We start from the raw sequence: 115,343 nt of genomic DNA, 5'->3' as shown, positions 1-115,343 counted from the left end.
AGGTAACTCTGCTCTACTTCAATCCTGCCATGCAATCTCGACAGTAGTACTAAGTACTGAGGGGGTCAGGTCGTCAGGGGATCGCTGCTACTGTTTATAAATCACAAAGGTGCGCTTGACCTTGGCGAATTAAATTCGCCACGGGTCGCACCTAAAGAATTCGCAGATATATAAATAAGTACAGGACTTATCCATCCAGAAGTGTAAAACGTCCGTAATTCTGTGATCCGTAGTTCCGAGATCCGAACTTTTATGACAGACCTCAAGCCAAATGATTTACTTGATCGGCGTTATCGAGTAATTGATACCCTAGCCCAGGGTGGATTTGGAAAAACTTACATTGCCGAAGATACTCGCCGACCCACTAATCCCCAGTGCGTTATCAAACAACTGAAGCCACCTAGCAACCATCCCAAATCCTTGGAAAATGCCAGACGTTTGTTCCGAACTGAAGCCGAAACTCTAGAGAGACTGGGGAAGCATGACCAAATTCCAATGCTTTTAGCTTACTTCGAGGAAGATGAAGAGTTTTACCTGGTTCAAGAGTTTATTGAAGGAAACACCCTCAGCAGTGAAATCAAACCTGGTCAAAGCTGGTCTGAAAGCCAAGTTCGTCAAATGCTTCAGGAAGTCTTGAGAGCTCTCAGCTTTATCCACCAAAATCGAGTTATCCATCGTGATATCAAGCCCGATAATATTATCCGACGACATCAGGACAATAAGCTGGTTTTAGTTGACTTCGGCACAGTCAAGCAAATTCGCGGACCGAACAATCAGGTCAGTGGCACAATTGCCGTTGGAACCCCTGGTTATATGTCCACAGAACAAGGCAGAGGTAATCCTCGTGCCAACAGTGATATTTATGGTCTTGGCATGATTGCTATCCAGGCAGTAACTGGCTTAACGATTAATCAAATTCAAGAAGACCCTAATACTGGAGAAGTGATTTGGGAACCTTGGGCAAAGATCAGCGATGACTTAAAGAGGATTCTATCTAAGATGGTGCGCTACCATTTTAGGGAACGTTACCAGTCTGCCACAGAGGTTATACAGGCTCTGGAGTCATACCCACAAGTCTCAGTACCACAACACAAATCAGTACAACAGCCGACAATAATACAATCGACACAAATTCCGCAACAGAACTCTCCAATCCCCTCAACAGGGATTCCATCGATACCACAGTCTGGGCAACCTCAACCCACAGAGATTTCATTACCACCATCTCAACTTTCCCCAGCACCAGCCTCATCGCCGCAACCGTTTGGTGGGTCTCAGTCTTCCGGAGTTGGCTCTCAAAACCCTCGTCGGTTATTGCTTCCCATCGGTGTCGCCACTACTGTTATTGGCATCCTTATCTATTTAATCTGCTTATTTTTATTTAATAACACTCCCAAGACTACGGAGTCACCCAACCCATCACCTCTTGCTACGAATGCTCAAATTACTCCAACTTCAACACCTGATCAGAGTAATATTCAAGCTCGAATTAGCCTTGGGGAAAAGTCCCTAGTTAAAACAGAAGAGGTAGGCACTCCAAATCTGCAATTCCAAGCTGCAAAACAAAAGGGTATGGCAGCCATGGCTGCTGGGGATTATGACAAAGCCGTGAGTGACTTTGAAGCAGCAATTCGGAAATACCCCAACGCTCCTGAAACTCTAATTTATCTAAATAATGCTCGCATTGGTAATCAGAAATCCTATACTATTGCTGTAGCTGGACCGATTGCTACTGACCCCGATGGCACATTAGCAATTTTGCGTGGCGTTGCTCAAGCTCAAGATGAAATCAATAAAACTGGGGGAATTAATGGCGTACCCCTCAAAGTAGTCATTACGAGTGATGATCAAAATCCCGATACTGCTAAAAAAATTGCGTCAGCATTGGTCAACAATCCGGAAATATTAGCTGTAATTGGTCATTCCGCTAGTAGTGTAACCTTAGCTGCAGGAGAAGTATATAATTCCGGGAAACTAGCAGCTATCTCTCCCGTTAGTACTTCAGTAAAGTTGTCAAACTTTAGCCCTTATGTGTTTCGCTCAGTGCCAAATGATGCTTTTTCAGCCAGAGCCTTAGCTAACTACATGAACACCCAGTTGAAAAAGCAGAATGCAGCAGTTTTCTATAATTATAAGAGTGACTACAGCAAGTCTATCAAAACTGAATTTGTCACAGCCGTTTCCCTAGGAGGAGGACAAGTTGTTGATGAGGTTGACATCTCCAATCCAGATTTTAATCCTGCTATACCTGTAGAACAAGCGATTCAGCGGGGAGCACAGGTGCTATTTTTAGCTCCTAACTCAGCAGTTCTAGATCAAGCTTTGGAGGTTGTTAAGGTCAATGGTAAACGTCTAATTCTGTTGGGAGGAGATGTAATGTATTCTCCCAAGACCTTAGAGAAAGGTGCAGAAAATGCTGTTGAAATGGTGGTAGCTGTTTTTTGGGATATTGATAGCAACCCTCAGTCAGACTTTGTCCGTAAATCCAAAGCCCTTTGGAATGCCGAGGTTAACTGGCGCACAGCCATGGCTTACGATGGAACCCAAGCTTTGATAGAAGCCCTCAAACGTAATCCCACTCGTGCTGGTGTTCAAGAAGCCCTCTCATCCTCAGACTTTTTAGCCCCTGGAGTATCTGGTTCAATTCGGTTTTTGCGTTCAGGCGATCGCAATGGCTCAGTCCAACTGGTAAAAATTCTCCCGAATCAGAACACTTCCAGCGGTTACGATTTTCTTCCCATACCCTCTAATTAGTTTTAGGAGTTTTAGTTAGCTAATAGCTTACTATAATTGTGTAATAATTAACTAATAATTATCTAAATTTACCCTCAAGGTTCACGGGGGGTTAGGGGTTATCTATGTAGATAATTACAAAGGTGACATGCTCCCGATGCCGCCTTATTGCCACATAACCAGTCAATTGCTGTTGCTTGATAGAATCTGTTGACGTCTACAATCATTTTCTTCAACAGTTAAAACATCAATGCCTCCCCTAGGCAAGCCAGTGGTAATAGCACAGGATTCAATAAAATAAAAAGCCGGAATGAAACAAAATCAAGCCATTATTCAAGTAAAAGGATTACGACAGTATTACGATAAATTTGCTGCTGTCAATGGCATTGACTTTGAGGTGTATCCTGGGGAGATTTTTGGATTGATAGGCACCAACGGTGCTGGTAAAACATCCACAATAAAAGCGTTAGCTGGGGTACAAAAAGTAACGTCGGGAATGATTCGGGTCATGGGACAACCACCAGCAATGGTAAGGTCATCCCTAGGATACTTAACACAACAGTTTTCACTGTATTCCGATTTGAGTGTGGAGGAAAACCTCCGTTACTACGCTAAAATGCGTCGTCTACCCGAGCAAATCTTTCAATCTCGCCGAAAGCAGTATCTCCAATGGTTAGCCCTTAAGCCTTTTGCTGATAGATTAGCAGGACATTTATCAGGGGGAATGAAGCAAAAGCTGGCTCTATGCTGTGCATTGATTACCCAGCCCCAAATTCTACTGTTAGATGAGGTCTCTACTGGTATTGATGCTGTCTTCCGCCGTGAGATTTGGAGCTTTTTAGCAAAAATTGCTCAGCAGGGAACTACTATTGTGGTGGCAACCCATTATCTAGATGAGGCAGAACGGTGCGATCGCGTTGCCTTAATCCACAACGGCACCATTCAACAAATTGGACCTCCAGAAGATTTGCGTGCCAGTATGGAATTATCTTGTTTTGAGGTGGTGCCTGAGGATCCAATGTTGGCATCGGGGCCAATTTTTGCCGCAACTGAACAGGCTTTGCAAAATGCGATCGCAAATAACCATACTCCAGTTGTAGATCTCAAACCCCTGGGGGATCGCATGATAGTTTTTGTCAGCAAACAGGCTATCTCTGCAGAGGAGGCCATACAACAAATATTACATCTTCACCAACTACCCTCAGCTCGGATACAGCCTGCCAATCCTACCCTGGAGCATGTCATGGCCAATCATTTGCAGCGATCCTCAGGGGTAAAGGCAAGTCTTCCAGGGTTGTTATCTACAGTGTCCCAGAGATCTTCACCACCCCATAACTCAGCTTCTAATGTTAATTGGATAGTGAAGGTAGATCAGGTCAGCAAGGTTTATGGTACTTTTCAGGCCGTGCGATCGCTAAGCTTTACTATTAGTCGAGGTGAAATTTTGGGACTGCTCGGGGCCAATGGTGCTGGCAAAACGACACTCATGAAGCTCCTATGTGGTCTGCTGCGCCCCAGTAGCGGAAAAATTTGCTACACATCTGAGCATTTGCCACCCCATTCACCCTCAGTAAAACAAAGAATTGGCTACATGAGTCAGAAATTGACGTTGTATCCAGACTTAACCATCCTAGAAAATTTGTCTTTTTTTGGTCGAGCTTATGGAGTTCCTCGTCAGCAACGTAATGCTCGCATCGATTGGATACTTCAGACTTTTGGCTTAACCCAGTCCGCTAATCAACGACTTAGAAATCTATCTGGGGGGAATAAACAGCGAGTAGCTTTCGGAGCCGCTATTCTACACGAGCCAGATATCCTGTTTCTAGATGAACCTACCAGTGGCATGGATATTCTGGTGCGACGGCAGTTCTGGCAAATTCTTCAGGGGTTTGCCCGCCAAGGTACAGCGATTGTTGTCACTACCCACTCTATGGAAGAGGCGGAATACTGCACTAATTTGCTGTTTATGCGGTTGGGAGAGCTAATTCTGCAAGGGTCTCCTGCCGCTATCAAAGCCCAGCAAACCGTTACCCTCGTAGAAATTTTGTCTGCCTCTCCCAAAAACACCCTGTATAGCTTAGAACAACAATTTGAGCCTTGGCGCATGGTATTTATGGGCGATCGCATCCAGATGATTCTGGATCAGCCGTCACATATGTCCCAGCTACGGAATTATCTAGCTTCGGTAGAAGTCCAACCTCACCAAATCACTCCCATCCCCTTCTCCTTAGAAGCAGCGTTTCTCAACATTTCACAACATCCTAAGAAAAGGTAGCGCGATGGACAGGATTTTGGCTCAGTGCATCAAAGAACTGGCGCAATTTCGTCGCGATCGCCTAGGGGCAGCATTGGTATTCTTGTTGCCTTTAATGACCATGCTGATTTTTGGCTTTGCCATTCGCCTTGAAATTAAGGATGTACCATTAGCCGTCAGAGATTTTGACAATAGCCCCCTCAGTCGAGCCTATATTGAGCAGGTTTTTGCCACTAATCAGTTTAAGCCTGTAGCAGCTACCACAACCGATGGTATAGATTTGCTTGATCGGGGCATCGCTCAAGCAATAGTGGTTATTCCTCCCGACTTTTCACGGCAATTGAAAAAGGGAAAAACCAATGCCCTCCAGGTTTTAATCGATGGCACAGATGTGAACAATCCTCGGGTCATCCAGAACAGCCTTCGTGCTACCACTCAATTTTTCTTGGAAAAGCAAGGTTTTCAGACTCAGCGTCCCGATGTTTTCGCTCATACCCGTATCTGGTTTAATCCGGGTCGAAAAGAATCTCTTTTTATTGTGCCGGGTGTTTATGCCGTCATTTTATTTAGTTATCCTGGTTTGATAGTAGCAATGGCGGTGGTACGGGAGAAAGAACAAGGGACGTTAGTTCAGGTCAAAGCATCAGGGATTAGTGCTTGGGAGTTTCTTCTGGGGAAGGCTTTGGCCTATGTACTGATTGCCATTGGCGAAGCGGTACTGTTGATGGGGTTGGGGGGGTTGCTGTTTGACCTTTGGCCAGTAGCAAATCCTTGGCCGCTGCTAGTGGGCACTGGGCTGTTTTTGATGGTCAGTGTGGTTTATGGACTGGTAGTTGGCGTTTATTCCAAGCAAGCCTTGGTTGCTGTGCAGAGTGTTATGAATACTGGACTTTTAATGTCTACCTGGCTGTCAGGTTTTATTTACCCTGTGGAAAATATTCCTTGGCCACTGTCACTGGTTGCCAATGTCGTGGCAGCTCGTTACTATATTGAACTCACCCGAGATGCATTTGTAGTAGGTGTGGGCTGGCTTCGTATTGGCCATGTTATTCCTATTCTATTCCTGCTGACAATTGGAATGTTCATGTTATCGTGGTGGCGAATTCGGCAGATATAGAAAACCGTAATCCAGCATGGCGAAGAGGAAGCTCGGATTTTTCCCAGGTAAAGGTGTTTGGGCAGTTGTTCTCAAGGAAATGACCAATATCTTCCGCGATCGCCAGCTTATTACCACAATTGTCTTGGTACCAGTTTTTTTCGTGATGTTTTACGGCTTTGCCCTTAACCCCAGTGTTGAACAGGTTAGCTTAGGGGTAGTGGACTATGCCCAGACTTCAGCCAGTCGAGAGTTTGTGGCGACTCTAACTGCTAGTGATGTGGTTGTGCCCACTGTACAAACTTTACAAGAAAAGAATTTAGAGCGATCGCTACTGGCAGGAAAAATCAAGGTTGCTCTTGTAATTCCGCCAGAGTTTGATCAGCAACTCTCTCAAGGTAACTTAGCTGAGGTGCAACTCCTGATTGACGGTGTTGATGCTAATCGAGTCGGTATTCTTCAGGGTTATTTGAGCCAAATCATCCGTCAGTATCGCTATCGTAATGACAATTCCCCTGACTCTTCCCTGATTAATCTACAGACAACTATTCTATATAATCCCGGACTGGTGAGCAGTTGGTATTTTGTGCCGGGGGTATTGGGGGTAATTTTGACGGCAATTAGCACTTTTGCAGCTTCCTCCACCATGACAGCAGAAAAAGATTATGGCACTTTTGAACAACTTTTGCTTACTCCCCTACTTCCTTGGGAAGTGCTTCTAGGCAAACTGCTTCCCCTTTTGGGGATTATCCTAGTCATGGTGCTAATCACAAACGGGTTTAGCCAAGTTGTCTTCAACCTACCATTTCGTGGTAGTTGGCTAATGTTTATGACTAGCACAATTGTTTATATTCTGCTGACATCTGAACTAGGACTAATCTTAGGTCTGCTAAACCAGAATATGCTACAAGCATTCCTGACCACGCTTTTTATTAATGTGCCTCTAGTGCAGTTATCTGGAGCTTACACCCCCATTGAAGCCATGCCTCCTTTGTTTCAAGGATTGACCCTTCTAGATCCACTGCGCTATTACATCTTTATCCTGCGTAGTGTTCTACTAAAAGGAATTGGGTTTGATATGTTGTGGCAACCCTTACTTTTACTGGTGATAGTAGCCGTAGGATTGTTTATCCTATGCTTGTATCTTTTGAAGTGGCAAAAGTATCATAATTAACCTGAATTCGGGATAACTTAACCTGTGATTAACAGTAGAAGTTAGGCACTTTCTCGCATAGATTTGGGCTTGAATAAACGTTTACCTCTCCGCAGAATTAGCTGATTTAAGGCATTGATCGTCTTAAACCAACGGGAATGGCTGTGCAAAATATGACGGTAGGGGATAGTGGTTTCTGCTATCATATCCACTGAAGAGGAAGTCCAAAACTTGGGAAACCAGCGATGGAGTGTGCGATCAAAAACGTGCTTCAGCAACATTAGATATCCTAAATAAATATTTAAAGGAAACAGGCTATCGCTCATTTGGTCTAGGGCGATCATATCGGGGCGACGGCGTTGGGTATATTTAGGGACAGCTTGGGTTAAGTCATCATCATATTTATCTAGCAGTTGGTTAAACACTAGACCATCTTCGAGAGCCGCACTGCATCCCTGGGCTATCATGGGTGAAACGGCGTGAATGGCATCTCCCACTAGCAAAATACTATTGCCAAAGTGGTAGCGACTACACCTCACCGTTGTGGTTTGGAAGAAAGGCTTCTGGGCAAAAGCATCGGCTTCTTCAGGTGAAATCAACTGGCTGAAATCCCCCATATACTTTCTGAAGAAGGTTAAAACGTCTGAACCCGATGAGATATTGGCTAAACTATTATAACCCCGAGTAAAAGAAACTAAAGCATTGTAAGTCCGATCCGATTTGGATATACACAGAAGAGTTCCAGACGATCCCAAAGAATACAAATGAACACTATCCCTATTTAATTTCAACTCAGGGTGATTTTCAGGACAGCGCAGCGTTAAAACTTTAATATCAACTGGACTTTTGCGCAGCTTGACCTCAAGACCGGTTTTATGCTGTAGTATATTTCTCACTGTAGACCGTACTCCATCAGCCCCAATCAACAAATCATAGGCTTGGCATGGTTGATAGCCTGAAGCTGACTGAAAAACAGCCGATTTTGCTTCTAGATCGACAGCTATACATTCGTGTTTGAAGTGTATCTTTAGGCAACTAGCATCATAGCGTTTGGTCAAGGTTTCTAAAAAAAGATTGGTGAGGACATTGCGCTCGATCAGGAGTCGAGGTTGTTTGCGCAAAATAGATTGAACCACTCCACGGGAGTTACGGATTTCTTGTCCCAAAGCAATTGTTCCCCGTTCTATTGCCAAGGACTCTAAACCAAGTTCACGAAGGGCGGCTCGTCCTCGAAACCCAAGCGAAATAACATAGGAGCGAGCAGTTGACACAGCATTAAGTCTTGGATCAGAGCGTTTTTCATATAGCTCGACACAATATTTACTGTCACGTCGCAACAAATAGTGAGCCATTAATAGTCCGCAGGGTCCAGCACCAACAATGATTACAGTTTTCATAAAGTCCATTTTATAAAATTGTTTTATTACTATTCCTCCATCATGATAGTTACTTAAATTTTCAGGTTATACATTGATCTTCGTCACACAAAACTATTTATTTTTATGCTATACTGGGCTTTTACTGATAAGTAAAAATTATGTAATGTGGAAGCTGTTTTTAAACAAGGGCTTCCACATGAGCTTAACGAGGGAGTCTCAAAAAGTTAGGGAGCTTTCTAAGAGACTAATAGCGCGGTTTACTAGATCAGAATACTGTAACTCTCCAGAGAAAAGTCGGGTCATGGTAGCAATAGCGGAAGGTCGTTGCAATACTACTTGATAACCTAGTTTCGGGAAACGCCAAAATACTTGGGCTAATCTTTGAGCTGAGCTCATCTCCTTGCCCCATTCTTGACTTATAGTTTCGCTATATTGTTCTAAAGCATCTATCTGATTGGCTAGTGCCTTATGGATAGCTTCTGCAGCTTTCATCCCACTAAAAATCGAAGGACGGATGCCTTCAGCGGAGAAAGGATCTACCACACAAGCTGCTTCTCCAGCTAAGACTGCATTTTGGGTGTGTAGCTTCTGATCACCATTCCACAGGAATATAGGATGACCAGATTCAGTAGCAGTAGCTAAATCTAGCTTAAACATCGTCCCATAATCTCGAATGATATTTTTAAAATTTTGTGCTTTACGTTTTTTTCCAAATGCCCCTGCCCCCAAAGAAAAACCATCTGCCTTGGGAAAATTCCAGACATAGCCATTTTGAGCCAAACCCAACTCAAAATAAATATTAATATCTGTTTGATTTTCTACTGGTATTTCTAGTTCTAATGCCCCTGCTACTAATTTTTTTTGTCGCTGAAAACCTAACCATTTGCTCATTTTACCTTTGGAGCCATCAGCAGCAATTAAGTAATGTCCTATAAACGATTCTTGATTGGTATTAATTAACCAGCGATCGCTTTTAAATTCAATGCCGGTAACTTCCGTATCATCTTGAACTTTTGCACCATTTTTTTGTGATTGTTGCACTAAAAAATGATCAAATATATCTCTTCTGACCATCCAAATAGGATAACTTTTGATATCAACTTGAATCGCATTTTATTTATTATAAGTAAAATAAGCGGCATTTGTTTTCAGAGATATAGCAGGACTAAAATCAAAATCAAACCATTCTTGAATTACCGAAGATACACCACCACCGCAAGGTTTGTAACGAGGTAAAGATGCTTTTTCTAAAACTAAAACAGAATGTCCCTTTTTTGATAAATGATAAGCAGCCGTTCCCCCAGCAGGCCCTGCACCAACAATAATACAATCAAATATCTTTGTCATGCCCCCAAATCTCCTATTTTTAAACAATGCCGGACTCTGGGCTCCTGAAGCAACAGAATCAAAATTACTTTAATGCTATGATAATCTTAAGTCATCCATAAATAGGAATTTAATTTACATTCAATTCAGTAATAATTTCCGCATCTGCTGGCATTCCTGGTTTAGCAAACCCCCCAGGATTATCAATAGTTAGTTTAATGCCAAAGACTTGTCTGATCCGGTCTTCTCGAAAATAGATATTCTCCGGAGTAAAGGATGCTTGACTATCAATAGTAGTCACTGTAGCACTTAAAGGTTTATCTGGGTCTGAATCAAGAAATACCTTGGCTTTCTGTCCTACTCGAATTTTGCCAATATCTCCTTGAGGAACGTATCCTCGTAGATAAACATTGTTGGGATCGATCACCGTTAAGAGTGTTTGACCAGCACTAACTATTTCTCCCGGTTCAACCAGACGAGTAATAACCACACCATCAATGGGACTGGCAATTTCTAGATCACTTATTTTGCTTTTAATTTCTTGTTGGAAAGCTTTGGCAATCTCAACTTCAGCTTGAACCATAGCCAGTTGTAAACGAGCCTGGGCTAACTGAGTTTGTAATCTGCTCAGTTGTGCGTTGATCATGTCTGGGTTGAGAGTAGAGGTTTGGGCTTGTACTAACTGACCCTCTGCTACATTTACTAATTTGCCGATAGCATTAACTGATGCTTGAGTTGCTTTAACAGTTGCTTGGGCTTTTTCAAACGTTGTCTGAGCTTGGTCAAATTGTTGTTTGCTTACGGCTCCCTGCTCCACCAATTGAGCAAAGCGATCGCGATTAGCTTTCGCTAAGTTTAACTCAGATTGAGCTTCTTCTAACTTAGCAAAAGCTTCATTAAGTTGAGCAACATTAGCTGCAACTGATGCCTCAGCTTGTAAGACTTGACCTCTGGTATCTTCTTGTGATTTTTTGAGATTTAGCTCAACCTCCAGAATCTGACTTTCGACTAAATTGATTTGCAGACGGGCTTGAAGTTCTTGTTGCTGAGCAGAAACTAAACGAGCAGTAGCACCTTTTAACTGAGCTTGAATTTCTTGATCGTCAAGCCGCACAATGTTCTGATCTTTGTTTACTTCTTTCCCTTCCTGCACAGCGACAAAATTAACTCTACCTCCAACTTTCGTCCCAATATCAGTTTCGTCCCCCTCAATCCGACCACTTAGTAGGATTGTTCTATCTTGGGATGTTGATACAAAATACTTGCTTGATACAGGTATTCCAGCTAAAATTAAACCCGATAGAAGCAGTAGTAAAGGATAAATTTGCTGCTTCGGCTTGATAGTTTCCTGATTTTTGGCATTTTCTTGATATAAAAATATAGATTTATCCATAAAGAGTTATTTTTTTGTTTTTCACAAATACATGGGGACTAAAATCGTAACTTATAGCACTACCCATTAAGGTTAGGAGATTTATAAAAACAGGAAAAGCTATTATAATCAGCTCTTGCCTCTTGCCTCTTGCCTCTTGCCTCTTGCCTCTTGCCTTGCGCGTAGCGCTATATTGACCAAATTGCCACGCAAGCTACTCCTCAATTTGAGAAGGAAAACCTTTAGCTTTTCAACTTAAAATGTCTGAAAATTTTCCTATAAGTCACCCTACTAGGGTGCTAATGATGCTTGCTTAAGCGATTGTATTGAAAATTTTAGTGGGCTGTAGGGCACCAGACCTAACCAACGAGGATGTGCTGAAGGCATTACAACTCCTTCAACACCAGTTAGTCTAAAGTCCAGAATAATGAATTATATAATCAACCGTTAATCAAAAATGACTTGTATGACCATTGAAGTGCTGACTATTGGTTTCAGACATCCTTTGAGGGGATATTCAGCGATCAACACTCAACACTTAATACTCAATTTTGAAACACCGAATCCCCTGCTTCAACCCGGAGATTACCTATTTTCCAACCTAGATAAATTGGTCCATTCCCATTAATTGGTTTGTATAGGTCAACGTGTTTTGACCAGTCATGTTTATTACCATTTCGGATCAGACTTGGCAAGTCATTTTTAGGATTGTGGGTCAGTTGAAGACTCTCACCAGTGCTACCAATCCACTGCACTTTACCTAGGTCAATTTCACGTAAATCTAACTGACTTTTTTCCTTAACTGCCTGTTTAAAATCCTCATAGTTACCATGAGATTCTTCTTCTCCCACTTCTAGAGCAAAGCCAGCATAGCTATTGCCTAGGGTTGTTGCCTTAAGAGTTTTTTCCTGACTATAGAGCTGGGCAAATTTCTGGTTCGGTATAGCCACCTCAGTATAGGTATCCAAATTAATCGAGCGAATCGCTAACCAGGTTTTCTCCAGTTTAAAGAACCAAATCCCGTCTTCTATTTCTGCTTGAGCCGTCTTAGGTAATTGGAAAAAGAATGGTCTATCCTTAGCTGGTCTTAACCAAAGAACTAGGTTACGGTATTGCCCAACTTGGTCTCCCTGATTTTTTCCTGGCTTCACCCAAGCGCCACCAGTATTAGCAACAAAAAAATCCACACCCCGCTCTTGATTGTATGCCATTAGCTTGAATGGCCCGACATCACCAGCGGGGAACTCACCAGCCAAACTCCCCAACTGATAGGTATGACCAAAAAAGGTCGTTTCCCAATATCCTGGTTTATCCTCACCTCCAGGTTTCCAATTTTCGTAGACTGGTTTACTCGCCAGAATTTCCACAGGCTTCTGAAACTGCTTACGAGCTAACTTTACCACCGCCTGGGGAGGTCGATAGGCGCTAGTAATTACGTGAATCACATCCCGTTCTGGCTTAGGATTGACTAAGGTAACATCGCCAAAATAAACCCAGAACAGACGGGCAGCACTGGCCCCGTACACCACATTACTTTTGCCTTGACACTCCCCGGTCTAAAGACGCGGGGATTCTTTGTTCGCAGACTCGACTTGCTTAACCAGGTCGGAACCAGGAAAAGTAGAGGCCAAATCTCCCAAAACGTTCGGATCTAGGATCCAGGTTCCGGTGTGCCCCACCGTACCCAAGGCTCTCTTGAGGATATTGATGGCAGCGTTGTGGTCGCGGTCTAATTGACAACCGCATTTGCAGGTGTGAGTCCTAGTTGATAGAGACTTTTTTACGACCTCACCACACTCAGAGCAGTTCTGGCTAGTGTAGGCGGGGTTGACTGCAACAGTGACCCTGCCAAACTTAGTTCCAAAATGCTCCAACCATTTCCTAAACTGATACCAACCCGCATCATTAATAGACTTGGCCAGACAATGATTTTTAACCAAATTCCTAACCCTTAGATCTTCGTAGGCAACCAAATCGTTAGATTGGATTACGCAACGTGCCAGTCTCTTGGCGTGTTCTTCACGTTGCCGACTTATTCTAAGGTGTGTCCTACCTAGTTTATTAACAGCTTTCTTGCGGTTGGATGAGCCTTTATTTTTTCGAGATACCCGACGCTGATAAAACTTTAAGCGCTTTTCACCAATCCGATAAAACCGGGGGTTAGGTTCAGTTTTTCCAACGGAATCCGTGTAGAAATCCTTCAGCCCGACATCTAACCCGATGGCTGTTCCAGTTGGCTCCAGTTCTTCCGTTATGTCAACTGAAACACAGAACTGGACATAGTAGCCATCAGCTCGTCGAACTATCCGAACCCGCTTAATTTGCTTCTTATCAAAGCGCCACAAGTCCCAATTACCCTTGAGTTTGAGCTTCCCAATTCCCTTCTTGTCCCTGAACACGATCGACTTTTTATCTGGGGACAATTTCCAGCCAGACTGTTTGTATTCAACCGATCTGCCACGCTTTTGGAACTTTGGGAAACCTTTTTTTTCAGGTACCTTTTTTTTGCAATTGTCAAAGAACCGAGAAATTGATGACCATGCCCGTTCAGAACTGGCCTGACGAGCAGTAGAGTTCAATTCATTAGCAAACGGGAACTGATGGGCTAAAACTTTGCTGTATTTCGACAGATCGTATTTATTGACGCCCTTGTTGTCCATCCAATATCTGAGACAACTGTTTCGGATAAAACGGGCTGTCCTAATCGCCTCATCAATAGCCAAATATTGAGGTTTTTTGCCGTATGCCTTGAACTCCAGAATGATCATCAGTCTGGACCTTTAACTGCTTTATTTTATTCTACAAGATTCCGGAAAATCTCTGAATATTTTTCACGGCGGCTAAAGCCACCATCTCGCTTTCATCCCCAGTCTTTAGACACGGGGCTGAAAGCATCGTTGATTCTTTGTAATCCCGCTTAGTCGGTCCACCAAAACCACCTCGATAATATTTCACTGCTGCCGCCGCTGACATCCAATCTAGAGCCGCTTTGGCCAGTTGTTTCACCTCCGGCTCCTTCGCAAAGTCGTAGAGATTTATGTAAGCCGCAAAGGTGTGACCATGGTAAGTCTCTGAGTCCCACTCTCCCATACCAATGTTGTATAGCGCCCAGACATAGCGCTGAATTTTCTTTTTATACAGACGCCTAGTCTCTTCATTTCCGGTTTCCTCCGCCATCAGATAAACGGAAATCTCTCGCATTGCCCGGAGATTGTCCGTGTTGCGTCCATCCACCCAACTTCCTCGCACATCCGGTCCCCAACCATCACCACCTTTTCCCTTACCATAAATGGGGTGAGGACGCCCATTGGGGTCAGTTTCTGTCCAGGTTTTGGCACCGTCAAACATTCGCTGTTTGTAGGTCGGGTCGAGAAATTGCCCAAAGAAGAAGTATTTTCGGATTTGTCCTTTGAGAGTGAAAGCGTAATAGTAGTCAATACCCTCAGTATGTTGGTTATCTTGAGCTTGGGCATCTTCTGATTGCAGAAACTCTAGGGCTTTGTCCCGATTGCCAACAATAAAATCAAACATGGCATAGGGATAAGACCGCTTCTCATTTTCCCCGTAGTTGTTGCCATAACCTAACCCATCGTAGTACTGAATTGCCTGGTTGGCTCGCACCCAGAATTCTGATTCCAATTCAGGAGTCCACTGATTCCTATACTTGGTAGCAATCGGTAAGGGTTCAATCTGAATTAGATCAGTAACAGATCTGCTAATCACTGGTTTAGCATCTGACGCTGGTGTGGTCGGTATAACTTGGTGGGTACAGCCCAAGACAGCGCCAGCGACAACGAAAGCATTGCTTAATAATGGAATGATTTTAAGAGTGAGGTGGAATGGGCATCTTGGTGGAACTGGCATCTTGCCAGTTTCAAGATATTTTCGGGCGGGCAGGATGCCCACTCTACTGCTATTCATGGGAAGATTCAGCCACGGGACAAAGGAAGCTACTAGTAAGTGACGAGATTTCCGAGATTTCACCAGATTTCACCAATTGTAGCGATTGCTCTCAATTCTTACACAACAACCAAAACAGTACACCTGAGCGTCAACCCTAAATTAAACATCGGCACTTCACAATTTTTAATCATGGGCAATGGGGCTCAGAATGCCCAGGGATTGACACATTCAGGATATAGTCATGTTCGATTTACTATTTGCTCGCAATTTGGCCACTACACTAATCATACTCACTGTGTTCATTCTTGGCTTAGACAAGTTGTATCGGCAGGATCAAAACCCTGGAAAACTCCAAAGGGTTCAGCACATAGAACAGGCCCTTCGAGTCGGATTTGCCCTCAAGGCAACTCAATTCCGTTGACCTTCCCTGAACTAGGTGTGGAATAGGAGCCAGTTCCCTAGTTCGACCCAAGTTACTGGTTTGTCAGATGGCTGTGAATATTAGTAGACAAGAACCCTATAGTAACCATGGATAAGGCAACTACGTAATTATTCGTAGGCCACTATTGCGAGTGGCTCAGAGATTTCCGAGATTTTGCGGATACGGTTTACTGTCATTTCCGATTACTGTTGTATATGGTAGTTTTAACCTTTTGCTGCATCCCCCTGGGGCACCCAACCGCCCATCAGGGGTTTTTTGTATTGAGTGTGGCTAAATTTTATCAGTTATAGTATGCTGTAGTCTTAACTGTAATTGCAGGAGAGTGCAGTGGGGAGTAGGAATCGGGTTTTGATAATGTCTCAATTAGGCTAACCGTCCCTACCCCGTCTTATCCACTAAACTCAAGGTCTCCCAAGGTTACTCCACTTTTAATAATCGGCTAAAAATTCAAGCTAGACTAGTATTAGCCGGTAAAATACCTAAAGTTTTCCATATAAAGGACAATCCATTTTAAGCTTTTTAATTTTTGTAGCCCTATAAGTTAAATTAAAATGTGATATGATAATTTTTTATTTGTTTTTAAAATATAAAAAATTATCTATGAAATTATTATAATAATCAGTAAAATACCACTACTAATAAATCCGTAAAAAATACTGACAATAGGGTTGCTTTTATTACTATAAATAAAGAGTTAGTTTATTTATAGTAATAATTTTATTAATAATTAAAAATATTCGGTTAAGCCTGCCATCAAAAAAAGCAAAAAACAACTGATATAGAAATCCTAATAAAAACGTGATAAACATCAACAGGAGGATGGGTGGATTCTTCCCCATCTTCCCCATCTCGATCAATCATCCCCCTACAGATGCAACGCTCCCGATTTATCTGTGGGGAGTCGTCAAGTCGCTTGACCGTAGGTCACGCTGCGCGAACGCTCCAATTCAAAGTTCAAAATTATTAATTCAAAATGATTCGGACAATTCTAGATTTTTAATTTTTAATTTTTAATTTTTAATTCCCCGGGGGGCTTGTACCCGGAATTAATTAATTCAAAATTTGTTCAATGTCTTGATGCAATAGCGAGTGGGGGAAACCACGGCAATAGCGAGTGGGGGGAACCCCCAAGACCGCGCTGCCTCCCCAAGACCGCGCTGCATCGCTTCTAGATTTTTAATTTTTAATTTTTAATTTTTAATTCCCCAAAGGGGTCAAAGCTAACAAGTTCTGATGGTACAAACCCCACTAAAAACCAGAATTACGGGCTTGCTCCATCAACTGCTCAGCCCTACGTCCCCACTGGGGATTACCTTGGCTATTGTAAAGGTCTCTAGCATACTGCAAGACTTCCAGAGCATCACTAAATCGGTTTTGGCGCAGAAATACTACACCAGCACCATAATAGGCATTAGCGTAGTTCGAGTTAGCTACCGCTGCTTGCTGGAAAGCTGCCAGAGCACCATCCAAATCTCTCTGATTAAATAAAATTCCCCCGATATTGTAGTGGGCTTCGGGGTATTTGGGATTGATTTTGATCGCTTGCTCAAACGCCTTTTTTGCTTCCTCCAGCTTGCCCTGTTGCCTATAAATCAGTCCCAAATGATATGCCGGTTCGGGAGCATTACGGCTAAATTCCATTGCTTGTTTAAATGATGCGATCGCTTGTGCGGGTGTTCGCAACTGGGACATAACTAGACCCATGTTATAGTGAGCAACACCCAGTTTAGGGTCAAGTTCCAGAGCTCTTTCTAGATATTCCCGTGCCTGAGACAAATTCTTTCCTTCCAACAGAGCAGCCCCTAAATTAGCAAAGGCTAGAGCAAATTTGGGATCAGTCTGGGTCGCCCGATAAAAGGCATCGGCTGATGCCTGCAATTTTCCAACCTGCCGCAATGCTAAGCCCAAGTTGTAGTGTGCTGGTGCTAGCTTGGGATTCAGTTGGGCTGCCTTTTCAAACGCCACGATCGCTTCAAGTACCTTACTCTGTTGAATTAATGCCAGTCCTTGATTAAGTTGCTCAAGGGCTGCGGGTTGAGTTGGTTTAAGTGCTGGCAGATACTGAGACTGGGCGATTTGTCTACTACTGTAACCGTAAGGGCGAGTAAGGGGATGATGTCTACTCAGTCTCTCTGGTGAATCCTTCAGATGATCTGGGTTAACCCCTAGGGCATGGGAAACTAGTGGCTGTGTCAGCACCAACAGCCAACTGACTCCTAGGCAGAAATATCCTCTGGCAGTGACTTTTGTGTTAACAAACATTAAGTTGAGTGGGAACAAATTTTTCTTAAGATTTTTGAAACATTTTTTTTTATAGTTGTTACGTGTATTCATATTTTTTGAAAATTAGTGACCTAGAGTTATCTAACTTAACAGTTTTAGTAGTTTACATTACAAGACATTGCAAGTTCGATCTAGATCAAACCAAAATAAGTTAATCTCACAACCAGATAACGTTGATCCCATCTCAACAAAACTTCTGCATAAACCAGTAGTCAGGAGATAAGTAGGTAGAATGATTAGGTAAGAGAACCGTTGACATGGCACTTTTTAATCAACTAACCTCCCTACCAGATCATCCCCTTCAAGCTCCGCTTCAATGCATAAGTCCAATTGAAATAATTTGGGGGTAAATTATGAACGGCAAAGTGTGTAAAGCCACCCGTAATGTGGCAATTGTTGGTCCGTATCTCAGTGGTAAAACCACTCTACTCGAAAGTTTGTTGTCCGTTACTGGTAGGATTTCTCGCAAAGGCACAGTAAAGGAAGGCAACACCGTCGGTGATAGTGCCACCGAGGCCAGGCAACGCCAAATGAGTGTGGAGGTAACTGCCGCCAGCACCGAGTATCAAGATATCTGCTTCAATTTTATAGACTGTCCCGGTTCCATTGAATTTGCTCAAGAAACCTACAACGCCTTAGTTGGTGTGGATGCGGCTGTCGTGGTTTGTGAACCAGTAAGCGATCGCGTCCTCACCCTAGCACCCTTATTCAAATTTCTCGACGACTGGGAAATCCCCCACTTAGTCTTTATTAACAAAATGGATCGGTTTGAGTTGACCGATGATGCTAATGGTAACTCCTTACGGTCCGTCTTCGATGCCCTCAATTCCGTTTCCACTCGCCCCTTAGTACTGCACCAATACCCCATTGGTAAGGGAGAACACCTCACCGGATTTATTGATTTAGTCACCGAACAAGCCTATCTTTACCATCCTGATGCCCCAGCTGATCCGATCCCACTGCCAGAGTCATTGAAAGAGGCAGAACAGCAAGCACGCACAGAATTACTAGAAACCTTAGCAGATTTTGACGACCACCTCCTCGAAGAACTACTAGAAGAAATCGAGCCACCCCAAGAAGAAATTGTCCAAGACCTGAAGATGGAATTGGGGGCCGACTTGATTGTACCTGTATTTATAGGTGTTGCTCAGCAAGATTACGGTGTTCGCCCCTTGATCGATGCCCTACTGCGGGAAGCACCAACCCCAGAAACCACCGCCGAGCGTCGGGACATTGCTGGTGATGAATCAAGCACGGTGGCACAGGTACTCAAAACCTATTACACTCCCCAAGGTGGAAAACTCTCCCTAGTGCGAGTTTGGCAAGGTAAACTAACCGATGGCATGGTCTTTAATGGTGCCCGCGCCGGAGGCTTATACCGTATGTTTGGTCACCACACTCAGTCAGTTTCCCAAGTCTCTGCTGGTGATATCATTGCCCTGGGACGCTTAGAGGGCATTAAAACTGGTGACACCCTGACCACTGATACGGGTAATCGAGAGATTAAATTACCAATAGCTGAGGCAAGCAAACCAGTCTATGCGTTAGCCATTACCCCTCAGAAGCGCAAAGATGAGGTTAAGCTCAGTGGTGCTTTAACCAAGCTGCTGGAAGAAGACCCATCTTTGGTGTGGGAACAACATGGAGACACTCACGAAATCATCCTATGGGGACAGGGAGATATTCATCTTCAGGTTGCTCTAGACCGGATGAGCCGCAAATACAACTTACCGATGACCACTCACTTACCCCGAGTGCCTTACAAAGAAACTATCCGCAAATCCACTACCTCTCACGGGCGCTACAAGCACCAAAGTGGTGGTCATGGGCAATATGGTGATGTCTACCTTGATATCCAACCCTTGTCTCGGGGTGAAGGGTTTAACTTCTCCGAAAGCATTGTCGGTGGGGTCGTCCCAAAGCAATATATCCCTGGTGTGGAGATCGGAGTAAAGGAGTACTTGTCCCACGGACCCTTAGGCTTCCCAGTGGTAGATGTGGCTGTTACTCTCACCAATGGCTCTTACCACTCGGTAGATAGTTCGGAACAGGCATTTAAACAAGCAGCACGGCTCGCTATGACCGGTGGTATGCCCAATTGTGAACCAACGTTACTTGAGCCAATTATGTCTGTTGGGGTCTATGCACCTCAGGAATTTACCTCTAAGGTGCTGCAATTGATCACCGGTCATCGGGGTCAAATCCTCGGCTATGAGACCTGTTCTGATTGGACAGGATGGGATTGTGTCTCTGGCTATATCCCCCAGGCAGAAATGCAAAACTTGATCATGGAATTGCGATCGCTTACTCTAGGGATCGGTTTCTTTAATTGGACCTATGACCATCTCCAGGAAGTGCCAGGTAAGCTAGCTGATCGGGTGCTGGCAAGCACTGGCAATGGTAATGGTAATGGTAAGAGCTAGGTTAATCCTGTTAGGTAAGCATTCAGCCGTCAGCCGTCAGCCGTCAGCTTATTTTATTCAAAAGCACCTCAAGTAGCGATGCAGCGCGGTCTTGGGGAGGCAGCGCGGTCTTGGGGGTCCCCCCCATGAGCGACTGCCGTGGTTTCCCCCGGAAACGAAACCTTAGACAGGCTCGCCTTTATGGTTGGTAGGCTATGCAGATGCATGGTTAAAACTTATTGATTAAGGCGAGCCTGTCTTACGGTAACTATCGCCAAAGGCGACGCTTCGCGAACAAACCACTCGCTATTGCATCAAGACAGCCTGCGCTATGGGGATAATCTGTTCCGGTAGCGTGGCCACAGACCCAAAGCTGATACGCGACACGCTGATAGCTGTTGGCGTAGCCTGGGCGTAGCGCATATGCTTACCCTGTTAGGGGTTAGGTTAATGGTTAATGGTTAATAGTTAATCGTTAATGATTTTATTACTTAAAGCCTAAAGCAATCATTCCTAATCCCTAGCGATAGGCTATCCGCTGGAGTTTTTCAAAAATAAAGGGAACTATCAAAATCAGTAGTTTGATTGGCCAAGGAACAAAAAATAGGCTGACAAACAGACACAGTAAGGCTGTTATAGCTGCAGCCACTTTGACGATTTCTTCAGTAGTCTTAACGCAAAGGTAAATGGCTACTGAGGCGATCATCAAAGTTATCGATAATGGGATAATCATAATTATTACCTCAACATTTTCCGCCATAATTACCTAACCTAGCATCAGGGTTATGGAAAACATAGCAGTTGAGTCAGGTCGCCCCGTCTAGGCAAGAGGGGGGTGCTGACCATCCAACACTGCCAATTAGCAGAACTTGATCCCAGATTATTCTCCTAGAGACTACACGATTGAGAATGGGATTTTCGGATACTGACCTAAATTTTCCAACCTTGGGGTTCGTTTGATTCACCTCAAGACTGAAGTTCCCCCAAAGTTTGAACTACTCGAAACCTCAATCCCAATCTCTGTGGTGTTTCTAGATTATGATGTACTTACTGCTACTGGGTACAGTCTTATTGAGAATGCTCACAACGTTCAACTGAAGGGCTATGAAGCGATGCAGCGCGGTCTTGGGGAGCCAGTGCGGTCTTGGGGGTTCCCCCGGAGACGAAACCTTAGAGAGTGGAGCCTTTAATGTCAGCAGGTTATGCAGAAAAGGGTTAAATATTTTTTAATAAGGCTCCACTCTCTTACGGTAACTATCGCCAAAGGCGACGCTTCGCGAACAAACCATGAGCAACTGGCGTGGTTTGCCTCATGAGCGACTGCATCAAGAAGCGATTTGGTTCTCATATCATGTCCGGATAATTAGTAATCAAAAACCATCTCCGATGAAACCTTACTCCTTTACTTCTGCCTTCTGCCTTCTGCCTTCTGCCTTCGATTCGGCCAAGCGTGTAAGTATTCAACCGGAGATGATATCAAATAAAAATGCAACCAGTGCCTATAGTTGCATTATATTCCAATTCCCGACACACTTCAAGAACCAACATGGGTACACAATTTCAAGGCTCAATCACGCTTATCCCTTATGGGGAGAGCCTTTCAATGGCATAGTAGTATAAACGAACGGGGGAACTTCAGTCACAATCTCTGAATCATGGCCTGAGATCGCTAATTCGAGTTTTTGCGAGCAGCGGCTAGGCAATTCCAGTAGGCGCATGAATTCCTGATCTTTCTGCCCATACGGCTCCCCTCGGTAAACGACATCACCATAGGCACTCCAGTTAGCAATGGTAGTGAAGGCGGCATCTGCCAGTTCTGGAGTGGATGCAGAGTTTTGCCATAGTTCTGGCACCACTGGAGGGACGATAGGCAACCAGTCTTGGCCATCAGTTGGAATCTTACAATCGGAGTGTCCGATGTTAGTACCATAGCTAAAGTAGAGGTGATAGTCATTGCGCCCCTCCACAGCGAACTTTCCAATTTGGGTAAAGAATGGATCCATATCAATTAATACCCGGCGCTTACAGATACGGAACTCGGGTAACCAGCAAACCCCACCGATATTCAACAGCAGATCAGCGGCTCCCAGTATTCGCTTCACTTCTTCCCACTCTGCACCATAGACAGTTCCTGTATCACGATTCACGTAGCACGCCGTAACATCTGCGCCATAGCTGTTTATTAACTTCTGTACTATACGCAGACCGGCCTTTGGCTCGTCACTGTAATCGCGGGTGACCGGGTCATAACAAGATAGGAGCCAACCGCTCTCCTCCAGCTAGAGGACATCGTATCCCAAGCGATTCAGACCCAATAAATAATGAAAATAGGCGAGTATATTTCCGGCAACTGGATGTCGGATCATATAGCCACAGACAACAATGCTTGACATTAGAACTCTTAGAAAAGCATTTAAGCTACACTAAGTAGAAAATATATTAATCATAACATTTATTAATTATAAAATCAAGTTGCTTTTCCAAAATTTAAAATTTCAAGATGATATTCCCCTATCAAGTGCTGGGTTTACTCTCTCATCAAGCCACTGATTCTTTATTCTGGGTTTGAGGTCAAACACGACAATTAATTCACTTTGGTACGTACAGGTTAAATTTGAACAAAGATAGTCATAAAACTGGGCATAATGTTCTAACCACCAAAAGGCGGACCAGGCAAAAACTATCTTCTTTGCTCCGGCCTCACGTAATCGCTCTAATTCCTGAATGGCGACTTCATCATTTGGAGGATATCCCCAGTATTTTCCTTCTTTCTCAAGAAAAGGGATAGGATGGCGAAAGGAAGTGACTTCCATTCCCCAAATAGCATCATCCACAAGCACAAATGGTTCTTTTGCCGGGATGAGTTCATCCAGTTTTTGAACAGCGCGATTAAGTCTGTACCACCATGAATTTGCGAGCCAATCACTTAAATCTACAGATATTCCCATATCCTTACAAAACTGGCTTAGAATCGGGAAGTAATGATTACAAAATCTCAGCTGAAATTTAAGTTTTTCATCAAAACTCATGGTTTGCCAATAGTTTTTTAAATGTATTCGATAGTAACTTTGGGGACTTTTTATTGTTTTAATAAGACCAAAAAAAGGAGCTGCTTCAAAAAGATAATTGTCGGCTGCCAATCGAAGTTTATCTTGATCCATAGGGAGGATTTTATTCAGAAATGTCCTAGACCAGGCATTACCACTGGTAGGAGGCCAAACATAGTTTGTTGGGCCTTGTTTTATTACGGCTTCACGCAAATTACCCTCTGGCATAGAACTTACTTTATCTGGTTTAGTTCGATTTTGAAGTCTGCCTTGTGCATCAATGATGGATAAGGGCCATTGGACCTTAACTACCTCAGGATCTTCAAAAAAGGGAAGAGCATTCTCGACAGCCGTCGGCAATAGCATATCATCAGCATCTAAAAAAATGATTACGTCTCCACGGCTTTGGGCAAACCCCGAATTGAAAGCAGAAGCTTGCCCTTGATTGTTTTGAAATACTGGAGTGACATACTCTCCGTAAGAAGAAATTATTTCACGAGAGTTATCGGTCGAACCATCATCTACGACTACAACTTCTGTGTTGCCGAAGCTTTGATTCAAGGCACTGTCGATGCACTGTCTCAGAAAGCGACCATAATTATAGTTATTAATAACGATACTTGCCAACAATGGTTTACTCATAGTTTTCTTCCTAAACCAGTGATTCATAAAGTGCTAAATAGTCATCTACCATCCGCTTAACGCTAAACCGCTGCATGGCGTGTTCTCTGACAGTACGGCGATCTAGGGACATGGCGCGGGATATTAGGGGGATCAATTCCTCCACTGACTCTGCATAAAAGCCAGTTTTGCCTAAGTCAATCACTTCAGCCACCGAGCCTTTTCGGCAAGCGATCACAGGTGTCCCACAAGCCATCGCTTCAATCATCACTATCCCAAAGGGTTCAGGCCATTGAATAGGGAAAAGAAATGCAGCCGCATTTTTGAGGAGATCCACTTTTTGGTCGTGATTTACGGGACCAAGATAAATAACATTGTCACCATCAATCAAGGGCTTAATGTTATCCACAAAGTATTGATTTTCATCGGCATTCATGGGTTCACCGGCTAGGACGATCGGCAAACCGACTTCTTTAGCAATCTGGATAGCACCCAGCGGATTCTTATTTGACGACATTCGTCCTAAGAAAGCCAGATATTTTCCAGATTGTATCGAGAGTTCAAAACGGTCAAAGTCACAGGCGTTATAGATGACTCGAATATTTTTGCGATTTTCAGGAGGAATGGTTGCTATCTGATCGTAGCTGCGAAATGTAACATTCACATCAGGATAGCGACTTAATACCCATCGATCGTCTACTGTCACTGCGGACCCAACTGAGTAAAGGATTGGGGTTTTAGAAAGCGCCATAAAGGGAATCCAAGCACACCCAAGGTGACAATGAATGAGATCGAAAGAATTCCCCTCTCGAATCGCCGAGCTAAGGCTAGCATTGACGTAATATTCGTATTGATAGGCTTCACCTTTTCCCATTGTATTGACTAAGTTGGATTCACAAATAGGTCGCAGCTTTGCACTGGTTTGAGAATCTCCCGTAGCAAATAGAGTTACGTCGTGACCACGACTCACAAGCTCCTCTGTGAGCAAATGCACTATCAGTTCTGTCCCCCCGTAGGTAGAGGGGGGAACGCTAGTCCACAGCGGTGCAACTTGAGCAATGCGCATAATTTTTGGGGTGGGTCAACATCAGCTTAGAATTTAGTTTTAGCCCTAGGCAGCAGCTTCCAGCTTGTCTTGCAAATCAAAAATGACTAGACGTTCATTTTCAAGAAGACAGCGATAATTCGAGCGGAGATGGTGGAAAAAATCGACGTAGTGTTCCAGCCACCAGAAAGCTGGCCATCCGATAACTAGGAAGGTTGCCCCGTCATCTTTTAATCTCTCTAACTCCAAAATTGCAGTCCTGTCATCAGGTGGCGATCCCCAGTATCGTCCGTCTTTTTCAAGAAAAGGAAGCCGACGACGCTCATCTACCCACTCATCCGTTCCCCATTCATCTTGATCTGCCAATATAAAAGTGACCTGTGGAGGAATATTACGCTTAATCTCCTGCAACGCTAACTCGCGCCAATCTGACCAGGGTCTATAGGACTCAATCAGTCTTTGAATGGCTAAAACAAGGTCGTCTCTACCACGCTCTTTTAGTAAAGGTACTAAGGAACTGTAATCACTTAAATATCCCGGTGTCATTAGTTTAAGAGTTTGCAGAAGCTCTGGATAAACTTCATCTACCGGAAAAGCCCTACTACCTTTTAGCTTTCCAAGTGCTTCTAAGGTGGTCATGGTTACAATACATTTCAGGCACTTCCCACAATTTGAATTGCCGTTTGCCGTACATACATGTAAGTTCCTCAGCCCAACGTCCCAGTCACTGATGACTTGCGTCTTCTGAAGTCGCGAGAATCGAGCACCATAATAAATAAGCTGTAAATTCTGACTGTTGTAATTAGGTGCTAGATAGATAAGATCTTCAGGAGCTATATCCGAGATGGGATTGTCCGAAGAAACAATAATTTTGGTTAATCGCCGTCCAAGACTATGAGCAACAGCAGCAAGTGAAGCCCCAAGGTAACAGTACTGCCAAAACTTTCCATCATCTGAATAGCCACGATAAGCCAGGGTTCGTAAGTTGCTTACAACTGGTATAAGATTGACACCTGTTTCTTTATTGACTTCACTGAATTTTGCAATAGATCGATCAAGGGAATCCAATTTAAGGCTTGATTTAGGGTCTTCCGGAAAACCTGCACCCTGAACATAGATTACATCTCGAATAGAGAAAGGGTGACCCTCTGGTACAGTAAGTTGGTTGTGGCGAAGACTGAATAATGAATCAACTCCACCTGATATAAACAATGCCGTATGCTCTTCAGGTCGTGAGACTGAATGAGTATCCAGCGGGGCTTCAATTACAGGGACAGTACGGCTAAACTTTTCCCAATATCGGTGAAGCCAAGCCAGATTAGTGAGTACTCCTTCGAGTAAAATTGGACAGACTGGGCTATCGATCGCGATCCGCTCCTCTCCATATCTTGCTGCTAGGAAAGCACAAGCAACCAGGTACGTATCGGCTTTCAAAGACAGAGCGGAGCTATATTCTGGCAGAGTCGCAAAGTAAATATCCTGCTGAGATCGATTGCAATTTTCCCAGCTGATAGTCGCAACTACTTTTGCTAGCCCATCCTTGTTTTCGTAACGAAGATTTTCGATTTTCATATTTATCCCCACAGTAGCTTATCAGTCCTAACCAATAAATGCTGATAGAAGAGTCAGGTCGATCAAGTTTTGAGGTCAAACACAACTAGACGTTCATTCTCAAGAGTGCATGGGTAATTTGAACGGAGATAGCGAGAAAAGTCTGTGTAGTAGTCCAACCACCAGAACGATGGCCAGGCAAATGCAATGAGATTAGCTTCCCCAGCTTTCATCCTTTCCAACTCAGAGATAGCCGTCGAGTCATCCGGTGGCGTTCCCCAGTATTGCCCGTCTTTTTCCAGAAATGGAATGACCTGGCGGCCTTCAGCAACATCGCCAAGATTTAACTGCTGATCGTGAACCAGGATGAAGGGATCGCCTGGAGAGACAAGATTAGCAATGTCTTTAGCCGTTAATTCCACCTTCGTGCGGTATTCAATCTGTTGAGCATACTGATTCTTCGGATTATCGTCTGAGGCATATTTTCGACGTGCCGTTACCACTCCCATTGCGGATGGAGGGTTATCAAGATTACATTTTTTAGCGACATGCAGGTAGTCTTGACGGTAGGTATCGGGATTCCATTTGAGGTAGTAGTATTCTTTCTCATCAGGATAAATAGGGGGAGGAGGTAAGAAGGTGACCACGGCTTTCGGCTCAAAAACGATGGGCACTTGCTTGTCATAAAGTGCAAGGCTGACATCAACCTCCTCTTGAGCCGTGATTGATTCATCAAACTCGCCAATGCGATCGAAAACCTCTGTTCGGAACAGCATACAGTGGGTTTCTATAAATTTCATAGTTCTGCGGTCACTAGCATTTCGGTCATCCTCCTTGGGAGTACTTCGAGGAAGTATTTTAAGCTTGATTCCATCAGAGGTTTGTATGGGTTTGATATCATCTAGTCGATCGTCAAAGTGAACCTTCTCAAATTGTCCTAATCGCTCAAGTACGAGCGGGGCAGCAACGTCTGCTGGATATTCATCACATGCCTCAATTAGGCGGGAAAGCCAACCGTCTTCTACAAGCACGTCATTTTCAAGCAAACATAAGAAATCATCCTTGGCTTCTCGGATCGCCAGGTTTCTACATTGGTTAGGCAGTAAGTGGTGATCTGTATGGATAAACTTGACATTCCTCTGCCCCTCCAAGACGTTTTCAATCTGCTGTCGATAAACTTTCGGGATTTGGCAATCCACCACAATCAGTTTAAAAGGGATGTGGGTACGATCGTAAATTCGTTGTAGACATTCGGCTGCAACGGAAAATCTTTCTCTTGGAATAAAACCGATGGTTACTGTTGACATAATTAATTTTTCCTCGCTCGATTTACTTTTTTAATCTTAATTGAATGTTTGTCTATGTTTGGCTTTGACTCAATTTATACACACAAAATTCAAATCTAAAACCCTGCATTCTCCATTAACCTACTTATCACCTTCTCGGCGGCAAAATACTCAGTAGCAATGTCCCGTGCAGCGCGACAGTTTCCCTCATAGTCACTCTTGATTGAATCCATTGCTTTCAGAATATCCTCCATGGTTTGAAATGCGAAGAGTCCCTTACCTGTAGGCAAAAACTTGCTAAACCCCGTTTCCTGGGTAATTACAGGGCGACCGGCAGCAAGATAGCAGACAGAGCGATCGCTGAACCATCCCGTTCGGGGACGAACGTACTGTTCTTTAGTTACTGTAAATTCCCCCAAAGAGCTGCAAATATATTGCCGATAAGTGGAGGGATTCGTTAAATTCCGGGCTGAGATAATCTGCCAACCATAATGACGCATTTTAGCTGCTTCGCTCTCGCTAATTCCCTCAAGGGCTAATTCTATGGGAAAGTGAGAATGTAAAGGCAAATCTATGAAGCGCCGAAATTCTGAATCTTTCCGCCAAGAATAGTTTTCATTTTGCCAAACGATGTCTTTTTTCAGATTCTTCCAAGTTGAGATGGTTGTGAGCTTTGCATCCACCTCTAAGGAACTAACATTAGACCACCAGTCAATACAGACGGGTGGTCTTGTGGGATGCCATTGATACCGTTCAACAGGAACAAGGCAGTCATCTTTACCCAGGTTATATCCATAGGTAAACAAGTGATTGTAGCTGTCAAGTTGGCCGATCAACCAAGACTCATTTTGGGCAACACGCACCTGATCTACAAATGGATCTGTTTGTAAATAGATAAGACAATTAATCTCACTATGTTCAGGACGAAGGTAATGAGCACCGCAAAGATTGATAACTGCATCAGCCTCTCGATAAAGCCTTTGCAATCCATCTGAATCAGCAGCTCCAAGGCAAACATTTTGTTCGCTAGGAGGACGAAAAATCCAGCGCTCTCCCATTCCCAAACTGTTCATATATAGAGAAAGATATTTAACATTCTCAGTGTAGTTTGGTGTGTGCCAGAGAGTTTTGGGGTCCTGAAGGGGACTGTCAGAATCCTCTACATACCAAACATCAAAGCCAAGTCTTCTTAGACCTGCTAGATAGTGCAGAACCTGCCAGGTCATCCCTCCGAATGGATAAGACGCTAACAGCCCCCAGACAATAATTTTTCCAGCCGTAGCCGGTGGATATTTGCTTAATAACTCCAATTTGCTAATCTCCTTGCTAAAGATGCTCTTCCAACTTGAAAACAATAAGGCGATCGTTGCTTAGCACGCAGGGAAATTTTGCACGGAGATAGTTATGAAACTCTGAATAGTACTCCAACCACCAAAATGTGTGCCAGGCAAAGGCAATATGGGTTGCTCCCAACTGGCGTAAGCGCTCCAATTCCCGAATTGCAGTTTCATCGTCTGCTGGCTCCCCCCAATACTGTCCATCTTTTTCAAGAAAGGGAATAGGTTGGAGCCCATCAACGATTTCAGTACCTAGCCACCGGGCCTGGTCAACTAGGATAAAAGGAACATCAGGACCGACAAGCGTTTTGAGTTCTTCTTTAACTTTAGATAACTGAGCAATTCGGCGTCGATCTTTAACGAATTCGATAGATCCAGGCATGCGAAGCAAATTCCACTTTTTCTGAATGCGCTCATGACTTTTATGAGCCCGATCCATATCCCATTTCATCAAAAAATATTCCTCATCTTCAGGAGAAGGAGGATAGGGCGGGAGGTAATTTATCTCACACTTAGGCTCAAAGACAACTGGAACTCCAGCACTATATAAGGCCAAACTCAGATCGATTTCATCCCGTGTGTTCAGTTCCTCGTCATACAGCCCTATGCGATCGAAGACGTTTCGACGAAACAGAAGGCAGTGTTGCTCCATAAACTGGACTTTCCTAAGCTCCTGCCCTCGATCCGTTTCTTTGTCATCTGTACGGGGCAAAATTTTCAATTTTATACCTTCAGAAGTTTGCACAGAGTGAACTTGATTTAAACGATCGTCAAAGTGAACCGGAGCCTTCCTCGATCGCCCTTCCATGAGTAATGGGACGGCAACATCCGCCGGATATTCCTCGCAAGCAGTGATGAGTTGAGTAAGCCAACCGTCCGATACTAAATTGTCGTTTTCAATTAGACAAAGAAATTCATCTTGGGCTTCCTGAACGACCAGATTCCTAGACTGGTTTGGAAGCAAATAGTGATCTCGGTGAATAACTTTGACGTTTTCACGCCCCTGCAGTATCTGTTCAATCTGTTGCCAGTAAACTTTGGGAGTATTGCAATCCACTACAATTAAATTGAAGGGGATATGGGTATGGTCAAAGATTCGCTGCAACGACTCAGCTGCTAGAGAGAATCGTTCGCGAGGGCTAAAGCCTATAGTGACTGTTGGCATGTTGTCATCTCCTTGATAAAATTTTTCTGTTCAACTCATAGCTACTTCAAGCAGGGGGGGTAGAACCCGATCTGTGGAAAAATATTGTGCTGCGATTTGACGCGCAGCAAGACAGTGCTGTTCATAATCAGCATTGATGGACTCGATTCCCTCCAGTGCTTCGGAGAGGTTACGGAAAGTGAGAATCCCCTTACCCGTCGGCAAGTAATCACTAATGCCTGTGTCTTGCACTAAAATCGGCCGACCAGAGGCAAGATAGCAGGCGCTGCGATCGCTAAACCAGCCCCCACGACTCAGAACATAGCCTTGTTTAGCGACACTAAATTCAGCGCGAGATTCTTGTATAAACTTGCGGTACGACCATGGAGTTTGGGTTGCCAACCAGCCTGGGACAACCTCCCATCCATTTTTAGACATTTGCTTGGGAGTTCCTCCTGTCAAGGCTATCCGGAATAACTGAGATGTATACTGTGGCAAATCAAGGAACTCAGTGAACTCTTTATCTTTCTGTCCGTAATGAACTCCTTGATAGATAACTTTGTTATAGCTATGAGACTTCCCATAACTTTTCCACTGGAATATAGTAGTAAAGTAATCATTAGAACTATGTTCAAATAGAGGCCATTCCGGCAAAAATATCGGAGATAATGTCTTAATCCATTTATGATCTGCTGTTGGAATTGAGCAGTCTGTTGCCTCCAGACGCTGAGCAATTGAGAAAAGCTGCTCACAATGAGAAACCATATTGCTTAGCTTCACATCGCCGCTAACCAGCCTCATTTGAGTAAAGCCAGGGTCTGCATCAATGAATATGCGACGTTTTGGCCAATTATATTCATCTCTCCATAGAGATAGCGGTACGGCACGAACAATTAACAGCTCTGCCTGCGAACAAATATCCAGGAAATCATCAAGTGCCATTCCCTGAGATTGATTTCCAGCACGGTAAATCCACTTTCCTTGAAAATCAAATGGTTCAAGACAATCACGGATGTATGTAGTAGGGTACTCTAAATCATTTGTTGATTCCTCATTTTCCCAGTCATACACCCACGATTGCTGCCCGCAATCCTCTAAGTAGAAGACATCATGACCGAGTGCACGCAAACCCAACAAATACTGGATATTAATCCAAGCATGCCCGCCAACAGGGAAACGACCTATACTACCAGAGAAAATAATAATCACTCTATGCTCGCTCCATTAATACTTAAGTCGTTTTGATTGCCCATTCCACCAAAGATGAGAGAATTTTTCTGGCCTCGAAAAACTCTTCAGCAATCGATCTTGCAGCGCGACAGTGGAACTCGTAATGGTTGTTAATCTCCTCGATGCCAGCTATAACTTCCTCAGGTGTACTAAAGGGGATAATACCAGACCCAGTTTCCAACCATTCGGAAAAACCAGTTTCCTGAGTCAGCACCGGTCGGCCACTCGCCAGGTAGCAGGCACTTCGCTCACTGAACCAGCCACTGTTACTTGCCACATAACCTTGCTTAGCCACGCTGAACTCCGCTTTTGACTGCTGAATGTAGCGCTGATAGGTCCAGGGATCCCGTGTCGGCTCAAGGGAGTCACGTAACACCCAGCCCTTGCTGCAGAGGAGATCTTGGGGAGCTTTTCCAACTGCCAGTTCTAAGATAGAACCAACTTTTTCAGGGAGATTCAAGTAAGGCTCAAATGAGTCCGACTTCATACCATAGCGACTTCCTTGATACTGACGCGCCGGATAACTCTTCCATTGCATGACCGTGGTAAACATTCCCTGTAATGGCGCTGGTGTTATTGGCCAGGCATCCAAGACAATTGGTTGGCGGGTTGCTTTCCAGGGTAGTCCATCATCGGGAATAGTGGATCGGTGGCTGCCAATGTTTTCGCCAAATGAGAGGAAGGCTGTATGTTGTAAAGCCCGATTTCGTGCATCAGGATTGGTCAAATGCCGAATTTGGGTAAAAACTGGATCGGTGTCAACCAAGATGCGTTCAGGAATTTCTACGAGCCAAGGGCGCAGGGGATTCATCCCGGAGAGATTTAGTAAGAGATCCGCGTCCGTACAGATACGAATCATATCATCAGCACGAGGCCCTAACCATCGCAATTTATGTGCGTCGAAGTAAGCCCAGCAATCATTGAGCCCTACTTTCTCGAACGTGCGCTTTGTAAATTGCAGTCCGTAGGTTGGATTGGTATCGGTTACACCTCTTACAGGGTCGTAGCACGAAGGGTAATCATCACTATCTTCAACAAAATACACCTCGTGTCCAAGCCGAGCCAAACCTATTACATATTGCAAATGATGCCAGGTCAAACCTCCTACTGGTCCACGCACGATGTAGCCAAGTACAATAATACGCAAGCGGCCATCTGTGAGTAGCTGAGGTCTAAATACATTAGCAGTTCTCAGTAAAGGACTAACCATGCCTATTGTATACCCCCTCAATGAGTTGGGATAGCACTTTATTTGAATCGAAATAAGTTTCAGCAATTGCCCGTGCCACTTTTGAGTGCCGCTCGTACTTTTCTTCGACTTCCTCGATAGCAGTAACCGCCTCCTCTATCGTTGTAAAAGGTAAGATACCTTCACCCACTGGAAGCACAGAAGAGAATCCAGTATCTTGAACTACCACAGGTTTACCCGCTGCTAAATAACAGGCACTTCGACAACTGAACCAACCGGTTTTTCCTGCTACGTAAGCATTCTTGGCTACGCTCCATTCAGCTTTCGATGACTCGATGTAGTTCCGATAGCTATCCAGATCGGGACAAACTTTTTCGGGATCAACTACCTGCCAACCATTATGAGCAAGTATCTCACGAGGGGTACGGCGAGTTTTCCCAGCATTAACGGCGAGTTCAAGCTCTACATCAGGAACTAGCTTCGGTAGTTTCATAAATCTCTTAAATTCAATATCTTTTTGACCATAAGTTAAGCCATTGTAGGTAATTGGCTTGTAACTAGTCCAATTCATCACAGTTGTAAAAGTATTGCGCTCCTTAGCTGAAGGATGCCACTCCGACAGAACAATTGGCTGTCGGGTGGGACGCCAATGGTGACCAGTTTTTGGTATGGCATCGGCAAGTGTCTCCCCAAAGCTGAAATGGATATCATGGGCATCGACCATTTTTTGAAAGTCAGCTTGTCCTCGCGCTAATTTAACCTGGGTGAATGCGGGATCTGAATCGATATAAACTAGATGCTTCACTTGCCGATAGTTCCAAGGATACATGAGGGTACCCGAGACATTGATCAGCAAGTCCGCAGATTTAATCACCTCGTTCCGTTTCTGTTCGGAAAGACCAAACCATTGAGATTCCCAGGGGAAGCAATATGCCCATTTATCCCCCAGCCCAAAACGGGCCATCAAGTTAGCAAGATACTGCACGTTGTAGTCGCAACCAGCGGAGACTCCACCCTCAGTCGGATTGTAAGGCCATTGACCAGTATCCTCAATATAGTAAACATCGTGGCCAAGCTGCGCCAATCCAAGTACATATTGAAAGTAGTCCCAAGCAACTCCGCCCAGAGGGTATTGGGCAATTAACCCCGTGACAATGACTCTAAGAGATGATTTCATCTTTATGCGAGCTCCTTCTGCTCACTTGAACGAGTCCTTAAGGTATTTTCAGTTTCCATCTCAACCGCTTTAACACCGCAGATCGAAGATTATCAGGCGATTTGCTCTTATCTGGAAGTCGCAGACCTATATGGAGGGGGAGATCGGCTTAAACCACAGCTCTCATAAAAACGATGGTAGAATCCAGCGTCCTCCAGCAATTCCTGGTGCGTCCCCGCCTCCACCACCTTTCCCTGCTCCAACACTACAATCCGATCTGCCTGCCGAATCGTGGACAGCCGGTGGGCGATGATGAAGGTTGTCCTGCCTGCCATCAACCGCTCTAAGGCTTCCATCAGCAGGGCCTCGGTCTGGGCATCCAGGGCAGAAGTGGGTTCATCGAGAATCAGCACTGGCGCATCCTTGAGCAGTGCTCTGGCGATCGCAATCCGCTGCCTTTGTCCTCCCGAAAGGGTGCCTCCTCGCTCGCCAATAACGGTATCGTAGCCCTGGGGCAGCCGTTTAATAAACTCATCGGCGTTGGCAGCTTTTGCCACTGCCACAATTTCTTCATAGCTAGCTCCAGGACGCCCGTAGGCAATGTTATCTGCTACCGTCAGTGGCAGCAAAAATGGATCTTGCAACACTATAGTCACTTGCGATCGCAAACTGCTCAGTTGCACCTGGCGCACGTCCACCCCGTCAAAGAGGACTCGACCCTGCCAGGGGTCGAAAAAGCGGGGGATCAGGGAAACTAAGGTGCTCTTCCCAGCTCCCGTCATTCCTACCAAAGCGATTGTCTCTCCTGGTTGCACCTCCAGAGTAATGTCCTGGAGGATGGGGTGACCGGGTTTGTAGCCAAAGGTGACTCGCTCTAGGCGAATTTGTCCCCTTACTCCAGGGGGACACGGCGGCAACGGCTTGGCTCCGGTCTCCTCCTGTACCTGATCTTGGACATCTAACATTTCTAAGACTCGGCGAGCACCCGCAGCCGCTGATGCGAAACCAGATGAAATGTAGGCTAGGGTTTCCATAGGCGCATACAAGGAGGCGAGATAAGATAGGAAGACGAGGAGGCTGCCTAAAGACAGCGATCCCTCCAAAACCTGAAAGCCCCCAATCAGCATCATTACCGCTGTGCCCATCGCTGTTACCCCGCTAACGCTAACTTTGAATTGTAGCTGGGAGAGGACAGCACGCAAATGAGCTTGGATCACTTGCCGAGATAGGTTCCGGAACCGCTTATCTTCGTGGGCTTCACGGCTAAATGCTTGAACAATTGGTACTGCTGTCAGCGCCTGCTCACTCAGCGCCATGATCTCCCCTTCGAGCTGTTGATGCTGGTAGTTACGTTCAGTCATAGGCTGGTTAAAAAACCGGATCAGCACAACTAACAGTGGAGCAACAAGCAGTGCCAGCAGTGACAGGGTGGGATCAAGTTGCCACATCACGGCTAACATCGCGACCAAACTGACCAGGGAAGTGAGTATGGGGAGGAAGACATTCATCACCAGTACCTGTATGCAGCGGCTATCAGTCATCACTCGCCTGATCAGATCGCCAGTGGGTTGTTGACCGTGGAAACCCAGAGAAAGACGCTGTAGGTGATCGAACAGTACTGCCCCCAAGCTGTACGCCATTCGACTGCCGATGCCATTTCCAACGTAATTCTGAATAATGCGAACTGCCTCACTGGCTAGAAATAGCAAGATCGTGCTGCCAGCTAACCAACCTAGTAACCAAGAAGGTGATTCTTCACCAGGTATGGCTTTAAGCCAGGTAAAGGAGTGCGGGAGCGGCTGGTCGGTCAAAACATAATCGACGATCAACTTTAGGGGCCAGGGCTTGAGTACATTAAGTCCTACCCCCACAAGCATCAGCAGCATCATTGATAAGAGTCCGCGCCTATGGGGCAGGGCGTAGGGTATCAGTCGTAGCCACCATCGCTTCATAACACCACCTCCGACGGGGAGTCAGAAAACTGCAAAGTGTGCAAGCGCTGGTAAAGACCACCCACGGCCAGCAACTTCTGGTGCGTCCCCATCTCCACCACCTGACCCCCGTCCAGCACAGCGATCCGGTTTGCTTGCCGAATAGTGGAGAGCCGGTGGGCAATAATGAAAGTGGTCCGCCCTGCCATCAATCGCTCTATAGCTGATAGCAGCAGGGCTTCGGTTTGCCCGTCCAAGGCAGAAGTGGGTTCGTCGAGAATCAGTACCGGAGCATCCTTGAGCAGTGCCCGGGCGATCGCAATCCGCTGCCTTTGTCCTCCCGAAAGGGTCGCCCCTCGCTCGCCAATAACCGTGTCGTAACCCTGGGGCAGCCGTTTAATAAACTCATCGGCGTTGGCAGCTTTGGCCACTGTTACAATTTCTTCATAGCTAGCTCCGGGACGCCCGTAGGCAATGTTATCTGCCACCGTCAGCGGCAGGAGGAAAGGTTCCTGCAAGACCAACCCTATTTGCGATCGCAAACTGGTCAGTTGCAACTGGCGCACATCCACCCCGTCCAGGAGTACTCGTCCCTGCCAGGGGTCGAAAAAGCGGGGGATCAGAGAAACCAGGGTACTCTTGCCAGCACCCGTCAACCCCACTAGGGCGATTGTTTCTCCTGGCTGGGCTTCCAGAGTAATATCTTTGAGAACCGGATCCCCTAATTGGTACCCGAAGCTGACCTTTTCTAGGCGCACCCATCCTTTGGATCCCCCAGGGGGTAGGGGCTGGGCTCCAGGGGCATCCTGTACCTCTTCCTTAGCATCCAAGACTTCCAGCACCCGATCAATACTTGCTTCCACGGATTTCAGACTTCCATAGGTAGTTAGCAGACTCCTAAATGCTTTTTGCAGAGATTGCAAATAGGCGAGGAAGACCAGGAAACTACCGACCGTAATTGTCCCCAATAATACCTGCTGCCCCCCGGCATAGAAAACAATCGCAGTACCAACTGTAGTAATTGAGCCGTTGGCAAATCCGTAGGTACTCTTGAGCAGGGTGCCCCGTTGGGACTGAGCAACTGCGTCCGTTGCCAGGTACTGGAACTGCTTTCTATTGCGGTTTTCCGTGCCAAATGCCTGTACTACCGGGATCGCGGTGAAGGTCTGGTGGACGAAACTCAGCAGACGGGACTGGGCTTCCCGGTTCAGCTTCGTCCGGCGTTTGAGCCGGGCACCGAAAAACAGGGTGGAACCCCCCATCAGTGGCGCTACTGCTAGGGATAGCAGGGTTAGTGTTGGCTCTAGGTTCCAGGCAACGATGCCAATGCTCAACAAAGTCAGCACTTGCTGGGCAGGTGAGACCAGCAGGGCATTAGTCAAGGTATATACACAATAGGTGTCTACTGTCAAGCGACTCAGGGAATCACCGACACTGCGCTGACTGTGGAACAGCAGCGAGAGGCGTTGGAGTCGATGAAACAGCTTCTGTGCCAGGTCATAGACCATGCGTTGACCAGCAGCGCTCCAGAACCAGATTAGACCCACTTCAAGGATAGCATTCAGGGCATAGAGTCCGAGGCTAGCAAGAGCAGCTGTAACAACCAGCACAAAGGGCGTCACGGTCAGGTTCCAGTTCCCCAAAAGCGACCCAACTACCGCTGGCACAGCCGTGTCACCAAGTGCGTAATCCACCAGGATTTTCATCGGCCAGGGTTGGAGAGTGGTAACAAAGGAGGTGGCTGCAGTCAAAGCGAGAATCACTACGAAGGTACGCCACTGGCGCAGTGGGTATAGGAGCATACGCCGGTATCGGTGCTTCGTTGCTGCAATTTCTGGACTCATCTACAGTTCCACTCCTATGATCGCAGCTTGCTTATTTTGCTGTGAGTTCGTAGGATTGTTGGTGGCAGATTCGAGATTAATGCCTTCTAACTGTCTGAGTACGTAAAGGTAGGAAGCTTTGGCAGTAGCACAATCCTGGAAATTTGCCAGCAAGAGCAGTACAGCTACTGTTCCAAGAATAGCAGAAGCCATACCTGCCTGGTCAAAGGCTGCTACAGCACAGAGCAGTAGCAAAAGGAACTTAATGATTAAGGCAGGGACAGCAACCCTCGGCCAGGAGCGGAATCGCAGCAGTTGCTTACCCCCACCGTGCTCTTCAATGGTCATTAGTATCCGGACAGCGCCGAACAACCCACCCCGCACCTCCAGATCCCAGCGGTCGAAATCACTGCCACGGTAAATCACTGCTCCCTGTTCCCGGAGTCCAAATTCTAACCTTTCCAACCACTGTTCCTGGGACTGCCAAGACTCGCTCCAGATCTGATCTTTCCGAGGTCTGGGAAATTGCAAAAAGGAGACACCACGCCTTCGCCAGGGGGTGAGCCCGTTGTCAAGGCGACCTTTGAGTCGTGCCAGGGGCTGTAGCAGATACAGGAGTACTGTCAAGCTATAAAGCTGGAAGCGGGGGAGGCGAGATGCAACAGGGGTTGTAAAAGAAGCTTTAGAAGCACTCAGGATGGCTTGAGTAACAGGTGCAGCAATAGCAGCAAGCAGGAAGGGGACTGTCCAGACCATTGGTTTCCAGAGCAGTCCCAGGCTGGACAGCCCTGCAAGAGCGAGGATGACTAGGTACCATTCCGGCATGGTTGGCAGTGCGGGAAACAGCCCTGGTGCAGGCTGATAGACAGATTGGAACAGGGCACTACCCCAAGTCCCGTGATATATCCGACTTAAGCGCCAGCCCAGTATCTGCACTAGCCCCTTACCGTAAAGCCGCCCAGACCAATTGAGATGACCGGCGGCATTATACTTTTGTGGCCATTTCTGTTCCAGTAGGGCTTCAGCCTTACCATATCCTTGTTGCTGTTTCCAGTACATCTTCACCGAGTTGCGGCGATGATGCCAGACAACGGCGCTGGGGCTGAAACCTATTTTCCAGCCACGCTCCTGTAGCCGCCAGCAGATATCCACGTCATCCCCCGCAGCCCGAAACCGGGGATCAAATCCACCAATCTCTTGGAGGTGGGTTTTCCAGTAAGCCATGTTGCAACCAGGAATGTGTTCTGCCTCCTGATCGGAAAGCAGGACATGGATTGGTCCTCCCGGTGCGTTGCTAACACAATCCGCTATCAAGCCATCACCGGGAGGGGGGATATTGGGTCCACCAACTCCTGCCCAGTCTCCTTTCAGGAAAGTAGCAGCTAGATAGGTGAGCCAGTGGGGATCGGGATAGGCATCGTCGTCGATGTAGGCGATGATGGCACCCGTAGCGGCTTCTAAGGCGGTATTCCGGGCACTGCTTAACCCCCTATTTTGCTTGTGGATGATTACCCGCACCTTGTATTCCTTAGCAATTGCAGCAACGCCATCAGTAGAACCGTCATCCACTACAATAACTTCATAGTTAGGATAATCGAGATATTGCAACGCTTCCAAGGTATCTCGTATGGTACTTGCTCCGTTGTAGGAGCAGACAGCTACCGAGATCCGTGGGCAGGGGAGGTATGCCGGAAATGGTCCTGCGGCAAAGGCTTGGTGAACGGCTGAGAGCGCCGGTTTAGGACGCCTTTGGCGATCAGTGAGACCGAAATCCCAGTCTTCGATGTCAAAACCTCCCCGATACCATTCGTCAGTCCAGGCAAAGACAAAACAGCCAGCACAGCCAGCTGCCAAGATAGTTTGGATTTGCCAGTCCAGGGTTTTCGCCTGTGTTTCCTCCCCGTTTCTGAGGCTATCTAGCCCAATCTCAGCCATCACCAACGGTCGATCCCCTGCTATATTATGGAGGCGGGCAAGGTAAGCTTCCAGTCGGTCCCGGGACTCTAGATAGACATTAAAACAGACAAAATCCACAAAAGGAAGTTGTAAATACTCGGTGCTAGGATAGTTGACATAAGTCACCAGGGCTTCTGAATCTTCGGCTTTGACAGTTAGATAAAGTCTTTTGAGGAAATTCTCCACCCGTTGACGACCATACCAGCGCACAATGGGGGCTGGTATCTCATTACCGATAGCATAGCAGAGAATTGCCTGGTGTCCAACACAGGCACGCACCCCCGCCCGTACTCGCTTTTCTATGTCTTGGATGCGCTTCTTCTGATCGAGGAAGGCAATATGCTGTTCCCAAGGTAGTCCTACCATCACATAAAGGTTGTGCTTGGCAGCCAAATCAAGCAACCAGCCAGGGGGAACAGTGTAGGTGCGAACTGAGTTAATTCCCTGTGACGCCATCATGGCAAAATCCCGGGCAACTACATCGGGTTTGGGATACAGTTCCCCCTGCCTATTGGGGCGAAATGTTCCATACGTGACTCCCTTAATATAAAGTTTTTTGCTCCCAACGACAATAAACTTGCCTTTGACTGCAGGGCAAATTTTAGTCTTGCAACTCTTCATAACAATTTGGGGTTGGTAAGGGAAAAAACGAATACTCCTGTCATTGTCTTGATGCAGTCGCTCCTAAGTGACTGCATCTGTGAGGTATTGGTGAGGAGTTGATCCTCTTACATAAAGAGCACAAGGGTAGAGCTTCCCTTGACCTATAAACTATAGGAGTATCTATCTTTCCTGTGTACAGTGTATTGATGCAGCGTATTGATGCAGTCGGCCAAAGGGGGTTTCCCCCATGAGGGACTGCATCAATACGCTGCAATATTTATGACTGATTCCTTGAACCAGTCCGTGTTTTTTTAAAATATTGAATGAGCTGGTTGGGCGAGTAGCAACTCGACCTGTATAGGTTCCTATTTTTGGGCCAAAGCGTGACAATAGCTTTGACAATATACACCGTTGGGAACCCTTTCAAAAAGTTGAATCTGGCTACATAGCGACTAGGAAAACCAAACTTATTTTACCACACATCTGACCATTCCCATGTCCTAAGGGCGTTAATTAACCAGGTGTGATAATCTTCAATAAAAAAAACTATCAACTTGACCAACCTTGGCGGCATATAACCAATGAGTTTTAGGAAGGTTTTGACCAGAAGTGTTGAATCGCTTAATAAAACTTACTATAAATCAGTCTAGGAGTGCTGTCAAGAAGCAATTGCTAAAAATATATAATCTTTTTAAACCAATGAATATCACTTATTTATTGACTCATACCTCCTGGTAAATAGCGAAGTTGATCTAATCAAGATGTCATCCATTTTTGGAAATGGAGCACTCATTTTGGCTAATAATTAACTAGTCATAATTTATTCAAATATCTCACAATTTGAGCTAGATTTTTGTTGAAGGTTTTAAAGCTTGAACGCTTCTGGATAAATACAGTCTCCTGTTACGAGTTTTATTTGACGTATTTTTTATAACCGATTGCATCAATCCTAGCCAACTATTACTCCTAAGTCTAGGCAAAATGGCAACTATTACTCCTAAGTCGAGTAGGTTTTACGTTTGTTTACCTGAAGAGGAATCACGGAACGGGCGACGAAGTAGTAGCAGAAACCGAAAACCCGACGCAGGTGCCATGGTTTGTAGCCAACTGCTAGCTGGGGTTTCTGTATCTGACCAGAAGAGTCAAAAGTAATATATCCTTTCAAAACCCAAGCCGTGCTCGCCCCCCCCGAATAGATAATATACTTGTTGGGAAATAGGGGAGACTAGGAGGTGAGCCTGCGGGTGAGGGGCAATGATAACTAGTGAGCGAGCACAGAAACAAGACCGACTGCTGCGGGCACTTAGAGGGTTGAACCGGAAAGCATTTGATGAGCTAATGCCAAGGTTCAGTGCTGTCTATGAGCAATTTGCCAACAACTCTTATAATAATAAGGTTAAAATTATGGCAACTCTATTAGTTATGGGGATTTAAACATGAGTCCTAGACAAACTACCAGACAAGCGTCCACCAGGTCGACGAAGTCTAAGCCAAAAAACGTTGTTCAACCGGAAAAAGAAGCTATCATTACTGTGTTTCCGGAAAGGCAAGAAGATGCTTCCGCTTTAGCTGCTAAATTAGTACCACTATCCCAGATTGTCCTGCCAGCTACTCAACCCAGGCACTATTTTGACCCCAAGGCAATGCAATCTCTGGTGGAGTCAGTAGGCCGTGAAGGTATCCTCCAGCCTTTATTAGTAAGGCCAGTGGGTGATAAGTATGAGTTGGTGGCTGGAGAAAGAAGATATCGCGCCGCTCAAGAATGCTCCTTGAGCGAAGTGCCTGTAACCATCCGGGAGATGTCTGATACTCAGGCAATACAGTATGCGCTGACGGAGAATCTGCAACGAGAGGATTTGAACCCGCTGGAGGAGACAGAAGGTATTTTGGATTTACTGGCGCTGAGGTTGTCAACCGATAGGGGATGGGTTATCTCACTGTTAAATAAATTATCAAAAACTAAACGGCACCTGGCGGTGGACAACGATGTCCGCCCAGAAGATCAACATATACTTACAGACGTGTTTGCCAGTATTGGCAAGATGTCTCCTGAGTCTTTCCGAACCCACAGGCTGCCATTACTCAACCTTACTAGTGATATCTTGGAGGCGTTGAGGTCTGGGTCAATCGAATATACAAAAGCTAGGGAAATAGGCAAGGTAGAATCGGAATCTGACCGCATGGAGATTCTGGAGGCTGCTATAGAGTATAATTTATCAATCAATCAAATTCGAGAGAGGGTGAAAGGTTTACAGCCTCCCTCACCAGAGAGGGAACTGCAACAGCAATTGGAAAGTACCTACAAACGAGTGAAAAAATTTAAGGTGTGCTCTAATCCTGACAAACAGGATAGGTTGAAATCTTTGTTGGCAGAACTGGAAGCTTTGATTGCTGAAGATAAATAAGAGCATCTTTGGCGGCTATCAATGTTCACCTTCTACCTGGGATGGCTTTAGCTGCCTCAATCTTGATATTCCATCTATCCAGTGTGATTCCGACAGTTTGCTCAAGTCTTGTCAAAGCTCTTAAATAGTCAATCCTGGCATTAAGCTCCCTATTTTTGGCCTGTACCAAGTCATTCTCGAAATCCAAAACATCGATCAGTCGAGTTCCTCTGACTCCCAATCTCAGTTTTTCCCGTTCGTTCTGTAGTTGTTGTTCAGATAATTCTCTGGCTTGCCGCGCCAGTTGTATCTGTCTTAGATTGAATTTCACATCTCTAATTCTGTTATTAATTTCAATTTCTAGAGTTTCACGTGCTTCCTGCAAATTGTTATTGGCTTGTTGGAGTTGAATGTTACTGCGTTCAACAGCCTGTTCTAGGCTAAGATTACCCAATTCACGTTTTAAAGTGAGTCTGCCCCTCAAGTCCATTGTATCATCGCCTACCAGAGTGGTGGTAGTTAAGTCATAGTCTACCTGGAAATCTAAGTTCCAGCGCCTTTCATTTTTGGCCAGCAATAGGTTTAATTTAGCTATTTCTAATCGGCTCACAGATTGCAAATAATCTGGGTTGTTTACCAAAGCTAATTGCTGTAGCTTCTCTGACTCCAGAGGGGTTGAGTCTACTGGGGCCGGAATATCTGCAGCTACTAGTTCTAAATTTTGCTCAAGTTCGAGAATCTCAATCAGATCTAAACCAGCTTGAGCAAGTCTATTCTTAGCTGTTAATAAGCTCACTTCTCGGTTAGCCACTTCTGTCTCGCTTTGGACGAGTTCAACCCGTGCTCGTCTGCCAGCATCAATCAAAGCCTCTATAACTTCCATTTGCCGTTTGGCGCTCTCTAGGGAAAGCTGCTCGATTTTGATTTGTTCCTGAGCTTGGAGTAACCTCAGGTAAGCTTCGATAGCATTTGTAATGGTGTTGATCAGATTCGATTTTAACTCAACAATGTTGATCGCTTCTTCCTGCCGGGCAATCTGAATAGGAGCTCTGTTGACATCTACTCCAAATCCCCTTAAGAGAGGTTGTATAAAACTGAAAGTTAAATTTTGACTTAATAAGTCGTCTCCGATGCTGCTAATATTATTACTGTCTTGCAATCTACCTCTAGGACTCCACGTCACCTTCAGGTCTCCACCAGTGATGATATTGAGATCCAAGGTTACAGCTAAATTTAATTCACTGTCTGTTCTTAGAGTGGATCCTAACTGGTTACGATTGAATTCAACGAACATTTCTGGGGTAAAATTGGGAGCAAATTCATCTTCAGCTACTGCCAGTTCTTGTAGGTCAATTATCCTTTGAAGGTAAGCGTTTTTGATAATTCTATTATTTTGCAAGGCTAAGATGACAACATTAGAAAGGGTTAATTTTAGTTTCTGCGGCTTTGTTGCTAATTCTTCCTGCTCTTGTTCTTTTCTAGTTTCAGTATCGGGCTGAGTCCGTTCTGCTTTTTCCTGGAAATTGACCTTGATAAGTTGAGTTTGGTTGTTACTTCGATTGGTAGTTAGAGAAGCCAAACTTGGCATCTGCACCACTGAACTGCTCTCTGTCTTGTGTTCCTGAGGAAATCTCCAAAAACGGCTCTTTCCACTGGGATTAATGAAAGGAACACTCGAACTTCTCCCCTTTTGTCCGTCTCCCCTTTTGTGGGTTCCCTCATCGGGTTTCTTAAGAGCATCGGACTGGCGGTGTTTTCCGCTGCTTATGGATGGAAGAAACACGGCGACTTCTCCCCTATTTACCCCAGCTTCACCAACAATGCCTGCTTGCCCAACTTGTTGATTGAGAGGACTGACGTTTACTAAAAGATTTGTGGCATTGGCAGTTTGGATAGGATTAAAAGGCAACTCAGGATGAGGATTGGTTTGAGAGGGTTGAGGGACGACAAAAGTACAAACGGTCCCAAAAATTGCCGACAGAGGTATCATTACGTCAATTCTGTTGTACATCTAATCACCCAAGTAGCAATAAGCGGGAATTGGGAATTTTTTAATCTTTATCCTTTTCACACATCCCATATCTATGTTGCTAAAATTACATTAGCTATTCTAACTTGTTGAAATCCAAGGAATCTAATGAATAGACCTCTTGCATAAGTCTCATAAACCTTGGTGAATACAAGTCAAAAGGCAAAAGGCATGCATGCAAAAGGGATAGATTTTGATTTCATATTTATTTTTGCAAGAGGTCTAATGATTGAGTGGAAATTGCACAAATGGTAAGTAATCAGTACCAACCTGTGGCTATTCGCTTGGAGGAGGTTTCTAAAGTTTATGGCAGTGGCAATACAGCAGTTCACGCCATTTCTAACATTAACCTGATTATAGAGCAGGGTGAATATTGCTCAATTATGGGCACATCTGGCTCGGGAAAATCCACAACCATGAATATAATTGGTTGTCTTGACCAACCAACCTCAGGACACTATTATCTCGATAATCTAGATGTTTCTGGGCTAACTGATGTAGAGTTAGCCCAGATTCGCAATCGCAATATTGGCTTTGTCTTCCAGCAGTTCCACTTATTGCCTAAGATGACAGCGCTGGACAATGTGATTTTGCCAATGGTTTATGCAGGGATGCCAAAGGCAGAAAGACGCGATCGCGCCGAGGAAGCCTTGAAGCGAGTGGGTTTAGAAAATCGGATGTATAATAAACCCACTCAATTATCTGGGGGACAGCAGCAAAGAGTAGCGATCGCTCGGGCTATTGCCAACAACCCTGTTCTCTTGCTCGCCGACGAACCGACTGGAGCTCTCGACTCTCGCACTACTGGGGAAGTGATGGAATTGTTTGGGGAACTCAATGCCAGTGGTATCACCGTAGTGATGGTAACCCATGAGCCAGAGGTAGCCCGTCTCACCAGGCGCATTGTCTGGTTCCGTGATGGGGAAGTGGTGCATTCCCATCTTACGCCAGAGGAGATGCTTCAGGTTGCCGTTGCTTATTAGGGATTGGCGATGGGGAAGAGTTGTTTATATCAAGTCCGGATAATTAGTGATAAAAAACCTTCTCTCTTGAAACCTTACTCCTTTACTTCTGCCTTCTGCCTTCTGCCCTCTGCCTTGCTTTCGCGCCTCGTGTAAGTATTCAACTGGACATGATATTACTTCGATGAGCGCAGTGCTTTCACTGGATCTAGTTTGCTGGCTTGCACGGCGGGGAAGAAAACACTGCCTACCCCTACCACCACTGCCGAGCTTAATGCCAAGGTGGCCGTTTCCAATTCAAATTCGTAGGGCAACTCAAACTTATTGGCAACCCCAATCGTCGCCCAATGTACCGTGGCGATCGCAACTGTACCTCCAACGAGACTTAGTAAAACAGCTTCTAGAATAAACTGCAGCCTAATCTCTGTCTGGGTTGCGCCGATTGCTCGCCGCAGGCCAATTTCTTGGGTGCGTTCAACCACTGAGGCAAGGGTAATATTGGCAATGCCAACACCGCCAACCAAAAGCGTAATGATTGCTAGGACTAGCAGTCCCCGGGAAACAAATACCAGTGTTTGCCGTTGCTCCAAGATATCATCAATGTTATTCTGAGCCCAAAACATTCCACCTGGGTAGCGTTGGGATAACAGCTGCTGAGCCTGCTGTTCTAGGTCTTTCATGTCTTTGAGATTGTTGGGGCGCAGCTGAAGTCCTCCGATATCACGACCGCCGCTCAAAACTCTATAGAGGGACAAGGGCACCAGCATCTCACCGTTTGGTTTATACTCTGCAGTTCTTAGCTTAGTTTCGATTACCCCTATGACGATATAGGGCTGGTCAGCGGCATAAAGGCGTTGCCCTATCGGGTTTTGCCCAGGAAAAAGTTGCTCTGCCAAAAATTGATCTATGACCGCCAAAGGTCGATAGTTGGCAAAATCAGCAACACTGAAGAACCGCCCCTGCAGGATTGCTCGACCCGAAGTCAGCAGGTAGTCTTGGGAAACTGCATGGATAGAAAGGTTCGCCTGCTTATCTTGGAAGATGACTTGACCGCTATCAAACCCAGTATAGGTACTGATGGCATACAAGCCTACCATTCTCTGTTTTAAGAATTCCATATCTTCTAGCTGAAGCTTTCTGCCATCGTTGGTCCAATAATAGACGCTCAACTGAGGTGCTTCTCGCTCGGCTAGTTGTTGTTCAATAACAGTTCGGCTGATACTGCGTATTTGTAAGGTGGCGCTGACTGAAGCGACCCCCATAAAAACGCCCAGGGTTGTTAGCAAAGAACGTAAGGGGTTACCACTTAGAGAGTTGTAAGTTAGAGCAACTAAGTCAAGGGGTGAGATGCTCATGAGCAATACAAAATAAATAAATAAATAAATAAATAAATAAATAAATAAATAAATAAATAAATAGCAAGTGTTTTGGCTGCTTCTGAAAAGTTTTGAGCAACCATTGCTTCGATTTGCTTTACTGCTCTGCTTTGGGGATAACAGGCATTCCTGGGTTTAGGGACGATCCAGTGGGGGGCAAAACTATCACGTCGCCAGGGCGTAGTCCCGACGTTACCTCTACCTTTGTTAAGGCCTCTAGCCCCAGTGTTACACTGCGTTTTTGAACCTTGCCTTGAGTATCCCGTACCCACACGAAGGCATTAGCTCCAGAATTTTGAATCACGTCCGTGTCCAAAACTACTACATTTTGGCGTGCAGCCACAATAATCTCAACATCCAATTTGCTACCAGGAATCAGCGTCTTGCTGGGTCGATCCAGCTTTATAGTTGCAGTCACCGTGGCTTGACCAGAGCTTTTTCCCTTCTCACCATTATTATTTGAGGTAGTTGCCAGTTTTGACACGCTTTGAACTCTGCCAGTGAAACTTTTGGCGTTTGGTCCAATCACTCTAACGCGGGCAATTTGATTGACTTGAACGCGGACAGCATCAAGGGGTGAAAGCTGGAGTTTTACTATTCCTTGTGAGGGATTGCCGAGGGTCAGCAGAGCATCGCCCAGCTTGACCACTTCTCCAACTTTGACATTGATTTCCAGCACTGTTCCATTCAGGGTTGCCTTGACAAGGTTTTTCTGTATTTCCTCCTCAATTTTTTTTCTCTCCAGTCTCAGGCGTTCCAGTTCATGAGTATCTGTACTGACCTGTGACTGAGCATCCTGCAATTGAGCTTCAGCAGTCAGAACTTGGTTTGACAGTTCCCGCTGTTTACTTTGGCGCTGCTGTTGTAGACTCTGCAGTTCCAGTACCGTGGTGTCAACGGCTAACTCAGCATCCCGCAATTGAGATTTAATCGTTAGGATTTGGTCTTTCTGTTGCTGAAGTTCATTTTCTGGAATAAAGCCCTTTTGCAGGAGAACCTCACTTTCTTGGAGTTCCCGTTGAGCAGCGTTGAGTTTTGCAGTAAGTTCTAGAACTTTTTCACGGTTGCGAGCCAGCTGGAGTTCCTGCTTGCGCATCTCTACCTCTTGGAAGGCAAGTGCCTGGAGTTCCTTTTGAGCCACTGTCAGCTTTTGGGAGGCTTCAATAGTTTTCTGACGGTTGCGCTCTAGCTTCAGTTCTTGTTTCTGAATCTCTAACTGCTGTTGCGCAAGGGCAGTTTGGCGCTCTGGATCCCTCAGAATTACCAGTGTCTGACCTAATGCAACACTATTACCCACACCAACAAGTATCTGCTCTACTGTGCCATCTACTGGAGATTGGAGAGTTTGTTGACCACCTAGTTCCATCGTCCCGCTCTCGTTAATCACTTCCTCAAGATAATCTTCTTCCACGGCCAACAGACTTACCTCTACTGGCTCGGAGGGACGATTCTGATTCCAGTTGTAGAGTAGCAAGCCACCAGCAGTAGCTATGGTCAGCATCCCTGACCAGCCGATCCATTTAACTCCACTCTTAAATTTTTGTTTTGCCCTTGTGCGATCAGCCACAGTCTTCATGGACAAGTCTAGTTACCCCTTTAGTATTCATAATTTACTTTTAATGTCAATTAAGGGTTGAAACCCTTGTAATTTCCTCAATAGTTCCAAAACCATGATTTTGAACCCTTACGGGTATCTCCTCCGGAGAGGCTGCGCCAACGCCAGTCGCTTTATGCCGGGGAACTCGTCCACCGCGCTGGCTCACAAGTCTCGAAACCCTTATGGGACAAGAGGGGTTTTTAATTTAGATCAGGCGTAATTTTATTTTACCTACTGCTGCTTAGTAGCAAGAAACCATCAATAGACCCAACTTCCAACAAAAGATGCCTTAAAACTCCCGGTTCGCTTATTTTCGGCGTTGCTGAATACTGGAATGGTTAAACAGAAAGGGGAATTTTTTTGGCTCTTCCGGACTTACGGCGGTTTGCATAACTATGAGGTACATTAACAAAAATCAGCAAACCAGTTACGGAAATCTTAAGGTGCGCTTTCCGCATTAAGAATTAAATTCGCCACGGGTCGCACCTGTGGATAGGATAACAGAATGGCTATTTCGGATACTAACCTAAATTTTCCAACCTTGGGGTCCGTTTGATTCACCTCAAGATGCGTTCGCGTAGCGTGGCCTACGGCCAATCGCATGGTGCTACAGCAGCAAACCCTGGCAACGATGAAGCGAATCCCTTGTCGAGTTGGAGTAGAGCGATCGCTTGATTTTGGTCAGGACTTACCCATTGCCCCCTAAATCCCCCAAACTTGGGGGACTTTCTCAGTAGTACCCCCCATATTTGGGGGGTTAGGGGGGCGAACCCAACTAAACTTCGTAAGTCCTATTGGTATTAAAGCTATCAAGCTATCATGCTTAATCTCAGGGCAATTGGAACGTGCCATTTAGTTGAGCTTGGCTTCAATAAATATTATACATAACCTACACATAAATCATACGTTTAGCTAACGCGATTGGCCGTAGGCCACGCTACGCGAACGCAAACTTCCATCACTTTAATCTTCTTTATTAAGTCGCAAACTCGTTAATTAAAAAGTTCGTAATTAATCGAGATTGACCCAATTCAAAACCTTAAGAAGTTATACGAACTTTTAGATATTTTATTTTTTGATATGGATTGACATACTGAAAATAAGCAATCCAGTTCAATGTGGCAAAAAAAAACCCGATTAGACTAGCATCTATCACCCCTTAGCCTGATAAAAATACAATGACTAAAAAATTACTCACTAAATTAACAGTTGCTACCACCAGCCTAGCCTTAGTCACCTTAGGAACGACTAGCAGCGCACAAGCAACAAGCTTAACTGGACTGATTGAATTTAACACTAATGGATCAGGAAGTACGGGTACAGCTGTTTGGGATACCGGTGCTGATCGCTTTTGGGACTTGTTCGTTACCAGCGATGGTGAAGACGGTGAATTCATTAATGACCCAAGTAGTCGCAACATCGACTTTGAACTAACAGAAGGTATCCATACATTTACGATTTATGGTGATGGCAGAAGCTCTCTTGCTAATAAAAGTCATTACGGTTTGAATTTGTTTTTCAATGGAGAGACTGCCAATCCAGGGATTTCAGTCTTTGGAGAATTAGCCCGGTCCACTGACTCTGATCCAACCTTTTTAGCCAATAGTAGTGGTTCAACTCGGGGACTGGATGGAAGTACTGTACCAGGCTCAGGAACTCTGTCCTTTATCGATGGTTTAACAACCGTCACACTTACTGACTATATTTATCAAGCACCAAATGTTCAACAGAAAGACCGTGTGAGTGAGTATAGTATAAGTCCAAATGGTCACTTGGACATGGTGGGACAATTTACATTAAACGTAGAAACTACAAACTTAGAAACTACATCTGTCCCTGAACCGGTTTCAGTGCTAGGTCTGCTGACAGTGGGTGCATTCGGTGTTGGTGCAACCCTCAAGGGCAAAAAGAAACAGCAAGCCTAAGCTGGCCGTCTCAAGAAATTAGCAATCTTAACAAATTACCAAACTATAGCAGTTCTCAATTGGGTATTGAGAGCTGCTATATATTGTACACAATCTATACCTAAGCCATACCTTCTGCAAACGCGATCGCAAACTTTCGTAAGCCTTACTAAAGATGTAGGCTAACGGAATTTGATTTGAACCTCCCCATCCTAAGAGGAATGGGGATTCCCAGGCACAACCTAGTTGGTTGTTATCTCCATGGGCGTAACTTTCCCTGGCCTATGGCCACGCTACGCGAACGCACCGAGGGTAGCTGAGTAGGGTCAATACCCAGTTTTTTTGAGACCCTTACTTTTTATATTAACACTATTTGAGAGGAAAAATTCATCCCCGACCTAAGAGGACGGGGTATTCTTTTCCCTCTCAAACTCTCCCACTCTGATAACGAAGTAGGCGAAGCCAAAGAACGAAGCAATTAGGATTTCAGCAAAATGGTAATCATCTTTTGGTTTGCTTCTACCCATAATTTTGATTACTGACCTGGTATTATAGCAGTTTTCTATGGTTATATCACACTCAGGTTAGCAGCCAAGAATCATGTAGGGTGCAAAGTAAATGGCCATTGTTAACTCACAATACCTGATTGATATTCAGGAAGGATTAGGATTTGCTGAACAATTAGTGTTTTCCAACACAGGGCAATATCTGAGTGATATCCAAAGAGCAGTTTTGCAAAAATCCTGGCAAGGGCAACGCAAAACCTATGACCAGATCGCTCAAGAGTTAGGCTATTCAGCAAGTTATATCAAGCAGACCGTTGCCCCTAAATTATGGAAACTGTTCTCAGAGGCACTAGGGGAAAAAGTCAGTAAAACCAATTTTCGCAGTGTACTCGAAAGACGACAGGTCAATCAAGAATCGAGTCATACTCAGGAGCAGATTGGGGTATTGAAACAGCGACTAGAGCCTTACTACAAAGGGAAGGTGCAATCTACAGCTAAGCAACAGATCTCAAATGTTCTTTTTCCTAACCATCCCCAATCCCAAATCCTCAATCACCAATCCCAGCAGTTGGAGTTACCAGAAGGAAGAGTTCCTTTAGCTTCCCGATTTTATGTCGAGCGAGTCCCCTATGAATTTAGGTGTTACGAAGAGATTGTTAAACCAGGAGCCTTTATTCATATTAAAGCACCCAGACAGATGGGTAAAACATCCCTGATGGTCAGGATTCTGGCTCATGCAGAAACTCAGGGTTACCAAACTGTGCGTTTGAACCTTCAACGAGTGGATGTTGAAATTCTCACTAACCTAGATAAATTTTTGCGTTGGTTAGCCTACAATGTCACCCGCAAGCTGAACCTAAAACCTATGCTGGATGATTATTGGCATCAGGACCTCGGTAGTAAAGTCAGCTGCACCACCTATTTCCAAGACTATAGCAATTCTCATAGCTATGAGAATTGCTATAAGTTGTACAGTATGGAGCTGGTGAATTGGTCAGACAATCACGTGATGGTTAGCTGCAATTTGTATCAGCGATACTTTAGCGATCGCGTAGCGTCGGCTTTGCCGAATCGCTTTAATAGTTATAGCGCTACGGGCTGGCAACAGGCAACAGGCAACAGGCAACAGGCAACAGGCAACAGGCAACAGGCAAGCCAAGTTTTACAAAGCTTGTAGTAATTTATGCCTCACCATTATTTGTAAATACCCGACGGCGTATTGCTATAGTAATCGGAAATATAGGGTTTTCCATACTTATGAGATACACAGGATTTTTTCCCAATTCCGAAGTTCCCTATTCCCTCTTCTGAGTTCCCTGTTCCCAGATCCGCTGTTCCCTGTTCCCTAAAATCCCAAAATTCTGTACCTCACCCAATTAAAAACCGCTATATTGCTATATAATCGTTACTGTTCAAGGCCCCCCGATAGCCTGCAGAGCTTAAACAAATATCTGCCAGTAACATTATGACCTCTTGCCATAATACCAGCACCGCCGTCATTGAAGACTCGAAAGGGGTTAAGCGAGTTGCCTTGCTAGGAATGCCCAACACGGGCAAATCAACCTTCTTTAACCGTATCACAGGTACCAGTGCTCACGTTGGCAATTGGCCCGGCATTACTGTAGATCTACTACAAGCTAATGTCCAACTCAATGGCGAACCTACGGAATTCGTAGATTTACCAGGAATTTATGACCTGAACGGATTTTCTGATGATGAGAAAATTGTTCAAACCTTCTTAGAAAATTTTGCTGTTGATCTATTTATTATTGTTCTCAATGCTTCCCAAATTGACCGTCAAATTCGCTTGGCATTGCAGGTAAAAGCCCTAGGTTTACCTGCAGTGGTGATGCTGAATATGGCTGATGAAGCTAAGCAATATGGAGTTAAAATCAACACAGAAAAATTATCCGATAATTTGGATATGCCTGTGTTCCTCATTAGTGCCAAGTATGGATACGGCTATATGAGGGCATACCTAGAAATTTCTAAAACATTAAACGCACAAGAAGAATCGATTAATAGAGATAATCGAATAGATAATCTAAAAACTCGTTTATCTGAGCATAGCTCTATTTCCACTAAAGAGATAGAATCAGTACTAAATGGTGCGGTAGAAATGCCCTCTGAGATGGCAGTCAATTTAACTGCCAGGATTGATAAGTTCCTGCTGCATCCGATATTGGGATTACCCTTGTTCTTCTTAGGAATGTTCCTGGTATTTTGGGTGGTTTGGACTGTGGGACTCCCCTCTCAAGACCTGATGGATGATATGACTGGCTGGATTCAAGGTGCCATAATTGAGCCTGTCATCCAACCCTTACCCACAGTGATTCAAGACTTTTTGATTAATGGGATTTGGAACGGTTTAGCTACCGTTGCTTCCTTTGTTCCATTAATTGTGCTGTTCTTTATCTTAATGGCAATTCTAGAAGATAGTGGCTACCTATCCCGTTCTGCCTATTTAATGGATATCTTTATGGAACGGTTGGGGTTAGATGGTCGCAGTTTTGTGATGCAAATGATGGGATTCGGCTGTAATGTGCCCGCATTAATGGGAACTAGAGTTATGCGATCGCAAGCCTTGCGACTGCTAACTATGCTAGTGATTCCTTTTGCTTTGTGTGCTGCCAGACTCCAGGTATTTGTCTTTATCATTGCTGCTGTATTTCCCCATGGTAACGGAGCGTTAGTATTATTTTCCCTATACCTACTTAGTTTTGTAGCCGCCATTGTCACTGCTGCTCTTTTCCAAGGAGTCTTTAAAAACGAGGAACCTTTTATTATAGAATTACCCCCTTACCGAATTCCCACCCTCAAACAAGTGTTACTTAGAGGGTGGGGAGAAGTCAAAGAATTTTTGCAACGAGCATCTGGGTTTATTACCTTTGGCTGTGTTGCCGTTTGGTTCATCACGAATTTACCGCCAGGAGCGACAGGATTGGATACCATTGGCGGGCAAATTGGACAATTTTTCAGTCCGGTCATGAATCCCATTGGTATTAATCCCCATTTAACCCTAGCTCTAATTTTTGGTTTCATTGCTAAAGAAATTGTGATTGGCTCTTTAGCTGTAATTTATGGACTTAACTCCGTTGCTGTTAGTCAGCAGATAACTGATACAGTGACATTTATCCAAGGATATAGTTTTTGTATCTTTTGCTTAATCTACACTCCCTGTTTAACTACCGTTGTTACCCTATTTAATGAGGCAAAATCATGGAAATTTACCCTATTTTCCTTAGTGTTTTCCTTAGGGTTGGCTTGGGTAGCTAGCTTGATATTTTACCAGGGAGCTTTAGCACTGGGATTTCAATGAAGAGATAGCACTTCTCAATTGGGTGAGGTACAAATTATTGGGTTAATGGGAGTCGGGAGGGGGATTCCCACTTATAGCACTATGCGCTACTGTTAGGACATTCCTAAACTCCGAAACGTAAGTAATCGCTGACTTTTGACTTCTGACTTCTAACTTCTGACTTGCGCGTAGCGCTATATCCTCCCTGAGCAAGACAGTCAAGAACATCGCAATGAGCCAATGACCAATCATAAATGTATTATTTTTTACAGAAAAATTTATTTTTCGTGGTATATATGTCATGCTGGTGTTAGTTAATTGGAGTGGAAGCCCCAGTAAGGGGCTGGGAAAATGCAAAAAATCGAGGCAATTATCCGAGCCTATAAGCTCGAAGACGTCAAAATCGCTTTAGTCAATGCTGGTATCGTTGGCATGACCGTGTCTGAAGTTCGGGGATTTGGACGGCAGAAAGGTCAAACTGAACAGTATCGCGGTACAAAGTACAGAGTAGACTTTCTTCCCAAGGTCAAGCTAGAAGTGGTTGTTGAAAATGGCTTAGTTGACATGGCAGTAGAAAAAATTCTCGCTGCTGCTCACACTGGTAAAATCGGCGACGGTAAAATTTTCATCAGTCCCATTGAGCAAATTGTCCGGATTAGGACTGGGGAAAGGAATCTAGAGGCGGTTTAATCCCTAATCAAGTAGGGTGGGCAAAAACAGTTTGCTTATTTTGATAATTCTAGATTAGAATACTTTGCCCACCCTACTTTAATTGGTATTTTTTTTACTTGAGCTTGTCCGGTGGGCAAAAACAGTTTGGTTCAAATCAGTATTAATGATTAGATTACTTTGCCCACCCTAATTGAATTGGTATTTTTTTTACTAAGTGGTGATGGGTAATGTAAGCATTCAGCTATCAGCCAAAGGCCAAGGGCTTTTCCCCAGACTTTCAATTTTATTCTAAGCTGACCGCTGACAGCTGAACGCTGTTCGCGTACGCGTGCGCGTAGCGCATATGCTTACAATCCACCCACGATTTGCTAAGTGATTAGTAGGACTTAGTTTAAATTAGACTCGTAAAACATTGATTTGCTCCGATCCTGTACTGGCCAATCGTCGTTTTCACCACCTATAATTAATTTTTCAATCTCCACATATTCTTTGGCAAGTTGCCGGAGAGAATTAATTAAAATATCAAGAGCGATCGCATCACTAGTTCCTAAATCAAACCAGCAGCGCCCCCAAGTGCCTTCATACTCAAACTCGCCCTGATTATGCATCAAGGCCATTAAACTCTTTTCCGCTACTCTATCATCATATTCCATGTAGCTGATTTCTAGGCCAACCTCTTGCACTGGCAGGTTTTCTGCATCAAATCCTCCCAATTTACCTAATAAAAACCAGGAATTGAACAGTTCTTCCACATATTCCTTTTCCCGATAGGAAGGAACAGTGCTAAATTCTATCCAAATCCACAAATCAAATGGGTTAAACTCACGAAATATAATTTGCATATCGTTTAGGGAACAGGGAACAGGGAATCGGGAACAGGGAATCGGGAATCGGGAATCGGGAATCGGGAATCGGGAATCGGTGAAAAGCAATTATTTTAACTAACACTTAGTTTTTTTTATCGCCATTAATCCCGAATATCGGATATTAACTTTTTGATTAATCCTGATTTTTTTCAAACCCTATCTTATCACAATTTTCAACGAGTTGTGAAAAATATAGTTATGAAAAATCACCAATAGTGAGAGAGGGAGCAGGGAGCAGGGAGCAGGGAGCAAGGAGCAGGGAGCAGGGAGCAGCTCAAGGGCACCTAAGCAGTTGTGGAGAGCCAGTTGCTGATCTAAGTCCCCATCTCCCCATCTCCCCATCTCCCCATCTCCCCATCTCCTGCTCTTCCTGTGATTCCCTCAAAGAGTATAACTACTTGTTGCTACTACTACCCAATCGAGATCGTGAGTTTCCCCTAAGGCATAGTGAACTGTACACCATTCTCCAGACAGATTGAAGTTAAGATGGTAAGTTTTGGAATTAAGCAGTTGAGTGGCAAACAGGTTTCTCAAATCTATCTCGAACTTGCATTCTGTTTGGATTTCCTCTAATCCGGCTCTTTCTTCTGACAATTCTTCTTGAACCTCTTGGTATTGTTCCGTTGATAATTCTCCTTCTTCCTCTAACTTTACTAGTTCTTGTTCTAGCTGTGCTATTGTTTCCTGATACTCTTCTATCTCATTTCCGTAATCATCTCGAACTCTAATAAATTCATTGATTTCGCTAATCTCTAAAAATCCCGTAGTATCCAATAATTTTTGCATAACTTCGTGGCGACTAGTGGTGATCACTACCTCGAAACCTCCCAAAGTCAATTCTTCCTCTGCTTGGGCTTTATGAGTAATTTGATTGGTGATAGATTGGATTTGCTCAACTAGTGCAGCGGTATTGTCTTGGACAGATTCTAGATCCGGAATCATAAATTGTGGTGATGAGTTGCACCGCCAGGTTTGTTTGATACCTAATCCAATCCACTCTCCTGCTGTTGATAAACCAATTAGCATCGGAATTCCTAAGGAGCCAAAGATACTTTGTTGAATGGGAAATCCCTCTTCCAATTCTTCTGGTAGTGTAGGAAGGCGATAGCCATAGATAGTTAACTCTGAGAAATTAGCTTGCAGCAGTGCGATCAGATTTTGGTAATGGGCGCTCACAGGTTGAGATTGGGTTGCGCGAATCTGACTGAGAAACTCTTCAGGAGTAAAGGGCATAAGACCGGTGTTATCGACTAGAAAGCGTTCCACTGAAAAAGAACCTTTATCGTCCACTTCCCAAGGAATAACTATATAAGGAGCGTCACCAACTAGGCTGAAGTATTCATCTTTGGTTAATTCTTGAAGGGTAGTAACAATTTGCTCAGTTTGGGATTTCATAATTATTGTTAAGGTAGGATGTTAGTAAGCATTCAGCAGTCAGCTGTCAGCTGTCAGCTATAGAATTTTCAGTTGAGATGTGAAACTATAATTGATGGTGAAAGGGAATAGGGAACAGGGAATAGGGAATAGGGCAGAGGGAATAGGGAACAGGGAACAGGGAACAGGGAAAGAATCCGTGTGTGTACTTCATTAATAGGAAAACGACTGTATGATAAATCAGCATTTGGTTTCATGAGATAATTTAAAATTATATATTAGCAAATAGTTGATATAATTGATCATACTTATGAGGTAGATTTAATTTTATTACTCCCTACTCCCTACTCCCTACTCTCAAAAATTCCAATGCCGAGGTACCTCCTTACAGACAACTGCCACGAATTATAATGTATTTTATCTCAAGCAGTCATGAGTTTTAAAGCAGCAAATTCTAGTCAATATTTAGACCAATATACCGCAGAAAGTTCCAAGATTATTTCCGGTCGTTTTACGGATGTGGATGAGTTTACTGAGTTCTTGACTTATAGCCAAATGGAAATTATTCAGCTTTCTCGTGGTTCGTTCCAGAGTGAGTTTTTGGCTACCCAGATTGGTGATTTATATTTCACACGTATTAGCGCCAATCAATCCGTTCAAGTAAGAGGTCCGAAACAGCAGGGATATTTAACTTTTGCGTTGGTTTGGGAGGCTAAAGGAGGCCATTTTTATGGCCACGGTCAGCCCCTGTGTCCCCAAACTGATTTGAATGGTTTTGATCGGCAACGGGAAACGGGCTTCGTGACTCCTCAAGTGGGAATGATGGTAGACATATTCATCCCGGTGGGAATCTTTGAAGCTTGTGCCAATCACTTGCAGCGCTATGATTTGGACGATCGCTTCCTCGCCAAAAATCATGTGAGTATATTGCCCGATCGGATTGGGGAGATCAAGGACTATCTGCGGGAACTATTTTGGTTGGCGCAACATCAACCTGACTGGTTGAAGCAGCCCCATGTTCAACAGCTGGTGGCAAATGATCTCGTTCCATTGGTGATTCAAGCCATTCCGATTCAAGGCAGTGCCACCCCCACCCTCAAACCCTCTCGGCGCAGAAAGTTGATAGCCCAAGCGGAGCAAGAAATAGTAGCCCACTTGGAAAAACCCCTGACCCTGAAGGAGCTAGCCAAACGATTGGGCTCTAGCAGTTCAGCTTTGTCCTATGGGTTTCAGGAGTTATTTGGCATGAGTCCCATGCGCTATCTCAAGGTGCGACGGCTGAATGCGGTGCGCAGGTGCCTGAAGGCAAGTGATCCAGACAGTTGTAGCGTAGAAATCCTGGCTAACCAATTTGGCTTCTGGAATGGAGGCCATTTTGCTAGAGATTACAGAGTCATGTTTGGGGAATTGCCTTCAAAAACGTTGCAGAGGAAACCAGAAGTTAGACAAGAATCTTAAAAGCCGATTGTACCTGATTTTGAGACGATATATGACGACGCTTAACAAAACGAATTATAGATAAAACTAATTATTGTCCCGTCAAAGACTATTTTATTTTTATGGTTAGTAAAGTTGGAATTTTTGAGTATTGAGGGGAACCGTTTATGTTTAAGCTTAAATAGACAGCAGGTCAAAGTTGCACAGTCAAAGTTGCACAACTTATGAACTATGTACTATCCGAGCAAGCTAAAACCGATGAGGGAGCTATAGCTTTAGTACAAATGTTCTGCATCAGTGACATAGGACCGGTGCAGAAGACCTGCAACACTCAAAGGTGAAACTACCATGGAGACGGGAGCAGTTATGAAATATTTGAGAGCTATTGACTCTAAGGGAAGTGGCGTTGCTGAATCTTCGCGCTGAATAGGAGTAGAGTGGGCATCCTGCCCGCCCGACAATATGTTGAAACTGGCTTGATGCCAGTTCCACGCCTGATGCCGCATCCTGCCCGCCCGACAATAAGCATGAAACTGGCTTGATGCCAGTTCCACAGCAAGATGCCGATTCCACAGATGCGACCCGTTCGCGCCCCGCGTCGGCTTTGCCGAAAGATGCGACCCAACGGCGATTTACTCGCCCTAGGAGGCGCGCGCCTAAGCGCGAATTTAATAATTAGATCGCTCAAGCGCACCTAAAAACTCTTAATAATGGAATGATTTTAAGAGTAGGTGCGCTTTCCAATGGGCGAGTAAATCGCCCTTGGGTCGCACCTGTGGAATAGGCATCTTGCCTGTTCGATATCTTTTGGAGCGGGCAGGATGCCCACTCTACTCCTATTAATTCAAAGATTCAGCAACGCCAGCTTTTGGAACTATGCTCTCCCTGGTTATTGCCGGGAGTTGATTTACTGTTTTTATCAGGGTTTATGAATAAGTTTTAACTGTATTTAGAAGAAGATAGTGGCGGTTGCGATCGCATCCTCTGTTTTGCTTGCGTTTTCCTGCTGTTTTCCTGATGCTCAAAGCCTTAGTTTTGATTCAGGAGATTGATAAGCCAGAGGAAATGGTTGGTGGTTTTGAGTATCTGTGAGCATGTCACCTTTGTAATTAGGTACATAGATCCCCCCTAGCCCCCCTTAAAAAAGGGGGGAATTAGATTTAAAAGTCCCCCTTATTAAGGGGGATTTAGGGGGATCTGAACAGGGATTAACAAAATTGACATGCTCCCTTGAGTATCTGTGAGCGGACGCTTTTTAATCAGTGCGGGATGATTGGGATAATACAGACATGAAACCTTGATTGGGTCGATAAGAAGCGGACGCTTTTTTGCGATCGCTTTTTTGTAAGCATATGGGTGGCACAGGCTTCAAGCCTGTGACCTCACCTAGCTTGGCTATAGGCCAATGGCTGATACCTGAATGCTTACTTCAAAATTAGCATCTTACCAGAACAATTACCGGATATACCCAATTCTTAATAAATTTTATACTTTTTACTGCTTAAAATACTATCTTATCATACTTAAAATAAAATTGCCGTTTTTTTAACATTAATTAACGAGGTTTTCCAGGCCACGCATTATAGTAGTTTAAGTATCGAATAGGTTAAATTTTTAATAAATTTTAAAATTTATTACTGCTTAAAATACTATCCTATCATACTTAGACTACCCCCCCCCGATTTGTTAACATTAATTAACGTTTATTTTGGTGATATTAATGATTATTATTCTAGTTAATTATTTAAGAATAATAATCATGTTAATGCATTAGTTTTTCTTATATATTTATGGAGATCTGAATAAGAAATATATATATATTCGTGGAATCCTCATTTCAGAAAAGATCTGGATCAGCCAAGTCCTTACCCACTCTATATTTCAGCTGATTTAGACAGATAAAATCTGGTCAGTGCTCAAGAGATTTTCAATCACAGTCAATCAAAAAAAAAGTTTTGTGATGCAAAAACTGTGAGATACTAACAAACGGGTGCATAAAACTTGCAACACAAAAGTTTAAACGTTTGATATAACGGTAGCCTTAATGAAATATTTGAGAGCTAATCGCTCCAAGGGCAGTCATGACAATGCCCAGATGGGGAAGCGATTATTCAATGGGGTGATGGCGATCCTACTAACGATCACCTTCACTCTAGTTGGTTTCCTCCCAGTGACTAACCAGGGAATCGCACTTGCCGACACAGAAGGCCAGCCCAACATCCTGGTGATCATGGGAGATGACATTGGTTGGACTAATGTCAGTGCTTATGAAAAGGGCATTGTCGGTTACGACACGCCCAACATCGATCGCATTGCCAATGAGGGCATGCTGTTTACGGACTACTACGCTGAGCAAAGCTGTACCGCCGGTCGGGCAGCTTTTATCACTGGCCAAAGTGGTTTGCGGACTGGCTTGCTGAAAGTCGGTTTCCCAGGAGCACCCTTTGGCATCCAGGATGAAGACCCCACCTTGGCAGAAATGCTGAAGCCCTTGGGTTACACATCGGGGCAGTTTGGCAAAAACCACCTGGGGGATCTCAACCGGTTTCTGCCCACAGTCCATGGCTTTGACGAATTCTTGGGCAACCTCTATCACTTGAATGCAGAAGAAGAGCCGGAGAATTCGGACTATCCCGGCGGACCAGATGGCTGGTTTGCCAAAAATGTTGGACCTCGCGGAGTTCTGGATTGCAAAGCAACGCCTGGTGAATATCACGAGGAACCGATCATTGGAGATCCAGACTATTCAAAACGCTTTGGCGAGTTGGGCTATCAGGAATGTTATGATACCGGGTCGCTCAACATTGAGCGCATGAAGACCGTAGATCGGGAATTCCTAGACCGGACGAAGGAGTTCATTGAAACAGCGGTGGAAAACCAGAAGCCCTTCTTGACCTGGTTTAACTCCACCCGGATGCATTTCTATACCCATATTAGTGATGAGGTCAAGGGAATCAGCGGTCAGGGCTTCTACGGTGATGGCATGCTAGAGCACGATGGCCATGTAGGAGAGTTGCTCGACCTGCTGAAGGAGCTGGGCATTGAAGACAATACGATTGTCATCTATACCACAGACAACGGCCCCCATTACAATCAATGGCCTGATGGCGGTCTGAGTCCCTTCCGGGGTGAGAAGAACACCAACTGGGAAGGCGGCTACCGCGTTCCAGCACTCGTGCGCTGGCCTGGTCATATCCCCGCTGGAACCGTATCCCATGAGATTTTCTCTCACTTAGATTGGGTGCCAACCCTGATGGCGGCTGTTGGCGTGGATGACATCAACGAAACCCTGAAGCAGCCCTGTCCGGAAGATGAACCCACAAACCTCTGTGGAACCTATCTCGATGGGTTCAATCAGTTGGCCTATTTGACCGATCCCGAGAACCAAAAGGGACAGCGTCCGGGATTCATCTACTTCAATGATGAGGGTCAACTGCCAGGGGTTCGCATTGGGGATTGGAAAATAGTCTTTTCGGAACAACGGGCTCACTATTTTGATGTCTGGCGGGAGCCGTTTGTGCAACTGCGAGTTCCGAAGCTGTTTAACTTGCGTCGGGATCCCTACGAGCGCGGGGATACCGATTCCAACAACTACAATGACTGGTGGTCTCGCCGGAATTACTTGTTGCTGCCACCGGTAGGGCTTGTGCAGAAGTACCTGGATACGTTTGAAGAGTATCCTCCCAGTCAACCTCCTTTTGGTTTCAATCCTAACGAAATCATTGACGACATTGTTGATCAGATTGAAACCTATTCCCTTGACTAAGGGGTAAAAGGGCATATAGCGCTACGCGCAAGGGCTTTAGGCAAGAGGCAAAAGGAAACAGTTTACTGTAACAGCTTTTGCTGCTTGTATCAATGTCAAACACCTTAATGCGTAGTGCTATATCAACCAGATACATTACCTCAGAGGATATCTGAAAAGTTTTTTTATACTGAATTTTGCCCCCCTAGCCCCCCAATTCTGGGGGGAACAAGAATCAATTTGCTGCTAAAAGTCCCCCAAAATTGGGGGACCAACGGGGGCTTGGATGTAGCAAATGAGACTTCTCAGACAACCTCTCAGTTAAAGATGTCTTTGGTTGGCACAAAGTAATTCAGCTCTTAGATGATGAAAAAAAGAACCTTTGTAGTTTTCTTCTCAATTCTGTTATCAGTCTTTTGCCTAGGAGGCTTTGTGGCATGTCCCCCTGCTGCTGCGGACTATGACCCGTTAGTGTCTTGGAATGAGGGTACGACTAAAGACACGATTGTTAACTTTGTGGAAGAGGTTACCAATCCTAACAGTTGTAATTACGTTCCTCCGAGGGGACGCATTGTCACGATTGATAATGATGGAACCCTGTGGACTGAAAAACCCCTTATTCAGGGGGAATTTATAAAATCTAGGCTAGGCAATGGATTGTCAGATCTTAAAACACTTGGTTTTTTAACTGAAAAGGAAGTCGTCCTAGCAGATCTCGAATTACCGGAAATGACACCGGAAGATTATAAACAGGAAGCTAGGGAATTTCTGGATACACAAAATCATCCATACCTTGGCTTTCCATACATCCAGCTGACCTTCCAGCCCATGGTTGAACTGGTCAATTATCTCAGAAGTAATGATTTCAAGGTCTATATTTGCTCTGGGGGTGGAACGGATTTCATTCGCTCCTTTGCGGAAGATGCCTACGGTATTCCCCCTGAAAACATCATTGGTAGTACCACCCAAACCGAGTATATTGACCCAGAAGAGGATGGAACTTATGTCTTGCTCAAGAAGCGAGAACTGGTGCAACCCTTTAACGATAAAGCAGGTAAACCAGTGGGGATTGACCGCTACATTGGCAAAAAACCAATTATGGCGGTTGGTAATTCCAGTGGTGATTTACAAATGCTTGACTACACTGATGATGACCAAGGTCCAGCTTTAATGATGCTGCTTCACCATAATGATCCCCGTGAATGTCCCTATGCTGAAGAAGCTGGCATTGACTGTCCATACGATGATCCGGTTTTTGATGAGGCCAATGAGCGTGGTTGGACAGTTATCAGTATGCAAGAGGATTTTGTAACAGTATTTGGAGAAGAAATCGATCAAGCCCAGATAGCATCTGAATTAGATATCAGTAAAGAGGATTTCGGAACAGTGTCTGGAGAAGAAATCGATCAAGCCCAGACAGCATCTGAATTAGATATCAGTAAAGAGGATTTTTGGGACAGAATAATTCAGGAGGTTACTCGATAATTTACTGTTGAATTAAACAAATAGCTATTATAAATAGGTGCTGTTTATTTGCTATTGCTTCGGCATTATATCACAGATATTTCCTGGGTCTTACTGGTAACATAACCCCAAACTTTCCAAATCACAATTTACCTTTTGGTGCTAAAACCCCCTTACCATCCATATCCTCAGATGGATGTCCTGTCTGGAAAAGTATTATGACACAAATTTCTACGTCTATCCCCACCGATGATATCCCTCAACTCCCAAAAGCAGAGGTGGAAGATCACCACCATCACCATCCCCATCCCCATCACCACCATGGTGATCATAGCCACACCCACGGGGTGATCGACCCCGAAATTGCTAGCTCTGCTCGGGGCATCTGGGCGGTAAAATGGTCTCTGGTGGGCTTGGTGATCACTGCAATTTTGCAGGCAGTGGTGTTCTGGCTCTCTGGCAGTGTCGCTCTCCTGGCCGATCTAATTCACAACGTGGGGGATGCGATGACTGCTGTGCCCTTGGGGGTGGCGTTTCTAGTATCGCGACGCAAGCCAACCGCCAGATTTTCCTATGGCTTTGCTCGATTGGAAGACTTGGCCGGGGTGATGATTGTGGTGATTGTGCTGTTGAGTGCCGTGATTACCGCCTATGAGTCTGTGGAGCGATTTTACCATCCTCAGCCCCTGCATCATTTGGGAGCCCTGGCAATTGCGGCCATCGTGGGCTTTATTGGCAACGAAGTTGTGGCTCTTTTCCGGATTCGGGTTGGCCGGGAAATCAATAGCGCTGCCCTGATTGCTGATGGGTATCACGCTATGGCTGATGGTCTAGTCAGTCTGGCAGTGTTGGTCAGCGCTGTGGGGGTTGCCCTGGGCTATTCCTGGGCCGATCCCGTGATTGGTTTAGTGATCACAGCAGTGTTACTAAAAATTGTCTGGGAGTCGGGGCAGACTATTTTTAGTCGTTTGCTGGATGGGGTGGAACCAGAGGTGTTAGAATCCCTCAACCATGCCATCAATCATGTGCCTGAAGTAGAAGCTGATGCTGTGGCAAACCTTCGACCCCGCTGGCTGGGGCATCGGCTCCATGTCGAGATGGACATCATGCTACCACCCACTCTATCTCTTCAGGATACCCAAAGAATTACTAATACTGTTGAGGAGCAACTGAAAGCCGAACTGCCCTATCTAGGTTTGATAGTGGTTCGCGCTGTACCTTTTACTCAAACGAGGGAATCGGGAATCGGGAATCGGGAATCGGGAGTAGGCAATAGGCAATAGGCAATAGGCAATAGGCAATAGGCAATAAAAGATTTCACCAATCATTGAGAAGATTGTTTGACTCAGTGGTGCGTTACGGGAAGGGCTATCTCAACAAGGGCCGACCGTTAAAATCATGGCGAGCCCTTCCCTAACGCACCCTACGCCTAATCCCTACGCCTAATCCCTGCTCCCTGTTCCCTGTTCCCTGTTCCCTGTTCCCTAAAACCCAAAAAAATGTACCTCACCTAATTGAACACCGTTATAATTGCCATGCAGGAAACAGCAACAACACTGATTCATCAAGAAACTTCACTGTCTGAAATCCCGGTTAAGAGGGAGGATCGACCCAAGCCACTAATTCGGATTTTGCGGGAACCATTGCTGCATTTCCTGGTTTTGGGTGCCCTGCTGTTTGGGCTATATTTTTGGGTTGGTGGTCCTTCTATCACATCGGATTCTCCCAAGCACATTGAGGTGTCTGCTGGCACCATTGAGTCTTTGAAAACAACCTGGCAGCGGCAGTGGGGACGAGAGCCCTTGCCCCAAGAGCTGGAAAGCCTTGTGGATAAATACGTTCGCGATGAAGTACTGTATCAGGAAGCCCTGGCATTGGGGTTAGATCAAAACGACCTGATTGTGCGGCGACGGGTGGTTCAAAAGATGCAGTTCTTGGTCGAAGATGTGTCGGCTCTGCAGGAACCCTCCGATGAAGTGTTGGAAGCCTATTTAGGGGAGCATGCTGAGCGCTACGCGATACCGGGCAAGTTTAGCTTTGGACAGATTTACTTCAGCCGGGAAATGCGGCGCGATCGCACTGATGCGGAAGCCCGTGATCTTCTGAATCAGTTGCAAGCCAACCCCAACCTGGAACGGTTCCAGAAGCTAGGGGACCGCTCCATGTTGCCCATAACCTATAATCTAGCCTCAGCTGAGATCCTAAGCAACACCTTTGGTGGAAGCTTTGGTCAGGAGATGGCTGGGGTTACGGAAAACGGCTGGCAAGGCCCGTTCCATTCCGCTTATGGCAGTCATCTGGTTTACGTTAGCGACATTGAACCGGGTCATAACGCTACTTTGGCAGAGGTCAAAAGGGATGTCCGTCGGGACTGGATGAGAGACCAGCGCCAACAGCTGGACGAGCAGTTCTATCAACAGTTACGCGATCGCTACACGGTTTCCATAGACCAGGATGCCCTCAACCAAGCTATTCAGGAGGAGCAGGGATGAACAAAGAAAGGCAGAAGTCAGAAGTCAGAAGGCAGAAGTCAGAAGTCAGAGGGCAGAAGGCAGAAGTCAGAAGGCAGAAGGCAGAAGTCAGAGGACAGAAGGGATTTATCACGATACCGATAGCCCAAGCCTTCTGGCAACCAGAAGGGAGCAAGGGTTACAATTCCCCACTCAACTTTTTTCAGTGGCTCGTCTTCAGAGGGAAATGGATTTGTATTGCTCTGTTGGTTTGCCTCGGCCTGGGATGCTATCCCGCCCCCGCCCAGGCTCACGGCTTTCAAACGTCCTACCTGGAACTACGAGAGCAACCCTCTGGCCAGGTGGAGGTGGTCTGGAAAACCCCATCAGCCATGAGTTTTGGGGATGAAGGGCTGAGTAGTCCCATGACCATTAGCCCGGTATTTCCCAGCCACTGCACTGGGGTGACCGTGCCTAAAGTAATGGCTACTCCCACCACCCGTATCACCCGCTGGACATTGGATTGCGGTAAAAACGGATTGGCTGAAGAAACCATTGCGTTTCCGGGACTGCTCCAAAGCTCTCTGGAAGTGCTATTGCGGGTGGAATGGGCCGATGGGCACTCCCAAACCACCATGGTGCCCACTGGCGAAGAGACCTTTGTTATCCCAGAAAAAACCACTGTGTTTGCAGTGGGCCAGACCTACCTCAAACTTGGGGTCGAGCACATTTTCAGCGGCATCGACCACTTGCTGTTTGTCTTAGGCCTAGTCTTAATAGTCGGACCATCCTGGCGTCTGGTCAAGACCATTACCGCCTTTACCCTCGCCCACAGCATTACCCTCGGTGCAGCTACCTTAGGTCTTGTGAATGTGCCCCAAGCCCCAGTGGAAGCAGTGATTGCCCTCAGCATTTTGTTCTTAGCTTCGGAGCTGGCCCACAGCCGCCAGGGTAAACCAGGATTGACTGAGCAATATCCCTGGCTAGTGGCCCTTACCTTTGGACTGCTCCACGGCTTTGGCTTTGCCGGAGCCTTGGCAGAGGTGGGATTACCCCCCCAAGACATTCCCCCAGCTCTGTTGTTTTTCAATGTTGGGGTGGAATTAGGACAACTGGCCTTTGTGCTAGTAGTGGTTGCGGTGATGGAGAGCCTGAAACGGTTTGGTTCAGAGAACTATCCGCGCTGGCTGGGTTGGGTGCCCACCTATAGTATTGGCATTCTGGCATCGTTCTGGTGTTTCCAGCGAGTGGCAGCTTTTTGGGGGTGAGTTGATCACTTAGCGATCGCAAAAACCAGAAATCTTACCCAAAACGCTCTCTCAGAAAATATCCTGGCATCTCACAATTACAAAGTTAGCAATGTCAACAATGTATTGACTGAGTGTAAGTCCAGCATTTCCCTCGTTTCAACAGAAACTATTTACCAAACCCTATCTAATTTAAGGAGTAATATCCGATGAAATTGAAGCCTTTACCCCTGAGGATTCGACCCTTGTGGTTGCGAGTACTCACTGTAGGAGTTCTCAGTCTACTGCTAACGATGGGACAAATACCTATAGCTTCAGCAGAAATTGCACCGCTCCCAGTGGAACGAAAAGCCCTATTCGGGGACCTGCACGTTCACACCAACTACTCCCTCGATAGCTATTTTGGAGCCAACCCCAATGGTCCAGAAGAAGCCTACCGCTTTGCCCGAGGGGAGGCGGTTACGATGGCTTCAGGACAATCTCATAAGTTGAAAACTGCCCTGGATTTCACTGCCTTAACTGATCATGCAGAGTTTTTAGGAGAAATAGCCATCTGTACGATGGATGAAAATTCCCCTTACTATAACTCCGAAAATTGTCAGCTAGTAAGGGATGCACAAGACGATATAGACGCTGCTGGGGAGGCATTTCAAAGATTTATAATGGGTAAAGAGGATCTTGGGGTTTGTGGTGATAATAACGAACTTTGCGAGGAATATACCCCTCTCGTTTGGGACAAGATCCAAGATGCGGCGACACAGTTCAACGAGCCAGGGGTATTCACCACCTTCAACGCCTATGAATGGACTTCTCCTGGCAATGTGCCACGAGGAATTGCGGGGGCAGGTATTCACCGTAATATCATTTTTAGTAATGATACCGTTCCTGAGACTGTGTTTTCGGGTTCGGATGTTTCCGACCCATTGAAGTCTTCTCCCAACCCAGAGCATCTGTGGGCTTGGTTGGATACTAACTGTACCGGAGAGTGTGAGGTGATCGTCATTCCCCACAACGCTAACTTGTCTGAGGGAACTGCTTTTAACCCAACCTACTACGACAACGTTACCCCCATAGATGATGTTCGCGCCAGCACTCAACAACGACTAGAGCGACTGGTAGAAGTGATGCAAACCAAAGGGGAGTCCGAGTGCAAAACGGGTTTAGGCAATGTGGATGAACTGTGTAACTTTGAAAAACTCGATACCCGTTCCGTTCGGACGGGTCCTTCCTTTCTGATCGAAGGGGCTGCCGTCCAATCCCTAACCACTGCCCCCATCTGTGATGAACTTTTTGAACCAGAGGGTTGTATTAACAAATATAGCTACATCCGAGAAGGACTCAAAGAAGGTGTCAAACAAGAGGCTAAAATTGGTGTCAACCCCTTTAAGTACGGTTTTGTGGGCGCGACCGATACCCACAGTGGGGTTCCGTCAAGTGGGGAAGAAGATAATTACCAGGGTAATCATGGTATGGCTGACGATACTCCTCAATACCGATTGGGGATTGAACAAAGTCCCATTAGTGGTGAACTCGATAACCTTTTGAATAATCCTGGTGGGTTAACAGGAGTTTGGGCTGAAGAAAACACCCGCGACAGTATCTTTGATGCCTTCCAGCGACGGGAAACCTTTGCCACCAGCGGTCCTCGTATTCAAGTACGACTCTTTGGCGGCTACGAGTTCCCAGAAGATCTCAATCTTCGAGATGATGCCATCGAGATTGCTTATGGCACTGGCGTTCCCATGGGCAGCGATTTCCCAATCCTTCCCACTGCTGAGGCAGACCCTGAGTTGTTTGTTTGGGCGATTAAAGATCCTTTGAGTGCTCCCATAGACCGCATCCAAATCATTAAGGGTTGGCTCGGTGATGATGGGGAAACCCATGAAAAGGTCTATGATGTTGCCTGTTCCGATGACAAACAGCTAAATGAGAATGGCTCATGTCCTGGAAATAAGGCCATACCGAATATTTTTACCTGTAGTTATCCCGAGAATGTGGGAGACTCAGAACTCAGTACTGTTTGGCGTGATCCTGAATTTGACCCCAATCAACACGCATTTTACTACGCACGGGTGATCGAAAATTTCACCTGTCGCTGGAGTAGCCATGATGCGCTCGCCGTTGACAAATCTATCTTCGCCTCTGGTGCTAAACCCTTTATTCGGGAACGGGCCTGGTCTTCCCCGATCTGGTATTCTCCAGCTATCGAACCTCTGCCTGCCCAACCTGTTGAAAATATGAGCCAGGAAGAATTTTGGAATCGAATCATTCAGGAAATTGAGAAACATTATTCAACCAAATGATGAAGTAAATCTATGATCCTGGCATCCCACCATGGCTTGGTAGTTTCAAAACCTATTGACTGAGTGTAAGTCCAGCAACCAAGCGATCGCTTTATAACTATTAGAAGTGATCGCAGTTACATAGGGTGGGTTAGATGGCCCAAATCTCTTGCCATCAGCCGAACGCTGCCAATCCATCCTAACGCACCATGCTGTTTGAGCCATTGGCTCAAACAGCATGATTCAATCAAAGACAATTCCAAAAGGAGTTCATGAATATGAATCGAATAGTTTCACGTTTGCAAATCCGCAAACTATTTATAATAGGCTTGTGTATTTGCTTTCTAATCGGGAACATGCTATTTGTTTCCAACAGCGCTCTGGCAGTTTCGTTGTTGCCACCTGGAGAATACGATCTTCCAGATTTCAACCGACCTGTACCCCTTCCGGGAGAAATACCCTACTCCCCTTATGCAGGGCGACCGGATGAGTATCAGCCGAGCCATCCCCAGCAGGTATTCTGGGGGGACACCCACCTCCATACCATCTATTCCTTTGATGCGGGTGCGGCTGGAACTACGCTAACCCCGGAAAATTCCTACCGATTTGCCCGAGGAGAGGAAGTGACAACCGATGGTGGGCAACCAGTCCAGTTGTCTCGTCCCTTAGATTTCTTGGTGGTAACCGATCACACCGACCAGTTGGGCTCCTTCCAACAGTTTGTCGATTACCCCCCACAAGATTGCGGTGACGATCAGCAGCAGATAGATGATTGGCATGAAGCGATCGAAGAAGGCGGTGATGCTGCAGCCAACGCACAGAACGAGATTACCTCGGCCTTTGCTCAAGGTACCATTCCAGCCTGTATGCTCCAAAGCCCAGAGGAGTTCGGTGCAGCTTGGGATAATGAAGTCGATTGGGCAGAAGAGTTCAACGACCCCCACAAATTTACAGCAGTGATTGGGTATGAGTGGACTTCCCTAGATGCAGGGGACAACCTCCACCGGAATGTCATCTTCCGTGACAATGGCGACAAAGCAAAACAGTTGCTCCCTAAAACTACAGCAGATGGCACAGACCCAGAACTTCTCTGGGCGTGGATGCAGAACTATGAAGACACAACGGGTGGTGATGTGCTGGCCATACCCCACAATGGCAACCTGAGCAACGGAAAGATGTTTGCCGACACCGATGCTCGCGGTATGCCCCTAAACCACAGTTATGCCGAGCAGCGACAACTGTGGGAGCCACTCTATGAAGTTATCCAAATTAAAGGAGCGGGGGAGACTCATCCTTTTTTGTCTCCTGATGATGAATTTGCTAGTTTTGAAATTGCAGGTTGGGATAATGGTAATCTAGACCTGACCGCTCCGGAAACACCTGATATGTACGAGCATGAGTATGCCCGTGCTGCCCTCAAGAATGGATTGAAGTTTGAAGAAGACTTGGGAGCTAATCCCTTCAAATTTGGTCTGGTAGGTTCCACGGATTCCCATATTGGGATTTCCGGGGTGGAAGAAAATAGCTTTATGGGCAAGTTTCCCATTTATACCCCTAGCCCCGAACGGGCAGAACACGTCTCAAAGACAAGTTGTTTTACTAAGGATCAAGATGGCAACTGTGTTCCGGAGAATCCTGAGGTGAACCGGTTCGGATGGCAGTATGGAGCAGCTGGCTTTGTAGGAGTTTGGGCTGAAGCCAATACCCGCGAGTCCCTGTTTGATGCCATGGCACGACGGGAAGTTTATGCCACCAGCGGACCAAGGATGATAGTTCGCTTCTTTGGCGGTTGGGATTTTACCTCGGAAGATGTGAGTTTTAACCCTGGACAAGTGGGCTATGCCAAAGGCGTTCCTATGGGAAGCGATCTGACCAGTATGCCAGAAGGAAAAGTTCCCACCTTTTTAGTAGCTGCATTGAAAGATCCGATTCGGGGGAACCTTGATCGGATTCAAATTGTCAAGGGCTGGCTGGAGAATGGCCAAACCCAGGAGAAAGTTTACGATGTGGTCTGGTCAGGCGATCGCGTACCTAATGACACAACTGGTAAGCTTCCCCTTGTGGGTTGTGAGGTCAATCCTGCTATCTGTGAGACGGACGATCCGATGGAAGATACCGGTACCGTCAATACCGACACAGCCGAGTGGACAAATAGCATTGGTGCGGTTGAGCTGGCTCAGGTTTGGACAGACCCGGACTTCGATCCTACCCAAAAGGCATTTTACTACGCGCGGGTGCTGGAAATTCCGACTCCTCGTTGGACGGACTACGACAAGGTATTTTATCAGATAGAAATGGCTGAGGAAATTCCCTTAACCCTACAAGAACGGGTGTATACTTCTCCGATTTGGTACTCCCCATCTAACGTAACATCTGAGATAGCTCCGTTGCCTGAAAATCCCGAAGATGGCAGTGATTTTGACTTCTGGAACAGAATAATTCACGAAGTTATTCGATAAGTAACTGTTGAATTAAAGTAAGCCATCAGCTATCAGCTATCAGCTATCAGCTATCAGCTATCAGCTATCAGCTATCAGCTATCAGCTATCAGTCAAAAAATTGTGGCTAGACTACGAGAATGTCTGACGGCACCTCAAGCAGCGTTAGCTTTTAGCTCACGGCTGACGGCTGAATGCTTACGGGATTAGAAATAGGTGGTCGTTGTTTGGTATTGCAACGGCCACCTATCGTATAAAAAAAGCCAATAACTTGATAGATTAAACAAGGCACAAATTAGGTATATAAAATGAATTGGAACCGGATTTGGAAAATAGGGGTAGGAGTTGCGATCGCCCTAGTTTTGGCCATCGTTGCCTACCTTGTGATAGCACAACAGAATCGACCCATTCCCGATATAGGCTCTACAGGCACCAGTAACCCTGAGCCAGAGGTGGTTGACTCAGATACAGAGCCTTTTACTCTGCAACTACTCCATGCCTCAGATTTTGAGGCTGGACTGGCCGCATTGGAAGATGCTCCTCGGTTTTCCGCCGTCCTGAATGCCCTGAAGGAGGACTACCCCAACACGGTTGTCCTCTCCTCTGGAGACAACTACATTCCCAGTCCGTTCCTGTTTGCGGGCAGCGACCCTAGGTTGAACGAGACCCCTGTGGGAGAAGCTAGTATTGGTCACGCTAATATCGAAATCCACAATCAACTGGGTATCCAAGCTTCCACCTTTGGGAATCACGATTTCGATCTGGGCAGCAAGGAAGTGCGGGATATCATTCAACCAGATGGAGATTACCGTGGAGCGCTGTTTCCCTATCTCAGTTCCAACCTGGATTTTACCACAGACCCTAACCTATCAAGCCTGATCACGGCGAACGGTCAAGAAATCAGTACTATTCCGGCAGGACAGGTTGCGGGGACTGCAGTGATCACCGTCAATGGTGAGGCAATTGGTATTGTGGGAGCAAGCACACCCCTTTTGCCTACCATCTCTTCCTCTGATGGAGTCACGGTATTCCCGGAAAATCCCACAGACTATGACGCCTTAGCTGCTAAAATCCAAGCTGCGGTGGATGAATTGACCGCTACGGGCATCAACAAGATTATTGTCCTAGCTCACATGCAACAGTTGACCATTGAGCGGGATGAGTTAGCCCCTCGTTTGCGGGATGTAGATATAATCGTGGCGGGAGGGTCTCACACCTTGCTGTCTGATGCCACCGATCATCTTCGGCTGGGAGATACCAGTGGTGGTGTTTATCCCATTCTCAAAACCAATGGAGATGGGAATGCGATCGCTATTGTGAACACCGATGCTACCTATAAGTATGTGGGTCGTCTGGTGGTTGACTTTGATGCAAACGGTATCCTGATTCCCAGCAGTATTGACCCCAACATTAGTGGAGCCTACGCCACAGATGATCAAGGAGTTGCAGCGGTAGGAGGTACCCCAGACCCGGAGGTTGTAGAAATTACCAATACCCTGGATGAAGTGATCAGTACTCAGGATAGCAATATTTTTGGCAATACCAAAGTTTTCCTGCGGGGCGATCGCGCCTTTGTCCGCACCGAAGAAACCAACCTGGGTAACCTGACCGCTGATGCTAACCTGGTTTATGCCAAGACTGTAGATGCTACAACCGTGTTTTCTTTCAAAAATGGGGGTGGCATCCGTTCCAACATCGGGGTGATTAGCGCTGCTAACGGTGGCATCGACCCCAATGACTTTGAACTGTTGCCCCCAGCAGCCAATCCTGCGGTGGGCAAGGAAGAAGGGGAAGTTTCCCAACTTGACATCACCAACTCCCTTCGTTTTAATAATGGACTGACCCTGTTTACCGTCACAGCGGATCAATTGCTGGAAACCATCGAGGATGCGGTAGCGGCAACAGCTCCGGGTGTGACTCCCGGCCAGTTTCCCCAAATCGGTCGCCTTAAATTTAGCTTTGATAGCACTCGTCCTGCCAATGATCGGGTTCTGTCTCTGGTTGTCCTGGACGATCAAGACCAAGTTATTGATGTAGTGGCTCAGAATGGTGAATTAGTGGGGGATCCCAGCCGCACGTTTCGTGGTGTTACCATTAGCTATGTGGCTGATGGCGCTCCCTTCTCCAGCTTCTTGAGTGCCAATCCAGCTTTGTTCAATCGGATCGATTTCTGGGGTGAGCCGGATAGCAATGGCGATGGGGTTTTAGATGCTGAAGAAGACCTCAACAAAAACGGGGTCCGAGATGCTGCGCTCCCTGAAGCCTTCGAGGGTTTTGCCAATTTTGCCTCCTTTGGTTCCGAGCAGGATGCCCTAGCAGAATACCTCCATCAATTCTTCCCCACAGCAGCTAATGCCTTTAATCAGGCCGATACTGACCCAACATTGGACGAACGGATTCAAAATCTGGCTTTCCGGGAAGATACGGTAATTCCTGAATAAGCGGGGATTGGTGAAAAAATCATACCGAATGAAATGTTAGGCGGCACGGCAAAACCGCTGCCGCGTCACAACCTCATAAAATCCCCCGAGCGAGGGATTGCTCGCTCGGGGGAGATGTCAACAATACTTTTTTTCAGATGCGATCGCGTCATAGTGCGATCGCATCATTTTTTTCCGAATGCTGTGCCTGGAAGGGCAATTTCCTAGGAATACATATTGTGGCACTTTTGTCAATAACTATCGATGAAATCACCTGTCAGAAACTTGAGATGCTATTTAGCCTAAAAAATAAATGATCAAAATCTCAACGCTATACAGAGTAGTAGTTTTAGGGTACTTATAATTACACTTATAGCAGAACAATTCCCAAAGAGCGAAAATTATTAATAAATCTTATAGCAATTCTACGACTTGTGAGGTACAAATATCGGGGTTTTAGGGAGCAGGGAAGACGGAAGTCGGAAGAGGGAAAAAATAATGTGTACCTCATGAGTCCTAGAAACGCTATATCTTTGTTTACTGCTTAAGATACTATTTTATCAAACTTAGACCCAATCTCACGTTTTTTTAAACATTTATTAATGGTTTTTTATAGGGCAAAAATTATAATAAATTTCTTAATATTTGGAATATAATTTTTTATTATGCTTTTTTTTTTGATAAAAATATCAAATATAATACCGGAATTTTTGCCTGATATTAGAAAAAAAACTGGGTCAAGTAAGTGCTTGCTAACTCTGGGTTTATGCGGGTTTAGGCAGATTAAATCTGGTCAGTAATCAAGGTATTTGCAATTCTCTTTCCATCCCAAAAAAAAATTTTGTGATGCAAAAAGTGTGAGATACTTACCAACGGGTGCAGAAAACTTGTAAACCCAAAGTTTAAACTCCGATACATATGGAGCGTTATGAAATATTTGAGAGCTAATCGCTCTAAAGGCAGTCAGAAAACTGCCCAGATTGGGAAGCGATTATTCAATGCGGTGACGGCAATCGTACTAACGATCAGCTTCGCCCTAGTAGGTTTCCTGCCAGGGACTAACCAGGGAATAGCACTTGCCGACACACAAGGCAAGCCCAACATCCTGGTAATTATGGGAGATGACATTGGCTGGTTTAACCCCAGTATCTACAACCGGGGGATAATGGGCTACCAAACACCCCACATCGACAGAATTGCTGAAGATGGCATACTCTTCACCGACTTCTATGGTGAAAACAGCTGTACTGCTGGTCGATCTGCCTTTCTCACTGGTCAGAGTCCTGGACGTACTGGTCTAACCAAGGTGGGCTTACCTGGTGTTGACGTAGGATTACAGGATGACGACCCAACCCTGGCTGATCTGCTCGGGCCCCTGGGCTACGCCACTGGTCAATTCGTTGACACTCCCCGTCGAACGAAGAACGGGGATTCTTGGATCTACGACTCGTCTTGCTATCCCTTGCCGGAACCAGGAAAAGTAGAGGACAAATCTCCCCGAGCGTTTAGATCATGGATCCAGGTTTCGGTGTGCCCCACCGTACCTTTTTATATGGATAGACAGATACTTTTTATTATCTAATTTTTCATAGACGTTATAGTCGTTAGACCAAATTACGCAATACGTATCTAATACATATTTTTTACGTTGTCTACTTATGATTAGATCATACCTATCTAAAGAAAAGTTTATTACTTATACTCTTATTATAGCACACAAAAGGAAAAGCCGTCCTAGAAGGACGGGGCTTTAGACCCAAAGTTTTTGGTAAAAACCATCTGGGTGACTTAGATAAGTATCTACCCACTAACCACGGTTTCGATGAGTTCTATGGCAACCTCTATCACCTCAATGCTGAAGAGGAACCAGAAAACGAAGACTATCCTCCTCTAGGTGAGTATCCAGTATTCGACGCCAACTTTCGGCCACGGGGCGTAATCCATAGCTATGCCTCCGATGCAGACGATTCAATAACATGCGAAGAGGGTGCAACAAACGTAACAGATGAAGATAGTGAAGGTCAACTAGTGTGCAACACAGGTCCGCTAACTAAAAAGCGGATGGAAACAGTGGACGAAGAGTTCCTAGATAGTGCACTAGATTTCATCTCTGAGGCCCACGATAAAAGTCAGCCGTTTTTTGTATGGTTTAACGCCACCCGTATGCACGTCTTTACCCACCTTAAAGACGAATCTGTAGGGGTTACCGGACAGGGAATCTATGCAGACGGTATGGTGGAACACGATGGTCATGTCGGGGTACTTCTCGATAAGCTTGAAGAATTGGGCATTGACGATAACACTATTGTGCTCTACACCACTGACAACGGTGCAGAATTATTTACCTGGCCTGACGGCGGCATAAGTCCTTTCCGTAACGAAAAAGTAACTAACTGGGAAGGTGGTTTCCGCGTGCCCGCTATGATCAAATGGCCTGGTCATATCCAACCGGGTTTGGTTTCCAGCGAAATCATGTCTCTCCAAGATATGTTGCCCACCCTCATGGCTGCAGTTGGTGTGGACGATATCAAGGAGCAGCTACTTACAAATGGTTACGGCACTGATGAGGACGGTAACCCTATCCTCATTCATCTAGACGGCTATAACTTCTTACCCTATCTATCAAGTCTAGGTACTGAAGACGAACTTCCTGAAGGGCCTCGTGAAGAGTTCTACTATTTCACTGATGATGCTTACCCATCGGCACTCCGGTTTAAAGATTGGAAGATAATTTTTGCCGAACAGCGAGCTCTAGGTTTTGATACTTGGGAGGAACCCTATGTCAATTTGAGGGTTCCCATGATCCTTAATCTGCGTCGCGATCCCTTTGAGAGAGCTCCCTTCGAGTCTAACTATTACGTAGACTGGCGCTTCCGACGCACTTACTTGCTAGGTCCGGCCACAGCATATATGGCTCAATTCCTGGATACCTTCAGGGAATTTCCACCTAGTCAACGTCCTGCATCTTTTAGCATCAATCAAGTTGTGGAGGAGCTAATAGAAGACCTCAAGAATAAGGCATTGGATTAAGCTGCTCAGTAGGGTATATAGCAGAAGTCAGAAGTCAGAAGTCAGAAGTCAGAAGTTAAACTCTTGCCAAACTGTAGTTTGAGACTTTTGTCATGTCCTAATTACCCTGGCGACTGCTATAGCACTAAGTCTTTACTGGCTAAGTGCCACCCCTAGCTGGACAATCAAGGCGTCACTTGATGGCAAATCTGCCCATCAGTGACGCCTGCCAACCAGCCTTGACCATAACTACTTGGCAATAGTTTGTATCCAAAAGATCAGTTGGCTACCTAAAAATAGCCTTAATTGGCAAAAAGCTGCTCAGCAATTACACTACAGAAGTCTTAGCTCATGAAAAAAAGAAAGTTTTTAGTTTTCCTATCGATTCTTTTATCAGTCTTTTGCATAGGAGGGTTTGTCGGATGTCCTTCTGGCAATGCCGATTATGACCCCTTACTGTCTTGGAATGAGGGTGGGACTAAGCAAGGGATTGTTAACTTTGTGGAAGACGTTACCAATCCCAGCAGTGATAACTACGTTCCTCCTAGCGATCGCATCGCCACCTTTGATAATGATGGAACCCTGTGGACTGAAAAACCAGAATATATTCAGGAGTCATTTATCAAATATAGGCTAACTAATGCCTTGCCAGCTCTTCAAAAACTTCCTTCTTTAACTGAAAAGGATGTCATGGTAAAAGATCTCATCCTAGAATATATTCAACCGGAGCCATTAACACCGGAAGAGTATAAACAGAAAGCTAGGGACTTTCTGGATAACTCTTTGCACCCATACCTGGGAGTGCCATACATCGAGCTGACTTATCAGCCCATGGTTGAACTGGTCAATTATCTCCAAAGTAATGATTTCAAGGTCTATATTTGCTCTGGGGGAGGACTTGATTTTATTCGCTCTTTTGCCGAAGATGCCTATGGTATTCCCCCTGAAAACGTGATTGGTAGTACCGTCCAAACAGAATATATCGCCCAAGGCGATGGATCTTATCTCTTGGTTAGGAAGCCAGAACTGGTGCAACCCATTAACGATGGACTAGGTAAACCAGTGGGAATTGAACGCTACATTGGTAAAAAACCAATTATGGCAGTTGGTAATTCCAGTGGTGATTTACCAATGCTTGACTACACTGATGATAACCAAGGTCCAGCTTTAATGATGCTGCTTCACCATGATGATCCCCGCGAATGTCCCTATGCTGCTGACGAACCTGACATTGACTGTCCATACGATAAAAAGTCCGAGTCTAATTTTAATGTTTTTGATGTGGCCAATGAGCGTGGTTGGACAGTTATCAGTATGAAAGACGATTTCGTAACAGTTTATGGAGACATAACTCAATCGATAACTCCATCGATAACTCCATCGATAACTCCATTGGATAATGTATCTGGATCTGAACAAGCATCTGGAGATGAGAACCAATTTGGATATCGAAGAAGAGCTAAATACCAACACTCAGTGCGCTCATCAGTGGCTGGTAGGTATCGTAGGTACTAAATGCTAAGCCCTAGTATAGCGTTTTTTAATTTGGTGAAGTACATATTCCTTGGTTTTAGGGAACAGGCAACAGGTAAAAAATCCTGTGTACTTCATTAGGCTAGAAACCGCTATACATAGCATCTTTTGAATTTGGCATGTTGAATTTGGCATGCTAAGCAACTGTACTAACCTCAGTAAGCATCAAGGCGTCACTGGATGGTAAATTGTAAAAATTGCACATCAGTGACGCCTTTGTAATGTAAAGTAAGTTTTAAGCTTATGCGCTACGCGCACGCTACGCGAACAGCTTATGCGCTACGCGCACGCTACGCGAACAGCTATTGGCTATCAGCTATTGGCTTTTCCCCAGACTTTCAATTTTATTTTAAGCTGCGCGAACGCGAATGGCTGACAGCTGACAGCTGACGGCTGAATGCTTACGTCTGCTGAAATATTAGAAGAGGAGTGTATTTTATCTGAACCAGTCATGAGTTTGAAAGCAGCAACTTCTAGTCAAGATTTGGAGCAATCTAGGGTAGCAAGTCCCCAGGTTATCTCCTATGGTTTTACGGATGTGGAACAGTTGACTGAGTTCTTGATATATAGCCACATGGAAATGATTCAGCTTTCTCGTGGTTCTTTCCAGAGTAAGTTTTTGTCTACCAAGATTGGTGATTTATATTTCACACGCATTAGCGCCAATCAATCGATTCAAGCTTGGGGTCCGAAACAGCAGGGATATTTAAATTTTGAGCTGGTTTGGGGATCCATTGGAGGCAATTGTTATGCCCACGGTCAGCCCCTTTGTCCCCAAACTGATTTGTATGGTTTTGATATGCAACGGGGAACGGGCTTCGTGACTCCTCAAGTGGCAATGACATTAGGGATATTCATCCCGGTGGGAATCTTTGAAGCTTGTGCAAATGACTTGCAGCGCTATGATTTGGACGATCGCTTTCTCGCCATGAATCATGTCAGTATATTACCCGATCCCATGGCAGAGATCAAGGACTATCTACGAGAACTATTTTGGTTGGCGCAACATAAACCTGACTGGTTGAACCAGCCCCATGTTCAACAGCTGGTTGCAAATGATATCGTTCCGTTGGTAATTCAAGCCATTCCCATTCAAGGCAGTTCCACCCCTACCCTCAAACCGTCTCGGCGGAGAAAGTTGATAGGCCAAGCCGAGCTTGAAATGGTGGCTCAGTTGGAAAAACCCCTGACCCTCAAGGAGCTAGCCAAACGATTGGGGTCTAGCAGTTCAGCGTTGTCCTATGGGTTTCAGGACTTATTTGGCATGAGTCCCATGCGTTATCTCAAGGTGCGACGGCTCAATGCGGTGCGCAGGTGCCTGAAGGCACGTGATCCAGACAGTTGTAGCGTACAAAGCCTAGCTAACCAATTTGGGTTTTGGAATCCAGGCCATTTTGCTAGAGATTACAGACTCATGTTTGGGGAATTGCCTTCAACAACCTTGCACATGAAAGCACAAGTTACATAATATTAAGGAAGAATTAAGGGAAATCACAACCTAAGCATATGGGCTACGCGCACGCTACGCGAACAGCAGTCAGAACTCAGCTTAGGTGTGGGAAAAGCCGAACTAACCCGTTTTATTCAAATTGCTATGGGTTAAGCCAGTGAAGTTGAAGATCACCTGTTACTGGCTCACGATCTTAACTCAACTCTTAGCCAAAGACTATCAATTCTATCCTAGCTTATTGTAGCACAAACTAGACCCGCAAAATTCCCCCACCTGCTACACGGCGGTGGGGGAATTTTGTGGAGAATTTTAAAATGCAACTATACCTGGTTTTGAGACGATTGATAACGAGGCTTAACAAAACGAATCATAGATAAAACTAATGATTATACCCTCAAATACTATTTGAGTCTTATGGTTAGTAAAGTTGGAATTTTTGAGTTTTCAGGGCAGGCGTTTATGTTTAGCCTTGAATAGGGAGCAAGTCAAAGTTGCACAGTCAAAGTTGCAGAACATATGAACTATGTACTATCACAGCAAGCTAAGACCCATCAGGGGGCTATAGCTTTAGTACAAATGCTCTGCATAAGTGACATGGGACCGGTGCAGAAAACTTGCAACACTAACGTTTAAACTCCCATACAAACAGGAGGTGTCATGAAATATTTGAGAGCTAATCGCTCTAGCCCAGATTGGGAAACGATTAGTGAATGTCCCAATCGCGATCGTACTAGGGATGACCTTCACCCTAGTCAGTTTCCTGCCAGGAACTAACCAGGGAATAGCACTTGCCGACACACAAGGCAAGCCCAACATCTTGGTAATTATGGGAGATGACATTGGTTGGACAAATATTAGTGCCTTTGAAAAGGGCATTGTCTTGGTTCATGTAGGGTGGGCAGTGCACCAGACAGATAATGAAGCTTGCAAAGCGCGTTGGTAGGCACTGCCCACCCGAAGATTAATGACAATGGTGCAAGATCTCAGCCTAGAAAGCCAGGAAAAAATAGCTTCACTGCTCCCCCAGTGAGGACTCAAATGAAACCGATGACAAGGGATCAATTGATGAACTCTTGCGTGTCCAATTCAGCCAAGGCTGCCCAAATCCCGCTTTGGGATGCGGCCTGAGTTCTATTAACCTCTATCGATCAAGGAGTTTCTGATTTATGCGACGAATTCTCAAATCAGGAATCGCTCTGGTGATTTCCCTGATGTTGTTTCTGTCGGGACTGCTGCCCTGGCTCCCGACTGCTCCTGCCTTTGCTGAGGAGACCACTACGCCCAATATTATCGTCATCATGGCAGATGACGTGGGTTGGTTTAACCTGAGTGCCTACAACGACGGTATGATGGGCTACCGTACCCCAAATATTGATCGCATTGCTGAAGAGGGCATTCGCTTTACCGATGCCTATGCAGAGAATAGCTGTACCGCTGGACGGGCAGCATTCATCACGGGTCAAAGCCCTGGACGTACTGGTTTGACCAAAGTAGGTCTCCCAGGGTCTGATTTGGGACTGAGTACCGAAGATATTACCCTGGCCGAAATCTTGAAAGAACAAGGCTATGCCACAGGCCAATTTGGTAAAAACCACCTTGGCGATCGCGATGAGTTTCTTCCTACCAATCATGGCTTTGAAGAGTTTTATGGCAATCTCTATCACCTCAACTCTGAGGAAGAGCCAGAAAACCCTGATTATCCCGGCGGAATAGACGGTGACTACGTTAAAAAGTATGGTCCCAAGGGCGTTCTCCATTCTTATGATACGAGGGTGGAAGGAGCACCTAAGACGGTGGCAGAAGCGAAAGACCTTCATTATTCTCTAGTCCCAGAGCATCCCTGTATTGATGATGCATCACTTTCTTATAAAGTAGATGAACTAGATGAAGATGATCCTGACTTTGAAGGCCCTGTGGGTCACCAAGTGATTTGCAACACAGGAGCACTGAGTAGTGCTCGGATGCCTACGGTAGATGAGGAGTTTCAAGGTGCAGCCGAAGCCTTTATGGAAAAGGCAGTCGATAATAAGAAGCCCTTCTTCGTGTGGTTGAACCCCAGTCGGATGCATGTATATACCCATTTGAAGCTTGAATCCCAAGGCGTCACCGGTCAAGGGCTCTTTGCTGATGGTATGGTAGAAAACGATAATATGGTGGGCGAGCTGCTCGACGAACTTGATGAGTTGGGTGTTGCGGACAACACGATCGTTATCTACACCGCAGATAATGGAGCGCAATTCTATAAGTGGCCTGATGGTGGGATGATTCCATTCCATGGGGAAAAGAATACTAACTGGGAAGGTGGTTTCCGGGTTCCCTTTTTGGTGCGCTGGCCTGCCCGTTGGAAAGGTGGTGTCGTGTCCAACGATATCATTTCCATGTTGGATTGGTTACCAACTCTAGCTTCGGCAACTGGAATTGAAGACCTTCAAGATATTAAGACTGAATTGCTCAACCCTTGTCTTGAAGAAGATCCTCCAACGGAGGTTACCTGCGATGGGACTGAACTCCCCGTGGTTTATGAAGCCAACGATCGGGATTTCCACCCGTTGCACCTAGATGGGTACAACTTCTTACCTCGCCTGGATTACCTTGACAATATCAACCGCCTTAAATTACTTCTACGAAACCTAAAAATTACTAAGTTGCCAGTAGAAAGACTCTGTGATGAAGAAACCCGTGTAGAAGCACTCTGTGAACTCCATGTAGAAGCACCCCGTCACGAGATGTTCTATCTCACGGACGATGCTTATCCCTCAGCTTTGCGCTATGACGATTGGAAACTGATCTTTACCGAGCAACGGGAAAAAGGTGCCAAGGTCTGGTCTGAGCCTTTTATTAAATTGAGGATACCTATTGTCCTTAACCTGCGTCGCGATCCTTTTGAGCGTGCGCCAGAAGAATCATCATACTATGACATTTGGAAGACCAATCATGCGTTCGTCATTCCACCAAGCCAATATTACGTTGCTCAATTCCTGGACACGTTTCGGGACTATCCTCCCCGTCAGGTTCCAGCTTCCTTTACCATTGATGGGCAATTGCAAGATCTGTTAGACGATCTTGAGAAGATGAGACTTGACGACTAAAGTGACCCCATGAAAGGGTTGGGGTGAGCAGTGCCCAACCCTGCACCTAAAAACTGAAATTTTGGGAGAAGAGACGATCGCCCTGCCACAGCTTTTCCATAGTTGGCTAATCATAGCTTGTCGTTTCTGCTCCACCCTCTAATAATCACGTTGAACTGTATTCATAAAGGAGTTTCTTAATTTATGCAACGAATCATGAAATCAGGCATTGCGATCGTAATGTCTATGATGCTTTTCCTCTCAGGAATGCTACCTTGGCTCCCAACAGCCCCAGCTTTTGCCAACGAAACCACGACCAAACCCAATATCATTGTGATCATGGGCGATGATATCGGCTGGTTTAACATTAGTGCCTATAACCTAGGCATGATGGGTTACGAAACACCCAATATTGACAGTATTGCCGATGATGGCATACTTTTCACTGACTTCTACGGTGAACAGAGTTGTACTGCTGGTCGTGCTGCCTTTATTACAGGTCAGAGTCCTGCACGCACAGGTTTAACCAAGATTGGATTACCTGGTGCGAAAGAAGGATTACAGCTAGAAGACCCAACCTTGGCAGAACTACTGAAGCCATTGGGCTACAAAACTGCTCAATTCGGTAAAAATCATTTGGGTGACTTAGATATGTTTCTACCCACTGCTCATGGTTTCGATGAGTTCTTTGGGAACCTCTATCACCTTAATGCGGAGGAGGAACCAGAGAACGAAGACTATCCAGAGTTAGGTAAATATCCTCTTTTTGACCTGTTTCGTCCACGGGGTGTCCTTCACAGCTACGCAGACAATACTAAACAATGTCCAGCTGGAGCAGAGGATGTCACAGACGAAGAGAGTCTTGGTCAAAGGGTTTGTGATACTGGTCCTCTGACTCAAAAGCGGATGGAAACCATAGATGAGGAGGTTCTTGACCGTACCCTTGCATATCTAGATGAGGTTGTTCAGCCAGACGCAAACGGAAATACAGATCCATTCTTTGTCTGGTTTAACAGCACCCGCAACCACATTTTCACCCACCTGAAGGACGAAGTGAAAGGCGTTACCGGACAAGGTGTCTACGCTGACGGTTTGGTGGAACACGATGGTCATGTTGGTCAACTTCTCAATAAGCTAGACGAACTCGGAATTGCTGACAACACTATTGTTATCTATACTACTGACAACGGTGCTGAGGTATTTTCTTGGCCTGATGGTGCTACCATTCCTTTCCGCAGTGAAAAGAACTCCACTTGGGAAGGAGGTTTCCGAGTTCCTGCAATGATCAAGTGGCCTGGTCATATTCCCAGTGGTGTAGTTTCCCACGATATTATCTCTCATCAAGATATGTTGCCAACGCTGATGGCTGCAGTTGGTGTGGACGATATCAAAGAGCAGCTTCTTACTGGCTATACTGCTGGCGATACAACTTACAATGTTCACATTGACGGCTATAACTTCTTGCCTTATCTAACTTCTCTAGGAGGCCCAGACTCAGAGGTAGCAACTCCTCGTGAAGAGTTCTTCTATCTGACCGACGGCGGTTTTCCATCCGCACTCCGGTTTGAAGACTGGAAACTGGTGTTTAGTGAAATGCAGGGTGAAGGGTTTGATGTTTGGTTTGACCCCTACGTAAATTTAAGGGGTCCTCGGATCATTAACTTACGTCGCGATCCATTTGAGAAAGCAACCTATGAGTCAAGCTACTACGATGACTGGCTAATTCGCCGAAGCTTCTTGATCGGTCCAGCAATTGGATATTTAGGCCAATTCCTCGAGACCTTTAAAGCCTATCCACCTCGGCAATTACCTGGCTCTTTTGGTATCGATAAGATGGTGAGCGATCTAATGGAGGAGCTGGAACATCCTGCATCGAACAATTAATTCAATTGTTACCGATTTGTCTCAATTTATAATAAGGGGAAGTTCATTCTTTCCCCTTTTTTTTAACATAATTAGGGCTTGCTGCATGAGTGTGTAAGCCATGCCAGACAACGGTCTCAATCATTTTTGGTTTCCCAAGTGCAAGGAAATGCTATCTAATCGGCTCAAAAACCTTGTACCGACCTGGGAAATTCCGTAAAACCTAACACCTAAAACCTTACCTACCACCTACCACCTATTCAAACCAGAAAATTACGACTTATTCTCCCAAACCCTAATTACCATGAATTATTCCTGGTTTTCCCATTTAATACGTCAACTTTCTCTAATTTGTTAGCATTACAAATGAGCGAATCAGATAGAATACTTGATCTGGGAGTTACTGTTGATACCTTTGAATCATTCTTCCAAGAAAAATTTTCCCAAGAAGCAGTAAAGGTTTATCAAGTAAAATTGCTAATATACAATCCTGTTGAGGAGATAATAACCGAATGGAAAAATTAGACAAGTACCGATTAATAATTCGCCAACTATTAACTAATCATGCCAGGTTAGAAGCCAATAATTCAGATTCAGAGATTGAAGGTCAACTTATTTTTGACACAGAACATGACCATTATCAACTTCTAGATATCGGCTGGGATGGACTCAAACGAGTTTATCACTGTTTTATCCATTTAGATATCAAAGATGGTAGAATCTGGATTCAGCGAAATATGACAGAAGCTGATTTGGCACAAGATTTGGTGGAAATGGGTATACCAAAAGAAGATATTATTCTCGGTTTACATCCCAGTTATAAACGTCCTTACACAGGCTATGGAGTGGCTTAGTGATATTCACCTTATGGGCTATGGGCACGCTACTTGAGGTGCCATTAGCTTTTGGCCAACGGCTGATAGCTGAACTGACCGCTGACCGCTGACCGCTGACCGCTGTTCGCGTAGGGCATATGCTTACATACTAATCGCTTTTCTAGTTCAACAATGAAGACTCCTTGGTTAAAATTACTTTTCTTCAAACTTTTCATCGGTTTCCTGACAGTATGCCTAGTCTTTGGCACTCCCACACCAGTCAAGGCATCTCCCACGGTAAATAGCTGCCCTGAAGGTATGACCTTCATTCCTGGGGGCACTTTCAAGATGGGTTCCGACGTTTACTACCCTTCTGAGCGCTCTGCGGAAGATGTTACCGTTGAGAGCTTCTGCATCGATAAATACGAAGTGACTAATGCGGAATTTGCCAAATTTGTCAAGGAAACTGGTTATATTACAGTAGCAGAGCGTCCCCTCTCCTCGGAACAGTTTCCCAACTTAACAGAGGAGCAACGGGCACCTGGTTCCCTAGTCTTTCAGATGCCGGACAATGGTGTTAGACCAGTCGGTTACCTGAGCTGGTGGAAGTGGACTCCTGGGGCTGACTGGCGACATCCCTTTGGTCCAAAGAGCAACATTAAAGGGAAAAAGAACTATCCCGTGGTCCATGTTGCCTATGAAGACGTTCAAGCCTATGCTAAGTGGGCAGGGAAGTCAGTACCCACAGAAGCCCAATGGGAATATGCTGCTCACGGTGGACTGGATGATGCTACCTACAGCTGGGGTGAGCAATACTCAGCCCAGAAGGCTAATACCTGGCAGGGATTCTTCCCCTTTTTCAACACCAAAGCTGATGGTCACACCGGCACTGCACCTGTAGGTTCTTTTGAACCAAATGGTTATGGTTTGTATGACATAACTGGTAATGTCTGGGAGTGGACCTCAGATTGGTATAGCATCGGTCACGATGGCAAATCCCACAGTCTTAATCCTACAGGACCTAATCAAAAAGAAAGCTTCGACCCCAGAGAACCGGGTGTTGCTAAACATGTCATTAAAGGCGGGTCTTACCTGTGTGCTCCTAATTATTGTAGTCGCTATCGTCCTGCTGCTCGGGAGTCTCAATCACCCGATACAGGAACCACTCACATTGGATTTCGTTTAATTATATAATTTCCAGTTGAGATGACTAGGACAGCAATTCTCATTTTGGGAAATAGGTGTTCCAATTGTGGGAATGCGGATAGTGTATTAATATCTAGATCACTTTTAGATTACTACTGAGAGTTGAAGCGAGCAAAACCACCAGGGTTGTTTGACACAATAGTCAGTTATTTTCGCTCCTGTCTGAAATCTCTGCCAGACTTGCGAACGGGCAAAAACACTCGCTATACAATGGAAGATGCCGCCCAAGCGTGCCTTTGGTGTGTTCTTCACCCAAACTCCATCATTCCTAGCTTACCAGCGCCAGGATGAAAAAACCTAAGTACAGGACAAAAACTTGAAAAGATAGAGAGGAAAAGGGTTTCATGGAAATAATCACAATTTTCGACGAAACCCCTATGAACCAGGTTAACTTGCTGGTGCAAACATTAAAACCTGATCTGAAATGGCATGGAGCGCGACTCAGTTTCCTGGCTTTGTTTCTGATTGCTCTTTTTCGGGTCAAAACTGTAAACTTTGCGGAACTAGCCACCGGGTTTATGGGTACAGCAAAAACAGCATCGAACTACAAACGGCTACAAAGATTCTTCCGAGACTTTGAGCTAGACTACTATGGTCTAGCTCAACTAGTCGTCTCAATAATGGCAATCCCTGAGCCTTGGGTTTTAAGCCCTTACCGCACCCAGTGGCAATTTGGTCACCAAACCTTCAATATTTTCACCTTGGGTATTGTTCCGGCGCGGAGTAGCCTTTCCCATGTTGTGGTGGATGCTTGACAAGAAAGGAAACTCCCACACCGCTGAACGTATAGACTTGTGTGAGGAGTTTATTGAACTGTTTTGTGAACACCAAATTGCTTATGTTGCTGCTGACCGAGAATTTGTGGGACAACAGTGGCTAGATTATTGGCTTTCACAACCCATGATGCCCTTCAGGGTTCGTATTCGTCATAGCGTACGCTTGGGAGATGGTCACACTACCTTCCCAGCTCGTGTGGTGTTTGCCCATCTTCAGATTGGTCAATCTCAAAGACTCTTGAGCACTCGCCTTTTGTGGGGTCATTGGGTGGATGTGGAGGCTCTTCGTCTCGAAGATAATTCTTTAGTGGTGGTGGTAGCTCCTCCAAAAAGCCCTCCGAATCTACTCAATGATTACGCTCACCGCTGGGGTATCGAAACTTTGTTTGGCATTTTTAAGAGTCGTGGTTTCAACCTCGAAGATACCCATTTACAAGATCCTGAGCGTTTGAGTCGCTTGTTTGCTTTGCTCACTATTGCTTTGTGTTGGGCTTTTCGCACTGGTCAATGGCTATGTCAATTCCAACCGATTGTCATCAAAAACCATGGACGTAAAGCTAAGAGTCTTTTTCGCCATGGGTTTGATTACCTTCGCCGTCTGTTTCTTAATTTAGCTCAGTTTGATGGTGAGTTTCGTTACTCTCTTCGATTTTTGTCCTGTACTTAGTGAAAAAACTATTAAACCCAATATATTTGGTTGTTTTGAACCATATTGCTGGAGCATTATTAATCTTTTTGGGTCTATTTTTTTCGGTGTTGGGATTCGCAAAGATCTGGCTTTTTCCTCACAGCACCTTACAATTTATGGGCTATAATTCGTAATCAGCTCGATCAAGTTTATCTTGTATGGTGGCTTGAACTATGAAACCAATTCACTACAGGCGTTTAATGAAAATGATATATACTTAGTCATAGTATGAGTATTTTTGAAAAACTCGAATCCAATGTACGCATTTACAGCAGATCGTTCCCCGCAGTCTTTGAAAAGGCGAAGAATGCTTTGCTTTACAGTGAAGAAGGCAAAAGATACATTGATTTTTTTGCAGGCGCTGGGAGCCTAAACTACGGACATAATCCCCCGGAAGTAAGTGCGGCCTTAATTGCTTACTTGCAAGAGGATGGCATCCTTCTGAGCTTGGACAAAGAGACCCGCGCTAAAAAAGAGTTTCTCGAACAATTTTCAGATTTAATTCTGACTCCTCGGAATCTTGAATACAGAGTGCAGTTCACTGGTCCCACAGGGACGAACGCAATCGAGGCTGCTCTAAAACTCAGTCGAACCGTAAAAAAACGGCGCGGCATTATCGCATTTACCAACGGATTCCACGGCCTTACTCAGGGCGCACTGAGTGTTACAAGCAACTCATACTATCGGAATAATTTCTCTTTACAGGATGCCTACGTGAGCTTCATGCCCTATGACAGCTATTTTGGTCCTGAGCATAATACAGCCTCTTTCTTAAGAAGAATGCTTGAGGATCCAAGCAGTGGCATTGATATACCTGCAGCCATCATCCTGGAAGCAATACAGGCCGAGGGTGGAGTTAATGTTGCCAGCAGGGATTGGCTGGAAGAGATTCAACAGATCTGCATAGACTTTGACATTCTGCTGATCATAGATGATATCCAAGTGGGTAACGGCAGAAGCGGCTCATTTTTCAGTTTTGAAGATGCTGGAATCAGCCCAGATATTGTAGTGATGGCAAAATCGATCGGTGGTGGACTTCCCATGTCTTTGGTGCTCATCAAGCCGGAACATGACCAGTGGAAACCGGGAGAGCATACAGGAACGTTTCGGGGTAACAACCTGGCTTTTGTTGCATCGATATCCTTGTTGAATTATTGGAAAGATGACGGTTTAAAAGATGCGGTAATCAGAAAAAGCCAGGTTGTACAAGATAGGCTGCAAAATATAGCCAACCAATACAAAGAGATGAACATGGAAGTTCGAGGGAAGGGATTAATCCAGGGCTTGAAAATTCCTGAAGAGGGTTTTGGCCGCAAAGTATCCAGAAACGCATTTAAACAGGGGTTGATTATTGAGACTGCCGGACCGTACAATGAGGTTCTAAAATTGCTTCCGCCTTTAACCATTGAAGATGAGTTGCTCCTTGAAGGTCTCGATATTATTGAAAAATCAGTTAAGCAATCGTTTGAATCACAAGAGGATCAAGCATGATCTTACGTCGTTTGCAAGAGATTATCGGAACCGAACATGAGGTATTTGCTGAGAATAAAAACTGGGTGAGTCGGCAGTTACTCTTGAAAGAGGATCAAATGGGATTCTCTCTTCATGACACCATTATATTTGCCAAGACAGAAACACCTATCTGGTCTAAAAATCATGTGGAGGCGTTGTATTGTGTGGAAGGTGAAGGTGAAATAGAAGTTATTGAGAGTGGAAATATTTATAAACTCACCCCCGGTACTCTGTATGCTCTGAATCTACATGAGGAGCATTACCTCAGGGCCAGCAAGGATATGCGGATCATATGCGTGTTTAATCCTCCCCTTAGTAGTCCAGAAGTGCATCTCCCGAACGGCTCCTACCAGGCCGATCCGGATGCGCGACAATTCATAGTAAACCGCAAAAAAGATCCCATGACCTTTGCTTACCTAAATCTTAAGGGACACCCCAGAGGAAATTACATGCTGGATCGCCTGATCCAGGCTGGATTGGAACCTGCGCTCGTGATTGAGGAGTGTTCCGATTTGGCTACGGCAGGTAGGCAAGAACTTGAGAAGCAATTGCAAAAGATTGCAGCGGAAACCCCATTGCCTCGATCCCTGCCAGAGATTCTCGCTGGACGCAATGTTCGCTGTGTCGAGACTGCCAATCATAACGACGCACAATCTGAAGAACTACTGACAGCGTTGTGCCCAGATCTGATTGTGCTGGGGGATACCCGGATTATCCGCAACAAGAATATCCTACGCATTCCCGAGCTGGGTATTGTTAATGTGCATCCTGGATATTTGCCGACTGTTAGGGGGAATAATCCCTATCTTTGGTCGATCGTTCACGATCTCCCCCAAGGCGTTACCGTGCATTTCATCGACGAAGGGGTCGATAGCGGGCCGATAATTGCAAGACAGAGGCTATATCTACAGCCAAGAGCCACTTACCCACAACTACTGGCTGCTATCAACCGACTGTGCGGAGAACTGTTGCTGGAAGCGCTCTGTTTTCTTAAAGCTGGTGGGGTGCAAAGTTTAGCGCAAGGGAACTTTGAGAATCCCGGTAAGAAAGTGTTTCGTTTATGCCCGCCTGAAATTAAGTCCGCTGCAATTCAAAAGTTGGAGAGCGGCGAGTACCGTTTTGAAGAAGTTTAAGGAATAGTATAAAAGTATTATTTATAGTGAATATTTATCTGGTTTATGGTTAGATCGAGAGGCTTTACTTGCAGGTATTTTAACCCAAATATTAGCAATTTTACAACAGGGATTAAATTGTTTATAATATCAAAAGTTTGTCAATAATTTGAGCACAAATATTAATTATGATGTATAACCATTCCGAAAATCATTACAAAAATATCGCCAAGATTTTCGATAATCTCTGGTTTTACTCTCCTGAATATATTAAATTCACAACTAAAAAAATCATCAAACATCTACACCTAACTCCCACAGATAGTTTGGTAGATATTGGTTGTGGAACAGGAATTTATAGCCAAGAAATTCTCCATCAAGTTCAATTACAGCAACCGATTATTTGCGTTGATACTTCTGCTGAAATGCTAGAAAAAATTCCGGCAAATAGTCGATTAAATTCCATAGAAATGGATGGAGTAAAATTCTCTAAAAACCCAGGGATTTATAACAAAATTTTCTTAAAAGAAGCTATCCATCATATAGAGGAAAAATTTATACTATTCCAGAATTTATATCAAAGATTAACTCCTGGGGGAATTTTTCTATTATTGTTGTGGCCACCTAATATCGATCATCCTTTATTTACGAAAGCACTAGAGTTGTTTGAAAAAAACCAACCTCGCTATCAAGAAATGATTAATTTACTTGAGCAAGTAGGTTTTGTTGTTGATATGGATATGATTGAGTACCCTTTAGAATTGCCAAAAAATCAGTATTTTGAAATGGTAGAAAATCGTTATATGTCTATGCTTTCTGAATTTAATGATACTGAATTGGCAGCAGGTTTAAAGGAAATCGAAGAAAAATATCAGGATAAGTCAGTGTTGAAATTTAACGATCGCATGGTTTTTATAGCAGCAACTAAACCTGAGTAGATCTGAAGTCAGTAGGGGTGAATGGCCATTCGCCCCTATGTTCTTGCCATGACTAAATTTGAGAGGAGCGAGAATGTCCGGATCGTGTGCCATTCTGCAAAAAGAGTAGGCAAAAGTCGCTCAAACGGTATAGAAGCATTTGACAAGCAAAGCAATATTTCCTCCCACCCCTGCCAAGAGTTAGCTTCCCCGTCGCTCTTGGCATATACTCCACAATTTATCTAATGTATCAGCAGCAGTAGATCTGATCTGGTAATCAGCTATTTCTGAAAGTACAGTCTCAGCAGGATTAATTTCTACTATGGGTAAGTTTAACCTGTTAGCTCTATACAAAGGTTTAGTAATGTATGGGTAGTCTCTGGAGATACCGATCAAAAAAATCAGATCAAAGGAAATATTATCTACTATCTTGAAAGTTTCTTCTGACGAACTCATATGATCTTCACCAAATAACTCCATATCAGGACGAATTAATCCTCCACAAGCTGGACATATGGGTGGTAACTCCATGGGTCTACTATATCCAGCGAGGAGTTCTTCTGCAGTTGTCTTGTAAGAACAATCTACACAATATAGTTCCGAGAGTCGTCCATGTATTTCAATCAAGTTTTTACTACCAGCAGCGCGCTCGAATCCGTCTACATTCAGAGTCCATACCCATGTATTGGGTTTCCAAGCCTCAATTTGTGCAATTACCTGATGAGCACGATTGAATTTTGCTTTATAACAAGCTTCTCCAATTTGCCACAGATATTTCCAAGCTACTTCAGGACGAGTTTGTAACATATTGTTACTCATTGCTTCTTCGATTGGTATACCTTCTTGAGTGAGAACACCTTCAAAAAGTGCACCAACACCACGATATGTAGGTAGCCCAGAGTCTGCAGATAAACCCGCTCCAGCTATGAAAAGAATAGAATCTGCCTGGAGAATACAATCAGCGACAGCACTAATAACCTTATCCATTCGTCATATTATTGATATTTTTAGAAAAAACAGCCTTGTAATTTTAGAACATTTCTGGAAATAAACTAAATAACTGGAGTTTAGACTAACCATAGCAGTGCATTATGGCATATTTAGAGCTAATTTGTCAAGAAAATCTAAAGAGAACTCAATGACGTGCTGAGTAGCCTGTAATCTATATGGAAAAACGAGTTGAAGCACTGTATTCATGAGTCGTCTGCCTGAAAGCTGATTTATCAAGTAAATCTTAAATTAGCTATTCGGCTTAATGCTAGAGACGGTGTCACGAAGTGCAAACACTACTGAAAGCATTTATATATCTATCTTTCAGGCACTTACCATTACTAGTCTTAGTGGACTGGATTTTGCCAACAGCCTCCCAATTTCTCAATGTCCGATCAGTTACCCCTAGGGCTATAGCTGCCTCTCTGGCGTTGCTGAATTAAGGAATGAATGCGCGATTATCTGGTTTTATTAAAGCCTCCTAAATACCCCGAGCGAGGGATTGCTCGGGGTATTTTAAGAGTTTTGTTACCCCCAGAATTGGGGGCTAGGGGGGCGAAACCATACCCATAATCAGCCACGCCGTATGCTTTATAAATCCTATGCAATAGCTTTTTTTAACAAACCCTAAAACTCCCAAAAAAAACTTTTTAAAACCCTTGACAATTAAAATTATAATCATTACAATAATCATTGTAAACCAAGTTGAACTTTATCACAATGTCAGAAACCTTTACTCGCAATTTCAAGAAACAACCTACTCAGCACACTCTGAAAGGTCCTCGTCAATCAGTAATACATAGTATGCAGATGCTGTATGCCCTAGGCTATGCCGAGATTGCCGAATGGACTCCTCTGGAACCGACTGATATTCCAGGTGAAGTAATGACGACTATGACCAAGTATTGGTTGTTGCCATAACACCTTAATTTTCTGGGGGGGTTTCCCCCCTTCACCAAGGTTTTTGGAAACTTCTGACATATGTGATTGACATAGCCGTAGATAGTATTTCTACGGCTATTTTTTTTGTAAGTATATGCGCTGCACACGCTGCGCTAACAGCAATCAGCGGTCAGCTTTCAGGGTTCAGCGGTTTGCAATTGCTGTTAGGTACTTTCGTTCTTGGTTTTTAGGGAACAGGGAATCGGGAATCCCACACTCTCCCTTTGACTATAAATTTAAAAACCTACTCCCTCGGTGCGCTAATGCACGTCAACTTTTGCCTCTTGCCTTTTGCCTTTTGCCTTGCGCGTAGCGCTATATTGACAAGATTGGTTTGGTCGGTAAAAATAGCGTTGTTTGCCTTGAAGCAGATCAGCAATTACAGCCGATAAATCTTAGCTCATGAAAAAAAGAACGTTCTTAGTTTTCCTATCGATTCTCTTATCAGTGTTTTGCCTAGGAGGCTTTCTGGGATGTCCCCCTGCTGCTGCAGACTATGACCCCTTACTGTCTTGGAATCAGGGTGCGGCTAAGCAAGGGATTTTTGACTTTGTGCAAGAGGTTACCAACCCCAACAGTGATAACTACGTTCGTCAAGGCGATCGCATCGCGGTCTTTGATAATGATGGAACCCTGTGGAATGAAAAACCCAAAAATATTTACGGGTTATTTATCAAAGATATGCTAGGGAATGCCTTTTCAAATAAAAGGAATGCCATTTTTGAAGACCTGAAACTGCAGGGATTAACACCGGAAGACTATAAACAGAAGGCGAGGTTCTTTCTGGATAATTCAAAGCATCCAGACTTTGGTATTCCATACATAAAGGTTACTTACCAGCCCATGGTTGAACTGGTCAATTATCTCAGGAGTAATGATTTCAAGGTCTATATTTGTTCTGGGGCGGGACTTGATTTCATTCGCTCCTATGCTGAAGATGCCTACGGTGTTCCCCCTGAAAATATTATTGGTACCACCGTCCAAACCAAGTTTATTACCAAAGACGATGGCTCTCATGTTTTGATTAAGACACCAATACTGGTCAAACCCATTAATAATAACGAAGGTAAAGTAGTGGACATTGACCGCTACATTGGTAAAAAACCAATTATTACCATTGGTAATTCCGATGGTGATTTAGAAATGCTTCAGTACACTGACGACCAAGACGGTCCAGCTTTGATGATGCTGGTTCACCACGATGATCCCCGGGAATATGTATACGATACAGGTGCCGAGAATGCTCTCCGGGAGGCCGACGCTCGTGGTTGGACAGTTATCAGTATGAAAGAGGATTTCTTGACACTCCCCGGTCATTAGACCCGGGGATTCTTCGCTCAACGACCCGACTTGCTGAACCTGGCCGGAACCAAGAACAGTAGAGGTCAGATCTCCCGAAGCGTTGGGATCTATGATCCAGGTTCCGGTGTGCCCCACCGTACCCAAGGCTCTCTTTAAAATATTGATCGCGGCGTTGTGGTCACGGTCTAGTTCACAGCCACATTCGCAGACGTGGGTTCTGGTTGATAGTGACTTTTTTACTACCTCGCCGCATTCTGAGCAGTTTTGGCTTGTATAAGCAGGATTCACTGCAACAGTGACTCTGCCAAACTTCTGACCAAAATGCTCCAACCATTTCCTAAATTGATACCAACCAGCGTCATTAATAGATTTAGCTAGACAGTGATTTTTGACTAGATTCTTGACTCTCAAATCTTCATAGGCGACCAGGTCGTTAGACCGGATTACGCAACGTGCCGGAGACGAAACCTTAGAAGAGTGCAGCCTTACAACAAAACCTGCCACCTTTGATGCATAGCCTACCAACTATAAAGGCTGCACTCTTCTTGCGGTAACTTCTAACCAGTCTCTTGGCATGTTCTTCACGTTGCCTACTTATTTTGAGGTGCTGCCTAGCTAATTTATTAATGGCTTTTTTTCGGTTGGATGAGCCTTTCTTTTTCCGATAAACTCGGCGTTGATAAAACTTTAAGCGCTTTTCACCGGCTCTATAAAAACGGGGATTAGGTTCGGTATTTCCTCTAGAATCGGTGTATAATTCTTTTAGCCCTACATCCAATCCCAAAGTGGCATCAGCCGGTTCTAATTGTTCTTTTACGTCAACAGAAACGCAAAACTGAATGTAGTAGCCATCAGCTCTTTTTACTATGCGAACTCGCTTGATTTGATTCTTGTCGAAGCGCCACAAATCCCATGTACCCTTGAGCTTTAGCTTTCCGATTCCTTTTTTGTCACTGAAGGTGATTCGGCAAAGCCGACGCTTCGCGAACGACTTTTTGTCAGGGGATAACTTCCATCCTGACTGCTTGTATTCAACCGATCTACAATGATTTTGGAATTTCGGAAAACCTTTCTTCCCAGGAACTTTTTTCTTGCAATTCTCAAAAAAGCGAGAAATCGATGACCATGCTCTTTCAGCCGCAGCCTGTCGAGCCGTTGAGTTTAATTCATTAGCAAAGGAAAACTCTTTAGCCAGTACTTTACTGTACTTGCTGAGGTCATATTTCCCTGTCCCTTTGTTATCAATCCACAGACGAATGCAGCTATTGCGAATAAATTTAACCGTCCGAATAGCCTCGTCAATAGCTAGATACTGATGAGGGTTACCATATGCTTTGAACTCAATAATAATCATTGACCTTCGATCACGCTACGCGAACGAATTTCGATCTCTTTTGATATATTGTTGTGCTAACACGCCTAGCATAATCTGTCAAGTCCTCACCAAGTTTTTTTTCACGGCGACTAAAGTCGCTATGAGCTTTCATCCCCGGTTTAAAAACGCGGGGCTTTCAGCTTTGGGAGTTACGTAACAGTGTTTGGAAACGAAATCCATAAATCCCAGAAAGAATTTCAATCCGAGAATGTATCTGGATATCAAACAGAATCTAAATACGAAGGATTAATCCGATCAGTAGTTTGTGATCGGTATCCTAGACAGTAAATGCCAAGCCTGAGTAACCATGGCTTCACTCTGTAATCGCTAATTTCAGGCTTTGGCAAAAGTCTCCAATGGCTGACAACCCTTCTGATGGCGTCCCATCTGCCAAACGCTTTACTATAGCGCTACCTACAATCACGGCATCTGCTCCCCAATCTTTGACCTGCTTAGCCTGTTCTGGCTCGGAGATACCAAAGCCAACCCCGATCGGCTTATCGGTTACATCACGCATCTGATTGAGTAAGTCTTTTACCCGTGATTGCAGCTGAGTTCTCATCCCGGTGACACCGGTAACACTGACTAAGTAAATAAAGCCTTGAGACTGTTTAGCGATCGCTTCAATCCGTTCTGTTGGTGAAGTTGGTGCCACTAACAATATCACTTCAATCCCAAGCTCTGCTGCGGGTTTCAGCAAAATTTCAGCTTCTTCGAGGGGTAAATCAGGCACCACTAACCCTTTCGCCCCCACTTGAGCAATCTGCTCTAAAAACGAATTAATCCCTCGGTTGAGAATGGGATTGTAGTAGGTAAATAAGACAATTGGCGCTTGTAACTCTGGGCTAACCTCCTTTACCATTGCCAGAACATCATCCAACTGCACACCTTTTTGTAATGCTCTAGTAGCAGCAGCATGGATAGTTGGACCATCGGCCAAAGGATCGGAATAGGGTACTCCCAGTTCAATGATGTCAGCACCAGATTGGTCGAGTACCCGCAAGGCTTTGGCTGTGGTTTCTAAATCGGGATCCCCAGCGGTAATAAAAGGAATCAGAGCACACTGGGAGTTAGATCTCAGGGATCCGAAGCAATCGGAAATTTTTGTCATTGGTCATTCGTCATCTAGTTTTGCCCCTGCCCCTCCTGCTTAAGAGGGGATATAGAGGAATCGCCCTCTGCCTTAGTCAAACGCTTTTCCTGTTCCACCTCTGCTTGGAGTTGGGCAAGTTCTTCTGGTGTCATTTCTTCGAGCCGCTTTTGCAGGACAGCATCTTTATACTCTTTCACCTGCTGGTTATAGGTCATGGTTTGGGTCAGGGCTCGAAACAAGTAGGTTAGCACCCACCCAAATAACCCCCCAACCAAGAGGACTTGACTCCAAATCCCGGCTTTAATTTGATCGTACCCAGCCAGCTGAAAGATCAAGTAGGCTATGCCGCCAGCAGCAAAGATACCAAGGGCAATTCCAATCGCGTCAATTCGTCGCATGAATTACTAATGATCGCTTAAGTAACTAACTTACCCTTGTGGCTGACGCCGCTTGGGGCGGAGGTTTAAGATTGGACTGAAGAGTAATAAACCTGGAAAGAATAAGAAGACCAGGAAGTACATGAAGCCTCGCTCGAAGGAGCTAACAACGTACCACCGTTTCTGTAGGTAAAGATAGATGGCGAGAGGGAATACCAATAAGTAGGCTCCTGCCAAAGACAGGTACAGTATCGCAGTAATCATAGAATTTTGGTTTAGGACACAGAAGACAAAAATGCGATCGCGTAGCGTGACCTACGGTCAATCGCTTTTAGCAGCTCCTACGGAGCATCGCGTAGCGTGACCATTCGCTTAGCGTGGCCCAAAGGCCAAGGTCAATCGCTCAACCCTACTATACTACCTTAGGTCGAACATGCTGCCCTGTGTTGCCCCAAAGCCAGAGTTTGCCCCCTCTTGAAAATTTCAACAACAGTATACTTGCATAGTAGACCCAGTTCATGTTTAAATAGAAAACAGTGAAATCACAGAGGTTGATGGGTAAAGACAAACCCACAGCTATCTAACTCAACCAGGGGGCGTGGCGGAATGGTAGACGCTACGGACTTAAGGAAATTGAGCACTGATAGAGAAATCTGTCATGTGAATGCTCTCAAATTCAGGGAAACCTAAGTCTGGTAACAGATAAGGCAATCCTGAGCCAAGCCGGGAAAACCTCTCGGAAGGTGCAGAGACTCGACGGGAGCTACCCTAACGTTAAGCCGAGGGTAAAGGGAGAGTCCAATTCTCAAGAGCCAGCTATGGCAGTAGCGAAAGCTACGGGAGAATGAAAATCCGTTGACCTTAAACGGTCGTGTGGGTTCAAGTCCCACCGCCCCCATTTTTACCTACGAAAGAGATATTTTCAGAGCAGGGAAACAGGGTTTGGTGATTAATTAGATTAATCAGCCGAACTAGAGAAAATTAATGATTAACCCAGCAGCGGACAAGACATCCTAAACTTATATCACTTCATCGACTGGTTGACACTCCCCGCCCTGGAAGGACGGGGATTCTTGCTTCCACGGGGTGACTTGTTTAACCAGGCCGGAGCCAGGATAAATAGAGGTCTCCTCTCCACAAGCGTATTTGGTCTATGACCTAGGTTTCGGTGTGCCCCACCGTACCTTGTCTTGATGCAGTCGCTCATGGTGGAGACCCCCAATACCGCGCTGCATCGCTTTCTTTATCTATTTAACTAGATACTTTTTTATCTAAATTTTTCATAGACATTTAAGTCGTTAGACCCAATTACGCAATATGTAAGCTCTACATATTTTTTACGTTGCCTACTTATGTTTAGATAGTATCTAGCTGGTACAAAAGTTTATTGCTTATACTTTTACAATAGCACACTAGCGTGCAAACTTTCAATACGAAGTCTAAAAGAAAAGCCGTCCTAGAACCACGAGGCTTTAAACCCAATAATTTTGGTAATGCACTTACCTGAAGGACTAGAACAAGCCTTTAGTGAAGAACTTAACCAGTACGAACAGGAGGTCAACATGAAGTATGTCACGAGTATCGAAAGGTTGGGAATTAAGCAAGGTCGTCAGGAAGGTATTTTAGAAGGTCGTCAAGAAGGTCGTCAGGAAGGAGCTGAGCGACTGCTACTACGATTGCTTCACAGGCGCTTTGGAGACCTATCCCCTGAGATTCAAGCTCGTGTTAAGGGGTTGAGTGTCGAAAAGTTAGAACAGTTAATGGATGTGGCCATTGATGTAGAATCTCTTGAGCAATTAGTAGAGCATCTGCCAGCACTACCGGAAGCCGCTGATTAAAACAACTCCTGATATATAAATCCAAATTCTGTTCCATACCCCACACCCCACACCCTATAGCCTAGATTCTGTGTAACCATTGACTATAGGGATGCTGAACTAAATTGGAGTTGAAGTATCTCGGATCATCAGATACTTCAATTCCAATCCATTCTGGTAGTTCAATATGCTGATTTTCATCAGTTAGTTCAACTTCTGCCAAAATTAATCCTTGATTATCCCCAGCAAACTCATCCACTTCCCAAATCAAGCCAGCGTGTTCAATTTTATAACGAGTTTTCTCAATTAGGGGACCCTGGCACAAAGTATCGAGCATTTCTTGAGCATCCGAGCCTGGGATAGGATACTCATACTCTTTTCTAGAAAAACCCACCTTTGGACTTTTGATAGTAAGATATCCTTGATCTCCCACCAGGCGCACCCGGACAGTAGTGCGGTTGGTTGTACGAATGTAACCTTGGCGATAAACACTACCAGTGCCTAGTTTCCGCCACTCTTCGCCTTTTACTAGAAATTTGCGTTCGATTTCCGTTGCCATAGGTAAAAAGTATAGTGTGTATAGTGTGTATAGTGTGTATAGGTATTATTAGTCATTGGTTACTTTAAAATTGACCATTGTTCATTAACTATTGTTGATTGTCAATTTTAAAATCCGAGCAAGTCCGAACCATTATGCTTATTGCTATAGTAATCAAAAACTTGACAATCTTGCCTATTTAGTTAGCAATACCTTCATAGTCAACCACCAGACTTAATCCGGATTCATTTATTGTCCGACGAAATATAAAAATAATAGAGCAAATTTTATAGAGTTACTCATATATAAACTCATCCGTGCGACTCAGGTAAATAACTAATGTACATAAAATTATTAGGATAAACGTCGATTTACCAAGAATCAAAAACCCAAAATAGTGGAGCAGCAGCATTAATTGATGAAATGAAAAAATTTGCCAAATTAGCTGAAGAGTTAGAAAAGCAAACCAAAGAGTCTAGCGAACAAGGCTATTCAGGCAAAGGCCATAACATCTGGTGAACGAGTATAGTTAGGATAAAAGAACAGGGTAAGCGCAAGAAAAAATTGCCCATAATGTGCATTGGCTGGATATCGGTTGATCGTGGCTCGAAACCCCTATAATCTCGTAGAACTTGATTCTCAATAGAGTTTAATAGTTGAGAATGAGCCCCTTTTTTTCTCAATAAGCTACAGCTTATTGATTCTTGCGCTTACCCTGGATAAAAGAACTATACTCACACTCTTATCGATTGGCTAAACTAATGTAGGGTAAACGAGTGTAGGGTGAACCAGTCAGTGAAAGATTTTCAGGTTTAGCAATCGGGATGACTACGAGCAAGATTTTCGGCGTTGCTGAATTAAGGAATGAATTCGCGTTCATCTGGTGAAAGTTAAAGCCCCCTAAATCCCCCAACTTTGCGGTGCGACCCAAGGGCGATTTACTCGCCCTAGGAGGCGCGCACCGGAAGGGACTTTGAAGGTCTTATTCCCCCCAGAATTGGGGGGTTAGGGGGGCAAAACCATACCCAGAATAAGCAACGCCAGATTTTCACCCGATTACCACACTCGCTCACCCCACACCCTCTTATCCTACAGCCGTCACGCCTTCAATCTCCTCATCGGCGAGGTCATACAACTCCCGTAACTTCTGTAAGGTTTCCTGATCCGGTTCCCAGAATCCTCGCCCATTTGCCTCTAACATCCGGCCAACAATATTGCGAAATGCCTCAGGATTTGCCTGTCGCAACCTCTTGGCCATTTCTTCATCCAAGGCATAAGTATCTGCTGCTTGGTCATACACCCAGTTATCTTGAAAATCAGCAGTACCCCCCCAACCAATTAATGCTGTCATCCGTTGGGAAATCTCATAAGCTCCCCCAGACCCCTGATGGGCCATCGCTTCAGCCCACTTGGGATTGAGTAACTTTGTCCGATACTCCAACCGCAACAAATCCTCTAGCTTCCGGGGTGTAGTATCCTTTGAGAAACTTTCCACAAAACTGGCATTAACGGTTTTACCCCCTTGCTTCTCGGCTGCTCGCTTCAAGCCTCCAGTATTGGCATAGTATTCTTGAATATCCGTCAGCCCATATTCCACTGAATCAATTTCCTGGACTATACGACTGGTACTTTTTAGCAGCTGCTCCATGACTTCAGGACGGGCTTGACCTTTATCTTGCCTTCCATAACTAAATACATTGCGGCTTTGCCATGTATTGGCTAATTCATCCCCCGATTCCCAATTACCATCGACTACTTGGTCATTGACCAGAGAACCATAATCCCCGGCTGGATTAGAAAACAACCGAGCAGAAACATTGTCTACCCCTTGCGATCGCAAAGCTAACCCATGCTTGCGGATAAAATTCTCTTCTTCCGGTTCATCTGCCTCAGTCGCCCTACGGAACAAATCATCCAGCAGCTCAACAATATTGACAAAACTATCCCGAAAAATCCCTGAGAGATTTGCCAACACATCAATTCTAGGATGACCTACCTCAGCCAAGGGCATCAAATCATACCGTACAATCCGTCCCGTTCCCTCTTTAACAGGTACTGCACCTACTAACTCCAATAAAATCCCCAAGGATTCCCCACGAGTCTTGATCGCATCCAATCCCCATAGCATTACCGCAACAGTTTCCGGATACTCCTGATGTTCCTCAAGGTGCTGGGTAATAATTTTCCTGGCCACCTCCCTTCCTCGTTCATAAGCTGCCGGAGAGGGCATCCGATAAGGATCCAAAGCGTGAATATTCCGTCCTGTTGGCAAAACCCCAGGACCATCCCGCAACAAATCCCCGCCAGGAGCTGGAGGAATATACTCCCCATTCAACCCCCGCAACAAATTCGTCAACTCCTCTCCAGTCTGCATCAACAACTCACCAATCCGTAACGCCTCCTCAACCTTCTGATCCTCGACCTGTTCACGTGCTTCTGGTGTTTGGGATTCAAATTCTCCATCGACAATGGCCTTAACTATTCCTTCCGAGACATCTTCCCCAAAATAAGCCCGCAGGTAAGACTCTAACTGTTCCGAATCAGGCACTTGACCTAGAGTGTGCAGCCCAGAGGAAAACAATCGTTGTTCGACCACTAGCAGGTAGTTGTACAACTTGACAAGATAGCGATTAAATGAATCAGCACTAAACATCTGGGCATTCTCTGGACTGAAAGCAATTCCCAAGCCCTTAGCATCCTCAAAGGGACAATCCGTATCCAAGCCACTATCGACAATCTTTTTACAAATTGCTTCTTTCAAGGCATAATTCTTTTCAGGATCCTCCCGATACTCCGAGATTAAATCCCGTAGCACGACCAACTCCTTATACAAACCAGCCCGACCATAAGGGGGTACATTATGGGAAATCAACACCCCATAACCGCGACGCTTGGCCAACATTGACTCTGAAGGATTATTGGCGGCATAGATATACAGATTCGGAATATTTCCTAGCAAAATATCCGACCAAGAATACCCGGTATTCCCCAAGGGCGAACCAGGCAACCATTCCACGGTGCCATGCATGCCAAAATGCACCACCGCATGGGCATCAAAATCATTCTGTAACCACTTATAAAAGGCACTGTACTGGGGATGTGGGGTCATGTCTCGCTCAAACATCAACCGCATCGGGTCTCCAGAAATACCCAAGGGTGGTTGTACCCCAATCCAGACATTGCCTAACTCAATCCCACCAATCTCGAACTCATCCCCATTGGTTTTGATTCCTGTACCAGTCAAGGATTGCCATTGTTTTTCAATACGGGTAGTTAGCAAGTAGCCTAGCCATTCTTCTAGGGTTTTAACGTTAACTGTGGTTGGTGGTTGTTCGCCTTTGGCGTTCGAGAAGGGTAGGTTACTAGTTGAAGGTTGAAGGTTGAAGGTTGAAGGTTGCTGGTTGATGGTTGATGGTTGGTGGTTGCTGGTTGATGGTTGGTGGTTGGTGGTTGATGGTTGGTGGTTGGTGGTTGCTGGTTGCTGGTTAGAACTTTTACCATTCAAGCCTTCGTCTGCTGCTTTCACCCAGCGGATTAGTTCTTCCCCATCTTCTGGTAATTCCCCAACAGTGTAACCTTGTTCCTTGAGAGCGTGGAGGAATTTAAGAAGCGATCGCGGTACATTCAATAAGGCTGCTGTTCCTGTTGCTCCATACCCAGGAGGGAAACCATAGAGAATAATCGCAATTCGTCTTTGGTCTGGTGGGGTTTGTCTGAGTTGAATCCAACGCTTCACCCGTCCAGTCAGTCGCTTAACTCGTTCGGGAATCAGATAAATATTTTCTCCGACTAAACCACCTAGGGGTACAGTATCAATTGCTCCATCCAATTCCGGCAATGCATATAAGACGACACTTTGCAATCCCCCAATCCCTTGTCTTGTCCAAGAGTAAATATCTTGAATCAGTAGGGGTGCAGCAATACAATAAGGGACATTCTTAGCAGTGAGAATACGTTTAGCTACAGCCACCTGTCTTCCTGCCTCCATAGAACCAGCTGGACCCCCTACCAACGGGAAACCGATGGTAGAAACAATGGCATCAACTTCTACAGCGTCTTTAGACAGGGAAGGAGTTTCTACGTTATCCAGTTGCCGCTGTTGGGTTTCATAAGCAGATGTCATCCAATCCCGCACGGCTACATGACCTTCTACACCATTGATAAAGATGGGTAAAGGAGTTAATCCAGCTTCCTCAAAGTAGCGAATTAACTGGGGAATATAAGGTTGTTTTGTAACTACATGTTTGCGATAAAGCAGAATACCAACAACAGGGTTTTCTCTAGGGTTGGCAGGTTGAAGGTTAGTGGGTTGAAGGTTGGTGGGTTGAAGGTTGGTGGGTTGAAGGTTGGTGGGTTGAAGGTTGGTGGGTTGAAGGTTGGTGGGTTGAAGGTTAGTGGGTTGAAGGTTGGTGGGTTGAAGGTTAGTGGGTTGAGAGCGTAGCGTGGCCTTTTGGCCAAGGTTGTGTTGAGAAGCTAGCGGGCTGGTAGGGCTTTGCCCAATAACGTTTAATTGTTTAACTTTGAAGCTTTTGTACCATTCTAGGTATTGTCGTGGGGATTCAAAATACCCGTCGTAGTCCGGATGGAGTAGCCCCATGTTTGGAGTTTCCACTGGCGGCGGAATTTCTCCCACTTTCAGCTCTAAGTATTTCTCTGCCAAGGTCCAGAACATAGATGCCACATTGTCTGAGCCACCAGCATTCCAGTAACCGTAGATAATTAGCCAATTGCGCAAGTCTTGGACTTTTCTAGCAGGAATATATTTCAGCAGCTTCGGACCAATTTTCAAAAAGCTGATATAACCGGCTAAGCGGTCTTCTTCCCGACCGTTGCTGAATTTGTCGAGGATAAATTTTACTGGCTTGGGCATCCCCTTGGGTTTATCCCCAATTTTGAACTGACCAATTTGAGTCAGGCTGATCAGTTCTAGAGCTGACTCGAATACCAAGCGGATCGGGATGTGTTGAATGCGATCGCGTAACCATAACACTTGGTCATAATCGAATAGTAGACTACCGAAGAAGACTTGGGCATCTTTGAGGGCAGCGTCTACAGTATCAGGGTTGCCAGTGATTTCGCGATCGCTAAATACTCTAATATCCAGTTCCGGACAGCGTATGGTTGCCAACTCAGCAGCTTTGCGGTACAAGTCAGCGTTGAAGGATTCAAATCCTGCTATCAGTACAATGCGTTTCATGGAACCCGCTCGAAATAATTCTTTACACTTCGATCATATTTGATCATAATCGTACTGATCGGCTAACCCTCCCAGTGCCCTTGGGTAAGTCATGCCATGATTGAGAATAATTGCTAGTTAGACTTCGGCGCAGTTGTCAGCAACTTGGGACAAGGGCATTTTGGACAAGGGAAAAATAATTGACGACAACAGTATCAAAAAGCGCTGCCAAGCTGAGCCGAAGTTTCCTATTTTTATTAGTTTTATTTCTACATTTAAACTAACAATGCTGTAGTTTCCGATTCCCCATAACCCATTCCCAAAAAGACCGGGACGATTTGGTAACTGATTAACCTGACTGAATATCAATTATCTTGCCAGTATCATGGAAAACTCCCCGATTTTTATACAGTTGTGAAAAAAATTGGTCATAATCAAAGATAAAACTCAGGTAATCATTCAGAGGTGCTGAAGATGAGGATTTTACTAGTAGAAGATGATCAGCGGATTACCGACGCCCTTGCTGAAGACCTCACCGACCAGCATTATGTCGTGGATGTTGCCCATGATGGTCAAATAGGTAAGGAACTAGTAGAGAGCTTCAGCTATGATTTAATTTTGTTAGATGTAATGCTACCAAAGATGGATGGTATTACCCTTTGCCGAAAGTTGCGCTCCCAAGGCGACCTTACTCCCATTCTAATGCTGACGGCTCGGGATACCATCAGTGATAAAATTGTCGGACTGGATGCTGGTGCAGATGATTATCTAGTCAAACCCTTTGATTTAGGGGAGTTGTCCGCTAGGATTCGGGCCTTACTGCGCCGGGGAAATACTACCTTACCACCTGTACTGGAATGGGATTCTCTCCGCCTTGACCCCAGTACCTGTGAAGTGTTCTATGAAGACCGCCTCTTGTCCCTAAGTCCAAAAGAGTATGCTCTGCTGGAATTTTTCCTGCGCCATCCTCGCCGTGTGTTTAGCCGTGCTCAAATCCTGGAAAACCTCTGGTCCTTTGAACGACTACCAGAAGAAGCAACCGTTAAAGCTCATATCCGAGGTTTACGACAGAAACTGGAGGCAGCAGGAGCTCCTTCTGATTTAATTGAGACAGTCTATGGTTTGGGTTATCGTCTGAAAGAAAAACCCTAATCTAACTATTCAGTTGTTACTGTTTAAGGTTGGCAGGTTGGCAGGTTTAAAGTTGGCAGGTTGGCAGGTTTAAAGTTGGCAGGTTGGCAGGTTTAAAGTTGGCAGGTTGGCAGGTTGACGGTATTCCTGAACTAAGGAATGATATCAAGTATAGTTGGGTCAGTTACCAATTACCAATTACCAATTACTAATTACCGATTAAGCTGTTGTGCATTTAAACTGTATATAGCGTAAAATCAAATAAAAAAGATAGATAACACTCCCCTTTTGCCTTTGGGTGCATCTCAATGCATGCAAAAACACTCAGGACAATAGAAGTATAATATCATGTTATGACATTACCCTTAATAAAAATCTCCCCCATCTCCCTATATTCCCCTCCTGGGAGGGGTTAGGGGTGGGTTCCTATCTCCCCCTCTCCCCAACCGCCCCACACTTCCCGCGCCCCCGCCCCACACTTCCTTTAGTTATAGATTTACAAGTTTAAGATGCACCCTTGCCTTTTGCCTTTTGCCTTTTGCTTTTTTCCTTGATAAAACGCACTTAAAATTCGTTTTATATTACTAATTACTAATTACTAATTACCATATGTTTAAAGGTCTGCGCTGGCGTCTTTTGTTGTATTACCTGATGGTAATGGCCGCAATTTTGAGTGTATTTGGTGCGGGTGTGTATGTTTTTTTAACACAGAGTCTGTACCAGCAACTTGACAAAAAACTACGGACTTTAGCCCAATCCGCCGCCCCCTCATTTACTGAAGTAGAAGAGAAAGGGAGTCAATACATTGAACAAGTTGATGAAGTCCCCTGGCGAGATATATTTAACCGAGATCAACAAAGCCTAGAATGGTTTGATGATAAGGGTAAACTATTGGCAAGCCGAGGTGCGATTGTGTTGAGTTTCCCGCCAAAACTGGGTTCGTGGACTCTACAACTCCCCGAGACATCAGAGCCAATTAGGACGTTTACAATTTCTGTTTTTAAGGACACCTCGAAACCAAGCCAACCATCCCTAGAGGGCTATATTCGAGCCAGTCAATCCACAGAGGATGTAGAAATTGTCCAAAGCCAACTATTTTGGGGATTAGGAATGGGAGGAATGATCGCTCTAGGGTTTGTTGGTATCGGTGGACTTTGGCTGACCCAGAAAGCTCTTGAGCCGATTGAGCAAAGTTTTAAGCAGCTTAAACAGTTTACTGCTGATGCCTCCCATGAATTGCGCAGTCCTCTGACAGCAATTAAAGCCTCTGTGGATGTGATGCGAAATCATCCTGAGCGAATTCATCCCAAGGATGCTAAGAAGTTAGTGGCTATTGCTAGCGCGACGGATCAGATGAGCAACTTAGCAGAAGACTTACTATTTTTAGCTCGCACTGATGCTGCTTTGTCAATTCCGACCCGAAAGTCAGTCCCAATTTCCCTCAACACAGTTTTGCAGAATGTGGTGGAATTGTTAGAATCATTTGCTCAAGATAAGCAGATTACCTTGGAATATCACTGCCTGACAACAGTGTCTGTCATTGGGGATGAAGGGCAACTGACCCGTTTATTTTCCAACTTGCTAGAGAATGCCCTGCAATACACACCCCCTAAAGGAAAAGTGGTTCTTACTGTTGCCAAACAGAATCGCTGTGCCCTGGTCATGATTGAGGACACTGGCATTGGTATTGCCCCTGAACATCAGCCTTTTGTGTTTGATCGCTTCTGGCGTGCGGATAAAGCTCGTTCTCGCCGAGAGAGGGGTACGGGCTTGGGACTTGCGATCGCTCAAGCAATCACTCACAATCATGGGGGAAAAATCACCCTTACGTCTGAGGTTGGGGTTGGTAGCTGCTTTGAGATACGTTTACCGCTGGTTTAGGAAAATAGCTTCTAGGTTGGGATTTTATTGTCTGATCATTATACCATTTCCCTAATCCCTACTCCCTAATTTCTATCCTTACCGAATTTTTTACTTTTGGGTAATAATCTCAAAATATGAAGCCCAGGAAATCATCAATTTAGTTGGGAGGTACTGTGGTGAATCAAATGCAGCAAATACTAAACAATAACAATAGTTCCGGGTTAGGGTGGGTATTTACAGGCTTGATTCTAGCAGGTCTAACCCCCCAACAGGCACAAGATGAAATTCAGGGTAATTTAGACTCTGGCACCCTCAAAATTTTCGGAGAACTTGCCAAAACGTCTATAGGCAGATTGTGCCTAGGAGGAAATCATCCTTCTTATACCAATACCAAATACCAATACCAATTCTCTAAATACCTGCAACAGATAAACTCCCCCTTTTGGGAATGGGGAATGGGGAATGGTCGGAAAATTTGGTTAATTAATCATCAGGCTTCTAGACTTGATCTAAATTAGCTTTCCAATCAGTGAGAATGTTAAGTATTCAGCCGTCAGCCGTGAGCTTTGAGCTCACGCTACGCAAACAGCCGTCAGCTGACGTAACAGAAATTAAACCAATGCTTACTTGTTTTATTCAAAAGCACCTCAAGTAGCGTGGGTGGCACAGGCTTCGACGCTGTGATGTAGCACATAAGCTGATAGCTGAATGCTGAATGCTGAATGCTTATCTATACCTCGGTCACTATAGCTCGATAAATTAGTTGGAAAGCGTTAACCATACCTAGCATTCAGGAGAGATGATCTAAATGAAAACTCGCATTAAGTTGCTAACAGGTATTCTGGGATTAAGTGCTCTGATCAGTTTCCCGGCAATAGCGCAAGAAAAAACCGAAAACTCAGTTAAAGATGCTGTCAATGGTGCAACTGAGTCTATGGTAGAAAGCGCCCCCGATTCCTTGAGCAAACCCCTTCAAGAGGGTGAAAAGGTAGAAATGCCAGCTACCACTGAGGCTGAATCTACAGCCAGTAACCTTGTAGAGCAAGCTGCGAGCAATGATCAATTCCAAACCCTTGTTAAAGCAATTGAGGCAGCAGGCTTAACGGAAACCTTGGCTGGTGAAGGACCCTACACTGTTTTTGCTCCCACCGATGACGCTTTTGCTGCACTGCCAGCAAATACCTTAGACAGTCTACTACAACCAGAAAACAAAGAGGTACTGGTAAAGCTGCTAGAGTATCATGTTGTAAGTGGTGCAGTTCCTAGCAGTCAAATCCAGTCGGGAGAAATTATCACTATGGCTGGAAAATCGGTGGCAGTACACGTGGGTGAAGACGGTAATGTTACTGTCAACAATGCTCAGGTAACTCAAGCAGATATTGAAGCCAGTAACGGCATTATTCATGTTGTTAACCATGTAATTTTGCCCTCAAGATCTCATGCTCAATCGGAACCAGCACCAACAGGAGTCATGCCAAATTCAGATGGCGAATTAAATTCGCCAAGGTCAAGCGCACCTGCTGAATAAGTTTGGTGTTTGTGGGAATTATATCCCGTCCGTTTGACTACTTATTAGTTAGGTTTATTCGATAATTTGATAGTGTAAAGTTTGACTTAATACTTAACACTTAATATATCGCGATTTACCTAAATATGAAGTGATTAACCGGACTGGATTGGAGTAAATACAAGGAGAAAACAAGGAGAAATCAAAGATGAATAAGTTGATGCCAATTTTACTAGGTGGAGTGATTCTGTTTGGTGCTGCTGCTTGCGATGAGGCTAAGACAAGTGATGAAGCCTCCTACTCTATAGATCAAAACGATGAACAACTAGTAACCTTACGGTCTGAGGGAAACCAAGGCGATGCCATGGTCAAAGGAACCCAAGAGGAAATCGAGTCGAATATTGTAACTACTCAAGAGCCAAATCAAGCCTTGGGTAACTTAGAAAACCTTGATGAAGATGACCAACTAGCCAGTTTAGTACTTAATAATTTAGAAACCAATCTCCCCAATAGCAAGTTGGAAGTTGAAGCCGCAGAGGGAATTGTGACTATCTCAGGAAAAGTATCGTCTGATGATGACTTGAGTCAGATTGCACCTTTGGCAATCCAGGTTGAAGGTGTTCAGAGTGTTGATGTTCAAGCTACTGTCAAAGAGCCAAACAGCTGATCGCTGATCTGGTCAAGTACCAATCCGTTGTTGCCAATGTTACCTAATTGATGTAATTATCTAATCCATAGAGAGGAGTTAGTCGCCTATTGCTTTTGCCATAGTGATAGGTGACTTTTGTTGTTGAGTGTCCCTCGGCTTTAATTCATGCTGTAGCAATCCGATTTGAGTTGTGAAACAGCGGAAGAGCTGGAAGATGGGGAAGATGGGGAGGAGGAGAAAGAGGGGCAGGAGAGGGAAGATGGTTAGGTGCGCTTGACCCATTATAGCGCTACGCGCAAGTCAGAAGTTAGAAGTCAGAAGTCAAATTATAGCGCTACGCGCAAGTCAGAAGTTAGAAGTCAGAAGTCAAAAGTAAGCGATTACTTACGTTTCGGAGTTTAGGAGCGATGCAGAGGTGCGACCCGTGGCGAATTTAATAATTAGATGCGGAAAACGCACCATTACGGTCTTGGGGGTTTCCCCCACTCGCGCTTTGCATCAAGACAATGTCCTAACAGTAGCGCGTAGTGCTATAAGAATTAAATTCGCTCTTTGTACGCGCCTCCTAGGGCGAGTAAATCGCCCTAGGGTCGCACCTTTCGGCAAAGCCGACGCGGGGCGCGTTCGGGTCGCACCTGAAGAATAGTATCCCCTATTGTCAATAAATTAATTGCCATGGCTATGAATAGCAATTGATTCTGATTGCAGCAAGGGGAACAATACGGATTTATAAACATTAAGATAGGTTTGGATTATCGGTGCATCGGTGTCTATAGTAATTCTGTATGATTCGTCAACAGTGACAGTTCGCAACTCAAACTAACGAACTAGGGAATCAACTAGGGGAGTATTGTTCACCTAGGAATTAGGATTGCTATGTTTGTGTGGTGCTAAAGGGGGATAAGATTGCTGATAAAGTCCCCAAATTCCCGGATCAGGTGCAACTTAGTATGATCATCAAGTCAATCCCTGTTGAAACCATAACCGCCCAGCAGATCATTGATACCTGTCTTCGCATGAACAGTCTTGGTATCAATCAAGGTACCAGTGGTAATGTGAGTGTCAGGGTTAGAGACAGTATCGGTGAGGCAATAGCAATCACCCCCAGTGGACTAGACTACGAAGACCTAACTCCTGATAAAATCTGCAAAATCTACTTCGGCAAAGACAAAGAACCGGTTTTTGCTGAGAATAATCGTTATTTACCCAGCAGTGAATGGCGATTTCACTATGACATACTGTTGAATCGACCCGATGTGAATGCTATTGTCCATACTCATAGCATCCATGCTACAGCATTGGCTTGTATGGGTATACCTATACCCAGCTTTCATTATATGGTTGCTAGGACAGGTGGGAGCAGTATAAAGGTAGCTGATTATGCTACCTTTGGCACTCAAGAACTTAGCAACAACGCCCTAAAAGCATTGGGAAATTCCCTTGCCTGTTTGTTAAAAAATCATGGTATGATTGCCTGTGGCAAAGATCTAAGGCACGCTCTGAAAGTCGCCCAAGAGCTAGAAACCTTGGCTCAAATTTATCTCAAAATCCTCAGCGTTAACAAGATTTATGGAGAACCTCAATTATTGAGTGAGGAAGAAATGCAGATAGTTATAGAAAAGTTTAAAACCTATGGAGTTCAACCAAATATTGGTAATGGGTGATTGGATAGTAATATTTTATAGCATTTATCAAATATTCAAATAGTTTAGGTACACAAGCTTGGGATTTTAGGGAATAGACAATAGGGAACAGGGAACAGGTAAAAAATACGTGTGTACAACCTGATTAATATCAGAACCCCTATAGATATGACCATAGGGATAATTAGGGATACTCTGGCTAAAGTGTTAACAAAATTAAGCAAAAATTTAAATTTAGTTAAAAATCTCAAATAAAATATTAATAAAATATATATTTTTAGTTAAATTTTCAGTTTACAATCCACCATTAGAATTGAGGATGTCATAAAAAATCAACTTAACAACAGGAGACGATTATGGTCACTGCCCCTACACCAAAGACAACACCACAGCCAACGGTCAAAATCGGACCAACTCAGCTGCTGATTAATAACGAATGGGTAGACAGCGCCTCTGGGAAACGATTCGAGACGATTAACCCTGCAACAGGAGAGGTGATCTGTGATGTGGCTGAGGCTGATGCCCCAGACGTTGATAAAGCAGTAGTGGCGGCTAGGACAGCCTTTACCAGTGGAGACTGGCCGAAAATGTCTGCCACCCAGCGGGGGGAGTTACTCTACAAGCTAGCTGACTTAATCGAAGCAAACAAGGAAGAAATAGCACGGCTGGAAACCCTAGACAATGGAAAGCCCTATCGTGATTCCTTTAATGCAGATGTGTCTCTAGTCATTGCTTGCTATCGGTACTATGCTGGCTGGGCAGATAAGATTCAAGGCAAAACAATTCCCATCAACGGACCTTACTTTTGCTACACGCGCCATGAACCTGTAGGAGTGGTTGGTCAGATTATTCCTTGGAACTTTCCACTGTTGATGCAAGCTTGGAAGTTAGGCCCAGCACTGGCAGCTGGTAACACCGTGGTGATGAAAACGGCGGAACAGACTCCTTTATCAGCCTTGCGGATCGGTGAACTGATTCTCGAAGCAGGTTTCCCTCCTGGTGTGGTGAATCTTCTCTCAGGCTATGGACCAACTGCTGGGGCTGCGATTTCACATCATATGGGTATCGATAAAGTTGCCTTTACCGGCTCGACTGAGGTAGGGCATCTAATTATGGAAGCTGCAGCTAAGAGTAACCTCAAGCGGGTCACTCTAGAACTTGGTGGTAAGAGTCCTAACATTGTCTTTGCTGACGCTGACATGGATAAAAGCATTGAGGGCGCTCACTTTGCCCTGTTCTTTAACCAAGGACAGTGCTGTTGTGCTGGTTCGCGACTGTTTGTGGAAGAGAAGTGCTATGACGAGTTTGTAGACAAGTGCGTGAAACGGGCGCAAAATCGCACAGTTGGTGACCCGTTTGATGCTAACACAGAACAGGGTCCCCAGGTAGATCTCGAACAGTTCAATAAGGTGATGGGCTATATTGAGTCTGGTCAGCAGGAAGGAGCTCAGATGTTGTGTGGTGGTGGTCGAGTTGGCGATCGCGGTTACTTCATCGAACCGACAGTGTTTGTTGATGTCCAAGATCAGATGAAGATTGCCCAAGAAGAAATCTTTGGACCAGTGATGAGCATTATTAAGTTCAAGGATATCGATGAAGTGATTAAGCGGGCAAATGATACTATGTATGGCTTAGCAGCAGCCGTGTGGACGAAGGATATTACTAAAGCTCATGCGATCGCAAACAATGTCCGTGCTGGTACTGTCTGGGTGAATTGCTACGATGTGTTTGATGCCGCTGCTCCCTTCGGTGGTTTCAAGCAGTCTGGGATTGGTCGTGAACTTGGGGAGTATGGCTTGCAGCAATACACCGAGGTCAAGACAGTCACAGTTAAATTGTAGCATTTTAGCCATCTCAAAGCCTGGGTTTTATTATCAACAAGGCAAAAAGAAGGTTAGTAAACGGCTACAGGATAGTTAGTTGTTAATTTAGGACAAGCTAATGGGTAATGGGGAATTGTAAGCCAATTTCCTATTACCCATTACTTTATGCTTTGCTCAAGCTTCAAGTTCAAGTTCAGGTAAGCATATGCGCTACTTGAGGTGCCGTCAGCCGTCAGCCGTCAGCCGTCAGCAGACGTAACTCAGCATTATTCGAATGGTTACCTGTTTTATTCAAAAGCACCTCAAGTAGCGTGGCACAGGCTTTGACGCTGATAGCTGATAGCTGATAGCTGATAGCTGATAGCTGATAGCTGATAGCTGATAGCTGATAGCTGATAGCTGATAGCTGATAGCTGATAGCTGATAGCTGATAGCTGATAGCTGATAGCTGATAG

At 44.9% G+C, this 115,343-nt stretch carries 90 protein-coding genes and 8 pseudogenes; 54 read left to right on the top strand and 44 right to left on the bottom strand.

Annotated features, from left to right (window positions below; translation table 11 throughout):
• Window positions 1-252: 252 nt before the first annotated feature.
• From F6K64_RS00480 to F6K64_RS00465, 4 genes are all read left to right on the top strand, one after another.
• Window positions 253-2,754 (top strand): bifunctional serine/threonine-protein kinase/ABC transporter substrate-binding protein, encoded by a 2,502-nt coding sequence (locus tag F6K64_RS00480; protein ID WP_008181186.1) that lies wholly within the window; start codon window positions 253-255, stop codon window positions 2,752-2,754.
• Between the two features lie 289 nt (window positions 2,755-3,043).
• Window positions 3,044-5,008 carry an ATP-binding cassette domain-containing protein gene (locus F6K64_RS00475; protein ID WP_287251439.1) on the top strand — a complete coding sequence of 655 codons (1,965 nt, stop codon included), beginning with the start codon at window positions 3,044-3,046 and terminating at the stop codon, window positions 5,006-5,008.
• 4 nt (window positions 5,009-5,012) lie between these two features.
• Window positions 5,013-6,104: an ABC transporter permease gene (locus tag F6K64_RS00470; RefSeq protein WP_287264678.1), complete on the top strand. Its 1,092-nt coding sequence runs from the start codon at window positions 5,013-5,015 to the stop codon at window positions 6,102-6,104.
• Between the two features lie 16 nt (window positions 6,105-6,120).
• A complete protein-coding gene (locus F6K64_RS00465; protein ID WP_287264676.1) occupies window positions 6,121-7,257 on the top strand; it encodes an ABC transporter permease in 1,137 nt (378 codons plus the stop codon).
• Window positions 7,258-7,298: 41 nt separating this feature from the next.
• On the opposite strand, the gene F6K64_RS00460 is transcribed toward F6K64_RS00465, so the two are convergent.
• The 6 genes and pseudogenes from F6K64_RS00460 to F6K64_RS00435 all read right to left on the bottom strand — a co-directional run.
• Window positions 7,299-8,633 (bottom strand): FAD-dependent oxidoreductase, encoded by a 1,335-nt coding sequence (locus F6K64_RS00460; RefSeq protein ID WP_044492414.1) that lies wholly within the window; start codon window positions 8,631-8,633, stop codon window positions 7,299-7,301.
• Between the two features lie 198 nt (window positions 8,634-8,831).
• Window positions 8,832-9,953: pseudogene (locus tag F6K64_RS00455) on the bottom strand (geranylgeranyl reductase family protein).
• A 118-nt stretch (window positions 9,954-10,071) separates the two neighbouring features.
• Complete coding sequence (locus F6K64_RS00450) at window positions 10,072-11,334, bottom strand: HlyD family secretion protein (protein WP_008181202.1); 1,263 nt, start codon at window positions 11,332-11,334, stop codon at window positions 10,072-10,074.
• A gap of 524 nt (window positions 11,335-11,858) precedes the next feature.
• Window positions 11,859-12,842 carry a hypothetical protein gene (locus tag F6K64_RS00445; RefSeq protein WP_287264674.1) on the bottom strand — a complete coding sequence of 328 codons (984 nt, stop codon included), beginning with the start codon at window positions 12,840-12,842 and terminating at the stop codon, window positions 11,859-11,861.
• A 27-nt stretch (window positions 12,843-12,869) separates the two neighbouring features.
• Window positions 12,870-14,081 (bottom strand): RNA-guided endonuclease InsQ/TnpB family protein, encoded by a 1,212-nt coding sequence (locus F6K64_RS00440; protein WP_008181204.1) that lies wholly within the window; start codon window positions 14,079-14,081, stop codon window positions 12,870-12,872.
• A gap of 139 nt (window positions 14,082-14,220) precedes the next feature.
• Window positions 14,221-15,177: pseudogene (locus F6K64_RS00435) on the bottom strand (hypothetical protein); the annotation flags it as partial.
• A gap of 280 nt (window positions 15,178-15,457) precedes the next feature.
• Here F6K64_RS00435 and F6K64_RS00430 point away from each other — a divergent pair.
• Entirely contained in the window at window positions 15,458-15,637 is a 180-nt protein-coding gene (locus F6K64_RS00430; RefSeq protein WP_071103626.1) for a hypothetical protein, read from the top strand.
• A gap of 1,269 nt (window positions 15,638-16,906) precedes the next feature.
• Here F6K64_RS00430 and F6K64_RS00425 read toward each other — a convergent pair.
• Window positions 16,907-17,920, bottom strand: a complete 1,014-nt coding sequence (locus F6K64_RS00425; RefSeq protein ID WP_008181208.1) for a tetratricopeptide repeat protein — start codon at window positions 17,918-17,920, stop codon at window positions 16,907-16,909.
• Window positions 17,921-18,294: 374 nt separating this feature from the next.
• Here F6K64_RS00425 and F6K64_RS00420 point away from each other — a divergent pair, with 374 nt between their 5' ends.
• A complete protein-coding gene (locus F6K64_RS00420) occupies window positions 18,295-20,364 on the top strand; it encodes an elongation factor G (RefSeq protein WP_287264671.1) in 2,070 nt (689 codons plus the stop codon).
• Between the two features lie 499 nt (window positions 20,365-20,863).
• Here the strand turns inward: F6K64_RS00420 and F6K64_RS00415 are convergent, their stop codons facing one another.
• A complete protein-coding gene (locus tag F6K64_RS00415; RefSeq protein WP_044492472.1) occupies window positions 20,864-21,076 on the bottom strand; it encodes a hypothetical protein in 213 nt (70 codons plus the stop codon).
• 223 nt (window positions 21,077-21,299) lie between these two features.
• On the opposite strand from F6K64_RS00415, the gene F6K64_RS00410 reads away from it, so the two are divergent.
• Window positions 21,300-21,533, top strand: coding sequence for a hypothetical protein (locus F6K64_RS00410; protein WP_287264670.1), 234 nt, complete (start codon window positions 21,300-21,302; stop codon window positions 21,531-21,533).
• Window positions 21,534-21,920: 387 nt separating this feature from the next.
• Here F6K64_RS00410 and F6K64_RS00405 read toward each other — a convergent pair whose 3' ends face one another.
• The 13 genes from F6K64_RS00405 to F6K64_RS00345 form a co-directional block, all read right to left on the bottom strand.
• Window positions 21,921-22,490 carry a hypothetical protein gene (locus F6K64_RS00405; protein ID WP_008181216.1) on the bottom strand — a complete coding sequence of 190 codons (570 nt, stop codon included), beginning with the start codon at window positions 22,488-22,490 and terminating at the stop codon, window positions 21,921-21,923.
• Between the two features lie 348 nt (window positions 22,491-22,838).
• Window positions 22,839-24,032, bottom strand: a complete 1,194-nt coding sequence (locus F6K64_RS00400; RefSeq protein WP_287264669.1) for a glycosyltransferase family 2 protein — start codon at window positions 24,030-24,032, stop codon at window positions 22,839-22,841.
• 10 nt (window positions 24,033-24,042) lie between these two features.
• Window positions 24,043-25,077: a glycosyltransferase family 4 protein gene (locus F6K64_RS00395; RefSeq protein ID WP_008181220.1), complete on the bottom strand. Its 1,035-nt coding sequence runs from the start codon at window positions 25,075-25,077 to the stop codon at window positions 24,043-24,045.
• Between the two features lie 45 nt (window positions 25,078-25,122).
• Window positions 25,123-26,628: a hypothetical protein gene (locus F6K64_RS00390; RefSeq protein ID WP_008181222.1), complete on the bottom strand. Its 1,506-nt coding sequence runs from the start codon at window positions 26,626-26,628 to the stop codon at window positions 25,123-25,125.
• 62 nt (window positions 26,629-26,690) lie between these two features.
• Window positions 26,691-27,914, bottom strand: a complete 1,224-nt coding sequence (locus tag F6K64_RS00385) for a glycosyltransferase family 2 protein (protein ID WP_008181224.1) — start codon at window positions 27,912-27,914, stop codon at window positions 26,691-26,693.
• A gap of 95 nt (window positions 27,915-28,009) precedes the next feature.
• Window positions 28,010-29,203 (bottom strand): glycosyltransferase, encoded by a 1,194-nt coding sequence (locus tag F6K64_RS00380; protein ID WP_044492474.1) that lies wholly within the window; start codon window positions 29,201-29,203, stop codon window positions 28,010-28,012.
• Window positions 29,204-29,219: 16 nt separating this feature from the next.
• On the bottom strand, window positions 29,220-30,395 hold the full coding sequence (locus tag F6K64_RS00375; RefSeq protein WP_008181227.1) for a glycosyltransferase family 2 protein: 1,176 nt from the start codon (window positions 30,393-30,395) through the stop codon (window positions 29,220-29,222).
• Between the two features lie 30 nt (window positions 30,396-30,425).
• A complete protein-coding gene (locus F6K64_RS00370) occupies window positions 30,426-31,583 on the bottom strand; it encodes a glycosyltransferase family 1 protein (RefSeq protein WP_008181229.1) in 1,158 nt (385 codons plus the stop codon).
• A gap of 22 nt (window positions 31,584-31,605) precedes the next feature.
• Window positions 31,606-32,493, bottom strand: coding sequence for a glycosyltransferase (locus F6K64_RS00365; RefSeq protein WP_287264668.1), 888 nt, complete (start codon window positions 32,491-32,493; stop codon window positions 31,606-31,608).
• 313 nt (window positions 32,494-32,806) lie between these two features.
• Window positions 32,807-33,970, bottom strand: a complete 1,164-nt coding sequence (locus tag F6K64_RS00360; protein WP_008181233.1) for a glycosyltransferase — start codon at window positions 33,968-33,970, stop codon at window positions 32,807-32,809.
• 107 nt (window positions 33,971-34,077) lie between these two features.
• Window positions 34,078-35,901: an ABC transporter ATP-binding protein gene (locus tag F6K64_RS00355; protein ID WP_287264666.1), complete on the bottom strand. Its 1,824-nt coding sequence runs from the start codon at window positions 35,899-35,901 to the stop codon at window positions 34,078-34,080.
• A complete protein-coding gene (locus tag F6K64_RS00350) occupies window positions 35,898-37,724 on the bottom strand; it encodes an ABC transporter ATP-binding protein (RefSeq protein ID WP_008181237.1) in 1,827 nt (608 codons plus the stop codon). The genes F6K64_RS00355 and F6K64_RS00350 overlap by 4 nt, the downstream gene beginning before the upstream one ends.
• On the bottom strand, window positions 37,725-40,280 hold the full coding sequence (locus tag F6K64_RS00345) for a glycosyltransferase (protein WP_008181239.1): 2,556 nt from the start codon (window positions 40,278-40,280) through the stop codon (window positions 37,725-37,727).
• A gap of 963 nt (window positions 40,281-41,243) precedes the next feature.
• Here F6K64_RS00345 and F6K64_RS00340 point away from each other — a divergent pair.
• The 3 genes from F6K64_RS00340 (at window position 41,244) to F6K64_RS00330 (ending at window position 42,667) form a co-directional block, all read left to right on the top strand.
• On the top strand, window positions 41,244-41,414 hold the full coding sequence (locus F6K64_RS00340) for a hypothetical protein (protein ID WP_287248354.1): 171 nt from the start codon (window positions 41,244-41,246) through the stop codon (window positions 41,412-41,414).
• A 102-nt stretch (window positions 41,415-41,516) separates the two neighbouring features.
• Entirely contained in the window at window positions 41,517-41,696 is a 180-nt protein-coding gene (locus F6K64_RS00335; RefSeq protein WP_287248356.1) for a hypothetical protein, read from the top strand.
• A gap of 2 nt (window positions 41,697-41,698) precedes the next feature.
• Complete coding sequence (locus tag F6K64_RS00330; protein ID WP_287248358.1) at window positions 41,699-42,667, top strand: ParB/RepB/Spo0J family partition protein; 969 nt, start codon at window positions 41,699-41,701, stop codon at window positions 42,665-42,667.
• Window positions 42,668-42,692: 25 nt separating this feature from the next.
• Here F6K64_RS00330 and F6K64_RS00325 read toward each other — a convergent pair whose 3' ends face one another.
• Complete coding sequence (locus F6K64_RS00325; protein WP_287264665.1) at window positions 42,693-44,657, bottom strand: TolC family protein; 1,965 nt, start codon at window positions 44,655-44,657, stop codon at window positions 42,693-42,695.
• A 266-nt stretch (window positions 44,658-44,923) separates the two neighbouring features.
• Here F6K64_RS00325 and F6K64_RS00320 point away from each other — a divergent pair, with 266 nt between their 5' ends.
• Window positions 44,924-45,658 carry an ABC transporter ATP-binding protein gene (locus tag F6K64_RS00320; RefSeq protein WP_287264664.1) on the top strand — a complete coding sequence of 245 codons (735 nt, stop codon included), beginning with the start codon at window positions 44,924-44,926 and terminating at the stop codon, window positions 45,656-45,658.
• A 155-nt stretch (window positions 45,659-45,813) separates the two neighbouring features.
• Here F6K64_RS00320 and F6K64_RS00315 read toward each other — a convergent pair whose 3' ends face one another.
• The 3 genes from F6K64_RS00315 to F6K64_RS00305 form a co-directional block, all read right to left on the bottom strand.
• The gene (locus F6K64_RS00315) at window positions 45,814-46,992 is read right to left on the bottom strand and encodes an ABC transporter permease (protein WP_044492476.1); all 1,179 of its coding nucleotides are present in this window, start codon (window positions 46,990-46,992) and stop codon (window positions 45,814-45,816) included.
• A 118-nt stretch (window positions 46,993-47,110) separates the two neighbouring features.
• Complete coding sequence (locus F6K64_RS00310) at window positions 47,111-48,589, bottom strand: efflux RND transporter periplasmic adaptor subunit (RefSeq protein ID WP_008181246.1); 1,479 nt, start codon at window positions 48,587-48,589, stop codon at window positions 47,111-47,113.
• Between the two features lie 459 nt (window positions 48,590-49,048).
• Window positions 49,049-49,213, bottom strand: a complete 165-nt coding sequence (locus F6K64_RS00305) for a hypothetical protein (RefSeq protein ID WP_008181247.1) — start codon at window positions 49,211-49,213, stop codon at window positions 49,049-49,051.
• A gap of 575 nt (window positions 49,214-49,788) precedes the next feature.
• Here F6K64_RS00305 and F6K64_RS00300 point away from each other — a divergent pair.
• The 3 genes from F6K64_RS00300 (at window position 49,789) to feoB (ending at window position 54,339) form a co-directional block, all read left to right on the top strand.
• Entirely contained in the window at window positions 49,789-50,535 is a 747-nt protein-coding gene (locus F6K64_RS00300) for a PEP-CTERM sorting domain-containing protein (protein WP_008181254.1), read from the top strand.
• Window positions 50,536-51,132: 597 nt separating this feature from the next.
• Window positions 51,133-52,197 (top strand): AAA-like domain-containing protein, encoded by a 1,065-nt coding sequence (locus F6K64_RS00295; protein ID WP_287264663.1) that lies wholly within the window; start codon window positions 51,133-51,135, stop codon window positions 52,195-52,197.
• Window positions 52,198-52,485: 288 nt separating this feature from the next.
• Window positions 52,486-54,339 (top strand): ferrous iron transport protein B, encoded by a 1,854-nt coding sequence (feoB, locus tag F6K64_RS00290; RefSeq protein WP_287264662.1) that lies wholly within the window; start codon window positions 52,486-52,488, stop codon window positions 54,337-54,339.
• A gap of 42 nt (window positions 54,340-54,381) precedes the next feature.
• Here feoB and F6K64_RS00285 read toward each other — a convergent pair whose 3' ends face one another.
• Entirely contained in the window at window positions 54,382-54,570 is a 189-nt protein-coding gene (locus F6K64_RS00285) for a hypothetical protein (RefSeq protein ID WP_287264661.1), read from the bottom strand.
• Window positions 54,571-54,669: 99 nt separating this feature from the next.
• Here F6K64_RS00285 and F6K64_RS00280 point away from each other — a divergent pair, with 99 nt between their 5' ends.
• Entirely contained in the window at window positions 54,670-55,008 is a 339-nt protein-coding gene (locus tag F6K64_RS00280) for a P-II family nitrogen regulator (RefSeq protein ID WP_287248372.1), read from the top strand.
• Window positions 55,009-55,376: 368 nt separating this feature from the next.
• On the opposite strand, the gene F6K64_RS00275 is transcribed toward F6K64_RS00280, so the two are convergent.
• The 3 genes from F6K64_RS00275 to F6K64_RS00265 all read right to left on the bottom strand — a co-directional run bounded on the left by F6K64_RS00275 (window position 55,377) and on the right by F6K64_RS00265 (window position 57,251).
• Entirely contained in the window at window positions 55,377-55,832 is a 456-nt protein-coding gene (locus tag F6K64_RS00275) for a DUF3531 family protein (protein ID WP_008181265.1), read from the bottom strand.
• A 180-nt stretch (window positions 55,833-56,012) separates the two neighbouring features.
• Complete coding sequence (locus F6K64_RS00270; RefSeq protein WP_287264660.1) at window positions 56,013-56,198, bottom strand: hypothetical protein; 186 nt, start codon at window positions 56,196-56,198, stop codon at window positions 56,013-56,015.
• A 39-nt stretch (window positions 56,199-56,237) separates the two neighbouring features.
• On the bottom strand, window positions 56,238-57,251 hold the full coding sequence (locus F6K64_RS00265; protein ID WP_287264659.1) for a hypothetical protein: 1,014 nt from the start codon (window positions 57,249-57,251) through the stop codon (window positions 56,238-56,240).
• A gap of 411 nt (window positions 57,252-57,662) precedes the next feature.
• On the opposite strand from F6K64_RS00265, the gene F6K64_RS00260 reads away from it, so the two are divergent.
• Window positions 57,663-58,688, top strand: a complete 1,026-nt coding sequence (locus F6K64_RS00260) for a helix-turn-helix domain-containing protein (RefSeq protein ID WP_287264658.1) — start codon at window positions 57,663-57,665, stop codon at window positions 58,686-58,688.
• A 370-nt stretch (window positions 58,689-59,058) separates the two neighbouring features.
• Here F6K64_RS00260 and F6K64_RS00255 read toward each other — a convergent pair whose 3' ends face one another.
• A complete protein-coding gene (locus F6K64_RS00255) occupies window positions 59,059-59,292 on the bottom strand; it encodes a hypothetical protein (protein ID WP_287264657.1) in 234 nt (77 codons plus the stop codon).
• Between the two features lie 344 nt (window positions 59,293-59,636).
• Here F6K64_RS00255 and F6K64_RS00250 point away from each other — a divergent pair, with 344 nt between their 5' ends.
• The 7 genes from F6K64_RS00250 (at window position 59,637) to F6K64_RS00220 (ending at window position 69,876) form a co-directional block, all read left to right on the top strand.
• Window positions 59,637-59,759 (top strand): hypothetical protein, encoded by a 123-nt coding sequence (locus F6K64_RS00250; RefSeq protein WP_267871997.1) that lies wholly within the window; start codon window positions 59,637-59,639, stop codon window positions 59,757-59,759.
• A 1,030-nt stretch (window positions 59,760-60,789) separates the two neighbouring features.
• A complete protein-coding gene (locus tag F6K64_RS00245; protein WP_131827334.1) occupies window positions 60,790-62,433 on the top strand; it encodes an arylsulfatase in 1,644 nt (547 codons plus the stop codon).
• Window positions 62,434-62,775: 342 nt separating this feature from the next.
• Window positions 62,776-63,897, top strand: a complete 1,122-nt coding sequence (locus F6K64_RS00240) for an HAD family hydrolase (protein WP_229414365.1) — start codon at window positions 62,776-62,778, stop codon at window positions 63,895-63,897.
• A gap of 197 nt (window positions 63,898-64,094) precedes the next feature.
• Entirely contained in the window at window positions 64,095-65,159 is a 1,065-nt protein-coding gene (locus F6K64_RS00235; protein WP_008181290.1) for a cation diffusion facilitator family transporter, read from the top strand.
• Window positions 65,160-65,411: 252 nt separating this feature from the next.
• Window positions 65,412-66,368: a peptidylprolyl isomerase gene (locus F6K64_RS00230; RefSeq protein WP_287264655.1), complete on the top strand. Its 957-nt coding sequence runs from the start codon at window positions 65,412-65,414 to the stop codon at window positions 66,366-66,368.
• Window positions 66,365-67,594 carry a HupE/UreJ family protein gene (locus tag F6K64_RS00225; RefSeq protein WP_287264654.1) on the top strand — a complete coding sequence of 410 codons (1,230 nt, stop codon included), beginning with the start codon at window positions 66,365-66,367 and terminating at the stop codon, window positions 67,592-67,594. The genes F6K64_RS00230 and F6K64_RS00225 overlap by 4 nt, the downstream gene beginning before the upstream one ends.
• Before the next feature lie 188 nt (window positions 67,595-67,782).
• Window positions 67,783-69,876, top strand: a complete 2,094-nt coding sequence (locus F6K64_RS00220; protein ID WP_287254978.1) for a DUF3604 domain-containing protein — start codon at window positions 67,783-67,785, stop codon at window positions 69,874-69,876.
• A 45-nt stretch (window positions 69,877-69,921) separates the two neighbouring features.
• Here the strand turns inward: F6K64_RS00220 and F6K64_RS00215 are convergent, their stop codons facing one another.
• Window positions 69,922-70,095 carry a hypothetical protein gene (locus F6K64_RS00215; protein ID WP_287264652.1) on the bottom strand — a complete coding sequence of 58 codons (174 nt, stop codon included), beginning with the start codon at window positions 70,093-70,095 and terminating at the stop codon, window positions 69,922-69,924.
• A gap of 38 nt (window positions 70,096-70,133) precedes the next feature.
• Here F6K64_RS00215 and F6K64_RS00210 point away from each other — a divergent pair, with 38 nt between their 5' ends.
• The 13 genes and pseudogenes from F6K64_RS00210 to F6K64_RS00150 all read left to right on the top strand — a co-directional run bounded on the left by F6K64_RS00210 (window position 70,134) and on the right by F6K64_RS00150 (window position 86,490).
• Window positions 70,134-72,314 (top strand): DUF3604 domain-containing protein, encoded by a 2,181-nt coding sequence (locus tag F6K64_RS00210; RefSeq protein WP_287264651.1) that lies wholly within the window; start codon window positions 70,134-70,136, stop codon window positions 72,312-72,314.
• Window positions 72,315-72,601: 287 nt separating this feature from the next.
• Window positions 72,602-74,734 (top strand): bifunctional metallophosphatase/5'-nucleotidase, encoded by a 2,133-nt coding sequence (locus F6K64_RS00205; RefSeq protein WP_287264649.1) that lies wholly within the window; start codon window positions 72,602-72,604, stop codon window positions 74,732-74,734.
• Between the two features lie 137 nt (window positions 74,735-74,871).
• A complete protein-coding gene (locus F6K64_RS00200; RefSeq protein ID WP_154659711.1) occupies window positions 74,872-75,030 on the top strand; it encodes a hypothetical protein in 159 nt (52 codons plus the stop codon).
• Window positions 75,031-75,641: 611 nt separating this feature from the next.
• Window positions 75,642-76,112: pseudogene (locus F6K64_RS00195) on the top strand (sulfatase-like hydrolase/transferase); the annotation flags it as partial.
• A 332-nt stretch (window positions 76,113-76,444) separates the two neighbouring features.
• Window positions 76,445-77,743 (top strand): annotated as a pseudogene (locus F6K64_RS00190) (sulfatase-like hydrolase/transferase); the annotation flags it as partial.
• 330 nt (window positions 77,744-78,073) lie between these two features.
• Complete coding sequence (locus F6K64_RS00185; RefSeq protein WP_008181300.1) at window positions 78,074-79,237, top strand: HAD family hydrolase; 1,164 nt, start codon at window positions 78,074-78,076, stop codon at window positions 79,235-79,237.
• Between the two features lie 261 nt (window positions 79,238-79,498).
• Complete coding sequence (locus F6K64_RS00180; RefSeq protein WP_287264648.1) at window positions 79,499-79,645, top strand: hypothetical protein; 147 nt, start codon at window positions 79,499-79,501, stop codon at window positions 79,643-79,645.
• A gap of 7 nt (window positions 79,646-79,652) precedes the next feature.
• Window positions 79,653-80,723 (top strand): helix-turn-helix domain-containing protein, encoded by a 1,071-nt coding sequence (locus F6K64_RS00175; RefSeq protein ID WP_287264647.1) that lies wholly within the window; start codon window positions 79,653-79,655, stop codon window positions 80,721-80,723.
• Window positions 80,724-81,411: 688 nt separating this feature from the next.
• Window positions 81,412-81,648 (top strand): hypothetical protein, encoded by a 237-nt coding sequence (locus F6K64_RS00170; protein WP_287264646.1) that lies wholly within the window; start codon window positions 81,412-81,414, stop codon window positions 81,646-81,648.
• Between the two features lie 223 nt (window positions 81,649-81,871).
• On the top strand, window positions 81,872-83,794 hold the full coding sequence (locus F6K64_RS00165; protein WP_287264645.1) for an arylsulfatase: 1,923 nt from the start codon (window positions 81,872-81,874) through the stop codon (window positions 83,792-83,794).
• Window positions 83,795-83,977: 183 nt separating this feature from the next.
• Window positions 83,978-85,657: an arylsulfatase gene (locus F6K64_RS00160; RefSeq protein ID WP_287264644.1), complete on the top strand. Its 1,680-nt coding sequence runs from the start codon at window positions 83,978-83,980 to the stop codon at window positions 85,655-85,657.
• 345 nt (window positions 85,658-86,002) lie between these two features.
• Window positions 86,003-86,161, top strand: coding sequence for an element excision factor XisH family protein (locus F6K64_RS00155; protein ID WP_287264643.1), 159 nt, complete (start codon window positions 86,003-86,005; stop codon window positions 86,159-86,161).
• On the top strand, window positions 86,149-86,490 hold the full coding sequence (locus tag F6K64_RS00150) for a XisI protein (RefSeq protein WP_287264641.1): 342 nt from the start codon (window positions 86,149-86,151) through the stop codon (window positions 86,488-86,490). The genes F6K64_RS00155 and F6K64_RS00150 overlap by 13 nt, the downstream gene beginning before the upstream one ends.
• A gap of 44 nt (window positions 86,491-86,534) precedes the next feature.
• Here F6K64_RS00150 and F6K64_RS00145 read toward each other — a convergent pair whose 3' ends face one another.
• Window positions 86,535-86,798, bottom strand: a complete 264-nt coding sequence (locus F6K64_RS00145) for a hypothetical protein (protein ID WP_287264639.1) — start codon at window positions 86,796-86,798, stop codon at window positions 86,535-86,537.
• A 1-nt stretch (window position 86,799) separates the two neighbouring features.
• On the opposite strand from F6K64_RS00145, the gene F6K64_RS00140 reads away from it, so the two are divergent.
• The 7 genes and pseudogenes from F6K64_RS00140 (at window position 86,800) to F6K64_RS00115 (ending at window position 92,683) form a co-directional block, all read left to right on the top strand.
• The gene (locus F6K64_RS00140) at window positions 86,800-87,645 is read left to right on the top strand and encodes a formylglycine-generating enzyme family protein (protein WP_287264637.1); all 846 of its coding nucleotides are present in this window, start codon (window positions 86,800-86,802) and stop codon (window positions 87,643-87,645) included.
• 150 nt (window positions 87,646-87,795) lie between these two features.
• A pseudogene (locus F6K64_RS00135) lies at window positions 87,796-87,940 on the top strand (ISNCY-like element ISAtsp9 family transposase); the annotation flags it as partial.
• A 94-nt stretch (window positions 87,941-88,034) separates the two neighbouring features.
• Window positions 88,035-89,100: pseudogene (locus F6K64_RS00130) on the top strand (IS4 family transposase).
• 249 nt (window positions 89,101-89,349) lie between these two features.
• The gene (gene ectB / locus F6K64_RS00125; protein WP_287248141.1) at window positions 89,350-90,612 is read left to right on the top strand and encodes a diaminobutyrate--2-oxoglutarate transaminase; all 1,263 of its coding nucleotides are present in this window, start codon (window positions 89,350-89,352) and stop codon (window positions 90,610-90,612) included.
• A pseudogene (locus F6K64_RS38710) lies at window positions 90,609-90,983 on the top strand (ectoine synthase); the annotation flags it as partial. The gene ectB and the pseudogene F6K64_RS38710, both read left to right, overlap by 4 nt.
• A 51-nt stretch (window positions 90,984-91,034) precedes the next feature.
• A complete protein-coding gene (locus tag F6K64_RS38705; RefSeq protein ID WP_502708023.1) occupies window positions 91,035-91,766 on the top strand; it encodes a formyltransferase family protein in 732 nt (243 codons plus the stop codon).
• 167 nt (window positions 91,767-91,933) lie between these two features.
• Window positions 91,934-92,683: a class I SAM-dependent methyltransferase gene (locus tag F6K64_RS00115; RefSeq protein WP_287264634.1), complete on the top strand. Its 750-nt coding sequence runs from the start codon at window positions 91,934-91,936 to the stop codon at window positions 92,681-92,683.
• Window positions 92,684-92,863: 180 nt separating this feature from the next.
• Here F6K64_RS00115 and F6K64_RS00110 read toward each other — a convergent pair whose 3' ends face one another.
• Both F6K64_RS00110 and F6K64_RS38040 read right to left on the bottom strand, forming a co-directional pair.
• Window positions 92,864-93,649 (bottom strand): Sir2 family NAD-dependent protein deacetylase, encoded by a 786-nt coding sequence (locus F6K64_RS00110; protein WP_287248147.1) that lies wholly within the window; start codon window positions 93,647-93,649, stop codon window positions 92,864-92,866.
• A gap of 283 nt (window positions 93,650-93,932) precedes the next feature.
• Window positions 93,933-94,067, bottom strand: a complete 135-nt coding sequence (locus tag F6K64_RS38040; RefSeq protein ID WP_353736812.1) for a hypothetical protein — start codon at window positions 94,065-94,067, stop codon at window positions 93,933-93,935.
• Window positions 94,068-94,372: 305 nt separating this feature from the next.
• On the opposite strand from F6K64_RS38040, the gene F6K64_RS00105 reads away from it, so the two are divergent.
• Together F6K64_RS00105 and F6K64_RS00100 are read left to right on the top strand one after the other, a co-directional pair.
• Window positions 94,373-94,573: a hypothetical protein gene (locus tag F6K64_RS00105; protein ID WP_287248150.1), complete on the top strand. Its 201-nt coding sequence runs from the start codon at window positions 94,373-94,375 to the stop codon at window positions 94,571-94,573.
• Between the two features lie 423 nt (window positions 94,574-94,996).
• A complete protein-coding gene (locus F6K64_RS00100; RefSeq protein WP_287264633.1) occupies window positions 94,997-95,914 on the top strand; it encodes an HAD family hydrolase in 918 nt (305 codons plus the stop codon).
• Window positions 95,915-96,103: 189 nt separating this feature from the next.
• On the opposite strand, the pseudogene F6K64_RS38700 reads toward F6K64_RS00100, so the two are convergent.
• The 6 genes and pseudogenes from F6K64_RS38700 to F6K64_RS00070 form a co-directional block, all read right to left on the bottom strand.
• Window positions 96,104-96,400, bottom strand: a pseudogene (locus F6K64_RS38700) (RNA-guided endonuclease InsQ/TnpB family protein); the annotation flags it as partial.
• Window positions 96,366-97,250 carry an RNA-guided endonuclease InsQ/TnpB family protein gene (locus F6K64_RS00090; RefSeq protein ID WP_008182185.1) on the bottom strand — a complete coding sequence of 295 codons (885 nt, stop codon included), beginning with the start codon at window positions 97,248-97,250 and terminating at the stop codon, window positions 96,366-96,368. The pseudogene F6K64_RS38700 and the gene F6K64_RS00090, both read right to left, overlap by 35 nt.
• A gap of 334 nt (window positions 97,251-97,584) precedes the next feature.
• Window positions 97,585-98,382 (bottom strand): tryptophan synthase subunit alpha, encoded by a 798-nt coding sequence (trpA, locus tag F6K64_RS00085; RefSeq protein ID WP_008182188.1) that lies wholly within the window; start codon window positions 98,380-98,382, stop codon window positions 97,585-97,587.
• 14 nt (window positions 98,383-98,396) lie between these two features.
• Window positions 98,397-98,762 carry a DUF3007 family protein gene (locus F6K64_RS00080; RefSeq protein WP_008182190.1) on the bottom strand — a complete coding sequence of 122 codons (366 nt, stop codon included), beginning with the start codon at window positions 98,760-98,762 and terminating at the stop codon, window positions 98,397-98,399.
• Between the two features lie 30 nt (window positions 98,763-98,792).
• The gene (gene ndhL, locus F6K64_RS00075; RefSeq protein WP_229419083.1) at window positions 98,793-98,960 is read right to left on the bottom strand and encodes an NAD(P)H-quinone oxidoreductase subunit L; all 168 of its coding nucleotides are present in this window, start codon (window positions 98,958-98,960) and stop codon (window positions 98,793-98,795) included.
• Window positions 98,905-99,066 (bottom strand): hypothetical protein, encoded by a 162-nt coding sequence (locus tag F6K64_RS00070; protein ID WP_229414427.1) that lies wholly within the window; start codon window positions 99,064-99,066, stop codon window positions 98,905-98,907. The genes ndhL and F6K64_RS00070 overlap by 56 nt, the downstream gene beginning before the upstream one ends.
• Before the next feature lie 1,168 nt (window positions 99,067-100,234).
• On the opposite strand from F6K64_RS00070, the gene F6K64_RS00065 reads away from it, so the two are divergent.
• Complete coding sequence (locus F6K64_RS00065; protein WP_008181312.1) at window positions 100,235-100,579, top strand: DUF4351 domain-containing protein; 345 nt, start codon at window positions 100,235-100,237, stop codon at window positions 100,577-100,579.
• A 61-nt stretch (window positions 100,580-100,640) separates the two neighbouring features.
• Here the strand turns inward: F6K64_RS00065 and F6K64_RS00060 are convergent, their stop codons facing one another.
• From F6K64_RS00060 to F6K64_RS00050, 3 genes are all read right to left on the bottom strand, one after another.
• Window positions 100,641-101,117: a CYTH domain-containing protein gene (locus tag F6K64_RS00060; RefSeq protein ID WP_008181315.1), complete on the bottom strand. Its 477-nt coding sequence runs from the start codon at window positions 101,115-101,117 to the stop codon at window positions 100,641-100,643.
• Between the two features lie 721 nt (window positions 101,118-101,838).
• Window positions 101,839-102,027 carry a hypothetical protein gene (locus F6K64_RS00055; protein ID WP_287264631.1) on the bottom strand — a complete coding sequence of 63 codons (189 nt, stop codon included), beginning with the start codon at window positions 102,025-102,027 and terminating at the stop codon, window positions 101,839-101,841.
• A 153-nt stretch (window positions 102,028-102,180) separates the two neighbouring features.
• A complete protein-coding gene (locus F6K64_RS00050; protein ID WP_008181318.1) occupies window positions 102,181-106,293 on the bottom strand; it encodes a cobaltochelatase subunit CobN in 4,113 nt (1,370 codons plus the stop codon).
• 453 nt (window positions 106,294-106,746) lie between these two features.
• Here F6K64_RS00050 and F6K64_RS00045 point away from each other — a divergent pair, with 453 nt between their 5' ends.
• From F6K64_RS00045 to F6K64_RS00010, 8 genes are all read left to right on the top strand, one after another.
• Entirely contained in the window at window positions 106,747-107,424 is a 678-nt protein-coding gene (locus F6K64_RS00045) for a response regulator transcription factor (protein WP_008181320.1), read from the top strand.
• Between the two features lie 588 nt (window positions 107,425-108,012).
• Window positions 108,013-109,284, top strand: a complete 1,272-nt coding sequence (locus tag F6K64_RS00040) for a sensor histidine kinase (RefSeq protein WP_008181323.1) — start codon at window positions 108,013-108,015, stop codon at window positions 109,282-109,284.
• A 167-nt stretch (window positions 109,285-109,451) separates the two neighbouring features.
• The gene (locus tag F6K64_RS00035) at window positions 109,452-109,784 is read left to right on the top strand and encodes a hypothetical protein (RefSeq protein WP_131826965.1); all 333 of its coding nucleotides are present in this window, start codon (window positions 109,452-109,454) and stop codon (window positions 109,782-109,784) included.
• Window positions 109,785-110,074: 290 nt separating this feature from the next.
• Window positions 110,075-110,794: a fasciclin domain-containing protein gene (locus tag F6K64_RS00030; RefSeq protein WP_008181327.1), complete on the top strand. Its 720-nt coding sequence runs from the start codon at window positions 110,075-110,077 to the stop codon at window positions 110,792-110,794.
• Window positions 110,795-110,981: 187 nt separating this feature from the next.
• Window positions 110,982-111,440: a BON domain-containing protein gene (locus F6K64_RS00025; RefSeq protein ID WP_008181329.1), complete on the top strand. Its 459-nt coding sequence runs from the start codon at window positions 110,982-110,984 to the stop codon at window positions 111,438-111,440.
• A 406-nt stretch (window positions 111,441-111,846) separates the two neighbouring features.
• The gene (locus tag F6K64_RS00020; RefSeq protein WP_131826966.1) at window positions 111,847-112,068 is read left to right on the top strand and encodes a hypothetical protein; all 222 of its coding nucleotides are present in this window, start codon (window positions 111,847-111,849) and stop codon (window positions 112,066-112,068) included.
• Window positions 112,069-112,372: 304 nt separating this feature from the next.
• Window positions 112,373-113,086, top strand: coding sequence for a class II aldolase/adducin family protein (locus tag F6K64_RS00015; RefSeq protein ID WP_044492485.1), 714 nt, complete (start codon window positions 112,373-112,375; stop codon window positions 113,084-113,086).
• 335 nt (window positions 113,087-113,421) lie between these two features.
• Window positions 113,422-114,906 (top strand): aldehyde dehydrogenase family protein, encoded by a 1,485-nt coding sequence (locus F6K64_RS00010; protein WP_008181335.1) that lies wholly within the window; start codon window positions 113,422-113,424, stop codon window positions 114,904-114,906.
• 214 nt (window positions 114,907-115,120) lie between these two features.
• Here F6K64_RS00010 and F6K64_RS00005 read toward each other — a convergent pair.
• A partial coding sequence (locus F6K64_RS00005) for a hypothetical protein (protein WP_287256115.1) occupies window positions 115,121-115,343 on the bottom strand: 223 nt, incomplete at its 5' end.

It is taken from the genome of Moorena sp. SIO3A2 (genome assembly GCF_010672265.1).
Taxonomy (GTDB): Bacteria; Cyanobacteriota; Cyanobacteriia; order Cyanobacteriales; family Coleofasciculaceae; genus Moorena; species Moorena producens.
The sequence above is the reverse complement of the archived record's forward strand: the minus strand, read 5'-3'. Positions and strand labels throughout refer to the sequence as shown.

What these genes read in the sequence shown, in the direction of transcription:
- F6K64_RS00025 (WP_008181329.1), top strand. Translation starts at nt 110,982, where the DNA reads ATGAATAAGTTGATGCCAATTTTACTAGGTGGAGTGATTCTGTTTGGT.
- F6K64_RS00480 (WP_008181186.1), top strand. Translation starts at nt 253, where the DNA reads ATGACAGACCTCAAGCCAAATGATTTACTTGATCGGCGTTATCGAGTA.
- F6K64_RS00105 (WP_287248150.1), top strand. Translation starts at nt 94,373, where the DNA reads ATGTCAGAAACCTTTACTCGCAATTTCAAGAAACAACCTACTCAGCAC.
- F6K64_RS00235 (WP_008181290.1), top strand. Translation starts at nt 64,095, where the DNA reads ATGACACAAATTTCTACGTCTATCCCCACCGATGATATCCCTCAACTC.
- F6K64_RS00015 (WP_044492485.1), top strand. Translation starts at nt 112,373, where the DNA reads ATGATCATCAAGTCAATCCCTGTTGAAACCATAACCGCCCAGCAGATC.
- F6K64_RS00350 (WP_008181237.1), bottom strand. Translation starts at nt 37,724, where the DNA reads ATGAGTCCAGAAATTGCAGCAACGAAGCACCGATACCGGCGTATGCTC.
- F6K64_RS00360 (WP_008181233.1), bottom strand. Translation starts at nt 33,970, where the DNA reads ATGAAATCATCTCTTAGAGTCATTGTCACGGGGTTAATTGCCCAATAC.
- F6K64_RS00210 (WP_287264651.1), top strand. Translation starts at nt 70,134, where the DNA reads ATGAATCGAATAGTTTCACGTTTGCAAATCCGCAAACTATTTATAATA.
- F6K64_RS00325 (WP_287264665.1), bottom strand. Translation starts at nt 44,657, where the DNA reads ATGTACAACAGAATTGACGTAATGATACCTCTGTCGGCAATTTTTGGG.
- F6K64_RS00300 (WP_008181254.1), top strand. Translation starts at nt 49,789, where the DNA reads ATGACTAAAAAATTACTCACTAAATTAACAGTTGCTACCACCAGCCTA.
- F6K64_RS00425 (WP_008181208.1), bottom strand. Translation starts at nt 17,920, where the DNA reads ATGTTTGTTAACACAAAAGTCACTGCCAGAGGATATTTCTGCCTAGGA.
- F6K64_RS00470 (WP_287264678.1), top strand. Translation starts at nt 5,013, where the DNA reads ATGGACAGGATTTTGGCTCAGTGCATCAAAGAACTGGCGCAATTTCGT.
- F6K64_RS00140 (WP_287264637.1), top strand. Translation starts at nt 86,800, where the DNA reads ATGGGTTCCGACGTTTACTACCCTTCTGAGCGCTCTGCGGAAGATGTT.
- F6K64_RS00245 (WP_131827334.1), top strand. Translation starts at nt 60,790, where the DNA reads ATGGCGATCCTACTAACGATCACCTTCACTCTAGTTGGTTTCCTCCCA.
- F6K64_RS00080 (WP_008182190.1), bottom strand. Translation starts at nt 98,762, where the DNA reads ATGCGACGAATTGACGCGATTGGAATTGCCCTTGGTATCTTTGCTGCT.
- ectB (WP_287248141.1), top strand. Translation starts at nt 89,350, where the DNA reads ATGAGTATTTTTGAAAAACTCGAATCCAATGTACGCATTTACAGCAGA.
- F6K64_RS00160 (WP_287264644.1), top strand. Translation starts at nt 83,978, where the DNA reads ATGCAACGAATCATGAAATCAGGCATTGCGATCGTAATGTCTATGATG.
- F6K64_RS00280 (WP_287248372.1), top strand. Translation starts at nt 54,670, where the DNA reads ATGCAAAAAATCGAGGCAATTATCCGAGCCTATAAGCTCGAAGACGTC.
- F6K64_RS00415 (WP_044492472.1), bottom strand. Translation starts at nt 21,076, where the DNA reads ATGATTATCCCATTATCGATAACTTTGATGATCGCCTCAGTAGCCATT.
- F6K64_RS00355 (WP_287264666.1), bottom strand. Translation starts at nt 35,901, where the DNA reads ATGAAGCGATGGTGGCTACGACTGATACCCTACGCCCTGCCCCATAGG.
- F6K64_RS00335 (WP_287248356.1), top strand. Translation starts at nt 41,517, where the DNA reads ATGATAACTAGTGAGCGAGCACAGAAACAAGACCGACTGCTGCGGGCA.
- F6K64_RS00385 (WP_008181224.1), bottom strand. Translation starts at nt 27,914, where the DNA reads ATGTCAACAGTAACCATCGGTTTTATTCCAAGAGAAAGATTTTCCGTT.
- F6K64_RS00030 (WP_008181327.1), top strand. Translation starts at nt 110,075, where the DNA reads ATGAAAACTCGCATTAAGTTGCTAACAGGTATTCTGGGATTAAGTGCT.
- F6K64_RS00230 (WP_287264655.1), top strand. Translation starts at nt 65,412, where the DNA reads ATGCAGGAAACAGCAACAACACTGATTCATCAAGAAACTTCACTGTCT.
- F6K64_RS00035 (WP_131826965.1), top strand. Translation starts at nt 109,452, where the DNA reads ATGCAGCAAATACTAAACAATAACAATAGTTCCGGGTTAGGGTGGGTA.
- F6K64_RS00465 (WP_287264676.1), top strand. Translation starts at nt 6,121, where the DNA reads ATGGCGAAGAGGAAGCTCGGATTTTTCCCAGGTAAAGGTGTTTGGGCA.
- F6K64_RS00420 (WP_287264671.1), top strand. Translation starts at nt 18,295, where the DNA reads ATGAACGGCAAAGTGTGTAAAGCCACCCGTAATGTGGCAATTGTTGGT.
- F6K64_RS00240 (WP_229414365.1), top strand. Translation starts at nt 62,776, where the DNA reads ATGATGAAAAAAAGAACCTTTGTAGTTTTCTTCTCAATTCTGTTATCA.
- F6K64_RS00395 (WP_008181220.1), bottom strand. Translation starts at nt 25,077, where the DNA reads ATGCGCATTGCTCAAGTTGCACCGCTGTGGACTAGCGTTCCCCCCTCT.
- F6K64_RS00050 (WP_008181318.1), bottom strand. Translation starts at nt 106,293, where the DNA reads ATGAAACGCATTGTACTGATAGCAGGATTTGAATCCTTCAACGCTGAC.
- F6K64_RS00185 (WP_008181300.1), top strand. Translation starts at nt 78,074, where the DNA reads ATGAAAAAAAGAAAGTTTTTAGTTTTCCTATCGATTCTTTTATCAGTC.
- F6K64_RS00430 (WP_071103626.1), top strand. Translation starts at nt 15,458, where the DNA reads ATGTTCGATTTACTATTTGCTCGCAATTTGGCCACTACACTAATCATA.
- F6K64_RS00450 (WP_008181202.1), bottom strand. Translation starts at nt 11,334, where the DNA reads ATGGATAAATCTATATTTTTATATCAAGAAAATGCCAAAAATCAGGAA.
- F6K64_RS00175 (WP_287264647.1), top strand. Translation starts at nt 79,653, where the DNA reads ATGCTTACGTCTGCTGAAATATTAGAAGAGGAGTGTATTTTATCTGAA.
- F6K64_RS00315 (WP_044492476.1), bottom strand. Translation starts at nt 46,992, where the DNA reads ATGAGCATCTCACCCCTTGACTTAGTTGCTCTAACTTACAACTCTCTA.
- F6K64_RS00220 (WP_287254978.1), top strand. Translation starts at nt 67,783, where the DNA reads ATGAAATTGAAGCCTTTACCCCTGAGGATTCGACCCTTGTGGTTGCGA.
- F6K64_RS00285 (WP_287264661.1), bottom strand. Translation starts at nt 54,570, where the DNA reads ATGATTGGTCATTGGCTCATTGCGATGTTCTTGACTGTCTTGCTCAGG.
- F6K64_RS00045 (WP_008181320.1), top strand. Translation starts at nt 106,747, where the DNA reads ATGAGGATTTTACTAGTAGAAGATGATCAGCGGATTACCGACGCCCTT.
- F6K64_RS00295 (WP_287264663.1), top strand. Translation starts at nt 51,133, where the DNA reads ATGGCCATTGTTAACTCACAATACCTGATTGATATTCAGGAAGGATTA.
- F6K64_RS00340 (WP_287248354.1), top strand. Translation starts at nt 41,244, where the DNA reads ATGGCAACTATTACTCCTAAGTCGAGTAGGTTTTACGTTTGTTTACCT.
- F6K64_RS00375 (WP_008181227.1), bottom strand. Translation starts at nt 30,395, where the DNA reads ATGCCAACAGTCACTATAGGCTTTAGCCCTCGCGAACGATTCTCTCTA.
- F6K64_RS00270 (WP_287264660.1), bottom strand. Translation starts at nt 56,198, where the DNA reads ATGGGGAGATGGGGAGATGGGGACTTAGATCAGCAACTGGCTCTCCAC.
- F6K64_RS00275 (WP_008181265.1), bottom strand. Translation starts at nt 55,832, where the DNA reads ATGCAAATTATATTTCGTGAGTTTAACCCATTTGATTTGTGGATTTGG.
- F6K64_RS00460 (WP_044492414.1), bottom strand. Translation starts at nt 8,633, where the DNA reads ATGAAAACTGTAATCATTGTTGGTGCTGGACCCTGCGGACTATTAATG.
- F6K64_RS00400 (WP_287264669.1), bottom strand. Translation starts at nt 24,032, where the DNA reads ATGAGTAAACCATTGTTGGCAAGTATCGTTATTAATAACTATAATTAT.
- F6K64_RS00150 (WP_287264641.1), top strand. Translation starts at nt 86,149, where the DNA reads ATGGAAAAATTAGACAAGTACCGATTAATAATTCGCCAACTATTAACT.
- F6K64_RS38705 (WP_502708023.1), top strand. Translation starts at nt 91,035, where the DNA reads ATGACCTTTGCTTACCTAAATCTTAAGGGACACCCCAGAGGAAATTAC.
- F6K64_RS00225 (WP_287264654.1), top strand. Translation starts at nt 66,365, where the DNA reads ATGAACAAAGAAAGGCAGAAGTCAGAAGTCAGAAGGCAGAAGTCAGAA.
- F6K64_RS00090 (WP_008182185.1), bottom strand. Translation starts at nt 97,250, where the DNA reads ATGATTATTATTGAGTTCAAAGCATATGGTAACCCTCATCAGTATCTA.
- F6K64_RS00345 (WP_008181239.1), bottom strand. Translation starts at nt 40,280, where the DNA reads ATGAAGAGTTGCAAGACTAAAATTTGCCCTGCAGTCAAAGGCAAGTTT.
- F6K64_RS00305 (WP_008181247.1), bottom strand. Translation starts at nt 49,213, where the DNA reads ATGCGATTGGCCGTAGGCCACGCTACGCGAACGCATCTTGAGGTGAAT.
- F6K64_RS00200 (WP_154659711.1), top strand. Translation starts at nt 74,872, where the DNA reads ATGCGATCGCGTCATAGTGCGATCGCATCATTTTTTTCCGAATGCTGT.
- F6K64_RS00100 (WP_287264633.1), top strand. Translation starts at nt 94,997, where the DNA reads ATGAAAAAAAGAACGTTCTTAGTTTTCCTATCGATTCTCTTATCAGTG.
- F6K64_RS00010 (WP_008181335.1), top strand. Translation starts at nt 113,422, where the DNA reads ATGGTCACTGCCCCTACACCAAAGACAACACCACAGCCAACGGTCAAA.
- F6K64_RS00155 (WP_287264643.1), top strand. Translation starts at nt 86,003, where the DNA reads ATGAGCGAATCAGATAGAATACTTGATCTGGGAGTTACTGTTGATACC.
- F6K64_RS00040 (WP_008181323.1), top strand. Translation starts at nt 108,013, where the DNA reads ATGTTTAAAGGTCTGCGCTGGCGTCTTTTGTTGTATTACCTGATGGTA.
- F6K64_RS00320 (WP_287264664.1), top strand. Translation starts at nt 44,924, where the DNA reads ATGGTAAGTAATCAGTACCAACCTGTGGCTATTCGCTTGGAGGAGGTT.
- F6K64_RS00260 (WP_287264658.1), top strand. Translation starts at nt 57,663, where the DNA reads ATGAGTTTTAAAGCAGCAAATTCTAGTCAATATTTAGACCAATATACC.
- F6K64_RS00180 (WP_287264648.1), top strand. Translation starts at nt 79,499, where the DNA reads ATGCGCTACGCGCACGCTACGCGAACAGCTTATGCGCTACGCGCACGC.
- F6K64_RS00060 (WP_008181315.1), bottom strand. Translation starts at nt 101,117, where the DNA reads ATGGCAACGGAAATCGAACGCAAATTTCTAGTAAAAGGCGAAGAGTGG.
- F6K64_RS00165 (WP_287264645.1), top strand. Translation starts at nt 81,872, where the DNA reads ATGCGACGAATTCTCAAATCAGGAATCGCTCTGGTGATTTCCCTGATG.
- F6K64_RS00390 (WP_008181222.1), bottom strand. Translation starts at nt 26,628, where the DNA reads ATGAAAATCGAAAATCTTCGTTACGAAAACAAGGATGGGCTAGCAAAA.
- F6K64_RS00065 (WP_008181312.1), top strand. Translation starts at nt 100,235, where the DNA reads ATGCACTTACCTGAAGGACTAGAACAAGCCTTTAGTGAAGAACTTAAC.
- F6K64_RS00110 (WP_287248147.1), bottom strand. Translation starts at nt 93,649, where the DNA reads ATGGATAAGGTTATTAGTGCTGTCGCTGATTGTATTCTCCAGGCAGAT.
- F6K64_RS00215 (WP_287264652.1), bottom strand. Translation starts at nt 70,095, where the DNA reads ATGCTGTTTGAGCCAATGGCTCAAACAGCATGGTGCGTTAGGATGGAT.
- F6K64_RS00440 (WP_008181204.1), bottom strand. Translation starts at nt 14,081, where the DNA reads ATGATCATTCTGGAGTTCAAGGCATACGGCAAAAAACCTCAATATTTG.
- F6K64_RS00265 (WP_287264659.1), bottom strand. Translation starts at nt 57,251, where the DNA reads ATGAAATCCCAAACTGAGCAAATTGTTACTACCCTTCAAGAATTAACC.
- F6K64_RS00330 (WP_287248358.1), top strand. Translation starts at nt 41,699, where the DNA reads ATGAGTCCTAGACAAACTACCAGACAAGCGTCCACCAGGTCGACGAAG.
- F6K64_RS00205 (WP_287264649.1), top strand. Translation starts at nt 72,602, where the DNA reads ATGAATTGGAACCGGATTTGGAAAATAGGGGTAGGAGTTGCGATCGCC.
- trpA (WP_008182188.1), bottom strand. Translation starts at nt 98,382, where the DNA reads ATGACAAAAATTTCCGATTGCTTCGGATCCCTGAGATCTAACTCCCAG.
- F6K64_RS00310 (WP_008181246.1), bottom strand. Translation starts at nt 48,589, where the DNA reads ATGAAGACTGTGGCTGATCGCACAAGGGCAAAACAAAAATTTAAGAGT.
- F6K64_RS00115 (WP_287264634.1), top strand. Translation starts at nt 91,934, where the DNA reads ATGATGTATAACCATTCCGAAAATCATTACAAAAATATCGCCAAGATT.
- F6K64_RS00475 (WP_287251439.1), top strand. Translation starts at nt 3,044, where the DNA reads ATGAAACAAAATCAAGCCATTATTCAAGTAAAAGGATTACGACAGTAT.
- feoB (WP_287264662.1), top strand. Translation starts at nt 52,486, where the DNA reads ATGACCTCTTGCCATAATACCAGCACCGCCGTCATTGAAGACTCGAAA.